Source organism: Streptomyces sp. NBC_00775, assembly GCF_036347135.1.
GTDB classification, from domain to species: domain Bacteria; phylum Actinomycetota; class Actinomycetes; order Streptomycetales; family Streptomycetaceae; genus Streptomyces; species Streptomyces lutosisoli.
Genome location: NZ_CP108938.1, coordinates 2,686,760 through 2,801,030, shown reverse-complemented (window position 1 = coordinate 2,801,030; position 114,271 = coordinate 2,686,760). Strand labels below are relative to the sequence as shown.

Annotated in this window: 101 protein-coding genes, 4 pseudogenes and 1 riboswitch (1 of these 106 only partly in view); of the genes and pseudogenes, 68 read left to right on the top strand and 37 right to left on the bottom strand. The window is 70.4% G+C overall.

The genetic code is table 11. The annotated features are described in order from the left end of the window. Window positions 1–203: 203 nt before the first annotated feature. The 6 genes from OIC96_RS12505 to OIC96_RS12480 all read left to right on the top strand — a co-directional run bounded on the left by OIC96_RS12505 (window position 204) and on the right by OIC96_RS12480 (window position 7,411). Complete coding sequence (locus tag OIC96_RS12505) at window positions 204–2,327, top strand: DNA gyrase/topoisomerase IV subunit B (RefSeq protein WP_330307753.1); 2,124 nt, start codon at window positions 204–206, stop codon at window positions 2,325–2,327. Window positions 2,328–2,870: 543 nt separating this feature from the next. After that, window positions 2,871–3,395, top strand: a complete 525-nt coding sequence (locus OIC96_RS12500; RefSeq protein WP_330307754.1) for a DUF1453 domain-containing protein — start codon at window positions 2,871–2,873, stop codon at window positions 3,393–3,395. Beyond that, complete coding sequence (locus tag OIC96_RS12495) at window positions 3,392–4,543, top strand: sensor histidine kinase (protein ID WP_330307755.1); 1,152 nt, start codon at window positions 3,392–3,394, stop codon at window positions 4,541–4,543. Before OIC96_RS12500 ends, OIC96_RS12495 begins: the two co-directional genes overlap by 4 nt. Then, on the top strand, window positions 4,540–5,229 hold the full coding sequence (locus OIC96_RS12490) for a response regulator transcription factor (protein ID WP_330307756.1): 690 nt from the start codon (window positions 4,540–4,542) through the stop codon (window positions 5,227–5,229). The genes OIC96_RS12495 and OIC96_RS12490 overlap by 4 nt, the downstream gene beginning before the upstream one ends. Window positions 5,230–5,333: 104 nt before the next feature. Further along, window positions 5,334–5,822, top strand: a complete 489-nt coding sequence (locus OIC96_RS12485; RefSeq protein WP_330307757.1) for a DUF485 domain-containing protein — start codon at window positions 5,334–5,336, stop codon at window positions 5,820–5,822. Further along, a complete protein-coding gene (locus OIC96_RS12480; RefSeq protein ID WP_330307758.1) occupies window positions 5,819–7,411 on the top strand; it encodes a solute symporter family protein in 1,593 nt (530 codons plus the stop codon). Before OIC96_RS12485 ends, OIC96_RS12480 begins: the two co-directional genes overlap by 4 nt. 74 nt (window positions 7,412–7,485) lie before the next feature. On the opposite strand, the gene OIC96_RS12475 is transcribed toward OIC96_RS12480, so the two are convergent. Continuing rightward, window positions 7,486–8,178: a response regulator gene (locus OIC96_RS12475; RefSeq protein ID WP_327432232.1), complete on the bottom strand. Its 693-nt coding sequence runs from the start codon at window positions 8,176–8,178 to the stop codon at window positions 7,486–7,488. 162 nt (window positions 8,179–8,340) lie between these two features. Here OIC96_RS12475 and OIC96_RS12470 point away from each other — a divergent pair, with 162 nt between their 5' ends. The 3 genes from OIC96_RS12470 to OIC96_RS12460 are packed head-to-tail and all read left to right on the top strand — an operon-like array spanning window position 8,341 to window position 11,142. Continuing rightward, window positions 8,341–9,156: an ABC transporter ATP-binding protein gene (locus tag OIC96_RS12470; RefSeq protein ID WP_330307759.1), complete on the top strand. Its 816-nt coding sequence runs from the start codon at window positions 8,341–8,343 to the stop codon at window positions 9,154–9,156. Then, a complete protein-coding gene (locus tag OIC96_RS12465) occupies window positions 9,146–10,021 on the top strand; it encodes an ABC transporter permease (protein ID WP_330307760.1) in 876 nt (291 codons plus the stop codon). Before OIC96_RS12470 ends, OIC96_RS12465 begins: the two co-directional genes overlap by 11 nt. Before the next feature lie 56 nt (window positions 10,022–10,077). Beyond that, a complete protein-coding gene (locus OIC96_RS12460; RefSeq protein ID WP_330307761.1) occupies window positions 10,078–11,142 on the top strand; it encodes an ABC transporter substrate-binding protein in 1,065 nt (354 codons plus the stop codon). Between the two features lie 138 nt (window positions 11,143–11,280). On the opposite strand, the gene OIC96_RS12455 is transcribed toward OIC96_RS12460, so the two are convergent. The 4 genes from OIC96_RS12455 to OIC96_RS12440 all read right to left on the bottom strand — a co-directional run bounded on the left by OIC96_RS12455 (window position 11,281) and on the right by OIC96_RS12440 (window position 16,291). After that, on the bottom strand, window positions 11,281–11,961 hold the full coding sequence (locus OIC96_RS12455; protein WP_330307762.1) for a response regulator: 681 nt from the start codon (window positions 11,959–11,961) through the stop codon (window positions 11,281–11,283). Further along, complete coding sequence (locus OIC96_RS12450) at window positions 11,958–13,766, bottom strand: ATP-binding protein (RefSeq protein ID WP_330307763.1); 1,809 nt, start codon at window positions 13,764–13,766, stop codon at window positions 11,958–11,960. Before OIC96_RS12450 ends, OIC96_RS12455 begins: the two co-directional genes overlap by 4 nt. A 126-nt stretch (window positions 13,767–13,892) precedes the next feature. Then, window positions 13,893–14,837, bottom strand: coding sequence for a sucrase ferredoxin (locus OIC96_RS12445; protein WP_330307764.1), 945 nt, complete (start codon window positions 14,835–14,837; stop codon window positions 13,893–13,895). A gap of 182 nt (window positions 14,838–15,019) precedes the next feature. Beyond that, window positions 15,020–16,291: a citrate synthase gene (locus tag OIC96_RS12440; protein WP_330307765.1), complete on the bottom strand. Its 1,272-nt coding sequence runs from the start codon at window positions 16,289–16,291 to the stop codon at window positions 15,020–15,022. Between the two features lie 97 nt (window positions 16,292–16,388). Between OIC96_RS12440 and OIC96_RS12435 the strand changes: the two genes are divergently transcribed. Further along, entirely contained in the window at window positions 16,389–17,555 is a 1,167-nt protein-coding gene (locus OIC96_RS12435) for a citrate synthase/methylcitrate synthase (protein WP_330307766.1), read from the top strand. 250 nt (window positions 17,556–17,805) lie between these two features. Here OIC96_RS12435 and OIC96_RS12430 read toward each other — a convergent pair whose 3' ends face one another. Together OIC96_RS12430 and OIC96_RS12425 are read right to left on the bottom strand one after the other, a co-directional pair. Then, entirely contained in the window at window positions 17,806–18,042 is a 237-nt protein-coding gene (locus OIC96_RS12430; protein WP_330307767.1) for a hypothetical protein, read from the bottom strand. Between the two features lie 138 nt (window positions 18,043–18,180). Beyond that, a complete protein-coding gene (locus tag OIC96_RS12425; RefSeq protein ID WP_330307768.1) occupies window positions 18,181–18,723 on the bottom strand; it encodes a DUF6082 family protein in 543 nt (180 codons plus the stop codon). Between the two features lie 352 nt (window positions 18,724–19,075). Between OIC96_RS12425 and OIC96_RS12420 the strand changes: the two genes are divergently transcribed. Next, window positions 19,076–20,155 carry a CobW family GTP-binding protein gene (locus OIC96_RS12420; protein WP_330307769.1) on the top strand — a complete coding sequence of 360 codons (1,080 nt, stop codon included), beginning with the start codon at window positions 19,076–19,078 and terminating at the stop codon, window positions 20,153–20,155. Between the two features lie 25 nt (window positions 20,156–20,180). Here OIC96_RS12420 and OIC96_RS12415 read toward each other — a convergent pair whose 3' ends face one another. Further along, window positions 20,181–22,640, bottom strand: a complete 2,460-nt coding sequence (locus tag OIC96_RS12415) for a DNA gyrase/topoisomerase IV subunit A (protein WP_330307770.1) — start codon at window positions 22,638–22,640, stop codon at window positions 20,181–20,183. A 263-nt stretch (window positions 22,641–22,903) separates the two neighbouring features. On the opposite strand from OIC96_RS12415, the gene OIC96_RS12410 reads away from it, so the two are divergent. The 4 genes from OIC96_RS12410 (at window position 22,904) to OIC96_RS12395 (ending at window position 27,719) form a co-directional block, all read left to right on the top strand. Further along, window positions 22,904–24,259, top strand: a complete 1,356-nt coding sequence (locus OIC96_RS12410; protein ID WP_330310316.1) for a M16 family metallopeptidase — start codon at window positions 22,904–22,906, stop codon at window positions 24,257–24,259. Further along, window positions 24,256–25,644: a M16 family metallopeptidase gene (locus OIC96_RS12405; RefSeq protein ID WP_330307771.1), complete on the top strand. Its 1,389-nt coding sequence runs from the start codon at window positions 24,256–24,258 to the stop codon at window positions 25,642–25,644. The genes OIC96_RS12410 and OIC96_RS12405 overlap by 4 nt, the downstream gene beginning before the upstream one ends. Window positions 25,645–25,869: 225 nt before the next feature. Further along, a riboswitch (cyclic di-AMP (ydaO/yuaA leader) is annotated at window positions 25,870–26,027 on the top strand. A 13-nt stretch (window positions 26,028–26,040) separates the two neighbouring features. Next, on the top strand, window positions 26,041–26,805 hold the full coding sequence (locus tag OIC96_RS12400; RefSeq protein ID WP_330307772.1) for a M23 family metallopeptidase: 765 nt from the start codon (window positions 26,041–26,043) through the stop codon (window positions 26,803–26,805). Between the two features lie 218 nt (window positions 26,806–27,023). Beyond that, entirely contained in the window at window positions 27,024–27,719 is a 696-nt protein-coding gene (locus OIC96_RS12395; RefSeq protein ID WP_327432249.1) for a GntR family transcriptional regulator, read from the top strand. 217 nt (window positions 27,720–27,936) lie between these two features. Here OIC96_RS12395 and OIC96_RS12390 read toward each other — a convergent pair whose 3' ends face one another. Next, window positions 27,937–28,218 carry an HPr family phosphocarrier protein gene (locus OIC96_RS12390; RefSeq protein WP_330307773.1) on the bottom strand — a complete coding sequence of 94 codons (282 nt, stop codon included), beginning with the start codon at window positions 28,216–28,218 and terminating at the stop codon, window positions 27,937–27,939. 175 nt (window positions 28,219–28,393) lie between these two features. On the opposite strand from OIC96_RS12390, the gene OIC96_RS12385 reads away from it, so the two are divergent. The 4 genes from OIC96_RS12385 (at window position 28,394) to OIC96_RS12370 (ending at window position 33,999) form a co-directional block, all read left to right on the top strand. Further along, on the top strand, window positions 28,394–31,369 hold the full coding sequence (locus OIC96_RS12385) for a bifunctional acetate--CoA ligase family protein/GNAT family N-acetyltransferase (protein ID WP_330307774.1): 2,976 nt from the start codon (window positions 28,394–28,396) through the stop codon (window positions 31,367–31,369). A 127-nt stretch (window positions 31,370–31,496) separates the two neighbouring features. Beyond that, window positions 31,497–32,084 carry a DUF5998 family protein gene (locus OIC96_RS12380; protein ID WP_330307775.1) on the top strand — a complete coding sequence of 196 codons (588 nt, stop codon included), beginning with the start codon at window positions 31,497–31,499 and terminating at the stop codon, window positions 32,082–32,084. After that, window positions 32,084–33,271: an alkaline phosphatase family protein gene (locus OIC96_RS12375; protein ID WP_330307776.1), complete on the top strand. Its 1,188-nt coding sequence runs from the start codon at window positions 32,084–32,086 to the stop codon at window positions 33,269–33,271. The genes OIC96_RS12380 and OIC96_RS12375 overlap by 1 nt, the downstream gene beginning before the upstream one ends. Window positions 33,272–33,351: 80 nt before the next feature. Then, complete coding sequence (locus OIC96_RS12370) at window positions 33,352–33,999, top strand: thymidine kinase (protein ID WP_330307777.1); 648 nt, start codon at window positions 33,352–33,354, stop codon at window positions 33,997–33,999. A gap of 7 nt (window positions 34,000–34,006) precedes the next feature. Here OIC96_RS12370 and OIC96_RS12365 read toward each other — a convergent pair whose 3' ends face one another. Further along, window positions 34,007–34,810, bottom strand: coding sequence for a VOC family protein (locus OIC96_RS12365; RefSeq protein WP_330307778.1), 804 nt, complete (start codon window positions 34,808–34,810; stop codon window positions 34,007–34,009). A gap of 330 nt (window positions 34,811–35,140) precedes the next feature. Here OIC96_RS12365 and OIC96_RS12360 point away from each other — a divergent pair, with 330 nt between their 5' ends. Then, window positions 35,141–35,968, top strand: a complete 828-nt coding sequence (locus OIC96_RS12360) for a sulfurtransferase (protein WP_330307779.1) — start codon at window positions 35,141–35,143, stop codon at window positions 35,966–35,968. A gap of 85 nt (window positions 35,969–36,053) precedes the next feature. On the opposite strand, the gene sepH is transcribed toward OIC96_RS12360, so the two are convergent. Further along, a complete protein-coding gene (gene sepH / locus OIC96_RS12355; protein WP_330307780.1) occupies window positions 36,054–37,136 on the bottom strand; it encodes a septation protein SepH in 1,083 nt (360 codons plus the stop codon). A gap of 440 nt (window positions 37,137–37,576) precedes the next feature. On the opposite strand from sepH, the gene OIC96_RS12350 reads away from it, so the two are divergent. Continuing rightward, window positions 37,577–38,350: a hypothetical protein gene (locus tag OIC96_RS12350; RefSeq protein ID WP_330307781.1), complete on the top strand. Its 774-nt coding sequence runs from the start codon at window positions 37,577–37,579 to the stop codon at window positions 38,348–38,350. Here the strand turns inward: OIC96_RS12350 and OIC96_RS12345 are convergent. Both OIC96_RS12345 and OIC96_RS12340 read right to left on the bottom strand, forming a co-directional pair. Continuing rightward, the gene (locus OIC96_RS12345; protein ID WP_330307782.1) at window positions 38,274–39,593 is read right to left on the bottom strand and encodes a D-arabinono-1,4-lactone oxidase; all 1,320 of its coding nucleotides are present in this window, start codon (window positions 39,591–39,593) and stop codon (window positions 38,274–38,276) included. The two genes, OIC96_RS12350 and OIC96_RS12345, sit on opposite strands and share 77 nt — an antisense overlap. Further along, a complete protein-coding gene (locus OIC96_RS12340; protein ID WP_330307783.1) occupies window positions 39,553–40,791 on the bottom strand; it encodes an MFS transporter in 1,239 nt (412 codons plus the stop codon). Before OIC96_RS12340 ends, OIC96_RS12345 begins: the two co-directional genes overlap by 41 nt. Before the next feature lie 334 nt (window positions 40,792–41,125). Between OIC96_RS12340 and OIC96_RS12335 the strand changes: the two genes are divergently transcribed. Both OIC96_RS12335 and OIC96_RS12330 read left to right on the top strand, forming a co-directional pair. Beyond that, window positions 41,126–42,253, top strand: a complete 1,128-nt coding sequence (locus OIC96_RS12335; RefSeq protein WP_330307784.1) for a ferrochelatase — start codon at window positions 41,126–41,128, stop codon at window positions 42,251–42,253. Window positions 42,254–42,261: 8 nt separating this feature from the next. Further along, entirely contained in the window at window positions 42,262–43,077 is an 816-nt protein-coding gene (locus OIC96_RS12330) for an inositol monophosphatase family protein (protein ID WP_330307785.1), read from the top strand. Window positions 43,078–43,148: 71 nt separating this feature from the next. Here OIC96_RS12330 and OIC96_RS12325 read toward each other — a convergent pair whose 3' ends face one another. Next, window positions 43,149–43,322 (bottom strand): hypothetical protein, encoded by a 174-nt coding sequence (locus tag OIC96_RS12325; RefSeq protein WP_330307786.1) that lies wholly within the window; start codon window positions 43,320–43,322, stop codon window positions 43,149–43,151. Window positions 43,323–43,739: 417 nt separating this feature from the next. On the opposite strand from OIC96_RS12325, the gene OIC96_RS12320 reads away from it, so the two are divergent. The 4 genes from OIC96_RS12320 to OIC96_RS12305 all read left to right on the top strand — a co-directional run bounded on the left by OIC96_RS12320 (window position 43,740) and on the right by OIC96_RS12305 (window position 47,274). Next, a complete protein-coding gene (locus OIC96_RS12320; protein WP_266474245.1) occupies window positions 43,740–44,393 on the top strand; it encodes a response regulator transcription factor in 654 nt (217 codons plus the stop codon). Between the two features lie 6 nt (window positions 44,394–44,399). After that, on the top strand, window positions 44,400–45,647 hold the full coding sequence (locus OIC96_RS12315) for a sensor histidine kinase (protein ID WP_330307787.1): 1,248 nt from the start codon (window positions 44,400–44,402) through the stop codon (window positions 45,645–45,647). A gap of 393 nt (window positions 45,648–46,040) precedes the next feature. After that, entirely contained in the window at window positions 46,041–46,337 is a 297-nt protein-coding gene (locus OIC96_RS12310) for a DUF4193 domain-containing protein (protein ID WP_003997302.1), read from the top strand. 13 nt (window positions 46,338–46,350) lie between these two features. Further along, window positions 46,351–47,274, top strand: a complete 924-nt coding sequence (locus OIC96_RS12305) for a hypothetical protein (protein WP_330307788.1) — start codon at window positions 46,351–46,353, stop codon at window positions 47,272–47,274. Between the two features lie 337 nt (window positions 47,275–47,611). Here the strand turns inward: OIC96_RS12305 and OIC96_RS12300 are convergent, their stop codons facing one another. Then, a complete protein-coding gene (locus OIC96_RS12300) occupies window positions 47,612–48,073 on the bottom strand; it encodes a DUF3093 domain-containing protein (protein ID WP_330307789.1) in 462 nt (153 codons plus the stop codon). A gap of 58 nt (window positions 48,074–48,131) precedes the next feature. Here OIC96_RS12300 and OIC96_RS12295 point away from each other — a divergent pair, with 58 nt between their 5' ends. From OIC96_RS12295 to OIC96_RS12275, 5 genes are all read left to right on the top strand, one after another. Continuing rightward, complete coding sequence (locus OIC96_RS12295) at window positions 48,132–48,716, top strand: PaaI family thioesterase (RefSeq protein WP_330307790.1); 585 nt, start codon at window positions 48,132–48,134, stop codon at window positions 48,714–48,716. Between the two features lie 26 nt (window positions 48,717–48,742). Then, window positions 48,743–49,237 carry a dUTP diphosphatase gene (gene dut, locus OIC96_RS12290; protein WP_330310317.1) on the top strand — a complete coding sequence of 165 codons (495 nt, stop codon included), beginning with the start codon at window positions 48,743–48,745 and terminating at the stop codon, window positions 49,235–49,237. Window position 49,238: 1 nt separating this feature from the next. Next, entirely contained in the window at window positions 49,239–50,003 is a 765-nt protein-coding gene (locus tag OIC96_RS12285; RefSeq protein ID WP_327432268.1) for a DUF3710 domain-containing protein, read from the top strand. Window positions 50,004–50,213: 210 nt separating this feature from the next. Next, entirely contained in the window at window positions 50,214–51,455 is a 1,242-nt protein-coding gene (locus OIC96_RS12280; protein WP_406502138.1) for an alginate lyase family protein, read from the top strand. Window positions 51,456–51,515: 60 nt separating this feature from the next. Further along, a complete protein-coding gene (locus OIC96_RS12275) occupies window positions 51,516–52,208 on the top strand; it encodes an ABC transporter ATP-binding protein (RefSeq protein WP_330307792.1) in 693 nt (230 codons plus the stop codon). A 61-nt stretch (window positions 52,209–52,269) separates the two neighbouring features. Here the strand turns inward: OIC96_RS12275 and OIC96_RS12270 are convergent, their stop codons facing one another. Next, a complete protein-coding gene (locus OIC96_RS12270; protein ID WP_330307793.1) occupies window positions 52,270–52,590 on the bottom strand; it encodes a hypothetical protein in 321 nt (106 codons plus the stop codon). Window positions 52,591–52,711: 121 nt separating this feature from the next. Between OIC96_RS12270 and OIC96_RS12265 the strand changes: the two genes are divergently transcribed. The 5 genes from OIC96_RS12265 (at window position 52,712) to OIC96_RS12245 (ending at window position 61,070) form a co-directional block, all read left to right on the top strand. Continuing rightward, window positions 52,712–56,359, top strand: a complete 3,648-nt coding sequence (locus OIC96_RS12265) for a hypothetical protein (protein ID WP_330307794.1) — start codon at window positions 52,712–52,714, stop codon at window positions 56,357–56,359. Window positions 56,360–56,514: 155 nt separating this feature from the next. Continuing rightward, window positions 56,515–59,058, top strand: a complete 2,544-nt coding sequence (locus OIC96_RS12260; protein WP_330307795.1) for a sensor histidine kinase KdpD — start codon at window positions 56,515–56,517, stop codon at window positions 59,056–59,058. After that, window positions 59,055–59,738 carry a response regulator gene (locus OIC96_RS12255; RefSeq protein WP_327432274.1) on the top strand — a complete coding sequence of 228 codons (684 nt, stop codon included), beginning with the start codon at window positions 59,055–59,057 and terminating at the stop codon, window positions 59,736–59,738. Before OIC96_RS12260 ends, OIC96_RS12255 begins: the two co-directional genes overlap by 4 nt. 174 nt (window positions 59,739–59,912) lie before the next feature. Continuing rightward, window positions 59,913–60,311, top strand: a complete 399-nt coding sequence (locus OIC96_RS12250; protein WP_330307796.1) for an OB-fold nucleic acid binding domain-containing protein — start codon at window positions 59,913–59,915, stop codon at window positions 60,309–60,311. Between the two features lie 3 nt (window positions 60,312–60,314). Continuing rightward, entirely contained in the window at window positions 60,315–61,070 is a 756-nt protein-coding gene (locus tag OIC96_RS12245; protein WP_330307797.1) for a DUF3159 domain-containing protein, read from the top strand. A gap of 127 nt (window positions 61,071–61,197) precedes the next feature. On the opposite strand, the gene OIC96_RS12240 is transcribed toward OIC96_RS12245, so the two are convergent. Together OIC96_RS12240 and OIC96_RS12235 are read right to left on the bottom strand one after the other, a co-directional pair. Next, a complete protein-coding gene (locus tag OIC96_RS12240) occupies window positions 61,198–61,875 on the bottom strand; it encodes a potassium channel family protein (RefSeq protein WP_327432277.1) in 678 nt (225 codons plus the stop codon). Then, complete coding sequence (locus OIC96_RS12235; protein WP_330307798.1) at window positions 61,875–62,546, bottom strand: potassium channel family protein; 672 nt, start codon at window positions 62,544–62,546, stop codon at window positions 61,875–61,877. The genes OIC96_RS12240 and OIC96_RS12235 overlap by 1 nt, the downstream gene beginning before the upstream one ends. 361 nt (window positions 62,547–62,907) lie before the next feature. Here OIC96_RS12235 and OIC96_RS12230 point away from each other — a divergent pair, with 361 nt between their 5' ends. Then, the gene (locus tag OIC96_RS12230; protein WP_330307799.1) at window positions 62,908–64,959 is read left to right on the top strand and encodes an APC family permease; all 2,052 of its coding nucleotides are present in this window, start codon (window positions 62,908–62,910) and stop codon (window positions 64,957–64,959) included. Between the two features lie 116 nt (window positions 64,960–65,075). Continuing rightward, window positions 65,076–66,404, top strand: a complete 1,329-nt coding sequence (locus OIC96_RS12225; protein WP_330307800.1) for a class I SAM-dependent RNA methyltransferase — start codon at window positions 65,076–65,078, stop codon at window positions 66,402–66,404. A 287-nt stretch (window positions 66,405–66,691) separates the two neighbouring features. On the opposite strand, the pseudogene OIC96_RS12220 reads toward OIC96_RS12225, so the two are convergent. Further along, window positions 66,692–67,105, bottom strand: a pseudogene (locus OIC96_RS12220) (YbhB/YbcL family Raf kinase inhibitor-like protein); the annotation flags it as partial. Window positions 67,106–67,474: 369 nt separating this feature from the next. On the opposite strand from OIC96_RS12220, the gene OIC96_RS12215 reads away from it, so the two are divergent. The 5 genes from OIC96_RS12215 (at window position 67,475) to OIC96_RS12195 (ending at window position 73,924) form a co-directional block, all read left to right on the top strand. Continuing rightward, entirely contained in the window at window positions 67,475–68,356 is an 882-nt protein-coding gene (locus tag OIC96_RS12215) for an alpha/beta fold hydrolase (RefSeq protein ID WP_330307801.1), read from the top strand. 278 nt (window positions 68,357–68,634) lie between these two features. Next, window positions 68,635–69,990 carry a uracil-xanthine permease family protein gene (locus OIC96_RS12210; RefSeq protein WP_330307802.1) on the top strand — a complete coding sequence of 452 codons (1,356 nt, stop codon included), beginning with the start codon at window positions 68,635–68,637 and terminating at the stop codon, window positions 69,988–69,990. Beyond that, entirely contained in the window at window positions 69,990–71,297 is a 1,308-nt protein-coding gene (locus OIC96_RS12205; RefSeq protein WP_330307803.1) for an amidohydrolase family protein, read from the top strand. The genes OIC96_RS12210 and OIC96_RS12205 overlap by 1 nt, the downstream gene beginning before the upstream one ends. A 226-nt stretch (window positions 71,298–71,523) precedes the next feature. After that, entirely contained in the window at window positions 71,524–72,546 is a 1,023-nt protein-coding gene (locus OIC96_RS12200; RefSeq protein ID WP_330307804.1) for an isopenicillin N synthase family dioxygenase, read from the top strand. Between the two features lie 13 nt (window positions 72,547–72,559). Next, window positions 72,560–73,924: a nucleobase:cation symporter-2 family protein gene (locus OIC96_RS12195; RefSeq protein ID WP_330307805.1), complete on the top strand. Its 1,365-nt coding sequence runs from the start codon at window positions 72,560–72,562 to the stop codon at window positions 73,922–73,924. A gap of 62 nt (window positions 73,925–73,986) precedes the next feature. On the opposite strand, the gene OIC96_RS12190 is transcribed toward OIC96_RS12195, so the two are convergent. After that, window positions 73,987–74,577 (bottom strand): helix-turn-helix domain-containing protein, encoded by a 591-nt coding sequence (locus OIC96_RS12190; RefSeq protein WP_330307806.1) that lies wholly within the window; start codon window positions 74,575–74,577, stop codon window positions 73,987–73,989. Between the two features lie 104 nt (window positions 74,578–74,681). Between OIC96_RS12190 and OIC96_RS12185 the strand changes: the two genes are divergently transcribed. From OIC96_RS12185 to OIC96_RS12130, 12 genes are all read left to right on the top strand, one after another. Continuing rightward, entirely contained in the window at window positions 74,682–75,185 is a 504-nt protein-coding gene (locus OIC96_RS12185; RefSeq protein ID WP_330307807.1) for a flavin reductase family protein, read from the top strand. Next, window positions 75,182–76,069 carry an MBL fold metallo-hydrolase gene (locus tag OIC96_RS12180; RefSeq protein ID WP_330307808.1) on the top strand — a complete coding sequence of 296 codons (888 nt, stop codon included), beginning with the start codon at window positions 75,182–75,184 and terminating at the stop codon, window positions 76,067–76,069. Before OIC96_RS12185 ends, OIC96_RS12180 begins: the two co-directional genes overlap by 4 nt. Next, window positions 76,066–77,268 carry an amidohydrolase family protein gene (locus tag OIC96_RS12175; protein ID WP_330307809.1) on the top strand — a complete coding sequence of 401 codons (1,203 nt, stop codon included), beginning with the start codon at window positions 76,066–76,068 and terminating at the stop codon, window positions 77,266–77,268. Before OIC96_RS12180 ends, OIC96_RS12175 begins: the two co-directional genes overlap by 4 nt. Before the next feature lie 100 nt (window positions 77,269–77,368). Continuing rightward, a complete protein-coding gene (locus OIC96_RS12170; RefSeq protein ID WP_330307810.1) occupies window positions 77,369–78,115 on the top strand; it encodes an ABC transporter ATP-binding protein in 747 nt (248 codons plus the stop codon). Between the two features lie 161 nt (window positions 78,116–78,276). After that, window positions 78,277–79,131, top strand: coding sequence for an ABC transporter permease (locus OIC96_RS12165; RefSeq protein WP_330307811.1), 855 nt, complete (start codon window positions 78,277–78,279; stop codon window positions 79,129–79,131). Window positions 79,132–79,310: 179 nt separating this feature from the next. Beyond that, window positions 79,311–80,480, top strand: coding sequence for a hypothetical protein (locus tag OIC96_RS12160; protein ID WP_330307812.1), 1,170 nt, complete (start codon window positions 79,311–79,313; stop codon window positions 80,478–80,480). Then, window positions 80,480–81,877 carry an FAD-binding oxidoreductase gene (locus OIC96_RS12155; RefSeq protein ID WP_330307813.1) on the top strand — a complete coding sequence of 466 codons (1,398 nt, stop codon included), beginning with the start codon at window positions 80,480–80,482 and terminating at the stop codon, window positions 81,875–81,877. The genes OIC96_RS12160 and OIC96_RS12155 overlap by 1 nt, the downstream gene beginning before the upstream one ends. A gap of 2 nt (window positions 81,878–81,879) precedes the next feature. After that, the gene (locus OIC96_RS12150; RefSeq protein WP_330307814.1) at window positions 81,880–82,653 is read left to right on the top strand and encodes a creatininase family protein; all 774 of its coding nucleotides are present in this window, start codon (window positions 81,880–81,882) and stop codon (window positions 82,651–82,653) included. Window positions 82,654–82,740: 87 nt separating this feature from the next. After that, window positions 82,741–83,169, top strand: a complete 429-nt coding sequence (locus OIC96_RS12145) for a cupin domain-containing protein (protein ID WP_330307815.1) — start codon at window positions 82,741–82,743, stop codon at window positions 83,167–83,169. Then, window positions 83,166–84,689: an amidase gene (locus OIC96_RS12140; RefSeq protein WP_330307816.1), complete on the top strand. Its 1,524-nt coding sequence runs from the start codon at window positions 83,166–83,168 to the stop codon at window positions 84,687–84,689. Before OIC96_RS12145 ends, OIC96_RS12140 begins: the two co-directional genes overlap by 4 nt. Then, window positions 84,682–85,434, top strand: coding sequence for a cysteine hydrolase family protein (locus tag OIC96_RS12135; RefSeq protein WP_330307817.1), 753 nt, complete (start codon window positions 84,682–84,684; stop codon window positions 85,432–85,434). The genes OIC96_RS12140 and OIC96_RS12135 overlap by 8 nt, the downstream gene beginning before the upstream one ends. Continuing rightward, a complete protein-coding gene (locus OIC96_RS12130; RefSeq protein ID WP_330307818.1) occupies window positions 85,431–86,492 on the top strand; it encodes an acetamidase/formamidase family protein in 1,062 nt (353 codons plus the stop codon). Before OIC96_RS12135 ends, OIC96_RS12130 begins: the two co-directional genes overlap by 4 nt. 335 nt (window positions 86,493–86,827) lie before the next feature. Here OIC96_RS12130 and OIC96_RS12125 read toward each other — a convergent pair. Together OIC96_RS12125 and OIC96_RS49875 are read right to left on the bottom strand one after the other, a co-directional pair. Then, window positions 86,828–87,130: pseudogene (locus OIC96_RS12125) on the bottom strand (alcohol dehydrogenase catalytic domain-containing protein); the annotation flags it as partial. Between the two features lie 116 nt (window positions 87,131–87,246). Beyond that, window positions 87,247–88,002, bottom strand: a complete 756-nt coding sequence (locus OIC96_RS49875; RefSeq protein WP_406502141.1) for a GbsR/MarR family transcriptional regulator — start codon at window positions 88,000–88,002, stop codon at window positions 87,247–87,249. A gap of 241 nt (window positions 88,003–88,243) precedes the next feature. On the opposite strand from OIC96_RS49875, the gene OIC96_RS12110 reads away from it, so the two are divergent. Both OIC96_RS12110 and OIC96_RS12105 read left to right on the top strand, forming a co-directional pair. Further along, window positions 88,244–88,915 carry a DUF4097 family beta strand repeat-containing protein gene (locus tag OIC96_RS12110; RefSeq protein WP_330307819.1) on the top strand — a complete coding sequence of 224 codons (672 nt, stop codon included), beginning with the start codon at window positions 88,244–88,246 and terminating at the stop codon, window positions 88,913–88,915. A gap of 141 nt (window positions 88,916–89,056) precedes the next feature. Continuing rightward, window positions 89,057–89,191, top strand: a complete 135-nt coding sequence (locus OIC96_RS12105) for a hypothetical protein (RefSeq protein ID WP_330307820.1) — start codon at window positions 89,057–89,059, stop codon at window positions 89,189–89,191. 58 nt (window positions 89,192–89,249) lie between these two features. On the opposite strand, the gene OIC96_RS12100 is transcribed toward OIC96_RS12105, so the two are convergent. Then, window positions 89,250–90,026, bottom strand: a complete 777-nt coding sequence (locus tag OIC96_RS12100; protein ID WP_330307821.1) for an IclR family transcriptional regulator — start codon at window positions 90,024–90,026, stop codon at window positions 89,250–89,252. Window positions 90,027–90,134: 108 nt separating this feature from the next. On the opposite strand from OIC96_RS12100, the gene OIC96_RS12095 reads away from it, so the two are divergent. The 6 genes and pseudogenes from OIC96_RS12095 to OIC96_RS12070 all read left to right on the top strand — a co-directional run. Further along, window positions 90,135–91,295, top strand: a complete 1,161-nt coding sequence (locus tag OIC96_RS12095; protein WP_330307822.1) for a cupin domain-containing protein — start codon at window positions 90,135–90,137, stop codon at window positions 91,293–91,295. 2 nt (window positions 91,296–91,297) lie between these two features. Then, window positions 91,298–92,125, top strand: a complete 828-nt coding sequence (locus OIC96_RS12090; protein ID WP_330307823.1) for a fumarylacetoacetate hydrolase family protein — start codon at window positions 91,298–91,300, stop codon at window positions 92,123–92,125. Next, window positions 92,122–92,841, top strand: coding sequence for a maleylpyruvate isomerase family mycothiol-dependent enzyme (locus OIC96_RS12085; protein WP_330307824.1), 720 nt, complete (start codon window positions 92,122–92,124; stop codon window positions 92,839–92,841). Before OIC96_RS12090 ends, OIC96_RS12085 begins: the two co-directional genes overlap by 4 nt. Window positions 92,842–92,881: 40 nt before the next feature. Then, window positions 92,882–94,207: an FAD-dependent oxidoreductase gene (locus OIC96_RS12080; protein WP_330307825.1), complete on the top strand. Its 1,326-nt coding sequence runs from the start codon at window positions 92,882–92,884 to the stop codon at window positions 94,205–94,207. A gap of 7 nt (window positions 94,208–94,214) precedes the next feature. After that, the gene (locus OIC96_RS12075) at window positions 94,215–94,916 is read left to right on the top strand and encodes a TetR/AcrR family transcriptional regulator (protein WP_330462168.1); all 702 of its coding nucleotides are present in this window, start codon (window positions 94,215–94,217) and stop codon (window positions 94,914–94,916) included. Between the two features lie 127 nt (window positions 94,917–95,043). Beyond that, window positions 95,044–95,220 (top strand): annotated as a pseudogene (locus tag OIC96_RS12070) (inositol monophosphatase family protein); the annotation flags it as partial. Window positions 95,221–95,370: 150 nt separating this feature from the next. Here OIC96_RS12070 and OIC96_RS12065 read toward each other — a convergent pair. From OIC96_RS12065 to OIC96_RS12045, 5 genes are all read right to left on the bottom strand, one after another. After that, window positions 95,371–96,144 (bottom strand): amino acid ABC transporter ATP-binding protein, encoded by a 774-nt coding sequence (locus OIC96_RS12065; protein WP_330307826.1) that lies wholly within the window; start codon window positions 96,142–96,144, stop codon window positions 95,371–95,373. Beyond that, complete coding sequence (locus OIC96_RS12060) at window positions 96,141–96,977, bottom strand: amino acid ABC transporter permease (protein ID WP_330307827.1); 837 nt, start codon at window positions 96,975–96,977, stop codon at window positions 96,141–96,143. Before OIC96_RS12060 ends, OIC96_RS12065 begins: the two co-directional genes overlap by 4 nt. After that, entirely contained in the window at window positions 96,974–97,873 is a 900-nt protein-coding gene (locus OIC96_RS12055) for an ABC transporter substrate-binding protein (RefSeq protein WP_330307828.1), read from the bottom strand. The genes OIC96_RS12060 and OIC96_RS12055 overlap by 4 nt, the downstream gene beginning before the upstream one ends. Window positions 97,874–98,039: 166 nt before the next feature. Beyond that, window positions 98,040–99,149, bottom strand: a complete 1,110-nt coding sequence (gene menC / locus OIC96_RS12050; protein WP_330307829.1) for an o-succinylbenzoate synthase — start codon at window positions 99,147–99,149, stop codon at window positions 98,040–98,042. A gap of 107 nt (window positions 99,150–99,256) precedes the next feature. Next, a complete protein-coding gene (locus tag OIC96_RS12045) occupies window positions 99,257–100,162 on the bottom strand; it encodes a chorismate synthase (RefSeq protein ID WP_330307830.1) in 906 nt (301 codons plus the stop codon). A gap of 102 nt (window positions 100,163–100,264) precedes the next feature. On the opposite strand from OIC96_RS12045, the gene OIC96_RS12040 reads away from it, so the two are divergent. Together OIC96_RS12040 and OIC96_RS12035 are read left to right on the top strand one after the other, a co-directional pair. Next, entirely contained in the window at window positions 100,265–101,857 is a 1,593-nt protein-coding gene (locus tag OIC96_RS12040; protein WP_330307831.1) for a PucR family transcriptional regulator, read from the top strand. 163 nt (window positions 101,858–102,020) lie between these two features. After that, window positions 102,021–102,473 (top strand): DUF7144 family membrane protein, encoded by a 453-nt coding sequence (locus tag OIC96_RS12035; RefSeq protein ID WP_330307832.1) that lies wholly within the window; start codon window positions 102,021–102,023, stop codon window positions 102,471–102,473. An 85-nt stretch (window positions 102,474–102,558) separates the two neighbouring features. Here the strand turns inward: OIC96_RS12035 and OIC96_RS12030 are convergent, their stop codons facing one another. From OIC96_RS12030 to OIC96_RS12000, 7 genes and pseudogenes are all read right to left on the bottom strand, one after another. Beyond that, window positions 102,559–102,909: a hypothetical protein gene (locus OIC96_RS12030; RefSeq protein ID WP_330307833.1), complete on the bottom strand. Its 351-nt coding sequence runs from the start codon at window positions 102,907–102,909 to the stop codon at window positions 102,559–102,561. 168 nt (window positions 102,910–103,077) lie between these two features. Beyond that, the gene (locus tag OIC96_RS12025; protein ID WP_330307834.1) at window positions 103,078–103,773 is read right to left on the bottom strand and encodes a response regulator transcription factor; all 696 of its coding nucleotides are present in this window, start codon (window positions 103,771–103,773) and stop codon (window positions 103,078–103,080) included. A 145-nt stretch (window positions 103,774–103,918) separates the two neighbouring features. Next, window positions 103,919–105,097, bottom strand: coding sequence for a sensor histidine kinase (locus tag OIC96_RS12020; RefSeq protein WP_330307835.1), 1,179 nt, complete (start codon window positions 105,095–105,097; stop codon window positions 103,919–103,921). Between the two features lie 185 nt (window positions 105,098–105,282). Further along, window positions 105,283–107,493 carry an MMPL family transporter gene (locus OIC96_RS12015; protein WP_330307836.1) on the bottom strand — a complete coding sequence of 737 codons (2,211 nt, stop codon included), beginning with the start codon at window positions 107,491–107,493 and terminating at the stop codon, window positions 105,283–105,285. A 255-nt stretch (window positions 107,494–107,748) separates the two neighbouring features. Next, entirely contained in the window at window positions 107,749–108,798 is a 1,050-nt protein-coding gene (locus OIC96_RS12010; protein ID WP_330307837.1) for a zinc-dependent alcohol dehydrogenase, read from the bottom strand. Between the two features lie 65 nt (window positions 108,799–108,863). Next, window positions 108,864–109,633 (bottom strand): annotated as a pseudogene (locus OIC96_RS12005) (SDR family NAD(P)-dependent oxidoreductase). Between the two features lie 101 nt (window positions 109,634–109,734). Continuing rightward, window positions 109,735–110,697, bottom strand: a complete 963-nt coding sequence (locus OIC96_RS12000) for an SGNH/GDSL hydrolase family protein (protein ID WP_330307838.1) — start codon at window positions 110,695–110,697, stop codon at window positions 109,735–109,737. Between the two features lie 437 nt (window positions 110,698–111,134). Between OIC96_RS12000 and OIC96_RS11995 the strand changes: the two genes are divergently transcribed. Continuing rightward, complete coding sequence (locus tag OIC96_RS11995; RefSeq protein ID WP_330307839.1) at window positions 111,135–111,644, top strand: MarR family winged helix-turn-helix transcriptional regulator; 510 nt, start codon at window positions 111,135–111,137, stop codon at window positions 111,642–111,644. Between the two features lie 213 nt (window positions 111,645–111,857). On the opposite strand, the gene OIC96_RS11990 is transcribed toward OIC96_RS11995, so the two are convergent. Together OIC96_RS11990 and OIC96_RS11985 are read right to left on the bottom strand one after the other, a co-directional pair. Continuing rightward, complete coding sequence (locus OIC96_RS11990; RefSeq protein WP_330307840.1) at window positions 111,858–112,907, bottom strand: NAD(P)H-dependent amine dehydrogenase family protein; 1,050 nt, start codon at window positions 112,905–112,907, stop codon at window positions 111,858–111,860. A 141-nt stretch (window positions 112,908–113,048) separates the two neighbouring features. Beyond that, window positions 113,049–113,729, bottom strand: coding sequence for a TetR/AcrR family transcriptional regulator (locus OIC96_RS11985; protein ID WP_327432334.1), 681 nt, complete (start codon window positions 113,727–113,729; stop codon window positions 113,049–113,051). Between the two features lie 112 nt (window positions 113,730–113,841). Here OIC96_RS11985 and OIC96_RS11980 point away from each other — a divergent pair, with 112 nt between their 5' ends. Next, window positions 113,842–114,271, top strand: the beginning of a protein-coding gene (locus OIC96_RS11980) for an acyl-CoA dehydrogenase family protein (RefSeq protein WP_330307841.1). It continues 848 nt past the right edge of the window; the window shows 430 of its 1,278 coding nt (coding positions 1–430); it begins with the start codon at window positions 113,842–113,844; its stop codon lies beyond the right edge, outside the window.

The following is a 114,271-nucleotide window of genomic DNA, read 5'->3' as shown; positions in this document are numbered from 1 at the left end:
AATGGTTCATGCCTCGAAGGGAACGTGATATGTACTTCACTCCATCGAGGGATCGAACACCCATGCGACTCTGGACTAGTCTGAGTTCATGCGAGGGTGGCGTTACAACGGCTCTACCAGGCCTCGGTACCCTCTGAGCGGCGACCGAAGCCGGGCCCTTACCCAAAAGGGTCCCACCTGAAATTCAGCGAGGAGCGAACCGCGTGACCGCCGAGACGTCCGTGCCGTCCACAGCGCTGCTGACCGGAGCAGACCGGGACGGTTCCAACTACACCGCGCGGCACCTGCTCGTCCTCGAGGGGCTCGAGGCCGTGCGCAAGCGCCCGGGTATGTACATCGGGTCGACCGACAGCCGCGGTCTGATGCACTGCCTGTGGGAGATCATCGACAACTCCGTGGACGAGGCCCTCGGGGGCTACTGCGACCACATCGAGGTCATCCTGCACGACGACGCCTCTGTGGAGGTGCGGGACAACGGCCGTGGCATCCCGGTCGACGTGGAGCCCAAGACGGGCATGTCCGGCGTCGAGGTCGTGATGACCAAGCTGCATGCCGGCGGCAAGTTCGGCGGCGGCTCGTACGCGGCCTCCGGCGGTCTGCATGGCGTGGGCGCCTCCGTGGTGAACGCGCTCTCCGCCCGCCTGGACGTCGAGGTGGACCGCAGCGGCAACACCCACGCGGTGAGCTTCCGGCGCGGCACCCCGGGAGCGTTCAAGGCGGACGGTCCCGACGCCGCCTTCGACGCGACGAGCGGGCTGCGCAAGCTCAAGCGGATCCCCAAGACCCGCACCGGTACGCGCGTGCGCTACTGGGCCGACCGTCAGATCTTCCTCAAGGACGCCAAGCTCTCCCTGGAGAACTTGCACCAGCGCGCCCGCCAGACCGCGTTCCTGGTGCCGGGCCTGACCATCGTCGTCCGCGACGAGTACGGCCTCGGTGAGGGTGGCAGCAAGGGCGAGGAGTCCTTCCGCTTCGACGGCGGCATCAGTGAGTTCTGCGAGTACCTGGCCACCGACAAGCCCGTCTGCGACGTCCTCCGCTTCTCCGGGCAGGGCACCTTCAAGGAGACGGTCCCGGTCCTCGACGCCCACGGGCAGATGACGCCGACCGAGGTCACGCGTGAGCTCGGCGTCGATGTCGCGATGCGGTGGGGCACCGGCTACGACACGACCCTCAGGTCGTTCGTGAACATCATCGCCACGCCCAAGGGCGGAACCCATGTCGCCGGCTTCGAGCAGGCCGTCACGAAGACCGTCAACGAGGTGCTGCGGGCGAAGAAGCTGCTCCGTGTCGCCGAGGACGACATCGTCAAGGACGACGCGCTGGAAGGCCTGACGGTTGTCGTCACCGTGCGCCTCGCCGAGCCGCAGTTCGAGGGGCAGACCAAGGAGGTGCTCGGTACCTCGGCGGCCCGCCGCATCGTGACCAACGTGGTGTCCAAGGAGCTCAAGGCGTTCCTGACCACTACGAAGAGGGACGCCGCCGCGCAGGCCCGGGTCGTCCTCGAGAAGGCCGTCGCCGCCGCCCGCACGCGGATCGCCGCCCGCCAGCACAAGGACGCGCAGCGCCGGAAGACCGCCCTTGAGTCCTCCTCGCTGCCCGCCAAGCTCGCCGACTGCCGCAGCGACGACGTCGAGCGCAGCGAGCTGTTCATTGTCGAGGGCGACTCCGCGCTCGGTACGGCCAAGCTCGCCCGGAACTCCGAGTTCCAGGCGCTGCTGCCGATCCGCGGCAAGATCCTCAACGTTCAGAAGGCGTCCGTGACGGACATGCTGAAGAACGCCGAGTGCGGCGCGATCATCCAGGTCATAGGAGCCGGGTCCGGGCGGACCTTCGACATCGACGCGGCGCGTTACGGGAAGATCATTCTTCTCGTCGACGCCGATGTCGACGGTGCGCACATCCGGATTCTGCTGCTGACGCTGTTCCAGCGGTACATGCGGCCGATGGTCGAGGCGGGGCGGGTGTTCGCGGCGGTGCCGCCGCTGCATCGCATCGAGCTCAGCCAGCCGAAGAAGGGCCAGGACAAGTACGTCTACACGTACTCGGACCGTGAGCTGCGCGAGACCCTGCTGGAGCTGCAGCGCAAGAACGTGCGGTACAAGGACTCGATCCAGCGCTACAAGGGTCTGGGCGAGATGGACGCCGATCAGCTGGCCGAGACGACGATGGATCCGCGCTATCGGACTCTGCGTCGGATCAACATCTCCGACCTGGAGGCGTCCGAGCAGGTGTTCGACCTGCTGATGGGGAACGATGTGGCGCCGCGGAAGGAGTTCATCTCCAGCTCGGCGGCGACGTTGGATCGGTCGCGGATCGACGCGTAGGGGTTGTGGCGGGGCGCGTTGTGCCGGTGGGCGGGGCCGGGCCGGTACATCGCAACCCCGTCGCCGGTGGGCATTGTTGTCTGCCGCCATGGCGGGACTGGTCCATATCCACGTAAGCGACGGGCTGGCGATGTACCGGCCCGGCCCCTTCCGGGCGTGGGCGGCTACGGGTGCGTCTCGCAGCCCCCGGCCCGCCCTTGATCTTTTGTCTTTACGCCTTTTGTCTTCAGGGGCGCGAGGAACTGCGCGAGTAACCCCCACCGACCCGCAGCCGACTGTTAGGGGCCGCGGGGAACGGTGCATTCATTGAGGGGGGTCTGGGGGCGCAGCCCCCAGGGATGGGACGGGGTAGGGGCGGCGGGGGCGAAGACCGCTGCGGTCGCCCGCCACGGCGCTCCACCCGTGGGTGGAGAGTCGTGGCGGTCAGGGATCCACCCACGATCCACCCCGGCTCCGATCTGCTGACCAGCCATTTTCCGTAGCGTCGAAGGCGTCGACAGCTCCCGCTGCCGAAACCGCTCTTCCTCGCTCACGGAGGCCGTGATGTCCGGGCTCGTCAATGCTTTGGTGATCTGCGCCGTTGTCGTGCTGGTGATCGCGCGCCAGTTCCGCACCCGCAGGATCGGCACGGACAGGCGCTGGTGGATCGTGCCCGCCGTCCTGGTCGTAGTGGCGCTGCGCGAGCCCGGATTGATAGACCCCCACCATCACGCGGAGGCGTTGCTCCTGCTCGGTGCGGAGGTGTTCATAGGACTGGTCACCGGGGCCGGCTGGGCGTGGACCACGCGGATATGGACGGCGCCGGACGGCTCGGTGTGGAGCAAGAGCACCAAGGCCAGCGTGGCCGTCTGGATCGTGGGCATAGGCCTGCGTGTGGGCCTGTTCGGCATCGGCGCCCTGTTCGGCGTGCACCAGCACTCCTCGGCTCTGCTGCTCGCTCTCGCGGCCACCCTGCTGGTCCGCTCCGGCCTCCTGGTCTGGCGTACGCAGTCCCTGCTCCCGGCGAACGGACAGAGCCCGGCGTACGGTGACGGCCTGGCTCAGGCCTCGTGGAAGGAGCGCGTGTGACGGAGAACGCGTGGAAGCGCTGGCCCTCCCGCGAGGCCCTCTCCCGGGGGGGAGTGCCCAGGGCGCGGCGCGCGCTTGCCTGGACGGTGCGCGCCATAGCCCTCGGCACTCTCATCGCGACCACCTTCACGGACAGAGACCTTGACGGCTGGGGTACCGCGGCGGGCGTTGCCGGAGTCGTCCTCTGCGCGGCTCTCGCGTGGGCCTTCTGGCGGACCACGCTCGCGCACCGTCTGTTGCCCTCCTTGGGGTTGCTCGCTCTGCTGCTGGCGATTGCGACGGTGGGGCAGGGTGTCGGCTTCCGGGTACCGGCTCTCGTCCTGTGGTGCGGGTGCGCAGTCAGCGCCATCGAGCGGCTGCCTCTCGCGGCGGCGCTGCCTGCCACCTCCGTGGCGCTGAGTGCGTACGCGGCGGTCAACGATGACGTGTGGCTGACCACCGCGGCCACCACCGCGGGGCTCGTCCTGGCCGGGTATGTGCTGCGCCTCGACGCGGAGGCGCGGGGGAGCGCGCAGCGGCTCCTGGCGCAGGAGCGCGCCGCGCGCGCGGCCGAGGCGGAGTCGGCGGCGCTGGCGGAGCGCGCCAGGATAGCGAGGGAGATCCACGATGTGCTGGCCCACAGCCTCTCGGCGCAGCTCGTGCACCTGGAGGCGGCCCGGCTGCTCATCGAGCGGGGCGCGGACCGGGACACGATCCTTGAACGGGTCGTGGCGGCACGGGGGATGGCCCGCGAGGGGCTCGCGGAGACCCGGCAGGCGCTCTCCGCGCTGCGAGGCGAGATGTCTCCGCTGGAGGACTTCCTCAGCGAACTCGTCGCCACGGCCGACGGCGCCGACGTCACCGTTACGGGCGAACGCCGGCTGCTGCGCGCCGAGGCCTCGCAGGCGGTGCGCAGAGTCGCGCAGGAGGCCCTGACGAACGTGCGCAAGCACGCTCCGGGCGCCAAGGTCCATGTACGGCTGGACTACGGAGTGCACGAAGTGACGCTGGACGTACGGGACTCGGGCGGGACGCCGGGCGAGCTCAGCGGCTCGGGAGCCGGGTACGGTCTGCTGGGCATGCGGGAGCGTGCCGAGCTGCTGGGTGGCTCGTTGGAGGCCGGGCCGGACGAGGAGGGGTTCGTGGTGACGCTGAAGGTGCCCGTATGACGCAGGCGGAGCAGGCGGGCAGGAAGCCGGCGCGGGTCGTGGTGGCGGACGACCAGACCGTGGTGCGTGAGGGCATTGTGATGCTGCTGGGTCTGCTGCCCGGGATCGAGGTCGTCGGAGCGGCCGGGGACGGGAACGAGGCCGTGGCGCTTGTCGCCGAACTCGCCCCGGACGTCGTGCTGATGGATCTGCGGATGCCCCGCTGTGACGGTGTCGAGGCGACCCGGCGCATCCGTACCGCGCACCCTGGGACGCAGGTCGTCGTGCTCACGACGTACGCGGACGACGAGTCGCTGTTTCCCGCGCTCAGAGCGGGGGCTCGCGGCTATCTCACCAAGGACGCGGGAGGCGACGAGATCGTACGGGCGGTGGAGAGCGTGCTGTCCGGGGATGCGGGGCTCTCGCCGAGCATCCAGCGGCGGCTGCTGGAGCGGCTGTCGGAGCCGGAACCCGAACCGGTCCTGCCTCCGGAGGTGCCGGACGGGCTCACCGCGCGCGAGACCGAGGTGCTTCTGCTGATCGCGGAGGGGCTCAGCAACCAGGAGATCGCCCGCAAGCTGCATGTCTCCACGGCCACCGTGAAGACCCACATCAACAACCTCTTCGCCAAGACCGGGCTGAAGGACCGTGCTCAAGCGGTCCGTTACGCCTATGGGAAGGGTCTCGTACGGCCACCGGCGGGCTGAGTCACCTGATGGGGTGAAGAGCACGGAGAGAAGAGTCCGGGATCTTCCCGATCTGCCCATCCTTGGGCACGTGGCCGAAACGGGCCGCGGACAAGGAGAGTTCGGTGGAGAAGCACGACGGCGGCGACACCGGGGAGGTCCGGTTCGACGACCCCTGGTACGACGCGCTCGCCTCCGGCTGGGGTGAGTTGGACGGCACGGGTGCGCCCGCCCCCGCCGTGCCGGCCGCGCGCTCGGAGCACGAAGGGCGGGCGGGCGGGGCGGCCGACGTGTATCTGGAGGTGCAGCGCAGCGCGGCCTTCCAGGAAGTGCGCAGCCGCTACCGGAGGTTTGTGGTCCCGGGCGTCGCCGTGTTCTTCACCTGGTACGTGGGCTATGTGGTGACCGCGACGACGGCGCCGGGGTTCATGGCCCGGCCCGTGGCAGGCGCTGTGAACGTGGCGCTGCTCGCGGGGCTCGGGCAGTTCCTCACGACATTCCTGTTCACCTGGGCGTATGCGCGGCATGCGCGGCTGCGCAGGGACCGGGCCGCGCTCGATCTGCGCTGGGACACGCAGGAGCTGACGCGGAATGTCAGAGGTGGTGAGCGGTGACCGGCAACCATCAGACGCTGGCGTTGCTGCTGTTCAGCGCGTTTGTGGCGGTGACGCTGGCGATCACGACGTGGGTGAGCCGTGACCGCCATGGCTCGGCGGAGGAGTTCTATGCCGGCGGGCGGCTGTTCTCTCCGATGGAGAATGGTTTTGCCATCTCCGGCGACTACATGTCGGCGGCTTCCTTCCTGGGCGTCACGGGGCTCATCTCGCTCTACGGGTACGACGGGATGCTGTACGTCGTGGGATTTCTCGTCGCCTGGCTCGTGGTGCTGTTCCTGGTGGCCGAACTGGTGCGCAACTGCGGGCGGTTCACGCTCGCGGACGTGGTCGCGGCCCGGATGAGCGAGCGGCCGGTGCGGATCGCGGTGGGAACTTCCTCGGTGACCGTGTCCGTTCTGTATCTGGTGGCGCAGATGGTCGGAGCGGGCAGCCTGGTCGCGCTGCTTCTCGGGGGTACGAGCGAGGCCGCGCGGAACTGGACGGTGATCGGCGTCGGCGCGCTCATGGTGATCTATGTGTCGCTGGGAGGGATGCGGGCCACCACGTGGATTCAGATCGTCAAGGCCGTCCTGCTGCTGGGCGGGGCCATCACCCTGACCGTGCTCGTCCTGGTGCGATTCCACGGGGACATCAACCAGTTGCTGCGTTCGGCGGCGCAGCGCAGTGGACACGGCGCGGCGTTCCTGGCGCCCGGGCTGAAGTACGGCGGGGGCTGGACGGCGCGCTTCGACTTCATGAGCCTGGGGCTCGCGCTGGTGCTCGGCACGGCAGGGCTGCCGCACATCCTGTCCCGGTTCTACACCGTGCCGACCGCGCGGGCCGCGCGCCGCTCGGTGGTCTGGGCGGTCGGGCTCATCGGGGGCTTCTACCTGATGACGATCGTGCTGGGCTTCGGCGCGGCCGCAATCGTCGGCCCGGACGCGGTGCGCGGGTCGAACGCGGCGGGGAACACTGCGGTTCCCCTGCTCGCGCTCGATCTGGGCGGCGGTGCCAATTCCACGGGAGGAACGGTTCTCTTTGCGATCGTCGCCGCCATCGCCTTCGCCACCATCCTGGCGGTCGTCGCCGGAATCACCCTCGCGTCCTCGGCGTCCGTGGCCCATGACCTGTACGCGTCGCTGCGCCGTCGGCACGCGAAGCCGCGCAGCGAGGTGGCCGTGGCGCGGGCGGCGGCCGTCGGGATCGGTGTCGTCGCGATCGCCCTCGGGCTGCTGGCCCGCGATCTCAACGTGGCCTTCCTGGTCGGCCTCGCCTTCGCGGTCGCCGCGTCAGCGAACCTGCCGGTGCTGCTGTACTCGCTGTTCTGGCGGTCCTTCACGACGCGAGGCGCGGTGTGGGCCGTATACGGCGGCCTGGTGCCCGCGCTGGGGCTCGTGCTGCTGTCCCCGGTGGTGTCGGGGAGCCCCGAATCGTTGTTTCCGAGCGTGGACTTCCAGTACTTCCCGTTGCAGAACCCGGGGCTCGTCTCGATCCCCCTGGGCTTCCTCGCGGGCTGGCTCGGCACCGTCACCTCGGCGGAGCCGCCGGACGAGGCCAAGCACGCCGAGACCGAGGTGCGCGCGCTTACCGGGGCCGGGGCGGTCTGAGCGGTCCAGGGGCGCCTCCAGGGGGCGTACGGAGCCGGCAGGGGCCGCGCCCCATCGACGTACGCCATGGATCTCTAGGGCGCCACCCACGCGTACCGATGCTCCGGACGCCCCGTGTCCCCGTACTTGAGCGAGAGGCGCAGGCGTCCGGCCTGTTCGAGGTGGCGCAGATAGCGTTGGGCGGTGGATCGGCTCAGACCGGTCTCGGCGGCCACCTCGTGGGCCGACAGCGGGTGGCTCGCGCGGTGCAGTACATCGCAGATGAGGTCCGTGGTCGGCTCCGAGTGACCGCTGGGCAGTCCCGGTGAGGAGGGCGCAGGCGTGGTCCGCAGGGCGCCGAAGATCCGGTCGACCTGCTCCTGACCGGCCACGCCGCGGCCGCCCACCCGGTCGACGGTGCGGCGCAGGGCGGCGTACGAGTCGAGGCGGGTGCGCAGGGCGGCGAAGGTGAACGGCTTGACCAGATAGTGCAGGGCGCCCAGGCGCATCGCCGTCTGCACGGTGGCCACGTCACTGGCCGCGGTGATCATGATGACATCGGTGCCATGGCCGCGTTCGCGCATCCGATGGACGAGTTCGAGGCCCGTCTGGTCGGGCAGATAGTGGTCGAGCAGCACCAGGTCGATGGGCGCGCGCTCGACGGCGGCCAGGGCCTGGGCAGCACTGTGTGCGCGGGCGGCCACCCGGAAGCCGGGAACCTTCCCCACGTACTTCGCGTTGATCTCAGCGACGCGGAAGTCGTCGTCCACGACCAGGACGTCAATCATCGGGCCTCTTTCCCTCAAGGCCTGGCGAGCGTTAAGCCCGTGTTTCGGCTCCGCTGTTTGTAGCGCGAGCAAAACGAGCACAACAGGCTGTTGCAGGCAAAAGAACTCCATGCGCTCAGAAGACTGCTCCTGTGGCCCGGGCCACATCTACGGTCCCGGGCCATGAGCGCAGACACCAGCCCCGCCATCGAGCTGCGGGGCGCGAGCAAGATCTTCAAGACCCCGTCAGGGGGTCTGCACACGGCGGTCAGGGAGCTGGACCTGACCATCGGCCGTGGCGAGTTCGTGGCCGTCGTCGGCCCCACCGGCTGCGGAAAGTCGACCACGCTGACCCTGGTGAGCGGTCTCGAAGAGCCCACCGAGGGCGAGGTCCTGGTCGCCGGCGAGCCGGTCGCCGGCGTCGGCGACAAGGTCGGCTTCGTCTTCCAGCAGGACGCCACCTTCCCCTGGCGTACGGTCCTGTCGAATGTGATGGCGGGCCCCCGCTTCCGCGGCGTGCCCAAGGCGGAGGCCAAGCGGAAGGCCCGTGAATGGCTTGCCCGAGTCGGGCTCGCGGCCTTCGAGGACCGCTATCCGCACCAGCTCTCCGGCGGCCAGCGCAAGCGTGTCGCCCTCGCCGCGACCTTCGTCAACGACCCCGAGATCCTGCTGATGGACGAGCCCTTCTCGGCGCTCGACGTACAGACCAGGGCCCTGATGTCGGACGAGCTGCTCGAACTGTGGGAGGGCACGGGCGCCTCGGTCGTCTTCGTCACCCACGACCTGGAGGAATCCATCGCGCTCGCCGACAGAGTCGTCGTGATGACCGCGGGACCCGCCACGGTGAAGCAGGTCTTCGACATCGATCTGCCGCGGCCGCGCAAGGTCGAATCGGTGCGCCTGGAGCCGCGGTTCATCGAGATCTACCGCGAGATCTGGGAATCGCTCGGCGAAGAGGTCCGCATCACCCGCGAGAGGGGTGCGGCCAATGTCGCCTGACATCATGCCCGAGGCCGTTGTCGCCCTGACAATGACCGAGCCCGGCAACAAGGGGCGCGCACACTCCCGCGCCCGTGCCGCACGCAAACGCAAGGCCATCGTCGCCGCCGCCCGCGCACTGCTCCTGGTCGCCGTGCTCGGCCTGTGGGAGGTGTGCGCGCGGGCCAAGGTCATCGATCCGTTCAACTTCTCGATGCCGTCGAAGATCTGGGACCAGATCTACACCTGGGTGATGCACGGGACCGCGCTCGGATCCTTGGGGGAGCAGGTCTGGTACACCCTCCACGAAGCGTTGCTCGGCTGGGTCATCGGTGTGATCGCCGGTGTGGTCTTCGGTATCGCGCTGGGGCGGATCGCCTTCCTCGCCGATGTCTTTGGTCCATACATCAAGGTGCTCAACTCCATACCGAGGATCGTCCTGGCACCCATCTTCGTGATCTGGTTCGGGCTCGGCCCCGCCTCCAAGGTCGCGTCCGCCGTGGTGCTCGTCTTCTTCCCGGTCTTCTTCAACGCCTTCCAGGGCGCCCGGGAGGTCGACCGCAACCTCGTGGCCAACGCCCGGATCCTCGGCGCGAGCGACCGCAGGGTGACGCTTCAGGTCGTCATTCCGTCCGCCACTTCGTGGATCTTCACCAGCCTCCACGTCAGCTTCGGCTTCGCGCTCATCGGCGCCATCGTCGGCGAGTACATCGGTGCCACCAAGGGCATCGGCCTGCTCGTCGCGCAGTCGCAGGGCACCTTCAACGCGGCCGGTGTGTACGCCGCGATGGTCATCCTCGCGGTCGTCGCCCTGCTGGCCGAGGGACTGCTGACCTTCGCCGAGCGCCGCATCTTCCGGTGGAAGCCGTCGGACTCCGACCGCTGACCCCGTCGTACGCACCAACTCCTCTCTTCCACCAGCTCACAAGGACGTGACCCACCATGCGCAAGACCGCCAGATACTCCGCACTGGCAGCCGCCGGTCTGCTCGCTCTCACCTCGCTCACCGCCTGCGCCAATGACGCCGCCAGCTCGACGGCCGACTCCGGCAGCAACGGGGGCGGCGGCAAGGGTGAACACGTCAAGATCATGGTCGGTGGCCTGGACAAGGTCATCTACCTGCCCGCGATGCTCACGCAGCGGCTCGGCTACTTCAATGACGAGGGTTTGGATGTCCAACTCCTGAGCGAGCCGGCCGGTGTTCAGGCCGAGACGGCCCTGGTCTCCGGACAGGTGCAAGGAGCCGTCGGCTTCTACGATCACACCCTGGACCTGCAGACCAAGGGCAAGTCCGTGGAGTCCGTCGTGCAGTTCTCGCAGGCGCCCGGCGAGGTCGAGATCGTCTCCAAGAAGCGTGCGGACGACATCACTTCGCCCAAGGACTTCAAGGGCAGGAAGCTCGGCATCACCGGGCTCGGCTCCTCGACCGACTTCCTCACGAAGTACCTGGCGGTCAAGAACGGTGTGAAGGTCAGCGAGTTCACACCGGTCGCCGTCGGCGCCGGACCGACGTTCATTTCCGCCCTCCAGAAGGGGGCCATCGACGGCGGCATGACGACGGACCCGACCGTCGCCACGGTCCTGCAGAAGGACCTCGGCAAGGTGCTCATCGACATGCGTACGCCGGAGGGGTCGCAGAAGGCGCTCGGCGGGCCGTACCCCTCGTCCAGCCTCTACATGCAGACGGACTGGGTGAACAGCCACAAGGAGACGGTTCAGAAGCTGGCCAACGCCTTCGTGAAGACCCTCAAGTGGATGTCCACGCACACCGCCACCGAGATCGCGGCCAAGATGCCCGCCGACTACTCACAGGACAGCAAGACGCTCTACGCCTCGGCGATCCAGAGCACGCTGCCGATGTTCACCGAGGACGGTGTGATGCCCGAGGACGGCCCCGAGACCGTCGAGAAGGTCCTCAAGGCGTTCAACCCCAACATCAAGAACGCCAACGTGGACCTGAGCAAGACGTTCACCACGGAGTTCGTGAAGAAGGCGGCCACGGGCTGAGTCCGTGGCCCAGGCCATCGCGGACGAGTCCGTGAAGGCCACCCGCTGAGTCACCCCCGCGCGCGTACGGCTGTTCTCCCCTGACAGCCGTACGCGCGCGGGGGCACGGTCGCTTCCCCGCCTTACTCGGCCGTGCCCTCAGGCGCGCGTCGCCCAGACGTAACGATGCTCCGGGCGGCCCGCGTCGCCGTATTTGAGGGTCAGCCTGGCCCTCCCCGTGCGCTCCAGGAGCTTCAGATAGCGCTGGGCGGTCTGCCGGCTCAGTCCGGTCACCTCCGCGATCTCCTGCGCCGACAGGGGGCCCTCGGCGTTCACCAGGGCGCGGCGTACGAGCTCCGCGGTCGTGGGGGAGTGGCCTTTCGGCAGATCCGGCTCCGCGCTCGCCGACAGGGCGCCGAAGATCCGGTCCACCTCGGACTGCTCGGCCTCGCCGCCGCCGTCGAGAGTGCGGCGCAGATCCGCGTACGCCTCCAGCTTGGCGCGCAGGCCCGCGAAGGCGAAGGGCTTGACCAGGTACTGGAGCGCGCCCTGCCGCATCGCCGCCTGGACGGTCGAGATGTCACGTGCCGCGGTCACCATGATCACGTCGGTCTGGTGGCCGCGCCGGCGCATCTCCTGGACGACCGCGAGGCCCGTCTCGTCCGGCAGATAGTGGTCCAGGAGAACCAGGTCCAGATGGGGCAGCGCCTCCATCCGGCGCAGCGCCTCGGCCGCGCTGTGCGCCTCGCCCGCGACATGGAAGCCCGGAACCTTCTCCACGTAGGCGGCATTCACGCGCGCGACCCGGATGTCGTCGTCCACGACCAGGACCTCGATCATCGCGACTCCTCCTTGGCGTCCGTGGCGTTCTTGGCTTCCGTGACAGTGCTGGGGGCCTCCGGGGAGGGGGTCGGTATCGGCACGAGCCGGGGTTCGGGCTCCGGCGCGAGGCGCGATTCCGGTGCGGTCGGTTCCTGCCGCTCCGGCGACGCCGGCGCGGGCACCGTCAGCGCCTCCGGCTCCGGTGCGAGCCCCGGCTCGGTCAGTGCCTCCGGCAGTACGACTGTGAACTCCGCGCCCCCGCCGTCCGCCTCGGCCACCTCCGCGCTGCCACCCTGCCGCTCGGCGAGCCGGCGCACCAAGGAGAGGCCTATTCCGCGCTTGCCGTGCGCCGGGGGCTTCTTGGTGGTCCATCCGTCGGTGAAGATCAACTCCCGCCGCTCCTCCGGGATTCCGGGCCCGGTGTCCCGTACCCGCAGTACGGCGGTACGCCCCTCGGCGCGCAATTCGACCTCCACGCGCGCGTGCGGTGTGCCCGCGACGGCGTCGAGGGCGTTGTCGACGAGGTTCCCGACCACGGTCACCAGACCCCGCGGGTCGATCAACCGGTCCGGCAACATCGTTCCGTCCGAGATCCACAGGGCCACACCGCGCTCGGCCGCGACGGTCGCCTTGCCGACCAGCAGGGCGGCGAGCAGCGGATCGTGGATCTTCTCGGTGACCTGTTCGGCGGTGACCCTGTGGTCGCCGACCACCTCTCCGACGAACTCCACGGCATCGTCGTACATCTCCAGTTCGAGCAGCCCCAGGAGCGTGTGCATACGGTTGGCGTGCTCGTGGTCCTGCGCGCGCAGGGCGTCGATCAGGCCACGCGTGGAGTCGAGTTCGCGGCCGAGCTGCTCCAGCTCCGTGCGGTCGCGCAGCGTGGCGACGGCGCCCCCGTCGTCGGTGGGCATCCGGTTGGCGACCAGGACGCGCTGGCCGCGGACGGTGAGCAGATCGGTGCCGGTGACGCGTCCGGCCAGTACATCGGTCGTACGTCCCGGACCGAGCGCGTCGTCGAGCGGCTGCCCGATGGCCTCGGCCTCGACGCCGAGCAGTCGTTGCGCCTCGTCGTTGAGGAGGCGTACGCGGCCGCCGCGGTCCAGGGCGACGACGCCCTCGCGGATGCCGTGCAGCATCGCCTCGCGCTCCGCGAGCAGTGCGGAGATGTCGGAGAAGGCCAGGTCACGGGTCTGCCGCTGCACCCGTCGGGAGATGAGATACGCGGCCAGCGCACCGACGGCCATGGCTCCGCCCGCGTACCCGAAGAGCCCCGGGATGGCGTCGATCAGCCGGGCGCGCACGCTGTCGTACGTGATGCCGACCGAGACGGCGCCGATGATGTCGCCGTCGACGCCGCGCAGGGGCACCTTGCCGCGGGCCGAGCGGCCCAGCGTGCCGGTGTCGATCTCCATGACGTCCTTGCCGCTCAGGGCTTCGCGCGGGTCGGTCGAGACCGGCTTGCCGATCTCCGCCGGATCGCGGTGCGACCAGCGGATGCCCTTCATGTCCATGACTACGACATACTCGGCCCCGCTGGCCTTCCGGATCCGCTCGGCCTCGGCCTGCACGGGCCCGTTCACGGACGGTCGCGTGGTCCGGAGGTCCTCGGCTATCTGCGGCTGGACCGCGGTGGTCTGCGCGATCGCGAGTGCGCGGCGCATCGCCTGGTCGTCCAGCTGTGCGCTCAGCGGCGCGAGGAACAGTCCGGTGGCGAGTACGGCGACTCCCGCCGCGATCGCCACCTGCATCAGCAGCACCTGCGAGAACACCCGCCGCGGCAGACCGAGGCGCAGTCGTCGTGCGGGGGGAGTGGGGCTCATGCCTATGACGGTACGGGGGCGGGCGAGCCCTGCCGTAGGGAGTGTGGCGTGGATCTCCTGACCGTCAGGTGTGGAAGTCGCGCGGTAGGGATACGGCTACGCGGCCGATGAACGCCGGATCCGCCGTCAGCAGGGCACGGCGAGCGCCGTCCGCGCCAGCTCCCGTACCGCCACCACGTCCATCCGGGCAGGCGACCCCAGCACCGAACCGCAGCTCTCCGGGCGGGGCGGCAGTGAGGCGCCCCGCGCGACGCTGACGCGCCACAGACGGCCGTCGGTGTGGGCGACGGTGACCTCCCAGCGCGGCGCGGTGCCGTCCGTACGGACCACGCTCAGGGCGTCGGCGGCGTACTCCCCCGTGGCCTGACGCACGGCCAGCTCGGCCGCCTGGCCCGGCCGCTCCCAGGCGGAGCGCCCGCGGCAGCCCTCGGTGACGACACGACCCTCCTGGACGCCCTGGAGGGCTTCCTTGACGGCGTGGGCCTCGGCGCGCCCGTACGCGTATCCGTACGGCAGGACGAGCAGCGTGGGCGAGAAGCGGTGACCGCCCAGATGGGTGACCTCCCAGACGCCCTCCACCCCGGAGGTGGCGAGCTCGGCCGCGAGCGGGCGTCCGAGCAGGGCGCAGCAGCGGTCGCGCTTGCCGTTGGTGCAGACGAGAGCGAGCGGGTCCCCTGTGTGGGGCCGGCCCTGGAGAACCGTCTCGAAGGTATGCGGGTCACCCATGCCCAAGGCGGCGAAGTCGAGGTTGAGCACCTGCTCGGGGTTGGACGTCATGGCGCTGTGCAGCCATACGTTTCCCGGAGTGGTGTGGGCTACATACACATGGCGCTCCGTGAGCGTGCCGCAGTCGGCATGCCGTCCGGGGCGGCGGATGAGCGCGATCCGTACGCCGGTGCCCTCCGCGGCCGCTTCGAGAGCGCGGCCGAGCACGGGGTCCAGGTGGCTCTCGGTGAGCGCCTTGGCACCCCAGGGCCCGGGCTGCTCGATCAGCAGCCATGTCCTCGCGGTGGCCGCGGTCCCCGCGAGGGGCTCGTCGAGGTCCCGCGACGCCGTCGTGCACGTACTCACAGAGGTGAGCCTAACCTGACTTGCGCCGGGGCGGCCTCCGACCGCGTGGATGGGGGCGCGTTCGGGGCGCCCTCAGCGCACGGCAGGGCGTGGGGGCGTGCGGACGGGGAGCGGATGGGGTGGGCGTGCCTCCATGTACCGACCGACTCCGCCGGAAGTGGCTGTGAGGGCCGCGCGCCTGCCTACCGCTCCTGTGGGCCGGGGAGTGGCTGCGGAGGTCGGTCGCCCACGTATCGGCCGCTCGGGCGCATGCGCAGCGGGCGTTCCTCGTACTCCTCCAAGGTGTGGGCGATCCAGCCCGCCGTTCGGGCGATGGCGAAGATCGTCTCGCCCGCGGACGCGGACATGCCCGAGGACACGGTGAAGACGGCGAGCGCCAGGTCGACGTTGGCGTGCAGGGGCGTGTGGCGGGCGGTCGTGGTCACGATGTCGCGGGCGGCAGCCAGGGCGGGCGCCGCGCCGGGCATGTCCTCCAGGAGGGTGAACAGGGCACGCGCGCGTGGATCCTCGCCGGGGTAGAGCCGGTGCCCCAGTCCGGGAACACGGCGCCCGGCGCGCAGCTCGTCCGCGACCACGGGCGCCGCGCTGCCCAGGTCCAGGACGTCAAGGAGCAGCCGGTGGGCGAGCCCGCTGGCCGCGCCGTGCAGCGGGCCCTCGAGCACGCCGAGCCCCGCCGACACGGCGGCGTACGCGTGGGCCCGGGCCGACGCGGCGACCCGGACCGCGAGCGTCGAGGCGGCCAGGTCGTGGTCGACGAGCAGCCCAAGTGCCGTGTCCAGTACGCGCAGTGACGCGTCGTCGGGCGTACGGCCGGAGAGCCGCCCCCAGAGGCGGTGGGCCAGCGGGCCCTCGTCGCGGTGGTCGTGCCGCAGGGGCGGAAGCGCGGCGACGAGGGTGGGGATCAGGGTGCGTCCGGTGCCGAGGACGGCGTCCTCGGAGAGGTCGAAGCGCAGAGGGTCGGCGGCCGCGGCGGCGATCGCGGCGACGCGCAGCCGGTCGGTCGGGCCGCTGTGCTCGGGCAGCGCGTCGACGGCGCGGCGGGCGACGGTCACCGACGCCTCCGGGGCGGTGAACGTGACGCCGGGCCGCAGCTCTCCGGTCCACAGCCATTCGGCGATCTCTTCGTAGGAGTACCGCGCGGCCAGTTCGGTCGCGTCGACGCCACGGAAGTAGTACCGGTCCTTGTCGATCAGGGTGATGCGGGTACGGACCGAGAGCTCGCCGCCGGTGCTGGAACTCCCACCGGTCTCCCGCCTGTTGCGCCGTGCGAGCGCCTCCACCTCCTTGGCGTCGAACGTGCTCCCGCGCCCTCCGGGGTCGCGTCGGCTGCTGAGCTGACCGCGGCTCACATACGCGTACACGGTCTCGGGCTTCACACCGAGCAGCTCGGCGGTCTCCTTGGTGCTGAGCCGTCGGCCTTCGAGCCCTGGCGTTGCCGCTTCTCGATCCCTCATGGGCGCCACCGTATCCGTGTATCGGCATATTGATCGAATCAATATTGACAGAAAACAAGTCAAGCATGGACAGTCGAATCAAGTCCAGGGAGGAAACATGCCGATCAACCGAGCCGCGTCCACCTCTGTCGATGTACCGCGAGGACTCGCGGGCGTCGTCGTCACCGACACCGAACTGGGTGACGTCAGGGGGCTGGAGGGCTTCTACCACTACCGCCAGTACTCGGCCGTCGAACTCGCGCAGACCCGCGGCTTCGAGGACGTCTGGCATCTGCTGGCCCACGGCGAGCTGCCCGACGCGGCACAGCTCGCCGCCTTCACCGCACGAACCGCTCGGCTGCGCCGGCTGCCGGACGAGGTGCGCGCCGCACTGCCCGCGATCGCCGCGGCGACGGGAATGTCGGGACCGCTCGCCGGTCTGCGCACCGCGTTGTCGCTGTTCGGCGCCTCGGTGGGGTTCCGGCCCGTGTACGACATCGATGCCGACCGGCGCCGAGCGGACACCCTCGCGGCGTCCGCGGTCGTACCGACGTTGCTCACCGCGCTGTATCGGCTCGGGCAGGGGCTGGAGCCGGTCGAGCCGCGGGAGGACCTCGCGTACGCCGCCAACTACCTGTACATGTTGACGGGGGCGGAGCCGGATGCCGCATGTGCCCGTGCGGTCGAGCAGTACTTGATTTCGACCATTGATCACGGATTCAATGCATCAACGTTCACAGCCCGGGTGATCGCCTCGACGGGCGCGGACGTGGCGGCGTGCCTTGTGGGCGCGGTCGGCGCCCTTTCAGGGCCTCTCCATGGTGGCGCCCCCAGTCGGGCCCTGGACACCCTCGACGCGATCGGCACCCCCGACCGCATCGACCCGTGGATCCGCGAACGCGTCCTCGCGGGCGAGCGCATCATGGGCTTCGGGCACCCCGTCTACCGCACGGAAGACCCGCGTTCGCGCATGCTCCGCGGCATCGCGCAACGGTTCGGCGGCCCGTTGGTCGACTTCGCCGTCGAGGTCGAACGCCAGGTGGAAGCGATCCTGGCCGAGCTCAAGCCCGGCCGCGAACTCCACACCAACGTCGAGTTCTACGCCGGCGTCGTCATGGAACTCTGCGGCCTGCCCCGCGAGATGTTCACCCCCACGTTCGCGGCGGCCCGTGTCGTCGGCTGGAGCGCCAACATCCTGGAGCAGGCGGAGGACCCGAAGATCATTCGGCCGGCGGCGCGGTATGTGGGGCCGGTGGCGCCGGTGGCGGTGCCGCAAGCGGCCTGAGGGGTGTCGGACACGCATGAGGTCCGGCACCGATCGGTGCCGGACCTCACGAAGCTGTCGTCGAGCGCCGCTGGGCGGGTGGGCGCCGGGCTGCTCGGTCTGTCCCTGGGCGGAGGGGTTGGTGCGCGGGACGCGAACGGTGCGTGGAGGTGCGGGCGGGGAGGGCGTGTCTTCTGGAGGTGAGCCTCAACGGGGTGACCGGGGGGACCTCAACAGTTGACGAGTGTGTCCATGCGTAGCCCTGCGGCCTTCACGCGTCGGGGATGTCGGCTTTCGCGCGCACGAGCGTTTCCCGGCTGACGATCACGATCCGCTCGTAGTCCGCTCGCGCGGAATCGGCGGGAAGCTCACCATCGAGCGCCGCAGTGGCTTCGGTCCCGATGACGGCGAAGTTGCCGTCACTGAGCTCGAAGATATCGGGGCAGGTCTCGCCGGACAGGCTGCCTCGTTCGCGGGGGGACGCACCGATGCGGCGCACGATCTTCAAGGTTCTGGTCCTCGCCTCTAGACGTGAAGGACCCCGGTCCTCGCACTGCTGGGCAGTCGAAGGCCGGGGGCCAGGGTAACCCGATACGGGCGGGGCCAGGGTAAACCTTGGATTGTTTCCGGTGTGGGAAGACTGGCGTTACTCCTCGGGCGGTTCGCCCACGACCCACCACCGTTCGGTGTCTGCCTCATCCAGATCGTGGATGAGCGCATCCATCATCTGACCTACTCGGGCTTCCTCCGAAGCCTCCTTGAGGCTCGCGCGATGGTGGCGCGTCGCGTCCCAGTAGTCTCGAAAGATCGCGCTCTGGCAGATCACTCGAAGATGCCCATGCAGCTCTTCCCAGTTGACGACCCCCACCCGGTAGGCGAGCAGGGCGTTGGTGTACATCGCGTTGGCGAAGAGATACTGACGCCGCTTGGTCGGGTCCACCTCGTCGATGGTGCTCAGGACCTCGGCGAGATCCGGATCGTCCAGAGCCTTGTCGAGCAGATACGCCTGAAGGCGTTGTTGCTCCGCAAGCCTCGCGTCCCGATCGGCGTTCTGTTCTACCTGCGCGACCCGCAGGCGAAGTGCCTCGAACCGTCGCTGTTGAGCGGCCAGGACCACGAGGATCCCGACCGCGAGCCCTGCCGTTGCGGCAGAACTCAACCCCCGTATCCCAAAGTTCTGTGTGACCATGTCAACCCCCGAATCAGGCGACCGTCCGCCGGTCGTCGGGTGCGGGGCGACAGGGAGCGGACCGGCGAGCGGTGGGCGGCGCGCTTGCCGTCTCCCAGTTTTGCCGAGCGGCTCTGATCGGCAGGGAGGCGGAGAGGAGGCGCACGGAGGGAAGTGCGGGTCGCGTTTCCCGGCGCCATGTCCAACGTGTGCCCCGCGAGCGCCGCTAACAATCGTTCACTTCGGGGCGATTCCTCCCGCTCGTATGCTGGGTCGGCATTCCTTCCTCGTACGAGTGCCGGTGCGCGCGCCGTCCTCGTACAGGAGCCGGTCCGCGAGCCGGTGTACGCATCGGTGTGAAAGAGGTCGCCCGTTGAGCCAGCCCAGTCCGCAGCAGATCCAGATCGGGCCGATCCAGGTCGGGCAGATCCCCGTCGTCGTCCTCGCCGGGTTCCTCGGGTCGGGGAAGACCACACTGCTCAATCACCTGCTGCACCACAGCGGCGGCAGTCGGATCGGAGCCGTCGTCAACGACTTCGGCGCGATCGAGATCGATGCCATGGCGGTGGCCGGGGCGCTGGGGGATTCCACCGTCTCCCTGGGCAACGGGTGCCTGTGCTGTGCCGTCGACGCCAGTGAGCTCGACGTCTATCTGGAGCGGCTCGCCCAGCCTTCGGCCCGGATCGACGTCATCGTCATCGAGGCGAGCGGGCTTGCCGAGCCCCAGGAGCTCGTGCGGATGGTGCTCGCGAGTGAGCATCCGCGGATCGTGTACGGCGGGCTCGTCGAGGTCGTCGACGCCGCCGAGTTCGACGCGACGCGCGCGAAGCATCCCGAGATCGAACGGCATCTCGCACTCGCCGACCTTGTCGTCGTCAACAAGGTCGACCGGGCGGCGGACAGTGAGCGGGTGCTCCGCGCCGTGCGAGAGCTCGCCGACCGTGCCGCCGTCGTCCCCGCCGGCTACGGCCGTATCGATCCCGGGTTCCTCTTCGACTGCCGGCCGAGCGAGGAGCGCATCGGGCAGTTGTCCTTCGACGACCTCCACCGGCACGACGAGGGCGATCGGCAGAGCCACGACGACCACCTGCACTCCGCCTACGAATCCCTCTCCTTCAGTTCCGAAGCGCCCCTCGGCCCCCGGCGGTTGATGGACTTCCTGGACAGCAGGCCCGAGGGGCTCTACCGCATCAAGGGGTACGTCGATTTCGGCGTCCAGGACAGCGTCAACCGGTATGCCGTGCATGCCGTCGGGCGGTTCCTGCGCTTCTATCCGGAGCCCTGGGCCCGTGCCGAGGCGCGGCTCACCCAGCTCGTCCTGATCGGCTCCGGCATCGACACGGCGGCTCTGGCCAAGGAGCTGGAGGCGTGCAAAGAGGACGCCCCACACGCCGACGAGCACAGCATGTGGGGCGTCCTGCGCTACGTACAGGAGCCGAGCCCGGAGGGCTGACCCCAGTCCGCGGGCCGGCCAGGGGTTACACCGGGCCCGCCACCACCGCCACCGTCTTCGCCAGGGACACGCCCGAGCCGTCCCGGCGCGGGTCCATCTCCGGCAGCTCGGCGGGCGTGCCGTTCCGCTGCGCGGCCCGCGCCGGTGCCGGGCCGGCCCAGCCCAGCGACAGGCAGTCCTCGCCCTTCAGGAACCGCTGGCAGCGCACGCCGCCCGTGGCGCGGCCCTTGCGCGGGTACTGGTCGAACGGGGTGAGCTTGGCCGTGGTCTGGACGGAGTCGTCCAGCGTGCCGCGCGAGCCCGCCACCGTGAACACCACCGCGTCCACCGCCGGGTCGACCGCCGTGAAGGAGATCACCTTCGCGCCGTCGGTGAGCTTGATGCCCGCCATGCCGCCCGCCGCGCGGCCCTGCGGGCGGACCTGCGAGGCCTGGTAGCGCAGCAGCTGGGCGTCGTCCGTGATGAAGACCAGGTCCTCCTCGCCGGTGCGCAGCTCGACCGCGCCGACGATCTTGTCGCCGTCCTTGAGGGTGATGACCTCCAACTCCTCCTTGTTCGAGGGATAGTCGGGCACCACACGCTTGACGACACCCTGCTCGGTGCCGATCGCCAGGCCGGGCGACGACTCGTCGAGCGTCGTCAGACAGACCACCGACTCGTCCGCCTCCAGGGAGGACAGGAACTCCGAGATCGGCGCGCCCCCGGAGAGGTTGGGCGCCGACGCCGTCTCCGGCAGTTGCGGCAGGTCGATGACGTTCAGGCGGAGCAGACGACCGGAGGACGTGACCGCGCCGACCTCGCCGCGGGCCGTCGCGGGCACTGCGGAGACGATCAGGTCGTGCTTGGCGCGCTTGGCGTCCTCGACTTCCCCGAAGGGGTCGCCGTTGGCCGTACGGGCGAGGAGGCCCGTCGAGGACAGCAGCACCCGGCACGGGTCGTCCGCCACCTGGAGCGGGACCGCCGAGGCGACGGTGCCCGCGGACTCCAGGAGAACCGTACGCCGGTCGGTGCCGAACTTCTTGGCCACGGCGGCCAGTTCGCCGGAGACCAGCTTGCGCAGCTCGGAGTCCGAATCCAGGATGCCGGTCAGCTCGTCGATCTCGCCGTTGAGCCGGTCGCGCTCCGACTCCAGCTCGATGCGGTCGAACTTGGTCAGGCGGCGCAGCGGCGTGTCCAGGATGTACTGCGTCTGGATCTCGGAGAGCGAGAAGTGCTCGATCAGGCGCTCCTTGGCCTGCGCCGAGTTCTCGCTGGAGCGGATGAGACGGATGACCTCGTCGATGTCCAGAAGGGCGACGAGGAGGCCCTCGACCAGGTGCAGCCGGTCGCGCTTCTTGCCGCGGCGGAACTCGCTGCGGCGGCGCACGACGTCGAAGCGGTGGTCGAGGTAGACCTCCAGGAGCTCCTTGAGGCCCAGCGTCAGCGGCTGGCCGTCCACCAGGGCCACGTTGTTGATGCCGAAGGACTCCTCCATCGGCGTCAGCTTGTAGAGCTGCTCCAGGACCGCTTCCGGCACGAAGCCGTTCTTGATCTCGATGACCAGACGCAGCCCGTGCGCACGGTCTGTGAGGTCCTTCACATCGGCGATGCCCTGCAGCTTCTTGGCGCCGACCAGGTCCTTGATCTTGGCGATCACCTTCTCCGGGCCGACGGTGAAGGGCAGTTCGGTGACGACCAGGCCCTTGCGGCGCGCCGTCACGTCCTCCACGGACACCGTGGCGCGGATCTTGAAGGTGCCGCGGCCCGACTCGTACGCGTCCCTGATCCCGGTGAGGCCGACGATCCGGCCGCCGGTGGGCAGGTCGGGGCCCGGGACGAACTTCATCAGCGTCTCGAGGTCGGCGCCCGGGTACCGGATGAGGTGGCGGGCGGCGGCGATGACCTCGCCGAGGTTGTGCGGCGGCATGTTCGTCGCCATACCGACGGCGATGCCGGACGAGCCGTTGACCAGCAGGTTCGGGTACGCCGCCGGGAGGACGTCCGGTTCCTGCTCCTGGCCGTCGTAGTTCGGCGTGAAATTGACCGTGTCCTCGTCGATGGACTCGGTCATCAGTGACGTCGCGTCGGCCATCCGGCACTCGGTGTAACGCATGGCGGCCGGCGGGTCGTCGTTGCCGAGCGACCCGAAGTTGCCGTGGCCGTCGACCAGCGGCAGGCGCATGGAGAAGGGCTGCGCCAGGCGCACCAGCGCGTCGTAGATCGACGCGTCGCCGTGCGGGTGGAGCTTACCCATGACCTCGCCGACGACGCGGGCGCACTTCACATAGCCGCGGTCGGGGCGCAGGCCCATCTCGTTCATCTGGTAGACGATGCGGCGGTGCACGGGCTTGAGGCCGTCGCGCGCGTCCGGCAGGGCTCGCGAGTAGATGACCGAGTACGCGTACTCGAGGAAGGAGCCCTGCATTTCGTCCACGACGTCGATGTCGAGGATCTTCTCCTCGTACGAGTCGTCGGGCGGCGGGGTCTTCGTGCTGCGGCGGGCCATCGCTGCTGCGGCTCCTTCACAGTCTCTGCCGGGGCATGAACGGATCTGACGCGGACCATTGTGGACCGCCCCACTGACAACGCCGACCGCGACCCGTCCGTAGCGGCCCTCGGAGGGTCTGCCGGGACACGGCTGTGACGTACGCGAGTCTCGCTCTCGGCGTACGAGGTGCGGGAACTTCGCCACCTGTCGGCGCGCTTGCATACAGTGGCAGGACCGACAGGAACTACGCAGTTTCCGCGATCGAAGGGACGTACATGCCCATGGGTCACACGGCCACAGCTGAGGCAGGCTCCGGCGGCCTGACAGCGACCGAGCACCGCCTGGCCAACGGCCTTCGCGTGGTGCTCTCCGAGGACCACCTGACCCCGGTCGCGGCGGTGTGCCTCTGGTACGACGTCGGCTCGCGCCACGAGGTCAAGGGCCGTACCGGACTTGCTCACCTCTTCGAGCACCTGATGTTCCAGGGCTCCAAGCAGGTCCACGGCAACGGCCACTTCGAACTCGTCCAGGGCGCGGGCGGTTCGCTCAACGGCACGACGAGCTTCGAGCGGACCAACTACTTCGAGACCATGCCCACCCACCAGCTGGAGCTCGCGCTCTGGCTGGAGGCCGACCGCATGGGTTCGCTGCTCGCCGCGCTCGACGACGAGTCCATGGAGAACCAGCGGGACGTCGTCAAGAACGAACGCCGGCAGCGCTACGACAACGTGCCCTACGGCACCGCGTTCGAGAAGCTGACCGCGCTTGCGTACCCCGAGGGCCACCCCTACCACCACACCCCGATCGGGTCGATGGCGGACCTGGACGCGGCCACCCTGGAGGACGCCCGCGCGTTCTTCCGCACCTACTACGCGCCCAACAACGCGGTGCTGTCGGTCGTCGGCGACATCGACCCGGAGCAGACGCTCGCCTGGGTCGAGAAGTACTTCGGCTCCATCCCCGGGCACGACGGCAAGCCCGCCCCGCGTGACGGCTCGCTGCCCGACATCATGGGCGAGCAGCTGCGCGAGGTCGTCGAGGAGGAGGTCCCGGCGCGCGCCCTGATGGCCGCCTACCGGCTCCCGGAGGACGGCACGCGCGCGTCCGACGCGGCCGACGTGGCGCTCACCGTCCTCGGCGGCGGCGAGTCCTCCCGGCTCTACAACCGGCTCGTACGCCGCGACCGCACCGCCGTCGCGGCCGGGTTCGGCCTGCTGCGCCTGGCCGGAGCTCCCTCCCTGGGGTGGCTGGATGTGAAGACGTCCGGCGATGTCGAGGTCCCGGTCATCGAGGCCGCCGTCGACGAGGAGCTCGCCCGGTTCGCCGAGGAGGGCCCCACGGCCGAGGAAATGGAGCGCGCGCAGGCCCAGTTGGAGCGCGAGTGGCTGGACCGGCTCGGCACGGTCGCGGGCCGCGCCGACGAACTGTGCCGGTTCGCCGTCCTGTTCGGCGACCCGCAGCTCGCCCTGACCGCCGTGCGGCGCGTCCTCGACGTCACCGCCGAGGAGGTCCAGGAGGTCGCCAAGGCCCGCCTGCGCCCCGACAACCGCGCGGTGCTCGTCTACGAACCGACCGCCGCCGAGACCGCCGAAGACACTGACGCCGCTGAAGACACCGACGAGGAGGCGGCGAAGTGACCGAGCTCGCCACCATGGACTTCCACCCGCAGCCCCAGGCCGGCGAGGCCAGGCCGTGGGCCTTCCCGTCGCCCGAGCGCGGCACGCTCGACAACGGTCTGACCGTCCTGCGCTGCCACCGCCCCGGCCAGCAGGTCGTCGCCGTCGAGGTGATCCTCGCCGCGCCGCTGGAGGCCGAACCCGCGGGCCTCGACGGCATCGCCACGATCATGGCGCGCTCGTTCTCCGAGGGCACCGACAAGCACTCCGCCGAGGAGTTCGCCGCCGAGCTGGAGCGCTGCGGCGCCACCCTCGACGCACACGCCGACCACCCCGGCGTACGCCTGTCCCTCGAAGTCCCCGTCTCGCGCCTCCCCAAGGCGCTCGGTCTGCTCGCCGACGCCCTGAGGGCACCGGCGTTCGCGGACAGCGAGGTGGAGCGACTGGTCCGCAACCGCCTGGACGAGATCCCGCACGAGGCGGCCAACCCGGCCCGCCGCGCCGCCAAGGAGCTCTCCAAGGAGCTGTTCCCGGCGACCGCGCGCATGTCGCGCCCGCGCCAGGGCACCGAGGAGACCGTCCAGAAGATCGACTCGGCAGCCGTACGGGCCTTCTATGAGAAGCACGTTCGCCCCGCGACGGGTACCGCGGTCATCGTCGGTGACCTCACCGGTGTCGACCTCGACGCGCTGCTGGCCGACACGCTCGGCTCCTGGACCGGCTCGTCCGCCGAGCCGCGTCCCGTGCCGCCGGTGAGCGCCGACGACACCGGCCGCGTGATCATCGTGGACCGGCCCGGCGCCGTCCAGACACAGCTGCTCATCGGCCGCGTCGGCGCCGATCGGCACGACCGCGTGTGGCCCGCCCAGGTGCTCGGCACGTACTGCCTCGGCGGCACCCTCACCTCGCGCCTGGACCGTGTTCTGCGCGAGGAAAAGGGATACACCTACGGTGTGCGGGCGTTCGGCCAGGTGCTGCGCGCCGCGCCGGACGGCACGGGCGTCGCGATGCTCGCCATCAGCGGCTCCGTGGACACCCCGAACACCGGTCCGGCGCTCGACGACCTGTGGAAGGTGCTGCGCACCCTCGCCGCCGAGGGCCTGACGGACGCCGAGCGCGATGTCGCCGTGCAGAACCTGGTGGGTGTGGCGCCCCTCAAGTTCGAGACCGCGGCGGCCGTCGCGAGCACGCTCGCCGACCAGGTCGAGCAGTACCTGCCGGACGACTACCAGGCGACGCTGTATCAGCAGCTCGCCGCGACCGGCACCGTGGAGGCCACCGCGGCCGCCGTGAGCGCTTTCCCGGTGGACCGTCTGGTGACCGTCCTGGTGGGCGACGCCGCGCAGATCGAGGAGCCCGTCCAAGCCCTCGGAATCGGTGAAGTGAGCGTCGTCCGGGCCGAGTAGAGCAGAGCGGAACAGAGCCACTCCCTGAGGACCCGGGTGACTGAAGAGTCACCTGGGTCTTCTTTTGTCCGGACTTCGTCCCCAAGATGTCCGTATTGGTAGGGAGGTTGCCTGTCTGCCCTGTGTCATGCGCTACAAAAGCCGTGATCCGTTTGTCGATTGAAAGATGTCCCGATTAGCGTCGGTGCGGCTGTTCGTCAGGCAGTGCGCCGCGCCCGCGGCACCGGACAGTCATCGCCGAGTCCCCGTACGGCGCGAGCCAGGGGAGCCGGGGACCCACGTAGTCCCTGGGGTGAATCGGACGCCCTCCCAGGAGGGGGTCCGTAGGAGACCTTCCTGCTCCGAACCCGTCAGCTAACCCGGTAGGCGAGAAGGAAGGAAAGGAACAGCCCCTACATGGCGTTCACCTGTGGCACAGGGAAGCACCGTCGCCCGAGCCGCGTGCAGCGCACGACCACGAACGCCGTCGGCGTCGCGGCGCTCGCCACCACCGGTGTCATCGGAACCATGGCCGCCCCCGCGCTCGCCGCGGAGTCCTCCGTCGAGCAGACCGGGCTCACCCCCGTCATCACCATCGGCGACTCCCTCGCCGAGAAGATCGACGCCCAGGCCGCGGCCCAGCAGCACGCCGCCGACGAGGCCGCCGCGAAGAAGGCTGCCGAGCAGGCCGCCCGGAAGCAGGCCGCGGAGGAGGCGAAGAAGGAGCGCGAGGCCAAGGAGCGCGCCGCCCGTGCCGCCGAGCGCAAGCGCCTCAACACCTTCGTCGTGCCGATCACCGGCTCGTACATCTCCACCGGCTACAAGGCCGGCGGCAGCCTCTGGTCCTCCGGCAGCCACACCGGCGTCGACTTCCACGCCGCGTCCGGCACCTCGGTGCACTCCGTGGGTTCCGGCACGGTCGTCACGGCCGGCTGGGGCGGCGCCTACGGCAACCAGGTCGTCATCAAGATGCACGACGGCACGTACACGATGTACGGCCACCTGTCGTCCATCGGCGTCTCCGTGGGGCAGACGGTCACCCCGGGCCAGCAGATAGGCCTCTCCGGGGCCACCGGCAACACCACCGGGCCGCACCTCCACTTCGAGGCCCGTACGACCGCGGAGTACGGCTCGGACATCGACCCCGTCGCCTACCTTCGCTCGCACGGCGTGAACGTCTGACGTTCGGCGGCGTGAACGTCTGACGACCGCTTCACCAGATCTCCACCACTTCCGATGCCCCGGCCCCGAGCCGGGGCATCGTCGTTTCGCACGGCCGTCTGTCCAAAAAATATCCCTGGATTCCGGCCTGCCATCGGAAATTCCGGCTCCCTGCAATAGAGTCACTGAACAAGCGTCAATCGATGGCGTTTCGCGGGGATTAAAGCGGAGGTCCGGTCATGCGTATTCCGGCGCACTCGGTATGCACGGCGATCCGTGACGACATCGTCGCGGGTGTCTACGAGCGAGGGAGCCGGCTCACCGAGGAACTGCTCGCGCGTCGCTACGGCGTCTCGCGCGTCCCGGTGCGCGAGGCGCTGCGCACGCTGGAGGCCGAGGGCTTCGTCGTGACCCGGCGGCACGCGGGCGCGTGCGTCGCGGAGCCCACCGAGCTGGAGGCCTCCGACCTGCTCGAGATGCGCATGCTCCTTGAGCCGCTGGGTGCCGCACGGGCCGCGCAGCGCCGTACCGAGGCCCACCTCAAGGTGCTCCGAGGCCTGGTCAGGCTGGGTCAGGAGCGGGCCAGGAGGGGCCACAGCGAGGATCTGCGCTCGCTGGGCGGCTGGTTCCACGAGACCCTCGCGCAGGCCTCCGGAAGCCCCGCGCTGACCTCCACGCTCGGCCAGCTGCGGCACAAGATCGCCTGGATGTACGCGGTGGAGGCGCCGGCCAACCCCGCGGAGTCCTGGGCGGAGCACGGCGGCATCGTGGACGCGGTCGCGCGCGGCGACAGCGAGCGGGCCAGGGCGATCACGGCCCTGCACACCGAGCGCGCCTCGGCCGCGCACCGGCTCCGGTTTCCCGGCGGCGGAGATCGTCCGGAACGTGTGAGGACTTCGCAACATCCCGTAAACATGACGGGCCTGCGGCATTAACAAGGGCGCCGTATACAAAGAGGGATATTCGGCGGGGGTCTATTTCTGTTGCCCCTCTTTTCGCGTGCCGTGAATTCCGGTGCGCGCTATTTCCGTGTGTGTGGCGCGAGGTGCGCGGGCGGCGCGCGGAGAATTCCTGGACGGTGTACCGAAAAGCGGCGGAGCCGCGCCGCCCGGGATGGGGTGACGCGGCTCCGCCGCACAGTGCGCGTGATGCTCAGACGGTCTCGGGGAGCTCCTCGAGACCCTCGGCGACCAGCTTCGCCAGACGGTCGAGGGCGGCTTCCGCACCCTCGGCGTCGGAGGCGAGGACGATCTCCTCGCCGCCCTGGGCGCCCAGGCCGAGGACCGCGAGCATGGAGGCCGCGTTGACGGGGTTGCCGTCGGCCTTGGCGATCGTCACGGGGATGCCGGAGGCCGTGGCGGCCCGGACGAAGATGGAGGCGGGACGGGCGTGGAGGCCCTCAGCCCAGCCGACGTTGACGCGGCGCTCAGCCATGTGATGCTGCCCTTCAGTGTTCAGGGTTGTCTAGACCAGTGTCCCATATCGTGAAGCATGCCCGGGCGGCACTTCGTCCCGTCCGGAGTGACGTCGGACCGCGGCCTCGGTCCGACTTCCGTCCTCCACAGACTGCCTCGCGCCGTTGTCGGACGCGAGCCGTACTCTGGGGCCCATGCAGACCTCGTCGGACCGGCACGAGTACCCCGCTCACTGGGAGGCCGACGTGGTGCTGCGCGACGGCGGCACCGCACGCATCAGGCCCATCACCGTTGATGACGCCGAGCGTCTGGTCAGCTTCTACGAGCAGGTGTCCGACGAGTCGAAGTACTACCGCTTCTTCGCGCCGTATCCGCGCCTGTCCGCCAAGGACGTCCACCGCTTCACGCACCACGACTTTGTGGACAGGGTGGGTCTCGCGGCCACAGTCGGCGGCGAGTTCATCGCCACCGTACGCTATGACCGGATTAATGCCGACGGCCTGCCCGCCTCCGCGCCCGCCGACGAGGCCGAGGTCGCCTTCCTCGTGCAGGACGCCCACCAGGGCCGCGGCGTCGCCTCGGCCCTCCTGGAACACATCGCGGCCGTGGCGCGCGAGCGTGACATCCGCCGCTTTGCCGCCGAGGTGCTGCCCGCCAACACCAAGATGATCAAGGTGTTCACGGACGCCGGGTACCAGCAGAAGCGGCACTTCGAGGACGGCGTCGTACGCCTGGAGTTCGACCTCGAACCCACCGACCGCTCGCTCGCCGTGCAGCGCGCGCGGGAGCAGCGTGCCGAGGCCCGGTCCGTGCAGCGGCTGCTCGCACCCGGCTCCGTCGCCGTCATCGGCGCCGGCCGCACACCCGGCGGCGTCGGCCGCAGCGTCCTCACCAACCTCCGTGACGCCGGATTCACCGGCCGCCTGTACGCGGTGAACAAGGCGCTCCAGGAGAAGGAACTCGACGGAGTCCCCGCACACCGCTCCATCCGCGAGATCGACGAGCCCGTCGACCTCGCCGTCGTCGCCGTGCCCGCGCCGTACGTCCCCGAGGCCGTCGCCGAGTGCGGCGAGCACGGGGTGCAGGGGCTCGTGGTCGTCTCCGCCGGGTACGCCGAGAGCGGCCCCGAGGGGCGCGAGCGCCAGCGCGAGCTCGTCCGCCAGGCGCGTACGTACGGGATGCGCATCATCGGACCGAACGCCTTCGGAGTCATCAATACGTCCCCCGGCGTGCGGCTCAACGCCTCGCTCGCCCCGGAGATGCCGCGCCCCGGACGGATAGGCCTGTTCGCCCAGTCCGGCGCGATCGGGATCGCCCTGCTGTCCCGGCTGCACCGGCGCGGTGGCGGTGTCACGGGCGTGACCGGCGTGTCCACCTTCGTCTCCTCCGGGAACCGGGCGGACGTGTCCGGCAACGACGTGCTCCAGTACTGGTACGACGACCCGGACACCGACGTCGTCCTGATGTACCTCGAATCCATCGGCAACCCGCGCAAGTTCACCCGCCTGGCACGGCGCACGGCCGCGGCGAAGCCACTCGTCGTGGTCCAGGGGGCGCGCCATGGCGGGGCGGCTCCCCAGGGACATGCCGTACGGGCCACGCGGCTGCCGCACACCACCGTGTCGGCGTTGCTGCGGCAGGCCGGGGTGATCCGGGTCGACACGATCACCGAGCTCGTCGACGCGGGGCTTCTGCTGGCGCGCCAGCCGCTCCCTCTTGGGCCCCGGGTGGCGATCCTGGGGAACTCGGAGTCGCTGGGGCTGCTGACGTACGACGCGTGTCTGGCCCAAGGCCTGCGGCCGCTCCCGCCGCTGGATCTGACGACGGCGGCGTCGGCGGAGGATTTTCGCGAGGCGCTGGCGCGGGCGTTGGACGACAACGGGTGTGATGCCGTTGTCGTGACCGCCATACCGGCGGTGGGGGAGACGTCGGCTGCCGATGAGGCCTTGGCGCAGGCGCTCCGGTCCGCCGCCGCGGCGGCTCCGGCCAAGCCGGTGCTGGTGGTGCACGTGGAGCTGGGCGGGCTGGCGGAGGCGTTGTCGGCTGCTGCCAGTACCGCACCACAGGGAGCTGCGACGGCACCCGGCGCTGCAGGCGGTGCCCAACCTCCCCCACCCTCGGCTGCGCCCGAGCGGGGGGACCCCCAGCGCCCTGCGGAACGACTGCGCACCGGGGAAGCGAGAGCCGGAGCCGGAACCGGCGTCGGAGCCGGAGCCGCATCGGACACGGCACCTCCCCCCGCCGTAGGCGCCACCCCGCCCACCTCAGGCGCGGTCCCGCCCGACCCCGGCGCGACCCCTCCTGACTCCCGTCTCATCCCCGCCTACCCCGCCGCCGAACGAGCCGTTCGCGCTCTCGCTGAAGCCGTCAGATACGCCCAGTGGCGGCGCGACGCCGCTGAGCCCGGCAAGGTGCCCGAGTTCGAGGACATCGACGAGAAGGGGGCCGCAGGGCAGATCGACGGGCTGCTCGAGCGGGGCGAGGGGCTGACCCTCGGCATGGAGGAGACCTGCGTGCTGCTCGGGCGGTACGGCATCGACGTACGCCGTGCCCTGCCCGCGCCCACGCCGGACGACGCCGTGGCGGCCGCGGGCGCCCTCGGCTACCCCGTGGCCCTCAAGACCACCGCCCCGCATCTGCGGCACCGCGCGGACCTGGGCGGCGTACGGCTGGATCTGGCCGACGAGGAGCAACTGCGGCGGGCGTACGCGGAGTTGACCGAGCTGTTCGGGAAGCCGGAGGAGCTGCGGCCCGTCGTGCAGGCGATGGCACCGCGCGGGGTCGACACGGTCGTACGGGCCGTCATCGACCCGGCGGCCGGAGCGGTGCTCTCGTTCGGACTCGCCGGGGCCGCCTCCGAGCTGCTCGGGGACACCGCGCACCGGCTGATTCCGGTCACCGACCGGGACGCGGCGTCGCTGGTCCGGTCGATCCGGACGGCGCCGCTCCTGTTCGGCTGGCGCGGCTCCGCTCCGGTCGACACCGCCACCCTCGAAGAGCTGATGTTGCGGGTGTCCCGGCTGGTCGACGACCACCCGGAGGTCGTCGCGGTGTCGCTGGAGCCCGTGGTGGTCGCCCCGCACGGCCTGAGCGTGCTGGGCGCGACCGTACGGCTGGCACGCGCACCCCTCCGTGACGACCTCGGCCCCCGGACCCTTCCCGTCATCTGAGCCGCACCTGATCCATCCGCGGATCCCGCCCCGGATCTGTGCCGTCCCTGTGCCGTCTCTGTTCCGTCCACGACAGACACCCGCGAGCGGTGCCTCGCAGTCAGTGGGCCCCCGTAGGATGGACGTCATGGCCAAGACCAGTACGACGACCCAGGGGCTGCGAGCGGCGATCGAGCGCAGCGGCTACTACCCGGCCCTCGTGGCCGAGGCGGTGGAGGCCGCGATCGGCGGCGAGGCCATCCGGTCGTACCTGGTCCACCAGGAGACCACGTTCGACGCGAACGAGGTGCGGCGGCACGTCACCGTGCTCGTCCTCACCGGCAACCGCTTCATCGTGAGCCACACCGACGAGCAGAACGCGGACACCACGTCGCCGACGCCGTACGCCACGACGTCCACCGAGTCGGTGAAGCTCGGCCGTATCTCGTCGGTCGTCGTCAGCCGTGTCGTCGCGAACCCCGAGTCGTACACGCCGGGCACACTGCCCCGCGAGGTCGTCCTGACCATCGGCTGGGGCGCCGTCTCCCGCATCGACCTGGAGCCCGCCGCCTGCGGCGACCCCAACTGCGAGGCGGACCACGGCTACACGGGCAACTCGACGGCGGACGACCTCAGCCTGCGCGTCAGCGAGGCCGGGGACGGCCCGGAGACGGTCCGCCAGGCCCTCGCCTTCGCGCAGTCCCTCTCCGAGGCGACCGCGGACGTCGCCCGCTGATGGCGCTGCCCACCTGGGACCACCCGGAACCGCTCGCCGTCGACTCGGCGCCCGTCCCCGAGTACGGCGCCGGATCGCTGGCCGACCTGCTGCCCACGCTCGCCGCGGGCATGGCCGTGCCCGGCATGACCGCCGCCATACCCGAGCTGACCGAGGCCGACCGGAACTGCGTCTTCCTGATAGACGGTCTCGGCTGGGAGCAGCTGAAGGCGCACCCCGACGAGGCCCCCTTCATGACGTCGCTCCTGGCGTCCTCCCGAGGCGGCACGGGCCGTCCGATCACCGCGGGTTACCCCGCGACCACCGCGACCTCCCTCGCCTCGGTCGGCACGGGCCTGCCGCCCGGCGCGCACGGCCTGCCCGGCTACACCGCGCGCAACCCCCGGACCGGCGAGCTGATGAACCAGCTCCGCTGGAACCCGTGGACGGACCCGCGCGCCTGGCAGCCGTACCCCACGGTCTTCCAGCTCGCTCATGAAGCGGGCGTGCACACCGCTCAGGTCTCGTCCCCGACCTTCCAGAACACCCCGCTGACGAAGATCGCCCTCAGCGGCGGAACGTTCCACGGACGCCTGTCGGGCGAGGAGCGCATGGACCTCGCGGCCGAACAACTGGCCGCCGGGGACCGCTCGTTGGTCTACACGTACTACGCCGAGGTGGACGGCAAGGGCCACCGCTTCGGCGTCGACTCGGACCCCTGGCGCGGCCAGCTCATGTACGTCGACCGCCTGGTCCAGCGCCTCGCGGAGCAGCTGCCGCCGCGTACCGCCCTGTACGTCACCGCCGACCACGGCATGATCGACATCCCCTTCGACGAGCAGCACCGCATCGACTTCGACGAGGACTGGGAGCTGCGCGCCGGCGTCGCCCTGCTCGGCGGCGAGGGCCGTGCCCGGCACGTCTACGCGGTGCCGGGCGCCGAGGCGGACGTCCTGACCTGCTGGCGCGAGGTGCTCGGCGAGCAGTTCTGGGTGGCCTCGCGGGACGAGGCGATCGCGGCGGGCTGGTTCGGCCCCCAGGTCGACGAACGGGTGTACGCCCGGATCGGCGACGTCGTGGCGGCGGCCCGCGACGACGTCCTGATCATCGCGACGGAGCGAGAGCCCAAGGAGTCGGCGATGGTCGGCAACCACGGCTCGATGACCCCCGTCGAGCAACTCGTGCCCCTCCTGCAAGTACGCTCCTGAAGTCCTTGCCCGCCTGAAGTCCTTGCCCTCCTGAACTTCCGCCCTCCAGTCCTCCGTTGCCGAAAGGTGCTCAACTCCCCATGCCCGAGCTGGTGTTCTTCTCCGGAACGATGGACTGCGGGAAGTCGACGCTGGCTCTCCAGATCGAGCACAACCGCTCGGCCCGGGGCCTGCAGGGCATGATCTTCACGCGCGACGACCGCGCGGGCGAGGGCAAGCTCTCCTCACGCCTGGGCCTGGTCACGGACGCGGTCGAGGTGGCGGACGACCAGGACCTGTACGCGTACCTCGTCGACCACCTCTCCCAGGGCGGCCGGGCGGACTACGTGATCGCGGACGAGGCCCAGTTCCTGGCCCCCGCGCAGATCGACCAACTGGCCCGCGTGGTGGACGACCTGGGCGTCGACGTCTTCGCCTTCGGCATCACCACCGACTTCCGCTCCAAGCTCTTCCCCGGCTCCCAGCGCCTGGTGGAGCTGGCCGACCGGGTCGAGGTCCTCCAGGTCGAGGCCCTGTGCTGGTGCGGCGCCCGCGCCACCCACAACGCCCGCACGATAGGCGGCGAGATGGTCGTCGAGGGCGCCCAGGTCGTCGTAGGCGATGTCAATCAGTCGGAGGACATCGGCTACGAGGTCCTGTGCCGCCGGCACCACCGCCGCCGGATGACGGCCGCGACGGCTCGCGCGGGTGCCCTGTCGCCGGACGTGCTGCCGATCGCCTCGGCCTGACGTCCGTTCACCGGGTCGAGTGGATCAGCGAGAACATCGCGCCCTCCGGATCCGCCACCGTCGCCACCCGCCCGTACGGCGAGTCGTGGGCGGGCTTGAGGATGTGTCCGCCGAGCTCGGTGACGCGGTCGACGGCCTCGTCCACGTCCGCGGCCTCGAAGTACGTCATCCAGTGCGGGCCGCGGTCGCGGGGCAGACCGTGTCCGACGCCGTGGATGCCGGCCACCGGGCGACCCGCGACGTACAGGGTCACGTAGTCGAAGTCGGCCGAGACGACCGGCTCCTGCTCGTAGCCGAAGACCCCCTGGTAGAACTTGACGACGCTCTCGGTGTCGCGGGTCACGAGCTCGTTCCAGGCGGGGGTGCCCGGCACGCCGGTGATCCCCGTGCCCGTGTGGGCCGCCGCCTGCCAGATGCCGAAGACGGCACCCGTCGGGTCCGACGCGATCGCCAGGCGCCCGGCCTCGGCGGCATCGAGAGGACCGACGCCCACGGTGCCGCCGCTGTGCCGCACCGTCTCGGCGGTCAGATCCACGTCGTCCGAGGCGAGATACGGCGTCCAGGCGACGGGCAGATGCCGGTCGGGCGGCAGCTGCCCGATCCCCGCCACCTCGTGACCGTCCAGGAGGGCCCGCACATAGGGGCCGAGCTGCTGCGGTCCCGGCTGGAACTCCCAGTCGAACAATGCTCCGTAGAACTCCTGGGTCGCGGCCATCCCGTGCACCATCAGACTCACCCAGCAGGGTGTGCCGGGTGCGTGCCGAGCGTGCGTTGTGCCGTTCAGGCCGGCCGACCCCCGTGCCTCGGTCATCGTCACTCTCTTCTCGGCCCCTCGCGGTGGCCGGTCACCTTCCGCCTACGAACACGCGTACCGCGGCCGCGGCCGCGTGCGTGCACGCCCCGAGCCGATGTTCGCACCACCGGTCGCACCGCGCGTCCCGACCGCGCCGCCCTTCGGCGGCTCACGAGCGGAGGATGCCCAATGTGCCGTTTCCCATCCGTTTCGGCGCGATTGCCGCGTGGTGTCCATCGGCTGTACAGCATGTGTCCGATCCCGTACGCCTCGTGATCGGACCTGTCCGGCGGAGCAGAGTAGCCGGACCTGGACGACGCGGCCACCCCATGCGCAAGGATGGTGGCCATGAACGCCATCATCTCCGCATCCGAACTCGCGAGCGACCTGGCGGGTCCGACCCCTCCGGTCCTCCTCGACGTCCGCTGGCAGCTGGGTGGTCCGAACCTGCGCGCCGAGTACGAGAAGGCGCACATTCCTGGGGCCGTTTTCGTTGATTTGGATTCCGAACTTGCTGGTCCGGCCGGTGCGGGGGGTCGGCATCCGCTGCCCGACCCGGAGGTCTTCGGTGCGGCGATGCGGGCCGCGGGCGTGTCGGCGGACCGCGATGTCGTCGTGTACGACGGGGGTCAGGGCTGGGCCGCCGCGCGCGCCTGGTGGCTGCTGGGCTATACGGGTCATCCGTCGGTACGCGTGCTTGACGGCGGGTTCGCCGCATGGAGCGGGCCGGTGTCCTCGGAGGTCCCCACGCCCGCCCCCGGGAGCTTCGTGCCGGCGCCGGGTGCCCGGCCGCTGCTCGACGCGGACGGGGCGGCGGCGCTCGCCCGCACCGGGCTGCTCCTCGACGCACGGGCCGGTGAGCGGTACCGGGGCGAGGTCGAGCCGATCGACCCGGTCGGCGGGCACATCCCCGGGGCGGTCTCCGCGCCGACCACGGAGAACGTCACCGCCGACGGGCAGTTCCTGACCGCCGACGAACTGGCCGACCGCTTCAAGTCCCTCGGTGCGACCGGCACTTCCGAGGTCGGCGTCTACTGCGGTTCGGGTGTCTCCGGCGCCCACGAGGTGCTCGCCCTCGCCGTCGCCGGCATCCCCGCCGCCCTGTACGCGGGCTCCTGGTCGGAGTGGTCCCAGGACGGTAGCCGCCCGGTCGCGGTGGGGCCGGATCCGCAGTAACGGCGACTCACCGAAGGCTCCGGCCCTCGGTAACAGCGATGGGGCACGCACCGGCCTGGTGCGTGCCCCATCGTCGTACAACCGACTAGTCCTGCTTCTTCCGCCGCGTGCCGAAGACGATCTCGTCCCAGCTCGGGACCGCCGCTCTGCGGCCCGGGCGGACGCCGTCGGCCTCGGCCTGGCGGTCCGTCGCGCCGACGAGACGGTCGCGGTGCGCGCCGACGGAGCGGGGCATGAGGACGTCCGCGTAGGCGGAACCGGCACCGGCCGAGGCGGCGGGAGCCGGGGGCTCCTCCGTCTCGGGCTCGGGGGCGGGCTCCTCCGCCGCGGGGTGCTCCGTGGTGGAGGGCCGCTCGGGCACCACCATGTCGCCCCGGAAGCTGGGCACCGCCTCCAGGAGGCTGGTGAGCGAGTCCCGTTCGGACTCCTCGATCGGCTCCGGGGACGGCGCCGGAATGCTCGGCCGCTCCATCTGCCGGTCCAGGGCGCGATCGAGCGGACGGTCGCGCGGCAGCCGTGCGATCCGCGGCACGAACGGGAAGCTCGGCTCGGGCGCCGCGAGGTCGTCGGACTCGCCGATCAGCGAACGTGCCTCGTCGTCGACGGCCTGGACGAGCCGCCGTGGCGGGTCGTACGTCCAGCTCGCCGAGTGCGGCTCGCCCGCGACCACGTAGACCAGCAGGACTTCCCAGGTGCCGTCGTCGCGGCGCCACGAGTCCCACTGGACGGTGTCCTTGTCGGCGCCCCGGATCAGCAGCCGCTCCTGGACGGCCTCACCGAGCTGGGGTCCGGCGTTCTCACCGGGGCGGCGGACGGGAGTCTTCCTGGCGCGCTCGGCCATGAAGGCGCGCTCGGCGAGCACGGGGCCCTCGAAGCGGCGTACGCGATCGACGGGAATCCCTGCGAGCTGGGCGACTTCCTCCGCGGAGGCACCGGCACGTATACGTGCCTGGATGTCTCGGGGGCGGAGATGGCTCTCCACCTCGATCTCGATCTGGCCGAGGCGGGGACGGTCGCCGCGTACGGCGGCGCGCAGACGCTCGTCAATCGGAAGCGTGTATTCCGTGCTGTCCGCAGCCTTCAGCACCAGCCGTGTGCCGTCGTTAGAGACGGCCACGACACGCAGTTCGGGCATGGGGACCTCCCGGGTGGTGCCTGCCGACGTCACGTGCGTCGCTGCTTCCGCTAGTCGAGTGTGGCCTGCCCGGGTGCAGCCTGCCACAACCTTGCCGAGTTGCCCGGCGTGTCGGGCGCGGACCCGGGATCGCCGTTATGACACGGTTACCTATTCGCAACGCTAAGTGACGAACTCCATCACCCTGTGCAACGAGCCCCCTCCCGGCGGTCCTGCAAGGCCCCGGACACCCTGGCGGGAGTCCGGATCCAGGGCTCGCAACAGTACTCCATTCGGGCCACGTGCGTGGATCGGCACGCCGTCCAACTTCTAGTGGGGGGTGGTAGTTGGCCGTCCGATGCGTCGTTTTCGTGCCCATCAAACGTGTCGCACTTCACGGAATCACCAGAAATGGAACGAATCGTTTCGCCTGTTCGTCCCTTCCTGGTGCAATAGGTCGATTCGCGTTCGGGAAAGGCAGGCAAGGTCCGGGGATGGGTGTGAAGTCGGATGCCGACCAGGAACCGGGGAAGAAGGAGGAGGGCGAGGAGGAGCCGCAGAAGAAGCGGGTGGATCTGAGCGTCCCCCAAGTGGCGGGCAGCGCGGTGGCCGCCGTACTGGCGGCCAAACTCGCCTCCTACTTCGGGGTCTACGGGACGATCCTGGGCGCTGGAGTGGTCAGCGCGATCGCCACCTGCGGAGGCACCGTCTTCCAGCACTTCTTCAAGCGCACCGGCGAGCAGATACGCGACGTGACGGTCCAGGCCAAGCCGAAGACCCAGCTCCAGCAGGCGCCCGCCGTGGGCGAGTTCACGGAAGCGACCGTCTATCGCGCGCGGGTCAGGAGCTGGAAGCGGCCCGTGGTCGCCGCGGCCCTCGTCTTCGGCGTCACGATGGCCGGGATCACCACGTACGAACTGGTGTCGGGGCAGAGCTTCAGCGGCGGCGGCAAGGCCACGACCGTGGGCACCGCCTTGAAGGGGAGCGGCTCCAACTCGGAGAAGCCGGAGCCCAGTACGACACCTTCCGCCGGCTCTTCCTCCGTGCAGCCGTCCTCGGGCAGCAGCGGTTCCGCGGCTGCTCAGGACGACGGCGACGGCGCTACGACCCCCACGCCGACGCCGAGTTCCAGCGTCTCCTCGGACCCGGAGGCCGGGGACACCACCCCGACCCCCACGCCCAGCGAGTCCGCTACGACCCCAGAACCCTCCGCAAGTAGTCATTCCCAAAGCGCCGATCCGGGTCAAGCCGATCCCTCAGCGCCGTGAACTCGCCGAAGCGCGGATAGACCTTGGAGAAGTACTCCGCGTCGCGCGTGTGCACCTTGCCCCAGTGCGGCCGACCCTCGTGCGCGGTGAAGATCCGTTCGGCGGCGGTGAAATACGCCTGATAGGGGGTGCCCCTGAACATGTGAACGGCGATGTAGGCGCTCTCCCGCCCGGACGCGGTGGAGAGGGTGATGTCGTCCGCGGGGGCCGTGCGCACCTCGACGGGGAAGCTGACCCGCAGGGTCGAGCGGTCGACCATGGCCTTCAGTTCACGCAGCGTCTCGACCAGGGCTTCGCGCGGGACGGCGTACTCCATCTCCACGAAGCGCACCCGGCGCGGAGAAGTGAAGACTTTGTAGGGAATGTCGGTGTAGGTCCGGGCGGACAGCGCGCGGCTGGAGATCTTCGCGATCGTCGGGATGGCGGCGGGCACGGCGCGGCCGACCAGATTGGCCACCTGGAAGACGCCGTTGGAGAGGAACTCGTCCTCGATCCAGCCGCCGATCTGCCCGATGGGCTTCTCGGGGCCGGCGCTGCGGTTGTTGCGCTTGGTGTTGCAGTTGCCGGTGTGCGGGAACCAGTAGAACTCGAAGTGCTCGTTCTCGGTGAAGAGTTCGTCGAAGTCGGCGGTGACCTTGTCGAAGGTCATCGGCTCCTCGCGGGCCGTGAGCAGAAAAGTGGGCTCTACGGAGAAGGTGATCGCGGTGACGATCCCCAGGGCGCCGATTCCGATCCGGGCCGCCGCGAAGACCTCGGGATTCTCCTTCTCGGAGCAGGTGAGCAGCGAGCCGTCCGCGGTGACCAGCTCAAGTCCCTTGATCTGCGCGGCGATCGAGGCCGAGTCGCGCCCCGTGCCGTGCGTTCCGGTGCTGGTCGCACCCGAAACCGTCTGCTCCATGATGTCGCCCATGTTCGTGAGCGACAGTCCCTCGCGCGCGAGAGCCATATTGAGACGCTTGAGCGGGGTGCCCGCCTCAACAGTGACGGTGCCGGCCTCACGGTCAATCTTGCGGATGCCGGTCAACAGTTGAGGGCGGATCAATACACCGTCGGTCGCGGCGGCGGCCGTGAAGGAGTGCCCGGTGCCGACGGCCTTCACCTTCAGGCCGTCGTCGGCGGCCTTCCGTACGGCCGCGGAGAGCTCTTCGACCGAAGCGGGGGCGACCTCCCGTACGGGACGGGCGGTGACGTTCCCCGCCCAGTTACGCCACGTGCCGCTCTTCCCGCTCACTGTGGTGCTCATGGGTCCCCTCCCGCTGCGGAACCGGCCTGCTCAGCCGGCGATATCCGAGGAAACCGACCGCGACCGCGACGGCTCCGGAGACCGCCGGAACCCCGTACCCGGCCTTCGCACCGGCGGCGTCGATCACCCAGCCGGCCACGGAGGAACCGAGCGCGACCCCGACCGCGAGCCCGGTGCTCACCCAGGTCATGCCCTCGGTCAGTTTCGCGCGTGGTACGTGCTGTTCGATGAGGGACATCGTCGTGATCATCGTGGGAGCGATGGAGAGACCCGCAACGAACAGCGCCACGGCCAGAAACGGCAAGTTTCCGACCAGTAGGAGGGGGATCATACTCACGGCCATCGCGCATATGCCCAGCAGCCACCGGCGTTCGGGCGCCCCCTTGAAGTGCAGCAGTCCGAACACCGCTCCCGCGACGCAGGAGCCCGCGGCGTAGAGCGCGAGGACGACGCTCGCGGCGCCCTTGTTGCCCTGCTCCTCGGCGAAGGCCACGGTGACCACGTCGACGGCTCCGAAGATCGCCCCGGTCGCCACGAACGTGGCCACCAGCACCTGGAGTCCGGCCGCGCGCAGCGCCGAACCGCCGGTGTGCTGCTCACGCGGATGCGGCACGGGCTCGGTGGCGCGCTGGGAGGTCAGCCAGAAGACTCCGGCGGCGAGGAAGCAGGCGGCGAGCAGCGGCCCGGCCTCCGGGAACCACACCGTGGACAGGCCGATGGAGATGATCGGCCCGAAGATGAAGCAGATCTCGTCGACCACGGACTCGAAGGAGTACGCGGTGTGCAGTTGCGGGGTGTCCCGGTAGAGGGCCGCCCAGCGGGCCCGGATCATCGCGCCGATGCTCGGGACACAGCCGATGCCGGCCGAGCAGACGAACAGCACCCAGTCCGGCTGGTCGAAGTGCGCGGCGAGCAGCAGCCCGGCGGCAGCGGCGAGCGCGAACAGTGTCACGGGGCGCAGTACCCGCCGCTGCCCGTACTGGTCCACCAGCCGCGAGACCTGAGGGCCCATCACGGCGGCCGCCAGCGCCATGGTCGCCGACAGCGCGCCCGCGAGCCCGTACCGTCCGGTGAGCTGGGAGATCATCGTGACCACGCCGATGCCCATCATCGACAGAGGCATCCGGCCGAGGAAGCCCGCGGCGGAGAAGCCCTTGGAGCCGGGGGCTGCGAACAGGGCGCGGTAGGGGCTGGGCACGGGGGACTCCGGTCGGCTCGGCTCGGCCGCCCGGTCACCACGGGCGGTCCGAACTCCGGTAAGGCGTGAATCTGGCCGATACAGCTTACGGGTGAGGTGACCCTAACGCACGACCTCCGCACGCCCCTCTGTGCGCCCTCGCGCCGATCTCCTGTGCGTTCGAGGCCGTTCTCCCGCGCGTTCCAGGCCGCCCTCGCGCCCGCCCCTGCCCGCTGTCGAGCCCGACCCTCGCGCCTGTCCCGCGCGCCCGCCCCTGGCTCCGTCGAGCCTGCCCTCGCTCTCCCGTCACCCCGCCGTTTCCTGCCTGTCAGTGCCGGGTGGCAGGATCGGACGTATGCCAGACGTGCTCGATGCCACCCCCTACGACGCCCTGCTCCTGCTCTCGTTCGGCGGCCCGGAAGGCCCGGACGACGTGGTCCCGTTCCTGGAGAACGTGACGCGGGGGAGAGGCATCCCCAAGGAACGGCTCAAGGAAGTGGGTCAGCACTACTTCCTGTTCGGCGGGGTCAGCCCCATCAACGGCCAGAACCGCGCCCTGCTCGACGCCCTCCGCAAGGACTTCGCCGACCACGGCCTGGACCTGCCCGTCTACTGGGGCAACCGCAACTGGGCGCCCTACCTGACCGACACCCTGCGCGAGCTGGTCGCCGACGGCCGCCGCCGCGTCCTCGTCCTCGCCACCAGCGCGTACGCCTCGTACTCGGGCTGCCGCCAGTACCGCGAGGACCTCGCCGGCGCCCTGGCGACCCTGGAGGCCGAGGGCCTGCGGCTGCCGAAGATCGACAAACTGCGCCACTACTTCAACCACCCCGGCTTCGTGGAGCCCATGATCGAGGGCGTCCTGAAGTCCCTCGCCGACCTCCCCGAGGACGTACGCGCGGGCGCGCATCTCGCCTTCACGACGCACTCCATCCCGAACGCCGCGGCGGACACCTCCGGCCCGGTCGAGGACCACGGAGACGGCGGCGCGTACGTCAGGCAGCACCTGGACGTCGCCAGGCTGATCGCCGACGCGGTGCGCGAGGAGACAGGGATCGAGCACCCCTGGCAGCTCGTCTACCAGTCGCGCTCGGGAGCCCCGCACATCCCGTGGCTGGAGCCCGACATCTGCGACCACCTGGAGGAGCTGCACGGCGCCGGGGTCCCGGCCGTCGTGATGGCCCCCATCGGGTTCGTCTCGGACCACATGGAGGTCCTGTACGACCTCGACACGGAGGCGACGGCCAAGGCCGAGGAGCTGGGTCTGCCGGTGCGCCGCTCGGCCACCGTGGGCGCCGACCCCCGGTTCGCCGCGGCGATCCGTGAACTCGTCCTGGAGCGCGCCGCGACGGAGAGCGGCCGACAGGTGACACCCTGCGCCCTGGGGGCGCTCGGCCCGAGCGCGGACCTGTGCCCGGTGGGCTGCTGCCCCGCCCGCGCCCCGAAGCCCGCCGCCGCGGGCGCCGACAGCCCGTACGCATGAGGAGCCCCGTGATCGAGCCCCTGCACACCGAACTGCTCCAGCTCGCCCACCAGGCCGCCCGCAGCGCCGGTGAGCTGCTGCGGGACGGACGCCCGGTGGACCTCGCGGTCGCCGCCACCAAGTCCAGCCCGATCGACGTCGTCACCGAGATGGACATCGCCGCCGAGAAGCTGATCACCGACCTGATCTCCCAGCACCGCCCCGCCGACGGCTTCCTCGGCGAGGAGGGCGCCGCCACGGAGGGCACCAGCGGCATCCGCTGGGTCATCGACCCGCTCGACGGCACGGTCAACTACCTGTACGGGCTGCCGACCTGGGCGGTGTCCATCGCCGCCGAACAGGACGGCGAGACCGTCGTCGGAGTCGTCGCGGCGCCGATGCGCGGCGAGACGTACCACGCGGTGCGCGGCCGTGGTGCCCGGGCCACCGGAGCCTGGGTCGGCGAGCGCCGGCTGGCCTGCCGCCCGTCGCCGCCCCTGGACCAGGCCCTGGTCTCGACCGGCTTCAACTACGTGACCGAGGTCAAGGCCCACCAGGCCGACGTCGCCCAGCGGCTGATCCCGCTGGTGCGCGACATCCGGCGCAGCGGATCCGCCGCGGTCGACCTGTGCGACGTCGCGGCCGGCCGCCTCGACGGCTACTACGAGCGCGGCCTCAACCCCTGGGACCTCGCGGCGGGCGACCTGATCGCCCGTGAGGCGGGCGCCCTGACCGGTGGGCGCCCCGGAGAGCGCCCCGCGGGCGATCTGGCGGTGGCTGCCTCACCGGGCGTCTTCGAGCCCCTCCAGCGGCTCCTGGAGGACTTCGGCGCCTGGCACGACTGACGCCGTTCACCACAACGGAGCGGGGCCCCGGCACTGGATCGATGCCGGGGCCCCGCTCTCGTACGAACTGATCAGACGCGCGTCGCGCCGACCTCCACACCGTGCTCGGCGGCGAGGCGGTGCAGGTCGTCGAGCTCGGCCTGCTCGACCTCCGCGAGGAAGTCGTCGCCTGATTCGCGAGCCCGCGTCAGGTCGGTCTCGGTCGCCCTTATGCGCTGCAGAAGTCCTGCGGTGAATGCGTCCATGCTGCGCCCCCTCGTCCTGGGTCGTGGGTCGGGTGGCACGGGGGTGTGCCGTTCGGAAGGGGCGATCACGTCTGCCAGATGGGTGCCCAGCGCTGCCCAGGCTGGGCGGCGACGGTGCCGGACACCCACGCCCGCTCTGCGGAAGCGGTTGGACGTACCACAAGGTGGCTTGCCACATGCAGAGCGTGATCGCGGGGTGTAAAGCCGTCCTCCCCCCGCTCTCTTCCGTGGAAACCTCAACCCGACGAGAAAATCTCGCATTCCCGGGGCCCGGGACCGCGGTCCCGAGCGCCTCTCACCCGCCTTACAGCCGGTTTATGGCCGAAAAGGGCAGGATGGAGCCCTCATCCGTGACAGACCTGCCCGCGTGGTGCCCTGAAGGGCGCTACGCGGGTGGACAGAGGAAGGACAAGCGACGTGCGCGTACTCGTCGTCGAGGACGAGCAGCTGCTCGCCGATGCGGTGGCCACCGGACTGCGCCGGGAGGCCATGGCCGTCGACGTCGTGTACGACGGTGCGGCCGCCCTGGAGCGCATCGGCGTCAACGACTACGACGTGGTCGTCCTCGACCGCGACCTCCCGCTCGTGCACGGCGACGACGTCTGCCGCAAGGTCGTCGAACTCGGTATGCCCACGCGCGTGCTGATGCTCACCGCGTCCGGCGACGTCAGCGACCGCGTCGAGGGCCTGGAGATCGGCGCCGACGACTACCTCCCCAAGCCCTTCGCGTTCAGCGAGCTGACGGCACGCGTGCGTGCCCTCGGACGTCGTACGAGCCTGCCGCTGCCCCCCGTCCTGGAGCGCGCCGGGATCAAGCTCGACCCCAACCGCCGCGAGGTCTTCCGCGACGGCAAGGAGGTCCAGCTCGCGCCCAAGGAGTTCGCCGTCCTGGAGGTGCTGCTGCGCAGCGAGGGCGCCGTCGTCTCCGCCGAGCAGCTCCTCGAGAAGGCCTGGGACGAGAACACGGACCCGTTCACCAACGTCGTACGCGTCACCGTGATGACCCTGCGCCGCAAGCTCGGCGAGCCCCCCGTCATCGTCACCGTGCCCGGCTCCGGCTACCGGATCTGATCACCCGTGGCCACGACACCCGCGCCGCCGACGGCGCCTCCGAAGCCCACCTGGGACCCCAGAAGGCCGGAACCCCCGTTCCCCTGGCTGCGCCCGACCATCCGGATACGGCTCACGCTGCTGTACGGCGGCATGTTCCTGATCGCCGGCATCATGCTGCTGTCGATCATCTATCTGCTCGCGGCGCAGGCCCTGAACACGGGGGCCGAGCCGCTCTTCAAGATCGCCAGCGGCACCGCGATCAAGGTCAACAGCGACAACTGCCCCGCCGTCCAGGCTGGCAACCTGTCGCTCGACGAGTTCAACACCGCGATCAGCACCTGCATCGACCACCAGCGCCAGGCCGCCCTGGACAACCTGCTCAGCCGCTCGCTGCTCGCTCTGCTCGGCCTCGCCATCATCGCGTTCGCCTTCGGTTACGCGATGGCCGGACGGGTGCTCTCGCCGCTCGGCCGGATCACCCGCACCGCGCGCGCTGTGGCGGGCTCGGACCTGTCCCGGCGGATCGAGCTGGACGGCCCGGACGACGAGCTGAAGGAACTCGCGGACACCTTCGACGACATGCTGGAGCGACTGGAACGGGCCTTCACCGCCCAGCAGCGGTTCGTGGGGAACGCCTCGCACGAACTGCGGACCCCGCTCGCGATCAACCGCACGCTCCTGGAAGTGCACCTCTCCGACCCCGGTGCGCCGATGGAGCTCCAGCAGCTCGGCAAGACGCTGCTCGCCACCAACGAGCGCAGCGAACAGCTCGTGGAGGGCCTGCTGCTGCTCGCCCGCAGCGACAACCAGATCGTCGAGCGCAAGCCCGTGGACCTCGCCGAGGTCGCCTCGCAGGCCGTCGACCAGGTGCACGCCGAGGCCGAGGCCAAGGGCGTGAAGATCCGCGGGGAGCGCTCCGTGGCGGTCGTGCAGGGCAATGGCGTCCTGCTGGAGCGGATCGCCCTGAACCTCGTCCAGAACGCCGTCCGGTACAACGTGCCGGAGAGGGGCTGGGTCGACGTCAGGACAGAGGTCCAGCACGGCCAGGCGGTCCTGGTGGTCTCGAACACGGGGCCGGTGGTTCCCGCGTACGAGATCGACAATCTTTTCGAGCCTTTCCGGCGGCTGCGTACGGAGCGCACGGGCAGTGACAAGGGTGTGGGCCTCGGCCTGTCCATCGCCCGGTCGGTGGCCCGCGCCCACGGGGGTCACATCACCGCGGAGCCGCGAGAAGGGGGTGGCCTCGTGATGCGCGTCACCCTGCCTATCTGAGACCATGTCGCCGACACGCGACGATGTTCGCTTTGCGCGGAATTTTCTGGTCACCCACCCAGGAGGCCCGTGTGTGATCGATCACAAGGACGATTTTCCGGCCATCTACTCTCCGTGGTCGCGCATGCTGTCGGAAGGCCGGGAAAATCCGGGTTTTCGAGGGTCTTGATCACGGGAAGTACACGGTGGGACGCCTTTGAAGTGCGGCCTTCGGACCGTGTACGGTCCGCATCGCCATCCAAGCCGATCACTCTTGAGGAGTCCGGTTGGGTGTCGATTGAGTAACAGACCTTGATGTGAGGCAAAATCTCCGCCTCAGGTCGGGCACAAGTCCGGCCTCTCACGCGTTACGTGCGCTGGAGACACCGCAGACACCCAGAGGGGGAGAGCGACATGGCAACGGATTACGACACCCCACGCAAGACCGACGACGACGTCGACTCGGACAGCCTTGAAGAACTGAAGGCTCGCCGGAACGACAAGTCGACCTCGTCCGTCGACGTAGATGAATTCGAGGCCGCAGAAGGCCTTGAGCTGCCCGGGGCCGACCTCTCGAACGAGGAGCTGGCCGTCCGGGTCCTGCCCAAGCAGCAGGATGAGTTCACTTGCATGAGCTGCTTCCTGGTGCACCACCGCAGCCAGCTGGCCCGCGAGAAGAACGGTCAGCCGATCTGCCGCGACTGCGACTGAGGCAGGGTCGGCCGTGACTGGCTCGACCCCACCTTGGAAGCGCCGCCTCCCCCCACGGGAAGCGGACGAAGGGCCCTCAGACGGCTCTGAAGGCGTGCGTGACGACGAGCGGGGCTCTTCCGAACCGGGATCAGCCTCGCTCGAGCGGGCGCCCGCCACAGGCGGCCTGACGGCTTCCGCCGTCACTCCCGCGCCCGCCGCAAGGCGCCGCGCGGCGGTGATCCGGGACGGGGTCGTGAAGGGCGTCCACAAGGGCGTTCAGAAGGGCGGCAACCTGGCCAGGGCGGGCCTGGCGTACCTCGCCGACCGGATCATCGATATCGCCCCGCGAATCCCCGTACGGGACCTCGCGACCCTTCGCAAGCAGTTCCCGGACCTCGGTCCCGAGCAGCTCGCGGACAAACTCGTCGCGGGCGCGGCCGCCGCGACGTCCACGGTCGGCGCCGGGGTCGGCGCCGCCGCGATGCTGCCGGTGCCGCCCGCCATGCCCACGGAGCTGGCCACCGAGATCACCGGCGTCGCCGCGATCGAGCTGAAGCTGATCGCCGAGCTCCATGAGGTCTACGGTCTGCGACCGCCGGGCAACCTCAAGCAGCGCAGTACCGCGTATCTGAACTCCTGGTCCGGGGAGCGCGGGATCGATGTGACGAAGCCCGCGACGATCAACGCCGCGTTGGGCGGCCAGATGAAGCGCGAACTGCGCCAGCAGATCATGAAACGCGTGGTCCGGGATCTGCCCAACCTGATGCCGTTCATGGTCGGCGCCGCGGTCGGTGCGGTCATGAACCGCCGCGACACCAAACGCCTCGCGGGGCGCATTCGCAAGGACCTGCGGAAGATGCAGGTGCCCTGGGACGCGCTTCCCGAGCTGCCGCCGTTGGAGAAGCCGGCGAATCCGCTGCGGATGGGGGAGATCACCAGGGAGCTGGAGCGCTGAGACCTCCCCGGGCGGCGAGCTCTTGGCGGGCGCGCGCCCGCGTCTCGATGGAGTGCCCCGCGGGCGGATTCCGTCGTCGGTCGCTCCGAGTCCGGTACCGCCGGCCATCGCCGTCGCGGCCGGTCCCCGTCGTGACGGAGAACCAGTGACCGGCGAAGAAGTGCTGCCGGCGGCGTGCTGACGTCCCCGGGAAGCCGTACCCAGGTGAGGCGCCCAGGTGAGAACCGTCGCCGCGTGGGCTCTTCCGCCGAAGGCGGTCGACGCCGCCGCGCGAGCCGCCTTGCCGTGCGGCGCCGCCCGTGGCACCCCGCCCGCGCGGCCTACGCCGATGTGCGGCCTACGCCGACGCCCGCGCCGCTTCCAGCGCCGCCACCAACCGCTCCGGCTCCCGCGTCGACAGGTACAGGTACGGCGTCGGGTCGGCCGGGTCCGTGACCTGGACGCGGAGGGCCGTGGGGATGTAGGCGCGCAGGAGCATGAAGGCGCGGGGGTCGGCCTTGTACGTGCGCCAGGCGCGCGCTTCCTCCTGGTCCATGATCTCGGCGTCGCCGAGGGCCGAGACGGGGATCTTGGCCTCGCCGGCGATCAGGGAGTCGCCGACGACACGGATGCGGATCGAGCCGTAGGAGCTGGCCACGACCGCCGAGACCGCGGTGCCGCCGACCAGGGCTCCCAGCAGCGGCAGCGTGCCGAACGGGAGGAAGATCAGGGCCATCGCGATCCCGACCAGGAAGCAGACCAGCCACCAGGTGCGGGGTGCGGTGAGGCGTTCTTCGTACGGCGAGGCGGAAAGCTGCATGAAGCCAAGCTTGGCACGGTGCGAAGAGACGGTGGACTCGCGGGTAAGGTCTGCGGCTGTGAGTGGTACTTCCGCAGCTCTGACGCCCCCCGCCGACGCCGTCGCGCCGGTGCGGCACCCTGACGCGCCCGCCCCCGGCGAGCTCCTCGGGGCGCACTACGAACAGTGTTTCGGGTGTGGCGGAGAGCAGCCCCACGGACTCCACCTGGAGGCCCGCGCGGGGGAGGGGGTCCGGATCACGGCGGAGTTCACCGTGCGGCCCGCCCACCAGGGCGCCCCGGGGCTCGCGCACGGCGGCGTCCTCGCCACCGCGCTGGACGAGACGCTCGGCTCGCTGAACTGGCTGCTGCGCACGATCGCGGTGACCGGACGGCTGGAGACCGACTTCCGGCGCCCGGTGCCCGTCGGCACCGTGCTGCACCTGGAGGCCGAGGTCACCGCGGTGGCCGGCCGGAAGATCTACTCGACCGCCACCGGGCGGATCGGCGGTCCCGACGGACCGGTCGCCGTCCGCGCCGACGCCCTCTTCGTCGAGGTGAAGGTCGACCACTTCATCGACAACGGCCGCCCGGAGGAGATCCGGGCCGCCATGAGTGAACCGGACCAGATCAGGCGCGTCCGCGCCTTCGAGGTGAACCCGTGAGCCGTCAGCCCCGTCAAGAAATCGCCGTGCTGATCCGGCGCGTGGACCCGGAAGTCCCGCTTCCCGAGTACGCGCACCCCGGTGACGCGGGAGCCGATCTGCGCACCACCGAGAGCTGTGAACTGAAGCCGGGTGAACGGACGGTTCTGCCCACGGGAGTGTCCATCGCGCTGCCCGAGGGGTACGCGGCCTTCGTGCACCCGCGTTCCGGGCTCGCCGCCCGCTGCGGTGTCGCCCTCGTGAATGCCCCGGGGACGGTGGATGCCGGGTACCGTGGGGAGATCAAGGTGATCGTGGTGAATCTCGACCCGCGCGAGTCCGTGCGGTTCGAGCGCTTCGACCGGATTGCTCAACTGGTCGTCCAGCAGGTCGAGACGGTCCGCTTCCAGGAGGTCGCGGAGCTTCCCGACTCGGCGCGGGCCGCAGGGGGCTTCGGGTCCACCGGCGGTCATGCCGCCGTGGACAGCACAACGGGTGGGAATCGATACGCTTCGGTCGTATCCGACCGGGAAGGACAGTGACGTGTTCGGACGTCGCAAGAAGGGCAGTGCCGCCGAGGACGCGGCGAGCGAGGCCGAGCAGGTCGTCGACGACGTCGACACTGAGGCGGACGAGTCGGAGGAGCGGGAGCGCGTGAGGCTCGAACCCGAGCCGCGCCCCGATGGTCCCTGGGACGACTCCGAGGTCCGCGATCCGGCCGAGGGCCGAGTGGACCTGGGTGGTCTCTTCGTGCCCGGAGTCGACGGCATGGAGCTGCGGGTCGAGGTCGCGGGCGACGCGATCGTCGCGGCCACCGTCGTCCTGAAGGACAGTGCCGTACAGCTTCAGGCCTTCGCCGCTCCCAAGCGCGAGGGCATCTGGGGCGAGGTGCGTGAGGAGATCGCCTCCGGGATCACCCAGCAGGGCGGTGTCATCGACGAGGTAGAGGGCCCGCTGGGCTGGGAGCTGCGGGCGCAGGTGCCGGTGCAGCTGCCGGACGGCACGGGCGGTTTCCAGGTCGTGCGGTTCGTCGGAGTGGACGGCCCCCGCTGGTTCCTGCGTGGAGTGATCTCCGGGCAGGGCGCGGTGCAGCCGCAGGCCGCGGGTCTGCTGGAGCAGATCTTCCGGGACACGGTCGTCGTCCGTGGCGAGGGTCCGATGGCCCCCCGCGACCCGATCGTCCTGAAGCTGCCGAACGACGCGCAGATGGTGCCCGAAGGTGTCCAGCAGGAGGATCAGGGCGGTTCCCGCTTCTCCGGCGGCATGGGGCAGCTCCAGCGCGGACCGGAGATCACCGAGGTCCGCTAGGCGCCGCGCTTGGCTTGAGTCTGGATGTGGGCCGCACTCCCGGTGGGGGTGCGGCCCTTTCTTATGAGCTCCTTGTCATGAGCTCCCTCTCGTGCGGCCTTTTTCATGCGCCGCTCATGTGCCGCCTCTTGACGGGCAGTTGGTCTATACCTAAGGTCCCGGCCATCGCGTGCGTTCAAACACGCGCTCATCGTTCACATACGAGAACGGATGGCACCCCACATGCCCGAGACCCCCGACACCCCCGCCGCGCACCGCCGCAGACGGCGCCCGGCCCTGCTCGCCACCGTCGCCGCCGCGACCGCCGCGCTGGTCGCCGGGTTCCTCTCCTGGCCCGGCGCCCAGCGGGCCGACGCCGCGCCCGCCACCTTCGTGCACCCCGGAGTCACCGTCTCCAAGGGGCAGCTGGACTTCGCCCGCACCGAGGTCCTCGCCGGCGCCCAGCCCTGGAAGGGCGCGTACGACCAGATGATGGCGAGCAAGTACGCCTCACTGACGCGCACCGCCACGCCCCGGGCGACCGTCGAGTGCGGCTCGTACTCCAACCCCAACTACGGCTGCACCGACGAGCGCGAGGACGCGATAGCCGCGTACACCGACGCCCTCGCCTGGTACATCACCCGCGACGCGCGCTACGCCCAGAAGTCCATCGAGCTGATGGACGCCTGGTCGGCCACCATCAAGGACCACACCAACAGCAACGCGCCGCTGCAGACCGGCTGGGCCGGCTCCTCCTGGCCCAAGGCCGCCGAGATCATCAAGTACACGTACACGGGGACGTGGACCAACTCCGCCCGCTTCGGCACGATGCTCCGCAACGTCTACCTCCCCGAGATCATCAACGGCTCGAATTCCAACGGGAACTGGGAGCTGTCGATGATGGAGGCCGCCATCGGCATCTCCGTCTTCCTGGAGGACAAGACGTCGTACGACACGGCCATGGCGAAGTTCCGGACGCGTACGGCCGCGTACGTCTATCTCTCCTCCGACGGCTCCGTGCCGAAGACCGTGCCGAGCCAGAACCTCGACACCACGGCGAAGATCGTCTCCTACTGGCAGGGGCAGTCCACCTTCGTCACCGGGCTCACCCAGGAGACGTGCCGCGACTTCACCCACACCGGATACGGCATCTCCGCGATCTCGCACGTCGCCGAGACCAGCCGGATCCAGGGCCAGGACCTGTACGGCACCGATGTCGGCGAGCGGCTGAGGCAGGCGCTCGGCTTCCAGTCGAAGTACCAGCTGGGGACGGCCGTGCCGAGCTGGCTGTGCGGCGGCTCGCTCACCCTCGGCCTGGGCCCCGTCACCGAGGTCGGCTACAACGCCCTGCACAACCGCCTGGGCATCGCGATGACCAACACCCAGACGCTGACCGAGCAGAACCGCCCGGCCGGCAGCAACAACCTGTTCGTGGCCTGGGAGACGCTGACCCACGGCGACAACCCCAGCTGACCCATTGAAGGACCGGGCTCCCGGCGGTGATACTGGCGCCCGGTCCACGGGGGAGGGGACATGAGCCAGGTCGTCACGGACGCCATGGTGCGCGTCGAGAACATCCATCGCTCGTACGGCACCGGAGCCGCCGCCGTGCACGCGCTGCGCGGTGTCTCCTTCGACGTACCGCGCGGTGAACTCGTCGCCCTCAAGGGCCGCTCCGGATCCGGCAAGACCACCCTTCTCAACCTCGTCGGAGGACTCGACGAGCCGGACGAGGGCAGGATCGTCGTCGACGGGATGGATCTCTCCACGCTCGACGAGAACGGCATCCTGGGACTGCGCCGCGACCGCATCGGCTTCGTCTTCCAGTCCTTCGGGCTCATCCCCATCCTCACCGCCGCCGAGAACGTCGGCGTTCCGCTGCGGCTGCGCCGGGCCGACCCGCGCGAGCGCGAGGAACGCGTCGATCTGCTCCTCTCCCTCGTCGGCCTCGCCGACCACGCGGCCCAGCGCCCCGGCGAACTCTCCGGCGGCCAGCAACAGCGGGTGGCCATCGCCCGCGCCCTCGCCAACAACCCCTCCCTCCTCATCGCCGACGAGCCCACGGGCCAGCTCGACGCCGAGACGGGCATCGCCGTGATGGAGCTGCTGCGCGCGGTCGTCCGCAGCGAACAGGTGACGGCGCTGGTCGCCACCCACGACGCGACCCTGCTGGATCTGGCCGACCGGGTGCTGGAGCTGAGCGACGGGGAGATCGTCGAGCACTGAGACGGTGCGGCCCGAGGTGCGCGTCCCTGGACGTGAGCCTTGGGGCGGGCTGTCCGGCGTATCACTGTCCGCTCCCCGGGGGCTTCTCCGCGGCCGACGCGGCCGACGCGGCCGACGCGGCCGACGCGGCCGACGCGGCCGACGCGGCCGACGTGGTCGGCGCGGTCGGCGCGGTCGAGTGGAGATCGGCGCTGGCCCGCACCACCGCGGCGCGCTGGTGCGGATCCGAGCCCTCCACGGCGATCAGGGTGCGGCGTGTGTTCTCCTCCTCCGTTCGCACCACGGTCCGGTGCCGGATCCATGAGCGGGCCAGTGCCGGCACTCCCGGTGCCGTGGCGAGAAGGGCGGCGGTGAGAGAGGCGAAGGGGTCGATCGCGGTCATGCGGTGCTCCTCGGTGTCGGGCGGCGACGGGCTTGCCCCAACTCTCCGAGCAGGCAAGGGTTTCCCACTACGCTGGGGAAACCGCGGGAAACCGAAGTGCTGCCGGGGTGCAGGGAGGCGTATGGCTGGGGGGCGTCCGCCGAAGGGCGACACGGAGCGGTACCCGGAGCTCGAAGCACTCGCCGAGTGGTTCCGCGAAGCGATCGCCGACGCGGGCTACGAGAGCCTCAACGCGGTGGTCCGCGCGGAGATCGCCCACAAGAACGTCGTCTACGGCGCCTGCAGTGCCACCAGGCTGCTGAAGCTGTCGGTCCTGCGGTCGCTCGCCGTCGCGTTGGAGCGCGAGCCCGACGACATCACCCCGCTGTGGATCAAGGCCAAGGAGGCCCTGGACCGGGCCGGCGCCGAGAGCCGGGAGGCGGCCGCGCCCCGGCTGACGGAGTGGACGGAGCTGCCACTGCCGAATCCGGCGGTCCGCAACCTCCTCGAAGCGCAGGCGAAGGCGGTGGAGCGGCTGCCGTACGACATGCTGGGTGTGGCCGAGCCTCCGCTGTCGGCGGTCTACGTACGCCAGAGCATGCGGACCCAGTGGCACTCCACGGAGGGCGCCGCCCGTAACTCCACCCAGCTCGACGGAGGTTCTGCGACACAGGGGGACTCCGCCGCGCGGGACGAGACGCAGACCATCGACGCCCAGCTTCCGGTCCCGGAGGCCCTGGCCCGCCACGAACACCTCCTGATCACCGGGGAGCCCGGCGCCGGGAAGTCGACGCTGTCGAGCCATCTGGCGTGGACCCTCTCGCGGATCTGGCTGCGTGAGGACACCAGCCTGGAGGCACCCGTGACCGAACCGGTGATTCCGGTCAGGGTCGCGGCCAGGACGCTCGTCGACCAGCCCGGTTCATGGAGCACGGTGCTGTGCCAGGCCTTACGCCGCACGCTCGGCCACAGCCTGGTCGCCGACCCCGACGCACGGCTGTTCCTGGGGCGCGTGCACGGGGCGCGCTGGATGGTCCTGGTGGACGGGCTCGACGAGATCGCGGACCGCGAGTCGCGCGCCGAGGTCGTCCGGATGATCGCGCAGCACGCGCGCACCGACAGCGACTACCGGTTCGTCATCACCAGCCGCCCGCTGTCCGACCCCGAACTGGCGCCGCTGAGGGGGGCGTTGATCGGCGAATACCGTATGGAGCCCTTCGGTACGGAGGAGCTGCGGGACTTCGCCGCCAAGTGGTTCGCGGCGCAGTACCAGGAGAAGGAACAGGCGCGGACCGCCGCGGACCGCTTCCTGGGCGAGACCGACGACGGCCGGCTGCGCGACCTGGTCCGCAATCCGCTGCTCGCCACCATCGCGGCCGTCACGGCGACGGCGGCTCCGACACATCCGCTGCCGACCAGCAGGCTCAGCCTCTACCAGCGGTTCTTCGAGCATCTGCTGACCCGGGGCGCGGGCAGCGAAGGCGCCGTACGGCAGGGGCTGATGCGGCGGTACCGCGACGACCCCGGGCGGCGTGAGCTGCACCTGTGGCTCAACCAGCGGAAGCGGGACGTCCTCGGGGTGCTGGGCAGGTGCCGCCTGGAGGGGGAGTCGTCGCTCCTGGAGGCGGGCCTGGAGTGGGTGCGGACCAACCTGCCGGAAGACTGGGCCGTGACGGGCTGGGAGGCCGACGTACGGGAATTCCTCCAGAGCACCGGCCTGCTCGTCAGGGACGAGGACGACTACCGGTTCCTGCACCACTCGTTCGCCGAGTACTTCGCCGCCCAGTCGTACGCGCAGCGGATATCTCCCTCCTTCCCGGAGGCGGAGGACTGGATCCTGCGCGCCTTCAAGGACGACGAACGCACGCTGGCCATGTTCGTGTTCTGCCTCTGGGGCGAACGCGACGACTGCGACGGCGGCCGGCTCGCCGAACAGCTGCGCACGGGCGCCGTAGGAGGTCACGAACGGCCCCTGCTGGCCGGGCTCCTCGTGGCCGAGGGCGTCAGGTTCGGCGAGGCGGACCGGGAGGAGACGTTCGACCGGCTGGAGGTGGTGGCGCGGTGCGCCGTCGACGACGAATACCGGGAACGGGCGGCGCAGGTACTGGGGGCGCTGGGCGGACAGCCCGGGGTGCTGGAGCGTCTGGAGCGCATGGCGCGCTGCGAGTTCCTCGATACGAGTATCCGGCTCTACGCGGTCGAGGCGTACGGCAAGGCGGGGCCGGCCGACATCACCCGGGAACTGCTGGGGCTCACGGTCACCAGTGTCCATGGCCTGCTCGGCCGGGCCGCACGGATCGCCTGCACCCTCGGGAACGACGCCCGGGAGATCGTCCGCAGACGCGCCTGGCAGATGGTGGACAGGCCCGAAGCCGGCGGATGGGAGATGTCGGTCGCGGCGGAGGCGCTCGCCTGCCTGGGCCGGGCTCAGGAGGCGGTGGAGCTGGCACGCCGCGTGTTCCAGGAGCCGACCGCGTATGCGACCGACACGGAGCGCGCCGTCGAGGCCTGGCTGACCTCGGCGCCGGAGCACGCGGTGGCCGAGGTGGAGCGGCTCACCCTGGCGCTGCCCGACACCGAGCAGGCACGGCGATGGGTCGTGGGCAAGGTCCTCGACACGTTCGGTGCGGAGGCGGCAGCCGCGCGTATCGCCCACCGGATGCTCGGTGGGGATTCGATCCATCTGGGCGCCATGCGATGGGCGGCGGACATGTGGGTCAAGGCACACGGGTCCAAGGCGGGTGAGGCGATCACCGCGGCGCTGGAGCGCAGCGGCGCCGACTTGGGCCACTACTACTGGCACCCGGCTGCTCTGTTGCGGGCGATGGCTCCCCTCGCCCCCGGCGACAGCACGGCGGACTGGGCGCGCGGGGTCTTCGGCGAGGAGCGGTGGGGGGTGTACGGGACGGGCGACGCCGTGGCCACCTGGCTGGCCGCCGCCGGTGTGGGCGGGGCCGAGCAGATCATGCAGCGTCTCGACCGTGGCCATCTGCTGTCTTCGTACGACCGGCCGCCCGCCGCGAAGGCGCTGTTCGAGGCCGGGGCGCTCGACCAGGCCAGGGAGATGGCGGAGCTCGCGCTGAGCACGCCCAACACACGCAAGGACGGCTACAAGGAAGCCGTACGTGTGCTGCTCAAGACCGGCGGGGACGCCGCCGCCCTCCGGCTGCAGGAGATCTGGTTCGCCCACCCGGCGCTGAGCGCGGATGCCAACTGGCTGAACGGAGCGCTGGAGGCGCTGCCGCGCTTCGAGAGCCGGGCGACGGACGCGGTCGTCGCCCGGCTGGCCCGGGAACTCGTCGGTCTTCCCCCGGCGGGTTCGGCCGAAGTCCTGTATGGGCTGCGGGTGCTGCTCAGCATGGAGGGTCACGCGGTGGTGCCGTGGGTCCTGGAGACGGCCATGACGCACCGCCGGCTGTACTGGGCCCAGCGGTGCACTCTGGCCCAAGGCCTCGCGGCCCTCGGCGAGCGCGACGCCGCGCTGACGCTCTGGCGGCACGTGCTGGGCCTCCCTTCCCCGCCGCGCTACGGCGAGCAGCAGTTGATGTCGGACCTGCAGGCCGCGGGAGTGACCGAGACCGCCGTGACCTGGCTGGCCGAACTCATCGCGGACCCGGCCACCACGGCCCCCCGACGCCTCCGGCTCCGCCAACTGCTCGCCTGGCTCGTCACGGCCGAGCCCCACCTACGGGCCCTGGTCCCGGACGACGCGGGCCCGGTGCTGGACCTCCGCGCGACGCAGCGCACCGGCTCGGCCCTGCCTCAGCAGTCCAGGGAAGCCTCCGCCTGACGCCACCGGGAGGCGCGTCAGGCAGACGCGTCAGGCAGGCGCATCAGGGTTGCGTCAAAGACGGTGCCGGACGACCCCCTGGCCCCATTTGTCGAGATTATTGGCCGTAAGGTCGACGCTGCGTACACAGCGGTGACAGGAAGACAATAGGGGCCATGGGACGCGGCAAGCTTCGGATCTACCTCGGTGCGGCACCGGGCGTCGGCAAGACGTACGCGATGCTCTCCGAGGCGCACCGCCGCGTCGAGCGGGGGACCGACTGTGTGGTCGCGTTCGTGGAGCATCACAACCGGGCGCGTACCGAGGTGATGCTCCACGGCCTGGAGCAGGTGCCGCGCAAGGAGCTGGAGTACCGGGGGTCCGTGTTCACCGAGATGGACGTGGACGCCGTACTGGAGCGCGCCCCGGCCGTCGCCCTGGTGGACGAACTCGCGCACACCAATGTCCCCGGCTCGCGCAACGACAAGCGCTGGCAGGACGTGGAGGAGCTGCTGTCGGCCGGCATCGACGTCGTGTCGACGGTCAACATCCAGCATCTGGAGTCGCTGGGCGATGTCGTCGAGTCGATAACGGGCGTACGGCAGCGGGAGACCGTGCCGGACGAGGTGGTGCGCCGGGCGGACCAGATCGAGCTGGTCGACATGTCGCCGCAGGCGCTGCGGCGGCGGATGGCGCACGGCAACATCTACAAGTCCGACAAGGTCGACGCGGCCCTGTCCAACTACTTCCGGCCCGGCAACCTCACCGCGCTGCGCGAACTGGCGCTGCTCTGGGTCGCCGACCGGGTCGACGAGTACCTCACCGAGTACCGCAGCGAGCACCGGGTCTCGAAGATCTGGGGGTCGCGGGAGCGGATCGTGGTGGGGCTGACGGGCGGGCCGGAGGGGCGCACGCTGATCCGGCGTGCCGCGCGGCTCGCGGAGAAGGGCGCCGGCGGCGAGGTGATGGCCGTCTACATCGCCCGCAGCGACGGGCTCACCTCAGCCTCGCCCAAGGAGCTCGCCGTCCAGCGCACGCTGGTCGAGGACCTGGGCGGAACGTTCCACCATGTCGTCGGGGACGACATACCGGCATCCCTCCTGGACTTCGCGCGCGGCGTCAACGCCACCCAGATCGTGCTCGGCTCCTCGCGCCGCAAGGCCTGGCAGTACGTCTTCGGGCCGGGCGTCGGCGCCACGGTCGCCCGGGATTCGGGCCCCGACCTGGACGTCCACATCGTCACCCATGACGAGGTCGCCAAGGGGCGCGGGCTGCCGGTCGCGCGCGGGGCGCGGCTCGGCCGCTCCCGGAGCATCTGGGGCTGGCTGGTCGGTGTGGGCGGCCCGGTGATCCTCGCGCTGCTGCTGAACACCATCGACCTCGGCCTCGCCAACGACATGCTGCTGTTCCTGACGGTGACGGTGGCGGCGGCCCTGCTCGGCGGCCTCTACCCGGCGCTGGCCTCGGCGGCCTTCGGCTCGCTGCTGCTGAACTACTACTACACGCCGCCCCTGCACCGGCTGACGATCGCCGACCCCAAGAACATCGTCGCCATCGCGATCTTCGTGGGCGTCGCCGTGTCCGTGGCATCCGTGGTGGACCTGGCGGCCCGCCGCACCCACCAGGCGGCGCATCTGCGGGCCGAGTCGGAGATCCTCTCCTTCCTGGCGGGCAGCGTGCTGCGCGGCGAGACCAGCCTGGAGGCCCTGCTGGAACGGGTCCGGGAGACCTTCGGGATGGAGTCCGTCGCGCTGCTGGAGCGGACGAGCGACGTCGACCCGTGGACCTGCGCGGGCAGTGTGGGGCCGGGGCCCTCGAAGCGCCCCGAGGACGCCGACGTGGACATTCCGGTCGGCGACCACATGGCGCTCGCCCTGTCCGGACGCGTGCTGCCGGCCTCCGACCGCAGGGTGCTCGCCGCCTTCGCCGCCCAGGCCGCCGTGGTCCTGGACCGCCAGCGCCTCCAGCACGAGGCCGACCAGGCCAAGGAACTGGCCGAGGGCAACCGCATCCGCACCGCGCTGCTGGCCGCCGTCAGCCACGACCTGCGCACCCCGCTGGCCGGGATCAAGGCCTCCGTCTCCTCGCTGCGCTCCGACGACGTCGCCTGGTCCGAGGAGGACCAGGCGGAGCTCCTCGAAGGCATCGAGAACGGCGCCGACCGCCTCGACCACCTGGTGGGCAACCTGCTGGACATGTCCCGCCTCCAGACCGGCACGGTCACCCCGCTGATCCGGGAGATCGACCTCGACGAGGTGGTCCCGATGGCGCTCGGCGGCGTCCCCGAGGACAGCGTGGAGCTGGAGATCCCGGAGAGCCTGCCGATGGTCGCGGTCGACGCGGGGCTGCTGGAGCGCGCGGTCGCCAACCTCGTCGAGAACGCCGTCAAGTACAGCCCCGTCGACGAACTGGTCCTGGTCTCCGCGAGCGCCATCGCCGACCGCGTCGAGGTACGGGTGGTGGACCGCGGCCCGGGCGTCCCGGACGAGGCCAAGGACCGCATCTTCGCGCCCTTCCAGCGCTACGGCGACGCCCCGCGCGGCGCCGGAGTGGGCCTCGGCCTCGCGGTCGCCCGCGGCTTCGCCGAGTCGATGGGCGGCACACTGAACGCCGAGGACACCCCCGGCGGCGGACTCACCATGGTGCTCACGGTCCGGGCGGTGCAGCGCCTGCCCGGCCTCGCCACGGCAACAGCAACAGCGGAAAGGCAGGTCTCATGACCCGGGTCCTCGTGGTCGACGACGAGCCGCAGATCACCCGAGCCCTCGTGATCAACCTGAAGGCACGCAAGTACGAGGTCGACGCGGCCCCCGACGGAGCCACCGCGCTCCAGCTCGCCGCCGCCCGGCACCCCGACGTCGTCGTGCTCGACCTGGGCCTGCCCGACATGGACGGCGTCGAGGTGATCAAGGGGCTGCGCGGCTGGACCCGGGTGCCGATCCTGGTGCTGTCCGCCCGGCACTCCTCCGACGAGAAGGTCGAGGCCCTCGACGCGGGCGCCGACGACTACGTCACCAAGCCCTTCGGCATGGACGAGCTGCTGGCCCGGCTGCGCGCCGCCGTCCGCCGCGCGGAGCCCACCGGGGGCGACGAGGACGACGTGATCGTCGAGACCGAGGACTTCACCGTCGACCTGGCGGCGAAGAAGGTCAACCGCGACGGGCGGGACGTACGCCTCACCCCCACGGAGTGGCACCTCCTGGAGGTCCTGGTGCGCAACACGGGCCGCCTGGTCAGCCAGAAACAGCTGCTCCAGGAGGTGTGGGGGCCGTCGTACGGCACGGAGACCAACTACCTCCGGGTCTACATGGCACAGCTGCGCCGCAAGCTGGAGGCGGACCCGTCGCATCCGCGGCACTTCATGACGGAGCCGGGGATGGGATACCGGTTCGAGAGGTAGCCCGGAGGTTTCTGCCCGAGACACCGGGATACGGCAATCCGACACCGGGCACACGGGAATCGGACACCGGGCATACGGGAATCCGACAACCGGCATTCGGGAATCAGTGCGCGAAAGACCACAGGTGAGCGCTCTCGTTCATCCGTCGTCAGTGCGCCCCGGTACGCTTTCGGTATGAGTGCTGTTCCTCGTTCCGAAAAGCCGGCGGGCCGGTTCCGGCGCATGATAGACCGGCTCTCCTCGTCCCAGCAGGACCTGGAGTCCGAGGAGCTGCGCGAGGACGCCGAGACCACGGGCTGTACGCGCATCTGCGACTGCCACGACCGACAGATCGTCACGGTTACTGGTACCTTGCGCACGGTCACTCTGCGGCCACGGGCCGGTGTCCCGGCCCTGGAAGCCGAGCTGTTCGACGGCTCGGCCGCCCTGGACGTGGTCTGGCTCGGCCGGCGCTCCATCGTCGGGATCGAGCCGGGGCGCAAGCTGATCGCATCGGGCCGCATTTCGATGAGCCGGGGCCGTAGGGTGCTGTTCAACCCGAAGTACGAACTCAGACCGCTCGGACGGGAGTAGCCGGTGACGTCGCTCGACAAGCCGACCCAAGACGCCCAGCATGATTCGAGGGCGGTGACCGAGGCCGCTCTCTTCGAGGCGTTCGGCGGCGTGCGGGGCATGGTCGAGACGGTGGTGCCCGGCCTCCTCTTCGTCACCATCTTCACGATCAACAAGGACCTGCACTGGTCGGCGATCGCCGCCCTCGCGATGTCCCTGCTGCTCGTCGTGGTCCGCCTCGTGAAGCGCGACACCGTCAAGCACGCCTTCAGCGGCGTCTTCGGCGTCGCGTTCGGCGTGGTCTTCGCGATGATGACGGGCAACGCGAAGGACTTCTACCTGCCGGGCATGCTCTACACGCTCGGCCTTGCCGTCGCCTACATCGTCACGACCCTCGCGGGTGTCCCGCTGATCGGCCTGATCCTCGGCCCGGTCTTCAAGGAGAACCTCTCCTGGCGCACCCGCAACCCCGGCCGCAAGAAGGCGTACGCGAAGGCGAGTTGGGCTTGGGGCCTGATCCTGCTCGCCAAGTGCGCGGTGCTCTTCCCGCTCTACTGGTGGGCTGACACCACCAAGTTCGGCTGGATCCTGATCGCCCTCAAGATCCCGCCCTTCCTCCTCGCCGTCTGGCTCACCTGGGTCTTCCTGGCCAAGGCCCCCGCTCCGATCGACGTGTTCGCGGAGATGGAGGCCGAGGAGAAGGCCGAGAAGGAACGTAAGGCCGCCCTCGCCCAGGAGCGCGGCGAGAGCGCGCCGGCCCGGCACCGCCGCGAGGCGTAAGCGACTGCAGCGGCTCGGCAGCCGCCTTCGGCCGTACGGCGCCGGGAGGCGTCAGGCCTGGAGCGTGTACGACGATGGGGGGCGCCCGGAGATCTCCGGGCGCCCCCCATCGTCGTATCGGAAGCGACTAGCCCGTCGCGTCCTCGCGGCGCACCGACAGCAGGTCCTCCAGCTGCTCCTCGCGGGCCTGAGCGGCCACGAAGAGGAGCTCGTCGCCCGCCTCCAGGGAGTCCTCCCGGGAGGGGGTGAGGACGCGGGTGCCACGGATGATGGTCACCAGGGAGGTGTCCTCGGGCCACTCGACGTCGCCGACCGTCGTACCGGCCAGGGCGGACTCCGGCGGCAGGGTCAGCTCGACGAGGTTGGCGTCGCCGTGGCTGAAGCGCAGCAGCCGGACGAGGTCGCCGACGCTGACGGCCTCCTCGACCAGGGCCGACATCAGGCGCGGGGTGGAGACGGCGACGTCGACGCCCCAGGCCTCGTTGAACAGCCACTCGTTCTTGGGGTTGTTGACGCGGGCGACGACCCGCGGGACCCCGTACTCGGTCTTCGCGAGCAGGGAGACGACGAGGTTGACCTTGTCGTCGCCCGTGGCCGCGATGGCCACGTTGCAGCGCTGCAGCGCGGCCTCGTCCAGGGAAGTGATCTCGCAGGCGTCGGCGAGCAGCCACTCCGCCTGCGGGACGCGCTCGACCGAGATGGCGGTCGGCGCCTTGTCGATCAGCAGAACCTCGTGGCCGTTCTCCAGGAGCTCGCCCGCGATCGAGCGGCCCACGGCACCGGCACCGGCAATGGCGACCCTCATCAGTGACCGGCCTCCTCTTCAGGGCCCTTGGCGAAGGACGCCTCGACCTTGTCCACCTCGTCGGTGCGCATCATCACGTGCACCAGGTCGCCCTCCTGCAGCACCGTCTGGGACGACGGCAGGATCGCCTCGCCCAGCCGGGTGAGGAAGGCCACGCGCACGCCCGTCTCGTCCTGGAGCCGGCTGATCTTGTGGCCGACCCAGCCCGCGGAGGTGTGCACCTCGGCGAGCTGCACACCGCCCGTGGGGTCACGCCACAGCGGCTCGGCGCCCGAGGGCAGCAGCCGGCGCAGCATCTGGTCGGCCGTCCAGCGGACGGTGGCGACGGTGGGGATGCCGAGGCGCTGGTAGACCTCGGCGCGGCGGGGGTCGTAGATGCGTGCCGCGACGTTCTCGATGCCGAACATCTCGCGGGCCACGCGGGCGGCGATGATGTTCGAGTTGTCACCGCTGGAGACCGCGGCGAACGCCCCGGCCTCCTCGATGCCCGCCTCGCGCAGGGTGTCCTGGTCGAAGCCGACTCCGGTGACACGACGGCCGCCGAACCCGGAGCCCAGTCGTCGGAAGGCGGTGGGGTCCTGGTCGATCACGGCGACCGTGTGCCCCTGTTGCTCCAGGGTCTGGGCAAGAGCGGAACCCACTCTTCCGCAGCCCATGATGACGATGTGCACGACCGTCCTTCCGAATGTGAATGGTTACGGCTCAGGCTAAACAGGGTCTCAGACCGCCGCCCAAGCTACACACGCGCGGTCCGTCGGGGGCACCCCTGTGCACGATCAACGACGTGTGATGCTGCGAACGCTCGCGAGGGTCAGGATTCCGAGGCCGGCGAGTCCGGCCAGGGCGCCGATCAGCTCCGCGGTGCCATGCATGGAACCTCCATAACCGGTCAGACTAGGGCTTTCGTCATATAGGCATGTGGAGCTGTGGGGGTGCGGAATCCGCAGCCGCGGCCGTCCCCGATTTCACTCGGAGGGCAGATGTGGTGCGGTAGGTGGGCGACCCCGCGTTCGAACGCTTACGATCCTCTGCGTGTCCAAACTGACCGACGTGCCCAAACGGATCCTGATCGGGCGCGCACTGCGCAGTGATCGGCTCGGAGAAACGCTCCTGCCGAAGCGCATCGCACTCCCTGTCTTCGCTTCCGACCCGCTGTCCTCCGTGGCGTACGCGCCCGGCGAGGTCCTGCTGGTCCTGTCCATCGCGGGCGTGTCGGCCTACCACTTCAGCCCCTGGATCGCGGTCGCGGTCGTCGTGCTGATGTTCACGGTGGTCGCCTCCTACCGGCAGAACGTGCACGCCTACCCGAGCGGCGGCGGCGACTACGAGGTGGCCAACACCAACCTCGGTCCCCGGGCCGGACTCACGGTCGCCAGCGCCCTGCTCGTCGACTACGTCCTCACGGTCGCCGTCTCCATCGCCTCCGGCATCGAGAACCTCGGCTCGGCGGTTCCCTTCGTGGTCGAGCACAAGGTGGCCTGCGCGGTCGCCGTCATCGTGCTGCTCACGCTGATGAACCTGCGCGGAGTCAAGGAGTCCGGAAAGCTCTTCGCGATTCCGACGTACGTCTTCGTGGCGGGCGTCTTCATCATGATCGCGTGGGGTGCCTTCCGCGGCCTCGTCCTGAACGACACCATGAAGGCGCCGACCGCCGACTACCACATCAAGGCCGAGCACCAGGGCCTCGCGGGCTTCGCCCTCGTCTTCCTGCTCCTGCGCGCCTTCTCCTCCGGCTGTGCCGCCCTCACCGGCGTCGAGGCGATCTCCAACGGCGTCCCCGCCTTCCGCAAGCCGAAGTCGAAGAACGCCGCGTCCACGCTCGCCGCGATGGGCCTGCTCGCCGTCACGATGTTCTGCGGCATCATCGCCCTGGCCATGGCGACCAACGTCCGGATGGCCGAGAACCCGGCCACCGACCTGCTCCACAACGGCGTCGCGATCGGCTCCGGCTACGTCCAGAACCCGGTGATCTCCCAGGTCGCCGAGGCCGTGTTCGGCAAGGGCAGCTTCCTGTTCATCGTGCTGGCCGCCGCCACCGCGCTGGTCCTGTTCCTGGCCGCCAACACCGCGTACAACGGCTTCCCGCTGCTCGGCTCGATCCTCGCCCAGGACCGCTACCTCCCGCGCCAGCTGCACACCCGCGGCGACCGCCTCGCCTTCTCCAACGGCATCGTGCTGCTCGCGGGCGCGGCGACCATGCTGGTCATCATCTACGGCGCCGACTCGACCCGGCTGATCCAGCTCTACATCGTCGGCGTGTTCGTCTCCTTCACGCTCAGCCAGACCGGCATGGTCCGCCACTGGAACCGCCACCTGGCCACCGAGACGGACCAGGCCAAGCGGCGCCACATGGTCCGCTCCCGGGCGATCAACGCGTTCGGCGCCTTCTTCACGGGCCTGGTGCTCGTCGTCGTACTCGTCACGAAGTTCACGCACGGAGCCTGGGTCGCGCTGCTCGGCATGGTGATCTTCTACGCGACGATGAGCGCGATCCGTAAGCACTACGACCGGGTCGCCGAGGAGATCGCCGCCCCCGAGGGCCCGAGCGACGACAGTGTCCGCCCCTCCCGCGTGCACTCCGTCGTCCTGATCTCCAAGATCCACCGCCCGACGCTGCGCGCCCTCGCCTACGCCAAGCTGCTGCGCTCCGACACCCTCGAAGCGCTCAGCGTCAACGTCGACCCGGCCGAGACCAAGGCCCTGCGCGAGGAGTGGGAGCGGCGCGGCATCGACGTACCGCTGAAGGTCCTCGACTCGCCGTACCGCGAGATCACGCGGCCGATCATCGAGTACGTGAAGGGGCTGCGCAAGGAATCCCCGCGTGACGCGGTCTCCGTGATCATCCCCGAGTATGTGGTCGGCCACTGGTACGAGCACCTGCTGCACAACCAGAGCGCCCTGCGCCTCAAGGGCCGGCTGCTGTTCACCCCGGGCGTCATGGTGACCTCCGTGCCCTACCAGCTGGAGTCCTCCGAGGCCGCGAAGCTGCGGGCCCGCAAGCGGCAGGACTGGAACGCGCCGGGAGCGGTGCGCCGGGGGCCCGCGGAAGAGCGCCCGAAGGAGTCCTCGAACTCGAAGAGCTGACGGCCATGTGGTGAGCGGCCGGGCAACGTCCACGTAGACTGGTGGGCTGTTGTCCGGCCGTTTCCCTTTCGCTCGCCCCTTTCGCTCACCCCCTTCTCAACTGGAGTCACCCCGCCATGCAGGCAGAACCGAAGAAATCGCTGGTGGGGGAGGAGTACGAGGTCGAGATCGGCCCCGTCGCACACGGCGGCCACTGCATCGCCCGTACGTCCGAGGGTCAGGTCCTCTTCGTCCGGCACGCCCTGCCCGGCGAGCGTGTCGTCGCGCACGTGACGGAGGGCGAGGAGGGCGCGCGTTTCCTGCGCGCGGACGCCGTGCGGATCGTGGACGCGTCGAAGGACCGCGTCGAGGCCCCCTGCCCGTACGCGGGCCCCGGCCGTTGCGGCGGCTGCGACTGGCAGCACGCCAAGCCGGGCGCGCAGCGCCGCCTCAAGGGTGAGGTCATCGCCGAGCAGCTCCAGCGGCTCGCGGGGCTCACGCCCGAGGAGGCCGGCTGGGACGGCACGGTGATGCCCGCCGAGGGCGACAAGCTGCCCGCGGGTGAGGTCCCGGCCTGGCGCACACGCGTCCAGTACGCCGTCGACGCCGACGGCAACGCCGGACTGCGCCGCCACCGCTCGCACGAGGTCGAGCCGATCGAGCACTGCATGATCGCCGCGCCGGGCGTCAGCGAACTGGGCATCGAACAGCGCGACTGGTCCGGCATGGCCTCCGTCGACGCGATCGCCGCGACGGGATCCCAGGACCGCATGGTGATCCTGGAGCCCAAGCCGGGCGCCCGCCTGCCCCTCGTCGAACTCGACAAGCCCGTCTCCGTGATGCGCGTCGACGAGCACGACGGCGGCATCCACCGCGTCCACGGCCGCGCGTTCGTGCGCGAGCGCGCCGACGGCCGTACGTACCGCGTCGGCAGCGGCGGCTTCTGGCAGGTCCACCCGATGGCCGCCGACACCCTCGTCAAGGCCGTCATGCAGGGTCTGCTGCCGCGCAAGGGCGACATGGCGCTCGACCTGTACTGCGGCGTCGGCCTCTTCGCCGGCGCCCTCGCCGACCGCCTCGGCGACAAGGGCGCGGTCCTCGGCATCGAGTCCGGCAAGCGCGCGGTCGAGGACGCCCGCCACAACCTCGCCGCCTTCGACCGCGTCCGCATCGAACAGGGCAAGGTCGAGGCCGTCCTCCCGCGCACCGGCATCACCGAGGTCGACCTCATCGTCCTCGACCCGCCCCGCGCGGGCGCCGGCAAGAAGACCGTCGAGCACCTGACGTCCCTGAGCGCGCGACGGATCGCGTACGTCGCCTGCGATCCGGCGGCGCTGGCGCGGGATCTGGGGTACTTCCGGGACGGTGGGTACAAGGTGCGGACGCTGCGGGCGTTCGATCTTTTCCCGATGACGCACCATGTTGAGTGTGTGGCGATCCTTGAGCCGGCCGCGAAGGGCTCCTGACCTGCGGTTTTGCCGGTGCGCGTTATGTGCGGTGTGGGCGTTACGGGCGATGTCTTGACGCTGAAATGACGCTTGTGACGCTCATTTGACGCTCGTTCTGATGGGGTGTCAGCCGTGCTGCGATGCTGGTCAGGCGATCTGATGTGTAGTCCGGCTGAGGGGTGTGGCGGCGGTCCGCCCCACGCTCGAAATCCTCCGACTCGGGACCGTCGGCGGCCGATGTCCCGGCCGCCCTCAAAGCGGCCAGGACTCGATTGTGCGCAACACTTACGATCCCGGCGCCGCTGCACGACGATGACGTAGCGGTGCGGGCCGTGCCCGGCCGGTGGGGCGGCACCGATGTAGCGTGCCGCGCGGGCGTCGTTGGGCAGTTGGTAGGCACCTTCGGGAAGGCCCGGGCCGCTCTCGTCACCGGCACCCTCGGACAGGTGGGTGACCGTCGCGGGGATGTCCGCCACGGCCCAGTGCCAGAAGCCGGAGCCGGTCGGGGCGTCCGGGTCGTACACCGTCACCGCGTAGCTCTTCGTCCCTGCGGGGGCGCCGCTCCATGACAGTTGCGGGGAGATGTCCTTGCCGGCCGGGACCCCGAGCAGGCCGGACATCTGTGCGGCGGGCCAGGCGTCCCCGTCGGACACCGTGGTGCTGGTGACGGTGAAGCGAGGCACCTCGGGGAGACGAGCGAACGGGTCGTTGGTGCTCACGATGATCCTTCCCGTGGACAGGGCCCTTCTCCAGGCACCCATGGGCCACTTTGCGCTCCGATCGAGACGAGATCACCGACCAGCTTCCTCCCTGCTGGTAGCCCCTTCCTTCCATCGCAGGTCAGCGGCCCGCTCCCGCGGGAACGGCGTCCGGTGTGCGGTGGAACTTAGATGACCGGTCGGTTAGTTTCAGGGTGTGGCGCGGATTTGCGACCGCTCCAGATCCACTTCCTCAAGAGGGCGCGTCCATGAACGCGTACAGCCGGCAAGTCGTGCCGTCGAGGTGGGGCTTCCATGCCTGGACGCAGCTCTGTCCTCCCGGCAGTCCTCGCCATGGGAGCCCTGTTCCTTCAAACCTGGAGTACGGCGATGAACGACAACGGACGTCAGGACGGCATCCACCCCTTCCCTGCCGGTATGCAGACGCGTGAGATCGAGACCAATGGCGCCACGATCCATGTGCGCGTCGGCGGACAGGGTCCGGCGGTGGTCCTGCTGCATGGCTTCGGCACGACGGGCGACATGTGGGGTCACCTGGCGAGCGCACTGATCGAGGACCACACAGTGATCGCGCCCGACCTGCGGGGGCTGGGTCTCTCCTCGAAGCCCGAGGGCGGCTACGACAAGAAGAACCAGGCGGCGGACGTGTGGGGCGTCCTGGACGCCCTGGGCGTGGGCACGATCGAACTGGTCACGCACGACATCGGCATCATGGTCGGCTACGCGACCGTCTCCACCCACCCCGAGCGCGTCAGCCGATGGGTGGCGATCGACGCGCCGCTGCCCGGCATCGGACCCTGGGCCGAGATCACGCAGGACCCGATGATGTGGCACTTCGGCTTCGGCGGCCACGACATGGAGCGCCTCGTCGAGGGCCGCGAGCGCATCTATCTCGACCGCTTCTGGAACGAACTCTCCGTGGTCCCGGAGCGGTTCGACGAAGCGAAGCGCGAGCACTATGCGGCGCTCTACGCCCAACCCGGCGCCATGCGGGCGAGCTTCGCCCAGTTCCTGGCGTTCGGTCAGGACGCGGCCGACAACGAGAAGTTCCTCGCTCAGGGCAAGCTGCGGATGCCGGTCCTGGCCTTCGGCGGCGAAGCCACCTTCGGCCCCGGGATCGGCGAGGTGCTGCGCTGTGTCGCCGACAACGTCGAAGACGCGGTCATCCCGGACTGCGGGCACTGGATCACGGAGGAGCAGCCGCAGGCGACGACAGACCTGGTCGTCGACTTCCTGCACCAAGCGCGCTGAAAGACGGTGTCACCGTTGAGGGTGGGACGCCGCCGGCCCCCACCGACGTCCCGCCCAGCGGCCGCGCGAGCGCCGCCTCCTGCACGGCGTTGTACCACTGCGCGATCGCGCGGGCGGGCACGGGACCGAACGGCACCCCGGCCGTTGCCTGGCCGAAATTCGTGCGAAACACACCCTCCCTAGGGTCGCCCGCACGTCGGTCATGGCTGCAACGGCCGACGGGTGACCGGCAGTCCGGCGCTAACCAGCCACCTTTCACCGCGTTTTGAGGAGGAAGGATGGCTGTGCAGCCTCCTGCCGACACGCGCGCCCCAGAAGCCGCCGCGCACCCCGTCGACGTACGACCGCCCCTGCACCGCATGGTGCCGCTGAGCCTGCAGCATGTGCTCGTCGCTTACTCGGGCCTGGCCACCATGCCGCTGCTCGTGGGCGTCGCGCTGGATCTGCCGGACGACCGGATCCGGCTGCTGATCAGCGCGAACCTTCTGGTCAGCGGTCTGGCGACGCTGCTGCAGACACTCGGTTTCAAGTGGTTCGGGGCGCGGTTGCCGATCGTGATGGGGTCGACGTTCACCGCGATCACTCCGGCCGTGCTCATCGGCAAGGATCACGGCCTGGCCGCAGTGTTCGGAGCGACCATCGTCTCCGGGCTCGTGACGGTGGCGGTCGCGCCATGGTTCGGGCGGATCCTGCATCTGTTTCCGCCGCTCGTCACCGGCTCGGTCATCGCGGTCATCGGGTTCTCCCTGGTGCCGTCGGCGGCCGGGCTCATCACCGGAAGCGGGAACGAGGGCGGCAGCGGCGCGCGAGGGCTCGCCCTCGCCGCCGTCACCGTCGTGCTCGTCGTCCTCGTCGAACGGCTGGCGCCCCCCGCTATGGCCCGCTTCTCCGTGCTGGTCGCGATGGCGGCTGGTGCGCTTCTGGCCGTACCCCTGGGCCTGTTCGACGGTTCGGCGGTCGGCGAGGCGCAGGCCCTGTCGGTGCCGGATCCGACCGCGTTCGGGGCGCCCACGTTCGTCGTGCCGGCGATCGTCGCCCTGCTCGTCGTGCAGGTGGTCAACATGGTCGAGTCGGTGGGCGACACCCTCGCCGTGGGACAGATCGTGGGGCGCGGCGACGACCCGGAGACCGTGGTGAGGGCGCTGCGCGCCGACGGGGCGGCCACCGTGGTGTCCGGCGCTTTCTCGTCCTTCCCGATCGTGACGTTCGGGCAGTCCGTCGGTCTGTTGAGCGTGACGCGGGTGATGAGCCGTCATGTCGTCGCGCTGTCCGGCGCGTTGATGGTGCTGCTCGCCTTCGTTCCCGTGTTCGGGGCGGCGGTTGCGGCGGTACCGGGACCGGTGCTCGGCGGGGTGTCACTCGTGACGTTCGGCACCGTCGGCGCGGTCGGGCTGCGGATCCTGAGCCGCGCCGACCTCTCCGACGGGCGCAATCTGCTGACGGCGGCACTCGCGTTCGGCCTCGGCATGATCCCGGTCGGCGCGCCCGACTTCTACGCGCCGCTGCCGTCGTACCTGCGCACCGTCCTGGACAGCGGCATCGCGGTGACCGGGATCGTGGCCTTCACGCTGAATCTGCTGTTCCACCACACGGGCCACATCCGTCGCGTCCCTCGTGGCAAGGAGCAGTCCTGATGTACGTCGACACGATCACCGACGTCTGTGTGTGGAGCGGCGGGCGGTGGCTGGACGCGCGGGATGTGCACGTGGCGGACGGGCGGGTGACGGCAGTCGTCGGAGCCCGCGAACTGCCCCGTGGACAGCGGGTACTGGCGGCGGCGGGCGGGCATCTGATCCCGGGCCTCGTCAACACGCATACCCACCTCCACCAGGCGTGCATGCGCGGCATCGGCGAAGGCGAGCCGCTGCTGTCCTGGCTGCGAACCGTCGGCGAGGAGACCGTCGCGCTCACTCCCGATCGCGCCTACGCGGCGGCCGCCGCCGCGGCGACGGAGGCCCTGCGCAGCGGCACCACCACCCTGGTGGACCACATGTGGCCGAACCCGTCCGCCGAGATCCACGACGCGGTGCTGCGCGCCCTTCATGACTCGGGGATCCGTGCGGTGCTGTGCCGCGGCGTGGCCGACCGGGCGGACCCGTCCCGCAGGTGGGGCTTCGACCCACGTCTCATGCAGCAGCTGGACAGCGCCCTCGCGCACACCGACGAGTTGGTGGACGCCACGGCGGGCAGCCGTGTCTCGGTGGGGCTCGCCGTGCCCAATCCGCGCAGCCTCACTCCTGCGGGAATGCGGCAGGTACGGGCGTACGCCGAAGAGCGGGACCTGCCGGTGTCGATCCACCTCCTGGAGACGGCGACGGACGACTTGATGTGCCGGGAGCACACCGGTCAAGGAGCCGTGGAATACCTGGAGGCGGCGGGATTCCTGTGGGAGCGGCTGCTCGCCGTGCACTGTGTGGAGCTGGACGCGGCGGGCCGTGCGGCGCTCGCCCGGCACGGAGTCGGCGTCTCCTACAACCCGCTCAGCAATATGCGGCTGGGCAGCGGCATCGCCCCCGTGATCGCCATGCGGGAAGCGGGACTTCGGGTAGGGCTCGGGGTCGACGGGGCCGCCAGCAACGACACCCAGGACATTCTGGAGGCCATGCGGATCGGGGCGTATCTGCAGCGTGCCGCGCACCGGCGGGCAGATCTGCTCGGCTTCGCGGAGATGCTGGCCATCGCCGCCGACGGCGCGGGCGAGGTGCTCGGGCTCGATTCCCGCGCGGACGGTGTGGTGGCCGGTGTCAGGGCCGACCTCGTGCTGCACCGCTTCGAGCGGGACTACGCGTGCCTTCCGGTGCGCGATCCGGGCGCAACGCTGCTGACCTGCGCGAGCAGCCGGACCGTGGACACGGTCCTGGTGGCGGGCGAGGCGGTGGTGCGGGACGGGCGCAGTGCACGCCTGTCCGAGGCGTTCCTCGTGGACGTGCTGTCGCGGTAACAGAACTGGTTCCCGGACGAAACACGGTGCCGCCAGGCTGACGTCATCGCGCATGGCCCCTGTCGACGGGGCGAATGCCAGCCCACGGCGCCGGGCCCACGGACGGGTCCGAGGCCGACCGTGCCCGCGGACCTCTGTGTGTCCGCGGTGGGGGTGCAGGGGCGGTGACTGCACCCCGTAGGACTCGGAGAACACCACTCCGACGTACTCAGGAGTACTTGCCGCGATGACTGACATCACGACGCGTGCTGTGCCGCACACGACGCCTCGATCGACGTACGGCCTTGCCGAACTCGACAAGGAAACCCACATGGGCGGGGCCGGAACCGAGACCACGGCGCGGGAGATCCGCCGCATCGACCTCTCCGACTTCGAGGCCCGCAAGGCCGAGATCACCGAGGAGCTGTGGGCGGCGGCCACGAACATCGGGTTCTTCCAGCTGGTCAACCACGGCATCGAACAGGCCCTGGTGGACGAGGCGTTCACGAACGCCGAGGGATTTTTCGCGCTGCCCGAGGCCCACAAGGCCCGGCATGGGCTGAAGAAGGGCCTCAACTCCGGGTGGGAGTCCATGACCCAGGTCAGGCCGTCCGTCGGGACACCGGACCAGAAGGAGTCGTACCAGGTCACCCGCCCTCACATGGAGGGGCTCTGGCCCGACGACGTCCTGCCCGAATTCCGGCTGCGCGCCCTCGACTTCGAGACGCGCTGCCGCGAGGTGGCGATGCGGGTCCTGTCCTGCTTCGCCGACAAGCTGGGCTTCGCCGGCGACTTCTTCACCCGCGCCCACGACCCTCAGAGCACGCACTACCAGTCCACCCTGCGGATGCTGCACTACTTCGCGATCCCCGAGGACGCCGAGCCCGACCCGAACGTGTGGCGGGCCGGTGCGCACACCGACTTCGACTGCCTGACCCTGCTCTTCCAGCGGGACGGGCAGGGCGGGCTGCAGGTGTGCCCGGGAAAGGAGGCCGAGGCCCAGGAGTGGACTCCCGTGGTGCCCTCGGCAGACGCCATCACCTGCAACATCGGCGACATGCTGATGCGGTGGAGCGACGACCGGCTTCCGTCCAACTTCCACCGGGTCAAGTCCCCGGGTCCCGGCGAGGACCGGGGCGCCCGCTACAGCATCGCCTTCTTCGCCCAGGCAGACCGGGACGTGGTGATCGAGGGGCCGGACGGCCGGTATCCGCCGATCACGGCGGAGCAGTACATCCAGCAGCGCATCGCTGCCAACTTCGCACGATAGAGGGCCTGTTGTGATGATGTCCGCGAAAAAGCGGGCGCCGTTCGGGCGGCTCGCGGTGCTGGGTCTCCAGCACGTTCTGGTGATGTACACAGGCTGTGTCACGGTGCCGCTCGTCTTCGGCGCGGCCGCCGGGCTCGATGCCTCGACCATCGCTCTGCTCATCAATGCGGACCTGCTGGTCGCGGGCGTCGTCACGATGATCCAGGGCGCGGGCGTCGGGCGGGTGCTCGGCGTCCGCATGCCCGTGATGGCCGGTGCGGCCTTCACCGCCGTCACGCCGATGATCCTGATCGCCGGTGAGTACGGGCTCCAGGCCGTATACGGTTCGATGATCGCCGCCGGGATCTTCGGCCTGCTCGCCGCCTGGCCGTTCGCCAAGGCGGCGCGCTTCTTCCCGCCGCTGGTGAGCGGTGTGGTGATCACCGTGGTCGGCCTGGCGCTGATCAGTGTCGGCGTCAACCTTGTCGTCGGCAGCGACCCCAAGGCGGCGGACTACGCGGCGCCGTCGCGCCTCGCCCTCGCCGCCCTCGTCGTCATCGTGATCCTGCTGGTGGCGAGGTTCGGCCGGGGCTTTCTGGCCCAGACCGGCGTCCTGCTCGGGCTGCTGGCCGGCACCGCGGTCGCGGTACCGCTGGGTCTGGTGGACCTGTCCGCCGCCCGTGGCGCCGACTGGATCGGGGTGAGCGCTCCGTTCCATTTCGGCGCGCCCGAGTTCCCGCCGGTCGCGGTCATCTCCATGTGTGTCGTGATGCTGGTCCTGTTCGCCGAGTCGACCGCGGACCTGATCGCGGTCGCCGAACTCACCGGCAAGGAGCTGACGACCGCGGACATGGCGCGCGGGCTGGCCGCCGACGGACTGTCCGGGGTGCTCGGCGGAGTGATGAACGCCTTCATCGACACCGTCTTCGCCCAGAACGTGGGCCTGGTGTCGATGACCCGGGTGCGCAGCCGCCATGTGGCCACCGTCGCGGGCGCCATCCTGGTTGCCCTGGGCCTGGTTCCCAAGCTGGGGGCGGTGGTGGCCGGGCTGCCCGGACCGGTCGTGGGCGCCGCGGGACTGGTCATGTTCGCCACGGTCGCCGCCGTCGGCATCAGCACACTGCGCAAGGTCGAGTTCGAGGGAACGCACAACCTGCTGATCGTCGCCGTGTCGATCGGCGTGGGCATGGCGCCCGACGTGGCACCGGACCTCTACTCCCGTTTCCCGGACGGTGTGCGCATCGTGCTGGGCTCACCGGTGACGAGCGCGACCCTGATCGCGTTCGGGCTGAACCTGGCCTTCAACCGGACCCGCCCGGCACGCACGGCGGACGACGAAACAGTGGCAGAGAAGCAGACTCGGCCGACGACCACCACCCCGGCGGAATACGTCCCATAGCGCGGATCCGTGGTCCGAGCCGACTGAACGACCTCTACACCTGTCGCTCTTTGCTCGGCGTTCTAGCGAGGGGCGTTCTGTACGGTGAGGATGTGCACCCCGGAGGGGTCCTGATCCTTCAGAACCCGCCAGCGGTGCGGGGTTCCGCCTGGGTAGAGCAGGCTGTCGCCGGCGTGGAGGCGGTGTAGTTCGCGGCCGTCGGGGCCCATCAGGTCGACCTCGATCGCGCCGTGTACCACGTAGAGGAACTCATCGCCCGGGTGGTCGTAGTACTCCTCGAAGCCGGTGGGCCCTCCGGTGTACTCGACCGGGTGGACGGCGAATTGGGGAGCCCCGAGCATCCGGGCCGAGCCGCCGCTGTTGGCGACGGGGGTGCCGGTCCCTTCCCGTACGACATGGATGTCGGCGGGGGAGGTCGCCGAGTGCGCCAGCAGGGCCTGTTGGGTGGTGCCGAGCGCCTGGGCGATCCGGTGCAGCGAGGGCATGCTCGGGCGGGTCAGTCCGCGCTCCAGCTGACTGAGGAAGGGGTGCGAAAGGCCGGCGCTGCCCGCGAGTTGGACAAGGGTGAGGCCACGCTTCTTGCGTAGCCGACGGATCGCGTTGCCGAGCTGCTGGTCCGGATCGGCGGGGGTTTCGGTGGGGCGGTCTGCCATGGCGGAAATCCTAAGCGTTGCTTCGGAGTGGGATTTACTCCCGCGAAACACATGTCTCTTACGCTGAATGTTGATGTGACGAACATTCTAAGCGAGGAGCTCGAATGACCGCGACCACCGCCGACCGGCCTGCCACGGCCGGGTTCCTCGATGCCATGGCCGCCCTCGCGGGCGGCGTCTGCGTCGTGACCGCCGCCGCAGCCGATGGCACACCTGCCGGATTCACCAGCACCGCCGTGATGAGCCTCAGCCGCGCGCCGCAGCTGATAGCGATCGGTGTCCAGCGCGGCAGCCGCACCCTGCCGCTGCTCCAGGACGGCGGCAGGCTCGCCCTCAACATCCTTGCCGCGGACGCCGAATCCGTCTCGCGGCGCTTCGCCGATCCGGCCGTCGACCGGTTCGCCGGGCTGGAGTGGACGACGGGAGAGGGAGGTGTGCCACTGCTGCTCGCGCAGAGCACGTACGCCGTTCTGTGCCGCGTACGGGAAGAGGTGGCGGCCGGGGACCACCTGCTGCTGATCGCCGACATCGACGAGATCATCCCCGGCCGGGGCGGGGTCGGCGCTCTCGTCCACCACGCCCGCCGCTACCACGGCATCGGCGCATGAGCGGGCGCGACTGGTTCTCCGTACAGGAGACCGGACCCGGGACCTTCCTCATCGCCGAGCCCGGGCACGTCAACAGCTATCTCGTCGTGGGCGACGACCTCGCCCTGCTGTACGACACCGGAATGGGCATCGGGGACATCGGGCGCGAGGTGCGCGCACTGACCTCGCTGCCGCTGCTCGTCGTCAACTCCCACCACCACTACGACCACCGGGGCGGCAACGCCTCGCTGGTGGGCGAGGCCAAGGACTTCGCCGTCCACGAGGCGGGCGCGGACCTGCACGGCGAGCCCGCACCGCGCGAGTGGCTCGAGACGTACGAGCACATCGCGCAGGACATGCGACAGCGCTACATCGAGCTGAGCGCACTCTCCGCCGAGGGCTTCTTCCTCACCGACTCTCGGATCGAGGTGCGGCCCGTCCCCGAGCTGACCCAGTGGCGTATCGACGCGGTGCGCCCGACCCGGCTGCTCAGGGAAGGGGAGCAGCTCGACCTGGGCGGGCGGAGGCTGCACGTCCTGCACACCCCCGGCCACTCGCCCGACGGCATCTGCCTCTGGGAGCCGGAGAGTGGCCAGCTCCTCGCCGGCGACACCCTGATCAGCGGCACCTTCTTCGCCCATGTGCCGGGCGCCGATGTACCCGCCTTCGCCGCATCGACTCGGCGATTGGCCGAACTACCAGTCAGAACAGCCCTGTTGGGGCACAACCTCCGCCACCGTGAGGGCCACTACTTCGTGGGACGGGTCGCCGAAGCTTTCGACCAGGTGGTACGCGGACGGACCCGCCCGGTCCGCCGCCAGGACATGTTCGGGGCGCCCGTGATGTGGCACGCCTTCGACGGCTTCGCGGTACTCACCGCACCGGAGAACGAGGAGGCACGATGACGGCGACGGCACTGCTGCTGCGCGGGGCGCGGCTGCCCGAAGGACAGGTCCGGGACGTACTGATCGAGGACGGGCGGGTGTCGGCCGTCGCGCCGACCGGTCAACTCCCCTCCTTGTGCGAGGAGATGGACCTCTCCGGCTTCCTGCTGCTGCCCGCCCCCGCCGAACCCCACGCCCACCTCGACAAGGCCCTCACCTGGGACCTGGCCGGTGCACCGCCCTGCGACCTGCCGGGGGCGGTCGCCGCCTGGAGCGGCTATGCCGAGCAGGTGACGGAGGAGGACGTGCTGGTCAGGGCCCGCCGCGCGCTGGACGAGCTGGTCGCCAACGGTGCGACCGCCGTCCGCACCCACGCCGACGTCCTGCCCGGCCCCGATCCGCTCCGAGGGCTGCGGGCGCTGCTGCGGCTGCGCGAGGAGCTGAGCGAGCGGGTTGCCCTGCAGATCGCCGTACTGCACGTCGAGGCGCCCGACGAAGTCCTCGACGAGGCACTGGAGTTGGGGGCCGACTTGCTCGGTGGCTGCCCGCACCTCTCCGACGACCCGCAGGCCGCTGTCGCCCGCGCCTTGACCATCGCCGAGCGGCACGGCGTCGGCGTCGATCTGCACGCGGACGAGCATCTCCGTCCGGACCCGAAGGATCTGCTGCTGCTCGCCCAGGCGGTACGGGAGCGGGGCTTCGCCCACGGTGCGACCGCCAGCCACTGCGTGGGACTGGGCGGCCTGGACCCGGCCGATGCCGCCCGGATCGCCAAGGAGGCGGCGGCATCCGGGATCGGGGTCGTCGCACTGCCGCTCACCAACCTCTACCTCCAGGGCCGCGACACCCCTGCCCGCACCCCCCGCGGTCTGACCGCCGTACGCGCCCTCCTGGACGCGGGCGTGCCCCTGGCCGGGGGCGGCGACAACATCCGCGACCCCTTCAACCCGGTGGGCAGGGCCGACCCCCTGGAGACCGCCGGACTCCTCGTCGCGGCAGGTCACTTGACGCTTCCTGAGGCCGTCCACGCGGTGACCACCGGCGCCCGCACGGTCCTCGGGCTACCCGCCGCGGGGCCGTACGAGGGTGCGATCGCTGACCTCCTCGCCGTACGGGCCGACTCGCTCTCCGGGGTTGTCGGCGCCTCGTACCCGGACCGGATCGTTTTCAAGGGCGGGCGGGCGGTGAGCCGTACCACGGTGATCCGCGAAGTGCTCTGACTGGTCCCGGGCGTAAACGTCCGGGACACCCCTCCGAAACAATGAATGTTGATGCTACGAACATCAGTGAACGCTCCAGGGCCCACAGGAAGGAGTCGACGTGGCGACAGCAGTGCAGACGGCGCTGAGTTTCGTAGCCGTCGACAAGCGTTTCGACAGCGGAACCACCGCACTCTCGGGCGTGGATCTCCGCGTCGGGGCAGGGGAGTTCGTGGCGGTCGTGGGCCCCTCCGGATGCGGCAAGTCCACCCTGCTGCGGCTCGCCTCCGGTCTCGACGCCCCCAGCGCGGGCGAGATCAGCGCCCCGGGCGGCGACATCGGTTACGTGTTCCAGGACGCCACCCTGCTGCCCTGGCGCAGCGTCCTCGCCAATGTGGCGCTGCCGGCCGAACTGGCCGGCCGTCCCAAGGCCGAACGGCACGAGCGCGCCATGGACGCCATCCGTCTCGTCGGCCTCGACGGCTTCGAGAAGCAGCTGCCGGGACAGCTCTCGGGCGGAATGCGGATGCGGGTCTCGCTGGCCCGCGCGCTGATGATGAGCCCCGCGCTCTTCCTCTTCGACGAACCCTTCGGCGCGCTGGACGAGATGACCCGGCTTCGTATGCAGGAGGAGCTCCAGCGGATCTTCGCGGAGACGGGATTCGCGGGTCTCTTCATCACACACTCGGTGACCGAGGCGGTGTTCCTCGCCAACCGGGTCGTGGTGATGTCGGCCCGACCTGGACGCATCACCGCCGAGTTCGAGGTCCCGTTCGCCCACCCCAGGCCCGCATCGCTGCGTTACGAACCGGAGTTCGCCGCGATCGCGGGCGCGGTCTCCGAGGCCCTGCGAGGAGACGCCCAGTGACCACGAACACCCCGGCTGCCACGCCCGCCGACGCGCCGACCGCCCACGCAACCACTGCCGCCTCCGTCGCAGTCGGTCCGAGCGGCGAACCGTCTGCCGCTTGCGAACCGGCCGTCACCGGTTCGAACGCTGCCGCTCCGGCCCACGAGGGGAAGACCCCCGTGCACCAGTCCGATGCTGCCGCCGACGCCACGGCCGCGACTTTCCCGGCCGCCGAGGTGTCCGTCCGGGCACGCCGGGGCCCCGTAGCCCTGCTCGCCCCCATCGGCTCGCTCGCTGTCGCCATCGGCCTCTGGTACGCGGTGAGTTACCTGCTCCTCGCCCCCGCCCGCCGCTTCCTCGTGCCGCCCCCGCATCAGGTCCTCCAGGTCGCCGTCCTCGACTGGACCCACCTCCAGCCCATGCTCCAGGCCCTCGCCCTCACCGCGCAGGTCGCTCTCGCCGGGCTTGCCATCGCCGCCGCCCTCGGCATCACCGGGGCCGTCGTGATGAGCCGCGCCCGCTGGCTGGAGCGCTCCCTCTATCCCTACGCCGTCATCCTGCAGACCGTCCCGATCCTCGCCATCGTCCCCCTCATCGGCCTCTGGTTCGGCTTCGGCTTCACCAGCCGGGTCGTCGTCTGTGTCCTCATCGCCCTCTTCCCGCTGATCGCGAACACCCTCTTCGGACTGCAGTCCGTGGACCGCGCCCACCACGACCTCTTCACCCTCCAGAAGGCGAGCCGCTGGGCCCGCCTGCGCAAGCTGGAACTGCCCGCAGCGCTCCCCGCCCTCTTCACCGGGCTGCGCACCTCCTCCGGGCTCTCCGTCATCGGCGCGATCGTCGGCGACATGTTCTTCAAGCAGGGCGCGCCCGGCATCGGCACCCTCCTCGACGTCTACCGCTCACGGCTCCAGTCCGAGGACCTCTTCGCGGCGATCATCCTCGCCTCCCTCTTCGGGGTCGCCGTCTTCGCGCTCTTCACGTTCCTGTCCCGCCTCGCCATCGGTTCCTGGCACGCGTCCGGCCGCAGCTGAGCGCTCCGCTGGAAGTGCCGCGATATGCCGTCGACCGTCTGCGGCACCGTCGTGGCTGGTCGCGCAGTTCCCCGCGCCCCTTCAGGGCGCTTCCCAACCGCAGCGGACTTCACCCGACCTGCTGAGCCGGCCCCACCCCCTCTCCGCTTCCTCGTCAGAGCCCCTCCTGGGAGACAGCCATGCCAATTTCCGCCAGAAGAAGCCTTGTTGCGGGACTGAGCGCCTCGCTCCTTCTCGCCGCCACCGGCTGCGGCGCCGGCGCCAGCACCAGCGCCGGTTCGTCCGCCGACCTCAAGCCCGCCCCCGCTGCCCTGCGCCTCGACAAGGTCTGTCCCGCCACCGTCGTCGTCCAGGCCGACTGGGAGCCCGAGGCCGAACACGGTCCGATCTACAACCTCGTCGGCCCCGGCTACACCGTCGACACCGACAAGAAGCGGGTCACCGGCCCCCTCGTCATCGGCGGCAAGGACACCGGCGTCAAGATCCAGGTACGGGCCGGCGGTTCGGCCGTCGGATACCAGACCCCCGCCTCGGAGATGTACATCGACCAGTCCATCACTCTCGGCATGGTCACCACCGACAGCGCCATCCAGACAGCCGGCAAGCGGCCCGTCACCGCGGTCGCCGCGCTGATGAAGAAGAGCCCGCAGGTCCTGATGTGGGACCCCAAGACCCACCCGGACTGGAAGACCGTCGCCGACATCGGCAAGAGCGGCGCCAAGGTCGTCTACCGCGACGGCGAGGTCTTCGCCCCGATGCTGGTGGCGAAGGGGCTCATCAAGAAGAGCCAGCTGGACGGGAGTTACGACAGTGCGCCGTCCCGTTTCGTCGCCGACCCCTCCATCGCGCAGCAGGGCTTCGCGACCGCGGAACCGTACCTCTACGAGCACGAGGTCGCCGCCTGGAAGAAGCCGGTCAAGTTCCAGCTGCTGTCCGATGTCGGCTACACCGTCTACCCGGAGGCACTCTCCGTCCGCACCGGTGCGCTGAAGAAGCTCGGCCCCTGCCTGAAGAAGCTGGTCCCCGTCATCCAGCAGTCGGCCGCCGACTTCGCCGCCGCACCGGACACCGCGGTCACGCTCATCGACGACATCGTGAAGCAGTACGGCACGAGCTGGGTCTACTCCAAGGGCACCGGCCAGTACGCCGCCAAGGAGATGGTCAAGCTCGGCATCCTCGGCAACGAGGCCGACGGATCGATCGCGAGCTTCGACAAGAAGCGGGTGACCGACTCCCTGAAGACCTTCGGACCGATCCTCGCCAAGAGCGGCGTCAAGATCCCGGCCGGGCTGAGCGCCGACGATCTGGCGACCAACGCATTCATCGACACCAAGATCGGAATGAAGTGATGGCCGTCGACCCCAAGGGCACGACCCTGTCCGCCGCCGAACTGCGCCGGATGACCGAACTGGTCGCGGACGACGCGATGGTGGGCGCCGGCCCAGGTGCCACGCACCGCACCCCCGGCATCGACGCATTCTGTACGGAGGCCGCCGCACTCCTGGGTGATGATGCCGTCGTACGCGAGGACTCCGCCCTCGACAAGGCGTCCCGCGACTGGGCGCACATGTCGCCGATCCTCGCCGCCAAGCTCCCCGCCGGTCGCGCCGAGGTGGTGCTGCGCCCGTCGTCGTACGAGCAGGTCCAGCCCCTCGTCGCCCTCGCCCACCGCCTGCGTATCCCGCTCACCCCGCGCGGCAAAGGCACCGGCAACTACGGCCAGGCGATCCCGCTCCACGGTGGCGCCGTCCTCGACCTCACCGGATGCGGACGCATCCTGGGCGCGGGCGACGGGTGGATCAGGGCCGAGGCGGGCGCGAAGATGTCCGACCTGGAGGCGCATGCGCGCACGCTGGGCCAGGAGCTGTGGATGTTCCCCTCCACCTTCGGGACATCGCTCGGCGGCTTCCTCTGTGGTGGGAACGGCGGCACGGGATCGCTCGCCAACGGCACCAACGGGGACGGTTTTGTGCGGGAGTTGACCGTCGTCCCGTGCACGGCGGAGGCCGAGCCCTTCACCGTACGCGGCGAGGAAGCCCTCCCGTACATCCACGCCTACGGCACCACCGGCATCACTACGACCGCGACCGTCGCACTTCAGCCGGCTCGCGTCTGGACCGGCCTTTTCACCTCCTTCGACACGTGGACCTCCGCCACCGCCGCACTCGGCGACCTCGTACGTTTGGAGCCCGCCCCGCGCCTGGTCTCCCTCGACGAGCCCGGCCTCGTCGAGACCTTCGAGGCCGACCCGGCCCTCGACCCGGCCGCGCTCAGCGTCCGCGCGATCATCGAGGAGCGGGCCGAGGACGACGCCCGCGCGATCATCGAGAAGCACGGCGGCCGGGTGACCGAGGTACGTCCCGCACCGCGCGGCCCCGCCCTCATCTCCTCGCTCTCCTTCAACCACCCCACGTACCACCTGATGAAGGCCCAGGACGGCTACTTCCACCTGGAGATCGGCGGCGACGTACTGCTCGGCGACCCGGCAGCGGTCAAGGCCGTCTTCCCCGGGACGGTGCTGCACCTGGAGGGGATGCGCTCGGGGACCGTCGGCATGCTGATGGCGCACTACCAGGGTGAAGCCGCCGTGTACGAGGGGATCGCCGCCCTGGAGGCGCTGGGCGTCGGTGTCCACGACGTCCACAACTGGTACGTCGACCGGCGCCTCGACCTCGCCCGCGCCGCCGCTCGCACCGCCGACCCGCTGGGGCTGCTCAACCCCGGCCACCTCCTGGGAGCGCGCTGACCATGACCTTCACGCGTTTCACCGACCTCAGTGGACCGTCGGTCACTGACCTGTCCGCCGACACCGTGGCCGTCCTCCCCGTCGGCGCGATCGAGCAGCACGGGCCCCATCTGCCCGTCGCCACGGATTACTTCATGGCGGAGGCGATAGCGGAGGGTGCGGCCCTGGCCGCCTCCGACAGCTGCGACATCACCCTGCTGCCGGGCCTCGCGTACACCAAGTCCGACGAACACGCCTGGTCGCCCGGGACACTGTGGCTCAGCGCCGCGACGCTCTTCGCGGTACTGGACGACCTCGGACGGTCCCTCGCCAAAGGGCCCGTCCGGCGGCTCGCGTTCCTCAATGCACACGGCGGCAACAGCGCGCTGCTGGGCGTCGCCCTACGTGAACTCCGCACCAAGTACGGTCTGTTCACCTTCCTGCTGCACGCCGCGCTGCCCGCGGACCAGGGCGGCGTGTCCCCCTCCGGCGAGCTCGGCCTGGGCGTGCACGGCGGGCTGAACGAGACCGCGGCGATGCTGCACCTCCACCCGGAGACGGTGGACATGTCGCTGGCCGAGCGGAGTGTCCCGGAGCACCTGACCGCCTACGAGCACGTCGGCTTCGGCAAGTCCGTCTCCTTCGGCTGGACGAGCGACGACTTCGGTACGGGCAACGGCGTCATCGGCGACCCCACCGGAGCCACCCCCGAACTCGGCCGCAAGCTCGTCGACACCGCGATCGCCGACAACGCGGCCGCACTGCGCGAATGCGCCCGCTTCCTGCCTTACGCCTGACAGCTTTCTCTCCATCACTAACCGTCGGACCGTCACCCGTCCGAAGACCGCCACCTGCCTGACCGCCTGACGTCGAGGACACCCGCCATGGCCATCCCCCCGCTCCACACGCCGCTCAGCAAGATCACCGCTCACCACATCACCGCGGGCGACACGGTCAAGCTCGCCGTCCTCACCGGACCGGCCGACGGCTCACCGACCACCGTCGTCTTCGAGGTGTGGGAACCGGGCGGCGCCCAACCGCTCAACTGGCACCCCGAGTCCGTGGAGACCTTCGTGGTGCTCGCGGGCGAGGGCCGCGCGGTCAGCGACGAGCACGAACGCGACCTCGCACCGGGTGATGTACTCGTCCTGCCCCTCGGCTCCAAGCACCGGATCACCAACACCTCGGCCACCGAGCGGCTCTACACCCTCACGATCATGTCCCCCGACGAGGGCTTCGCCAACCTGATCCAGCGGGGCCCCGACGCGGTGCTCGACGACGCGGACCTGGCCGTCCTCGGAGCCGCCCGATGAGCGAACTCCTCAACGCCTTCTGGTCGTACGAACAGGCCCTGGGCGCCAATGACGTGGCGGCCCTCGACCACTGGTTCCTGGACGCCCCGGACACGGTGCGCGCCGAGGGTTCCATGGTGCTGAGCGGGCATGCGGCCATCTCGGACTTCCGTCGCGGCCGCAGCGGGGGAGCGCCGGCCCGTACGGTCGAGCGCGTCCATGAGGTGCGGATCGCCGAGGACGTCGCCGTACTGACCGCCGAAACGCTGCGGGCCGACGGGGCGCGCGGGATGCAGACACAGGTGTGGCGGCTGACGGGGGAGGGCTGGCGGATCGCGGCCGCGCACGTCAGCGCGGTGCCGAGCCCGGTGGCGGACGAGGCTCCGGACCCCGCGGTGTGGCGGGTCGTGGGCCGGCCGCTGGTCGCCGGGGCGGAGGAGGGGCCGCTCGCCGGTGTACGTACTGCCGTCAAGGACCTCTTCGCCGTTGCCGGACAGCGGATCGGCGGGGGCAACCCGCAGTGGCTGGCCGATGCGCCGGTGGAGCACCGACATGCCGACGCGGTAAGGGAATTGCTCAGCGCAGGCGCCCAGCTGGCCGGCATCGCCCAGACCGACGAACTCGCCTTCAGTCTCGCCGGGACCAACATCCACTACGGCACCCCCGTCAACCCCGCCGCCCCCGGCCGGATCACCGGCGGCTCCAGCAGCGGCCCGGCGGCGGCGGTCGCCCGCGGCTGGGCGGATCTGGGGCTGGCCACGGACACCGCGGGCTCGATCCGGGTCCCCGCCTCCTACTGCGGCCTCTACGGCTGGCGCCCCACCCTCGGAGCCGTCCCCACCGGCGGCCTGCTCCCGCTGGCCCCGTCCTTCGACACGGCGGGACTGCTTGCCCGGGACCCGGACCTGCTGCGTACAGCGGCGAAGGTGCTCCTGCCCCGGGACGACGAAGCCCGGGTGACCACGCTTCTGGTCGACGACGCCCTCACCGCGCTCGCCGAACCCGAGGTCCGGGCTTCCTTCGAGGCGGCATGCCGGGCACTCTCCCTCCGTACCGGCCTGGAGCTCGTGCGGACCGACACCGGCATGGCCCCACACCTGGAGGAGTGGCTGCCCGCCTTCCGTACCGTCCAGGCGGCCGAGGCGTGGGCCGCGCACGGGGAGTGGATCGAAAAGCATCCAGGCGCGCTGGGGGCCGACATCGAGGCCCGGTTCGCCGGGGGGAGCCAGGTCGCCGAGGGTGAAGTGCGTGACGCCACCTCCGGGCTCCTGTCCGCCCGTTCGGTCATCGTCGAAGTCCTGCCGCCCGGCACCGTGCTCCTTCTCCCCGCCACGAGCAGCCCGGCCCCCCGCGCCGATGCGACACCGGCCGAGGTCGAGACCGTACGAGCCGCAACCCTCCGCCTCACCTGCCTTGCCTCGCTCGCCGGGCTGCCCGCCGTCACCATGCCCCGGCTGCGGGTCCGCGACCTCCCGGTCGGCCTCTGCGCGATCGGCGCGCCGGGCACGGACCACGCCCTCCTGGAGCTGACCCATGCATGAAATCGGCCCCAACTCCCGCAACTCCTGGCGCGCGGACGTCACACACGTCGACCTCCGCCGCCCGCAACGCCTGGCCCGGCCCGTGACCGTGGAGGCTCAGCCCCAAATCCTGACGCTCGACCTGGCCTCGACGGCCATCGTCGTCATCGACATGCAGAACGACTTCTGCTCGCCCGACGGCTGGCTGGCCTCGATCGGAGTGGACGTGTCCCCGGCCCGCACCCCCATCCCCGTACTCCAGCGGCTCCTCCCCGCCCTGAGGGCGGCCGACGTTCCCGTCGTCTGGCTCAACTGGGGCAACCGCCCCGACCGCGCGAACCTCCCGCCCGGCGTCCTCCACGTCTACGACCAGGCTGGAACCGGAGGCGGACTCGGCTCCCAACTGCCCACCGGGGCAAGGGTCCTGGAACGCGACAGCGCGTCCGCCGACATCACCGCACCCCTCTTCGCGGCACCCGGCGACCTGCACATCGCCAAGTACCGCATGAGCGGCTTCCAGGACACCGAACTCGACAGCGTCCTGCGCAATCTCCGCGCCGACACGCTCCTGTTCGCCGGAGTCAACGCCGACCAGTGCGTCCTCGCCACCCTCATGGACGCGGCGAGCCTCGGCTACGACGTGCTGATGCTGGAGGACGCGGTGGCCACCACCTCACCCGCGTACTGCATGGACGCCACCGTCTACAACGTCCGCCAGTGCTTCGGCTTCACCCTCACCGCCGCCGACCTCCAGGAAGCGCTGTGACCCTCCTCCAACCCCACCGGGGCCCCGTCGACGGCGACCACTACCTGCCCGCAGACCCCGCCGCGGTCCACTGGGGTCTGCTCCCCAACGCCCTCTCCAAGCCGGCCCTTTCGGTCCCCTCCGGCGCGGTCGTCAGCCTCGACACCATCAGCCACGAGGGCATCCTCGCCGACCAGGGCCGAGACCCGGCCGCCTTCTTCGCCGCGGCCGGCATCCACGGCATCCTCCACGACACGGCCGAACTCGCCGCTTCCACCCGCCTTCACGACCCCGCCGCCCACGGCCCGCACGTGGTCACAGGACCCGTCCACATCCAGGGGGCCGAGCCCGGCGACGTACTCGAAGTGGAAGTCCTCCGCCTGCGCCGCCGCGCCCCCTACGGCGTGATCAGCAACCGCCACGGCAAGGGCGCGCTCCCCGGCGAATACCCCCAGGGCCCCGGCCCCGACCCGGTCAGTCTGGTCGCCACCGTCGACGACGACGGCCGCGGCCGACTCCCCGTGGGCGACGGTCGCGACATCCGCTTCCCGCTCCGTCCCTTCCTCGGCATCATGGGCACCGCCCCCGCTACCGAAGCCCCGGTCCACTCGGTGCCTCCCGGCCCGCACGGAGGCAATCTCGACGTACGCCACCTCGGCGTCGGCGCCCGCCTCTTCCTCCCCGTCGCCGTCGACGGAGCCCACTTCTACGCAGGCGACCCGCACTTCTCCCAGGGCGACGGCGAAGTGGCCCTTACCGCCTTCGAAGCCCCTCTGCGCGCGACCCTCCGCCTCACCGTCCACCGCGACCCCGCCCTGCGCCGACTCGCGTCCCGCCTGCGCGCCCCCTTCGCCGAGACCGACACCGAGCACATCGTCATGGGCCTGGACACCGACCTCGACGAGGCGATGCGCCACGCCGTACGCGACGCCCTCACCTTCCTCGACGAGCGCTTCTCCGTCCCCGGCCCGGTTGCCCTCGCCTACCTCAGCGCGGCCGCCGACTTCCAGGTCTCCCAGGTGGTCGACATCGTCAAGGGCGTCCACTGCCGCATTTCCAAGGCGGACCTGACCTTCTGACGCCACACTGTTCGCGCTCTGCCAGGGGGCGAGCCTGGATCTCAGGTTTCGATTGCAGGCGACATCACGCCGGTGCGCGAGCGGATCGAGCGGGAACTCGGCCTGCCCGCCGAGCACGTCGTCGTCACTGCGACGCGCGCACAAAGCGCTCCGCATCGCCGACGTCTCGCCGGGTGCGCTCGCGCACGCGGGCAGTCAACGGAGCCGCCAAGTACACGGCGGATTCCCGGAGTTATGACCGGAGCACCTTCGAGGCCATGAACTCCGGCTACGCGCGTGTTGCGGAGGCGCCTGGCCTGCGGGTTCATGGGAAGCCGAGTCGGCCCTGACGCCCCTGCCGAGCCCGCCCCCGGCCGGATCCGGGCGCCGTAGACCCACACCCGCTGCCCGACGCGGCGCGCGTCGGCTCCTTCCCCGACGGCGTCGATGACACCGGCGGCATCGCTGTGCGGGATCACCCGGGGGTAGGGCATCGAGGAGCCGAGCCAGCCGCGCCGCTTCTTGGTGTCGCCGGGGTTCACCCCCGACACGGTGACGCGGACGCGGACCTCGCCCGGGCCGGGCTGAGGGTCAGGGAGTTCGCCGACCTGGAGCACGTCGGTTGCGGGGCCTTGTTCGTCGTACCAGGACGCAAGCATGTGGGACCTCCGTCGCCTCGCAGCTCGCGGGTTCTTCGAGCGTAGGGGGATCGTTCTCGGTGCGCGCGGCTCCGGGCGCGTTCGGCGCGGCTCTGGTGCCAGGTTCTGGAAGGTCTTCAGCGATCCGAACTTGGCTCGGCAGTGTCGTCCGAGGTCGTTTCGGGTTTGGTGTGGAGGACTTCGCGGGCCTGCTCCGCGGCGCGGGTGATGCTCTCGGTGACGAAGTCGAGGAAGCGGGCGATGTTCTCGAGGCGGACGGCGGCCGGGGTGCCGGGGCCGAGGATGCCGACGCCCTGCCGTGCGGTCTCGACGAGCTGGGCGGTGGAGCGGGCGCTGGCCATCATCGACTGGTACCAGACGTCCTCGTCGGCGAAATAGCGCTCGCGGCGCTGTTCGTCGCGTTCCCGGCGGACCAGGCCCTGACTCTCGAGGAACGCGATCGCCTTGGAGATGGACGCCGGGCTGACCTGGAGGCGCTGGACGAGTTCGGACGCGGTGAGGCTGCCGGCGTCGGTGGTGTAGAGGCAGGCCAGGACCCGGGACATCATCTTGGGCGCGCCTGATTGCATGAGGACGGTGGTGAACGTCTCCTCGTACTCGCGTACGGCCTCGGCATCGCGTCCGTGGGGCTGCGGGGGCGCCTCTTCCGGCCCTCGGGGCGCGCTCTGCCTGCGCCGGTGGGCGCGGTGTTCGGTGGCGCGGTGGGCGAGGTCGGCCCGGTAGGCGGTGGGGCCGCCGTTGCGCGTCACCTCGCGCGTGATCGTCGAGGTCGGACGGTCGAGGCGTCTGGCGATCTCCGCGTAGGCGAGGTCGTCGGCCAGTCCCAGCGCGATCTGCTGACGTTCCTGCTGGGTGAGCCTGCCTCCCGGCATCGCGGTCTCCTTCGTGGTCCTTGGTGTCTCCAGCATAGCGTTCGCTCCCAATCCATTGCAACGAACGCGGTGGGGTTGTTGCATTAGACCCAAAACCATTGCAACGATTTCATGGCTTTCACCTGCGGTGACGGCAATCGCGTGCAACGACAGTGTTGCCGGATCTGTGAACGCAACGTAGCTTTTCCATCATCAGAAACAGCGGGCCGAAGAGCGCACGCTGCAGAAGAAGGAGAGCACGATGCAGAAGTTCGACACCCCCGCCCCGGTCTCCGCCGTCCTCGACATCCCCGCGGGACGCATCCGGTTCATCGCCGCCGACCGGGCCGACACCACGGTCGAGATCCTGCCCGCGGACGCCTCGAAGGGCCGCGACGTGAAGGCGGCGGAGCAGATCGAGGTCGCCTACGGCGACGGCGTCCTGCGGATCGACGCCCCGGCGGCGAAGAACCGGATCCTCGGCGCTCCCGGATCCATCGAGGTGACCATCCAGCTGCCCGTCGGCTCCCGCATCGAGGCGAAGGCGGCCAGCGCCGAGTTCCGGGGCGTCGGACGGCTCGGCGACGTCGCCTTCGAGAGCGCGCAGGGCACGGTCAAGCTCGACGAGGCCGCGAGCGCCCGCCTCACCCTCCAGGCCGGCGACGTATCGGTCGGCCGCCTGGGCGGCTCCGCGGAGATCAGCACCCAGAAGGGCGACCTCCACATCACCGAGGCCGTGCGCGGCACGGTCACGCTGCGCACCGAACACGGCGAGATCTCGGTCGGCGCCGCCCGCGGAGTCTCCGCCGCCCTGGACGCCGGCACCGGCTACGGCCGGATCCACAACACGCTCAAGAACACCGACGGCGCCGCCGCCGGCCTGAACATCCACGCGACCACCGCCTACGGCGACATCACCGCCCGCAGCCTGTAAACCCGCAGCCTGCAAAGGAGCACCCCTCATGACCGGCTTGGCCATCGCGGCGAACGGGCTGCGCAAGTCCTACGGCGACCAGACCGTCCTCGGCTGCTTCTGGTCGACCTCGAAGTTCAACGACGACCCGAAGTAGCCGCCATGGCAACGCGGGCCACCTTCCGCAACGCGTCCCACCCGAGGGCGGCGTGCACCGACATCCGGTCGGCGTACGCCGCTCCGTTCGTGTGCGAGGAGGACCTCATCCCGGCCGCTGATCCGCTCGGTGATCGGTGATCGGTGATCGGTGTGCTGCGGCCGGGCCGCCTGGTTGACTGTCGTGTGGCCAGGGGGCTCAGTGGTGCTCGGTCAGATCCTTCTCCAGCGCGTGCGCGGTGGCGTCCAGGGCGGCGACCAGGGACTGAAGGCGGTGTGGGTCGTAGCGCACGCTAGGCATCGACACCGACAGACCGGCCAGCGCGGTGCCGTCCTGGTCGCGCACCGGCACGCCGACGGCGACGAGACCGCGTTCGGATCGCTCCTTGTTGACGGCGAACCCGTTGCGGCGCAGACGCCTCAGCTCCGTCCGCAGCCTGGCGAGATCCGGGCGATCGGCCGGACGGTCGCGGTAGCGCTCGGGGGCGTAGACCTCCTCCAGCTTCTCCTCGGCGAGGTCGGCGAGGAGAAGCAGTCCCGCCGTCGTGCGGTGGGCCGGGAACACCATGCCCTCCCGGGAACCGACCCGTAGTGCCTGCCGGCACTCGACACTGGCGATGAACCGGGCCGTGTCCCCGGTGCGCACGATCAGGTTCGTGGTCTCGTCCAGCAGATCGACGACCCGGCGCAGATGGGGCAGCGCCGCCGCGCGCAGCCGCGACACGAGGGACTGGGAGTGCGCGGCGAGTTCCAGCACCAACCCCGCCCGGTAGACGCGGTCCTCGCCCTGTACGGCGAAGTCCCGGTAGACGAGCATCGCCAGGACCCGGTGGGCGGTCGACCTGGCCACGCCCAGCCGCTCGGCGATCTGCGACACGGTCGCGCCGCCCTCCATCTGCAGGATGGTCGCCGCCCGCAGGGCGTGGTCCACGCTGGCGATGGGGTAGGGCGGTGGCGTCTTCAGTGGTTTGTCCATGGCGTGGCCTCCAGATTCTGGGCCTCGGATTCTGCTCTATTCTGGCCTCGTATTCTGCTCTCCAGAATCTACATGTCCATTTGGCGGACACGGCGCACGCTGTGGAGTGTGACTCAGTCCTCCATCGCCCAAGACTTCGCCACGGGTTCCCCGGTCCGGCTCCAGGCCGTCTCCGCCGAGGGGCAGCCCGAGGTCACCCCCGCGCTCGAAGAGCTGTACCGGGGCTTCGAACAGGAGCTGCTCGTCCCCCTGTGGACCGAGATCGGCGACCTGATGCCGGCCCACCCGCGCTCACGCGCCGTGCCGCACCTGTGGCGCTGGGAGCGGCTGCGGGAGCTGGCAGCCCAGGCCGGCGACGTGGTCCCCGTCGGCCGCGGCGGTGAGCGCCGGGCCATCGCGCTGGCCAACCCCTCCCTCGGCGGCAGGCCGTTCGCCACCCCGACGCTTTGGGCGGCCATCCAGTACCTCATGCCCGGCGAGGACGCCCCCGAGCACCGGCACACCCAGCACGCCTTCCGCTTCGTCGTCGAGGGCGAGGGCGTGTGGACGGTCGTCGGGCGCGACCCGGTGGCCATGCGCCGCGGCGACTTCCTCCCGCAGGCCGGCTGGAACTGGCACGCCCACCACAACGCCACCGCCGAGCCGATGGCCTGGATCGACGGACTGGACATCCCCTTCCAGTACGCCACCGAGACGCAGTTCTTCGAGTTGGGCCGCGACGAGATCAGCGACGCCGAGCGGATCACGCCGCAGCGGTCGCGCTCCGAGCGCCTGTGGGGCCACCCGGGCCTGCGTCCGCTGTCGGCCGTCCCGGCCACCCCGGGCAGCCCGCTGCTGTCCTACAAGTGGGAGTACACCAACGCCGCCCTGGGCGACCAGCTCCTGCTGGAGAAGGAGGGCTTCGGCGGCACCGTCGAGCCCGGCCACGCCGCGGTGCGCTACTCCAACCCGCACGACGGCTCCGACGTCCTGCCGACCATCCGCGCCGAGTTCCACCGCATCGCCCGCGGCGCCGAGACCGCGCCGGTGCGCGAGACCGGTTCGTCGGTCTACCAGGTCTTCGACGGCTCCGGTGTGGTGACCGTCGGCGACAAGTCCTGGACGGTCAGCCGCGGCGACCTGTTCGTCGTCCCGTCCTGGGAGCCGTTCTCCGCCAAGTCCGAGGCCGGCGCCACCGACTCCGACGAGGGCGCCCTCGACCTGTTCCGCTTCTCCGACGCGCCCGTCTTCGAGGCGCTCAAGCTCAACCGCACCCAGAAGGACGCCTGAACATGAAGCTCGCCACCATCCGCACCGCCGACGGGACCCGGGCGGTCCGCCTCGACGGCGAGGTCCTCGTCGACCTCGGGTACGGCGACCTGGGCGAGCTGTTCGCCGAGGCCGACTGGCAGTCCAAGGCCGCCGCCGCCTCCGGCACCGCCTACCCGGTCGAGGGCGCGGACTTCGCGCCGGTCGTCCCCAACCCGTCCAAGGTTGTCTGCGTCGGCCACAACTACACCAACCACATCAAGGAGATGGGCCGGGAGCTTCCGAACTACCCGACCCTCTTCCCGAAGTTCGCCGACACCCTGCTGGGCGCAGGCGACGACATCGTCAAGCCGGCCGAGACCGACGCGCTCGACTGGGAGGTCGAGCTGGCCGTCGTGATCGGCAAGCAGGTGCGCCGCGCCGACGAGCGGCAGGCCGCCGACGCCATCGCCGGCTTCACCGTCATGAACGACATCTCGGTGCGCGACTGGCAGTTCCGCACCATCGAGTGGACCCAGGGCAAGATCTGGGGGGCCTCCACCCCGGTCGGCCCCTACGTCGTCACCCCCGACGAGGTCGGCGGCGTCCGCCCCGCGCTCGAGGTCAAGACGGTCGTCGACGGCCAGGTCATGCAGCGGGACGACACCGGCACGCTGCTGTTCGACCCGGTCTTCCTGGTGCGGTACATCTCCACCGTCATCACCCTGCGCCCGGGCGACATCATCGCCACCGGCACCCCGGCCGGCGTCGGCAACGCCCGCAAGCCGCAGGTCTTCCTGCTCCCCGGCCAGACCGTGGTCACTGAGATCTCCGGCCTCGGCGCCTGCACCAACAAGGTGGTCGGGGCATGACGGACGGCACGCGGACGTTCGCCGCCGCGCGCGATTGGGCCCGCACGGGCACCAAGCTGCTGCTCGACGCCGTCGCGGGACTCGACGACGCCGGCTTCCGCGCCCCCAGCGTGCTGCCGGAGTGGACCCGGGGGCACCTCGCGGCGCACGCCGCCGCCAACGCCGATGCCCTGTGCAACCTGGTGCACTGGGCGGCCACCGGCGAAGAGACGCCGATGTACGCCTCCCCCGAGGAGCGCGCCGCCGGCATCGCCAGGGGCGCGGCCGTGTCGGCCGAGGAGCTCCGCTCCTGGGTGACCGCCTCCGCGCAGGCGCTCGACGAGGGACTGGACCGGCTCACCGACCAGCAGTGGCAGCACGAGGTCGTCACCGCCCAGGGCCGCACCGTCCCCGCCACCGAACTCCCGTGGATGCGCGCCCGCGAGGTATGCGTCCACGCCGTCGACTTCGGCACCGGCGCCACCTTCGCCGACCTCCCGGCCGGCTTCCTCACCGTCCTGTGCGACGACGTCGTCACCAAGCGCGCCGCGGCCCCCGGCCCGGCCGTGACGCTGCGGGCACCGGCCACCGGCGCCGCCTGGGAGCTGCCGGGCGACGGCGAAGCCGCCCAGGTCACGGGCGAACTGCACGACATCGCGGCCTACCTCACCGGACGGGACGCCGACCTGCGCACCGCGGACGGCACGCCTGCCCCCGCGCTGGGCGCCTGGCTCTGACGCCGACGCGCAACGACCCATTGGACTCAAGGAAGAGACCATGAACCCAGCAACACCCTCCACCGGCACCCGACCCGACGTCATCGTCGTCGGAGGCGGCATCGGCGGCCTCAGCACCGCGTTCGCCCTCACCCGCGCAGGCCTGCGTGTACGCGTCCTCGAACGGGCCAAGGAGTTCGGCGAGGTGGGCGCCGGCCTGCAGATCGCCCCCAACTGCACCCGCATCCTCGCCGAGTACGGCCTGCTGGAGGAGGCCAGGACTCTTGGCGTCGTCCCCGAGAACATGGTGATGCGGGACGCGCTCGACTCCCGGGAACTGACCCGCCTTGACCTGCGCGACCTCGAACGCCGCTACGGCTTCCCGTACATGGTCATCCACCGCAGCGACCTGCACGGCATCTTCCTGCGTGCCTGCGAACGCGCCGGTGTCGAGCTGCTGACCGACCAGAGTGTCGTCGGCTACGAGCACACGGATGGCGGCGCCCTGATCCGCCTGGAGGACGGCAGTACCCAGGAGGCGCCGCTGGTCGTCGCCGCCGACGGGCTGCACTCCGTGGCCCGCCGCCAACTGGTGGGCGACGACGTGGTCAGCTCCGACTACGTCGCCTACCGCGCGGCCGTCCCGATCGAGCAGGTCCGGGACAACGGCATCGCGGAGAAGGACGTCACCGTCTACGTCGGCCCGCGCTGCCACTTCGTCCAGTACGCGCTGCGCGGCGGCGAGATGTTCAACCAGGTCGCCGTGTTCGAATCGCCCAAGGCCCTGGCCGGGCAGGAGGACTGGGGCACGCCCGACGAGCTGGACGCCGCCTTCGAGGCCACCTGCGACACCGTGCGCAAGGGCATTCCGCTGATGTGGCGGGACCGCTGGTGGCAGATGCTCGACCGCGACCCGATCGAGACGTGGGTGCACGGCCGTATCGCGCTGCTCGGCGACGCCGCGCACCCGCCGCTGCAGTACATGGCGCAGGGCGCGATCATGGCGATCGAGGACGGCTGGGTGCTCGCGCGGCACATCGCCCGGCATGCTGTCGCCGGTCACGAAACCCCGCAGGGCCTGGACGCCGCCCTGGCCGCGTACGAGGCGGTCCGCGTCGAGCACTGCCGGAGGGTGCAGACGACGGCGCGCGCCTGGGGTGAACTGTGGCACCTCGACGGAGACGAACGCCTGCAACGCAACACGATCATGCGTGGCCTGGACATCCACGACTACGGCTTCACCGACTGGGTGTACGGCCCCACCGCGCTGACGCCCGACGAGGAGCCGGCCATGTTCACCCCGATCCCGTTGGAGTCGGTCCCCGCCGAGCAGAACACCGGCGCGCGGACGGACGCCGTGGCGCTCACGGCAGGCAGCGCCCGCTGACCGAAGCCTGCTGCCCAAGGCGGACCGCGCGTTCCCGGCGGGCAACGCGACAGCCGTTTCCACTCGTCCCCGCCTGCCCCTGCCCGCTCACCGGCACCGCCTGCGTCAGCCTCGTCTACACCGACCACGGCATCCGTCGACCTGCTCCCCTGAGCGTGAGCCACCGGTCAAGACGAAGGGGTACGCCGCCACCACGGTCGACGACATCGCGACCGCGGTGGGCACCACACGAGTGACCTTCTACAAGTACTTCCCCTCCCGCAGTGAACTGATGAAGGCGCTCATCGACGAGCAGCTCAACGTGGCGCTGCAGCACGTCCGTTCCCCGGAGCACGGCTCGACGGCGCAGGACCTCGTCGCCACCGTCGTCGACGGGACGCCGGGGGCGATCACGGCGTGGCTGCGGCGGACCGCCGACAGCTGGCCGGCCATCCGACCGATCATCCGCATCGGCCGTGATGCCGCGGTGGTCGACCCGGAACTCATCGACCTGGTCGAGCGATGGCTGGAGGAGGCCATCAGCGACATCGAGGACGGACTGATGACGGCCGGCCGCTTCGAGGCCCATCAACGCCACTTCCGGGGCGTTCTCGCGATGGCCCAGTTCGACGTCGTCGCCCAGAACTGGGATGGCGCCGCCGACTGGAAGCTCACGCGTGACCAGATGCTCGACGAGCTCAGCGCCAGTTGGGTACGGCTGCTGACCTGACCTGACCTGACCTGACCTGACCTGACCTGGTCCGGGGGTGCGATTCCCCCCGACCACCCGCCCCCTGCACCTCCTGGCTAGCTGTGTCGGCAGGCAAGAATGAAGCCCAAGAGGCCACCCGGGACACGACGGTGCCGACCTGTCCGGGAGCGTACATTTCGCCGCCGGTATCGCTCTGTGCCGGGCCGCCTGCTGTGTAGTCACCGGGATCGACGGCGCTCCGATCGGGCAGGCAGGCCGCGGCCTTGTCGCGGCCGCCGACGGCGAAACCCACCGACTGCTGATATCGATGATCAGCAACTGAGGCCGGTCCTGCGGCTGAAAGGCCGTCCCCACACCCGCCTCAGCCCACTCGGTTCGCGGCGGCGCTCGGGCAGTGCAGCGCCATGTCGGCCTGGGCGCGCGGTGGGCGGATGCCCCTGGCGGCGGTGGGCGCTGCGGCCAGGGGCATGCCTCACAGCACCTTGGACAGGAACGAGCGGGTGCGTTCGTGCGTCGGGTGTGCCACCACCTCGCGCGGTACACCCGCCTCGACGACCGCGCCGTCGTCCATGAAGACCAGCGAATCGCCCACCTCGCGGGCGAAGGCGATCTCGTGGGTGACCACCAGCATCGTCATGCCGGACGTCGCCAGGTCCCGCATCACGTCCAGGACTTCACCCACCAGCTCGGGGTCGAGCGCGGAGGTCGGCTCGTCGAAGAGCATCAGTTTCGGCTCCATCGCCAGCGCCCGCGCGATGGCTACCCGCTGCTGCTGGCCGCCCGAGAGCTGTGCGGGGTAGGCGTCACCGCGGGTGCCGAGTCCTACCCGGTCCAGCAGCGCGCTCGCACGCTCCCGCACGACGGCCCTGGCCTCGCCCCGGACCCGGACCGGCGCCTCCATGATGTTCTGCAGCGCCGTCATGTGCGGGAAGAGGTTGAAGCGCTGGAAGACCATGCCGATGTCACGGCGCCGGGCGGCGACCTCCTTGTCGCGCAGCTCGTACAGCCGCCCGCCGTGCTCGCGGTAGCCGACGAGCCGTCCGTGCACCTCGAGCCGGCCCGCGTCGACCTTCTCCAGATGGTTGACGCAGCGCAGGAACGTGGACTTGCCCGACCCGGACGGGCCGATCACGCACGCCACTTCGCCGGGCGCGACCTCCAGGTCGATGCCGCGCAGCAGCTCGGTGTGACCGAAACTCTTGCGCACACCACGCGCTGACACAGCTGCCGTCGTCGTGGTCGTCACCGGCGCACTCCCTTCGAGTAGCGCCGCTCCAGGAACCGCTGGAGAACGGTGGCGACGGTCGTGAGGACCACATACCAGATCGTGACGGTGAGCAGCAGCTCCACGATCTTGAGGTTGTTGGAGTAGATCTTCACGGCGGACTGGAGGAGTTCGCCGTACTGGATCGCGTACGCCAGCGAGCTGGTCTTGAGCATGCTGACGAACTCGTTGCCGGTCGGCGGCACGATGACCCGCATGGCCTGCGGCAGGACGATCCGGCGCAGGGTCAGGGCGCGGCGCATGCCGAGTGCGTGGGCGGCCTCGGTCTGGCCCTCGTCGACGGAGTCGATGCCGGCGCGGACGATCTCCGCCATATAGGCGCCCTCGTTGATGCCGAGGCCCAGCAGCGCGGCGACGAACGGGGTCATCAGATCGTTCGTCTGCCAGCTGCCGATGCCGGGGAGCGTCACCTCCGGTATGACCAGGGCCAGGTTGTACCAGAGCAGCAGCTGGACGATGACCGGAGTACCGCGGAAGAGCCAGACGTACGCCGCCGACACTGCCCGTATCTCACGGTGGCGGGAACGCCCGAGGATGGCGAAGAGCACGCCGAGCGCGATGCCGAGTGCCTGGGCCAGGACGCTGATGACGACCGTGTTGCCGAGACCGGTCAGGACGTTGCTCGCGGTGAGGAACTCCCTGGTGACCGAGTAGTCGATGTCCGCGCCGGCGAAGGCCCGGACCACGAGTGCCAGCGCCGCCACGATGACGACGAGGAACGCCCACCGTCCGTACTCGCGGACCGGGACCGCTTTGACGGTGTCGGGCGGTGTCTTGCTGATCGTGGTGGTCATGTGCCCGCGTTCACCTTCGCCTCGGTGACCGCACCCTCCGGAATCCCGTACTTCTCGATCAGCTTGGTGTAGGCACCGTTGTCGATGATCGCGGCGAGCGCCTTGCTCAGAGCTTCGCGCAGGGCGGTGTCCTGCTTGCCGACGGCGATGCCGAGCGGGCCCGCCTCGATCTGCTCGCCCACGACCTCGAAGTCCTTGCCGCCGTTGGAGGTGCGGGCGTTGTAGCTGGCGACCGGGTAGTCCTCCAGGCCGGCCACCGCGCGGCCCTGCTTGACCTGGAGCAGTGCCTCGGTCTCGCGGTCGAACTCAAGGATCTGGATCTTCTTCTTGCCGTCCTTGACGCATGTCTTGCTCTGCTCCGCCGCGTATCCGGCCTGGGTGGTGGAGCGCTGGACGGCGACGGTCTTGCCGCACAGGCTGGTCAGCGACTTCAGACCTTCCGGGTTGCCCTTCTTCACCAGGAGCATCGCGCCGGCGGTGTAGTAGTCGACGAAGTCGACGCTGGCCTGGCGCTTCTTGGTGTCGGACATACCAGATATCACGACGTCGAGGCGCTTGGACTTGAGTGAGGTGATCAGGCCGTCGAAGGACGCGTTCTTGAACTCGAACGGCACTCCGAGCTGCTTGCTCAGCGCGTCGGCGAGGTCCTTGTCGAAGCCCAGGACAGTGGTGCCGTCGGTGTCGTAGTACTCCATCGGCGCGTACGAGATGTCGGAACCGACGACGATCTTGCCCGCCTCGCGGATCTCCTTGGGGAGGTCCTTGTACAGGGGTGCGGAAGTCGTCGCGGCCTTCGGCTCCGAGTCATCGCCGGAGGTGCCGCAGGCGGCGGTGGAGGCGGCGAGGAGGGTGACGAGCACGGCGGAGGCGAGCAGGTTTCTGGGCATTCGGGTCATGTCCTCGGTCTCGTTCTGGGTCGTGTCACGGGAAGTGGCGTGCGGGGCCGGGGCGTGCGGGGACGGGGCGTGGCCCTGGCCTCTCGGGTGGCAGGCAGGGTGGGTGGTGCGGGTGCAGGCAGGGTGGGTGGTGCAGGGGCAAGCAGGGCGGGTGCTGCGGGGGCGGTCATGCGCGGTACAGGTCGCGACGGGCCACCGTGACGCGGCGCAGCACGTCGGGCAGGAGGGTCGCGCCGCTGCCGGGACCCGTGGGGACGGTGAGGTGGCCGTCGTCCAGGACAAAGGGCTCGGTGAGGTCCTCGGCGTAGTAGCGCGAGGAGGCCGAGGTGTCGCCGGGCAGAACGAAGCCGGGCAGGGCCGCGAGCGCCAGGTTGGCGGATCGGCCGACTCCGGTCTCCAGCATGCCGCCGCACCACACCGGCACTCCCTGCGCGCGGGCCACGTCGTGGATACGGCGCGCCTCCAGGTAGCCGCCGACACGGGCCGGCTTGATGTTGATGACGCGGCAGGCGCCGAGTGCGAGGGCGGTGGCGGCGTCGCGGGCCGAGGTGATCGACTCGTCCAGACACAGGGGCGTACGGACCACCTTGGCGAGCTCCGCGTGGCCGCGCAGGTCGTCCTCGTCGAGCGGCTGCTCGATGAGGGCCAGCGCGAACTCGTCGAGGCGGCGCAGGTGTTCGGCGTCCGAGAGGCGGTAGGCGGTGTTGGCGTCGACCTGGAGGATCACCTCGTCGCCGAACGCGTCGCGTACGGCACGCACCGGCTCGACGTCCCAGCCCGGCTCGATCTTGAGCTTGATCCGCAGATAGCCCTCGGCGAGGTACCCCTCGACGGCGGACAGGAGCTCGCCGACGCTGTCCATGATGCCGACGGACACGCCCGACGGCACGCGGTCCTTCACGGCACCCAGGTGGGTGCCGAAGGACATGCCGTAGGACCGCAGTTCGGCGTCCAGGACGGCGGTCTCCAGCACGGCCTTGGCCAGCGGATGTCCCTTGACGGCTTCGACGGCGGGACCGATCCGCGCCGCGGTGACCTCGCCGAGCGCGGTGACCCGCGGGATCAGATGGTCACGCAGCACCAGTTCGGCGGAGGCCGCGAACTCCGGGCAGTACAACGGGTCGGGGTCTCCCGCGAATTCGCCCCAGCCCTCGCCCGTGTCGGTGACGACACGCAGCAGGAAGGTGTCGCGGACGGTGTCCGTGCCGAAGGACGTACGGAAGGCACCCACCAACGGCAGCCGGATGTGGACGAGTTCGATGTGTTCGATCTTCAACGGGTCTCCGCAAGGTGCGTCGGGGCGGCGCCACGGGGGTCGGACGGGATGCCAAGGGCTCAAGGAGTCAGGGACTCAAGGAGTCAGGGACTCAAGGACTCAAGGACTCAGGGACGGGTGAGGCGATACCAGCCGTCGCGTGTCATGGAGGTCGCCGCGTAGCCGTCGGCCAGGGCTGGAGCGAGGACGTCTTGCACCGCCGTGCGCCATGCCACGGCACGTGCGGGATCCGCGCCGCGTACGGCCACGATGTCCTCCGGGACGCGGCACCACAGGGAGCGCTCGTCGCGAGCGGTGAACGGCAGCCCGTCCGGGCCGGGGGAGGTGTCGGGGTCGGGGCGGTCCGCGATGTCGGCTGCCGGGGTGCCGAGCCGGTCCAGATGCCAGACGGCGGTGAGCCGGTCGGTCTTGTCGCCGGTGTTGAAGCCGTCGTCGAGCGGGCCGTAGAAGTCCGGGGTGTACTCGGTTGCGTGCGCGCCCAGTTTGACCAGGTTGAACCAGGCGTTGCGGCGCACCAGCGGATCGAACGTCCAGCTGATGGTGGCGACGCCACGCTCAAGTGCCCAGGAGCGCTGCGCCAGTTTGAGCGCGTACCCCACGCCTCTGCCGCCCTGTTTGGCGCCGGCGATCAGGCTGTAGAGGTCGTGACCCCGGGGCGGTCCGAAGATCGCCGCGGTCGCCCCCGTCATGCCGCCGGGCCCGAACGCCACATGGACGGCGCCGCCCGCATGGGCCAGCGAGCGCAGCACATCGGGGGCGAGCGGGTCGTGCCCGGGGGGCGTCGCCCACACCTCGGCGAGGAGACGGGAGACGGCGAGCAGCCGCTCGGGGTCCTCGATGGTCTCGATCCGCACGCCCGCCGCGCCCGCCGCGGCCTGGGCCTGCTGGGCCGCCGAGGCGAGTGAGGCGGCGAAGGGCCCGTGGTCGCCCGAAGGGCCGATCGCCGGATCCGCAGGCAGCGGCCGTCCGCATTCCCCGCATGTCGTTGCTGAGCGATGAGTTTCGGTGAGCACGGAGCAAGACTCGGGCAAGCACCCGGCGCCACTCTTCGGATGACCGCCACAGGAAACCGAATTGACCTTGGGCGATCAGCCAAAAACGATCTACCATGCGGCGTGCCCACGACATTGCGTCAGCTCTGCGACGCTCTCGGCCCCTCACCGCTGCAACTGGTGACGGCCCCGCGCGGTACTCAGGCGCCGGTCACCGCGACGGTGATCTACGAGCCGAGGGTCGACCTGCCGAACCTGGACGACGTACTGCTGCTCGCCGTCGGCGTCACACCCTCGCAGGCGGTACGGCTGGTCGGCCCCGCCGCGGCAGCGGGCCTCGCGGGCATCGTCGTCAAGCGGTACGGCGAGGCGATCGGCGAACTGGCCGACGCGGCGCAGCAAGCGGGCGTCGCGCTCCTCATCGCGGACGACGACCTGGCCTGGCAGCAGCTCGACGCCCTGCTCGGCTCGGCGCTGATAGCCACCTCACCCCCCGACCGCGGCGGCGGATCCATACCGGGGCGCTCCTCCGTGGGAGCGGACATCGGCGACCTGTTCGCCCTGGCCAACGCGATCGCCGCGGCGGTCGGCGGGGCCACCGCGATAGAGGACCCGCACCAGCGGATCCTGGCCTACTCCACGCTGCGCGGCCAGGAGATCGACGAGGAGCGCAGACAGGGCATCCTCGGCCTGCATGTGCCGTACCTGGCGGACAACGTCCCGCAGTACCGAGATCTCGCCCGCACCGCCGACGTGCTGCGTTTTCCCGCGTCGCCGAACGGACTGCCCCGGATCGCCGTCGCGGTGCGCGCGGGCAGTGAACTGCTCGGCACGATCTGGGTGGTGGACGCCCATGACGATCTGGGTGAGGACGCGACGCGAGCGCTCGCCGACGCCGCCCGTATCGCCGCCCTGCACCTCCTGCGCGCCCGCACCTCCCACGACCTGGCCCGCCGCCAGCGCGGGGACCTGCTGCGCCGCCTCTTCGACGATCCGGCGAGCGCCCCGCTCATCGCCCCTCAGCTGGGCCTGCGCCTCGATGCCCCGGCCGTGGTGGCGGCGTTCCACTTCACCCGCGCCGACCTCACCGACCCCGACACCGACCCCGACGATGTCGCCAACGCACGCGCCGCGCTCCAACTGACCGACCTGATCAGCCTGCACTGCGAGGCCCACTACAGCCACCACGGCTGCGCCCTGATCGACGGCACGGTCTACGCGCTGCTGCCCGCCGGCGCCCACCGCGACTTCGTCGCCGACCTCGCCCAGCGCGCCGACCGCGCCCTGCGCCTCCCCGTACGGGCGGCCCTCGGCCCAGTCGTCCCCACCCTGCGAGACGCACCCTCCTCGCGCCGCGACGCCGACACAGTGCTGCGCACCCTGGCGCCGACCGAGACAGCCGTGGCGGCGTTCGAGGACGTACGCCCCACGGTCACCCTCGCCGACCTGGCCGAGCACGCCCCTCACATTCCACGTCTCGCCGAGGGCTCGGGCCCCGCCATCCACGCACACGACCTCGCACACCGCACGGCCTACGCCGAGACGCTGCTCGCCTACTTCACCGCCGACAGCGACGTCTCCGCGGCGGCCCGCGCCCTGTCCATCCACCCCAACACCTGCCGCTACCGCCTGGCCCGCGCCCAGGAGCTGTTCCACTTCACCCTCGCCGATCCCGATACTCGGCTTGTGTTGTGGCTGCAACTGCGGTTGAAGTGACTCCGTCTTCGGCGAGACCTCTGTACGTGATCCCGGCCCCGGCCCCGGTCACCCGATCGGCCGAGCCCGCGTGGCGGAGTGCCAGGTCGAGGCGGAGGCTCGAACTCGCCTTGGCGTCCCCGCACCGGGCGGGAACCCGACGACACCACGCAGGGGTCGAAACATGAGCCAGGATGCCTCGAAGCCGTCGGACACTCCTCAGGACACCGGCACCGGAGCGCCGTCGTCGCGCAAGAGCGCCTGGGCGGCAGGCGGTGTCACCTTCGCGGGCGTCCTGATGGGGATGAACGGCATCCTCCATATCCTCCAGGGCATCGCCGCCATCGCCAAGGACGACGTGTACGCCCGCGTGGGCGACTACACGTACCGGATCAACCTCACCGGCTGGGGCTGGATCCTCGTGATGCTGGGCGCCGTCACCGCCGTCACCGGCTGGGGCATCCTCACGAGAGAGGCGTGGGCACGGCTCACCGGCATCCTGATCGCCGCGCTGAGCATCATCGCCCAGTTCATGTTCCTGCCGTACGCGCCCCTCTGGGGCCTCATCGTGATCGCCGTCGACCTCTTCGTGATCTGGGCGCTCTCCGTGTACAAGCCGGACACCGCGCACGTCTGAGCCGCCGCCTCCCCGCGCTCACGCTTGCGCCCCTGCGTTCTCGCCCCGCGTGGACCGGTGTCGATGTCGATGCCGGTGAGGCCCGTCAGTCCTCCGAATCGGTCCGCCGCGCCGGATGTGACCGGTGGGGCAGATGCAAGTGACGGCTGTGGTGCGGGTGATCCGCGTCCTCGGCCGCCCTGGCCCGTTCGGCGAGGTCGGGTGCCATCACCCGCACCTTCCGGCTCCCGCACACGCGACAGACCGCGTCGGCCAGCGGTGACCGCATGGCCTTGCCGTCCTCGTCGACGTACTCCTGGGGGTTGAGCGCGGCCGGGTCGGGGAGGAACACGACCTCGAAGGTCTGCTCCCAGGACTCGCCGCAGTTTCCGCACATGAACGCGAAGGTCTCCGTGAGGGCATCGCCCGGATCGGGCATCTCTGGCATCTCGGGCATGCTGTAGCTCCCACTGAACTCGCACGGTTCATCGGTCGGGCCTCGGTCGGGCCTCGGTCGGGCATCGGACGGGAGTGCCAGGCCAGCACCCCCCGCCCACGGCCGCCACCGGCCGCCGCCGTCCGGGTGATCGACGGGCCGCCGCCGAAGTCGCCTCGCGTGAGTGAGTCAGCGCGGCGGCTCGGGCGCCTGCGGCGGTGTGGGGCGTACCAGGCCCGACTGGTAGGCGATGACGACGAGTTGGGCGCGGTCGCGGGCGTTGAGCTTCGTCATGGCGCGGTGGATGTGGGTGCGTACGGTCAAGGGGCTGACCACGAGTCGCTCGGCGATCTCGGTATTGGACTGGCCCTCCGCCGCCAGGGCCATCACCTCGCGTTCGCGGGCGGTGAGGGTGTCGAGGGAATCGGGGAGCGCCAGCGGGGTGCCCGGTGCCGGAGTGGTGAGGAAGCGCGTGATGAGGGTGCGGGTGGCGGCGGGGGAGAGCAGGGCGTCGCCGGAGGCCACGGTGCGGATGCCGTCGAGCAGCGCGTCGGCGGCGACGTCCTTGCCGAGGAAGCCGCTCGCGCCGGCGCGCATGGCCTGGGCGACGTACTCGTCGATCTCGAACGTGGTGAGGATGAGGACGCGGGTGGCCGACAGGTCCGGGTCGGCGCAGATGGCCGTGGTCGCGGTGAGACCGTCGGTGCCGGGCATGCGGATGTCCATGAGGACGACATCGGGGTGGTGGACGTGGGCGAGTTCGACCGCTTCCTTGCCGTCGGTGGCCTCGGCGACCACGTGCAGGTCGTCGCACGAGTCGATCAGGATCCGGAAGGTGGCCCGAAGGAGGGCCTGGTCGTCGGCGAGCAGGACGCGGATGGTCATCTGGTGCGGTCTTCTTCCCGGGGATGGGGGGCTGGGGAGGCTTGGGGGGCTCGGGGACTGGGGCACTGGGGGCGACGGGGGGCGACGGGGGGCTGGGGACCCGTGGGATCAGCAGTCGCGGGTTCCACGTCGGGGATCTTCGGTGCTATGTGCGGATCGGCAGCTCCGTGGTGACGGTGAAGCCACCCTCCGGGCGGTGTCCCGCCTGAAGGCGGCCGCCGACCGACTGGGCGCGCTCTCGCATGCCCATCAGGCCGAAACCGCCGCTCGGAGACGGGGCGGCCGGGGCCGCGGCGTCCCCGTCGTCGCTGACCGTGATGGTCACATGGTCGTGGGTGTACGCCAGCCTGACGCGCGCCGTCTTCGCGGCGGCGTGCTTGGCGACGTTGGTGAGGGCCTCCTGCACGATCCGGTACGCCGTCAGGTCCACCCCCGGTGAGAGCGGCTGCTCCTCCCCTTCGACGGTGACGGTGACCGTGAGCCCGGCGGCCGCGAACGCGCTGGTCAGGTCGGAGAGCCGGCCGAGGCCGGGGGCCGGTTCCAGGGGAGCGTCGGGCTCGTTCGCCTGCCGCAACAGGCCGACGGTGGCCTTGAGTTCACGCAGCGCCGAGGACGTGGTGCCGGCCAGGTCGTCGAGGATCCGCTGGACCTGGTCGGGGTGGGTGCGCGCGAGATGCGCGGCGGTGCCCGCGAGGGCGTTGGCCAGGGCCATGTGGTGGGCGACGACATCGTGCAGTTCGCGCGCGATGCGCATGCGCTCCTCCGCGACCCGGTGCCGTGCCTCCTCCTCGCGGGTGCGCTCGGCGTACTCGGCGCGGGCGTGCGCGGCCTCCAGGTAGGCGCGGCGCAGCCGGGTCGCCGTGCCCCAGGCGACCGGCGCCAGCACCCAGAAGGCGGGGCCGAGCGTCTTGAGGGGCCACGGGTAGGCGTAACGGTCGTCGACCAGGGCCGTGGTCACCAGCAGGGAGACGACGCCGACGAGGGCGATCCGGGCCGTACTGCGGCTGGTGCGCATCGCCAGCCAGTACAGCGCGCTCATGACCGGGGCGAGGAGCAGGGGAGTGAGGAGATAACCCAGGGCCCCGGCGGTGTTGGCTGCCACCGAGGTCACCGCGACGACCGTGCGGGGGTGACTCCGGCGCCACCACAGGGCCGCGGAGCCGACGGCCCCCAGGAGCACGCCGGGCCACAACGGGATCTTCTCGCCCGCGGGCTCCAAGCTGATCAGACAGCCGAGGAGGGTGAAGGCGAACGCCACCAGGACGACCATCACGTCGACCACACGGGGATGGTCCGCCCTGTACCGCTGCCAGCTGGTGATCATCGGTTCTCCGGTCGGGGTGAGCTGCGTCCATGGTGAGCGCGGTGGTACGGGAAGGGCCAGCGGGGACACCGCGTCGCGGAACGGCCGATGAGGGCCGCCCGTGGTGACACGGGCGGCCCTCGGGGGTGCTGCGAAGGTCCCGCACAGCACCCCCTGGGCGCAGGGACTGTCCGACGCGGGGGTCGTCAGACGCGGGCCGACTCCAGGTCGGCCGGGTCCGGCTGCGCGGGGGTGGTGGAGGACTGGTGGCTGAGCGCCTCGCCCTCCACGTCGACCTTGGGCAGGATCCTGTCCAGCCAGCGCGGCATCCACCACGCCGCCTTGCCGAGCAGCGCGAGGACCGCGGGCACGAGCGCCATACGAACCACGAACGCGTCGAAGAGGACGGCGATGGCGAGACCGAAGCCGATCATCTTGATCATGGACTCGCCGGCTCCGATGAAGCCCGAGAACACGGCCATCATGATCAGCGCGGCGGCCACCACGACCCGGGCGCTGTAGCGGAACCCGGTGACGATCGCCTGCCCGGGCCGGTCCCCGTGGACGTACGCCTCCCGCATGCGGGCGACGAGGAACACCTCGTAGTCCATCGCGAGGCCGAAGACGATGCCCACCAGGAAGATCGGCATCATGCTCATGATCGGACCGGTCGACTCGACGCCGAGCAGGTCGGCGCCCCAGCCCCACTGGAAGACCGCGACGACGGAACCGAGGGCCGCGAGCACCGACAGGAGGAAGCCGACGGCCGCCTTGATCGGCACCAGAATGGAGCGGAAGACGATCATCAGCAGCAGGATCGCCAGGCTCACCACCACCATGAGGTACGGGATCAGCGCGTCCTGCATCTTCTGCGCGACGTCGATGTTCAGCGCGGTGGTGCCGGTGACCTCGAACTCCGCACCGGTCGAGGCCTCGGTGGCCGGACGGTCGTCGCGGATGGTCTGGACGAGATCCTTCGTCTTCTCGCTGGTGGGCGCCTCGGCCGAGACCGCGGAGAAGACCGCGGTGTCGCCGTCCTGGTTGAACCGGGCGGCCGAGACGGAGACGATTCCCTCGGTGTCGCCGATCTTCTTCTCGATCGTCGCCACCGCGGCCTTCGCGTCATCGGCGCCCTTGGCGTCCACGACGATGGTCAGCGGGCCGTTGAAACCGGGCCCGAAACCCTTGGCGAGGTCGTCGTAGGCACGCCGCTCGGTGGTGGAGGTGGACTTCGCCTCGTCTCCGGACATGCCCAGCTGCAGGTCCATCACCGGTACGGCGAGCGCGCCGAGGCCGACGACCGCGGTGATGAGCACGGGCACCGGGCGGCGCAGCACGAACCGGGCCCAGCGGGTGCCGCCGTTGTGCTCGCCGGCCTCCTTGATCTCGCCGCTCTTGCGGGCACGGCGGGTCAGCACGGCGTTCGGCCAGAAGCCGAGGAGGGCCGGGACCAGGGTCAGTGCGATGACGACACCGACGGCGACCGCACCGGCGGCGGCCAGGCCCATCTTGGTCAGCATCGGCACGCCCACGACCGAGAGTCCGGCCAGCGCGATGACCACGGTGAGGCCGGCGAAGACGACCGCCGATCCGGCGGTGCCCGCGGCGAGTCCGGCCGCCTCCTGCGGCGCGTGGCCCTTGGCACGCTCCTCGCGGTAGCGGGAGACGATGAACACGGCGTAGTCGATACCGCAGGCGAGACCGAGCATGCTGGCGAGCGTGCCGGTGGTCGAGGACAGGCCGAGCGCGCTGGCCAGGGCCATGATCGCGGCCATGCTGACGCCGACGCCGATGACCGCGGTCAGCAGCGGAAGTCCGGCCGCGGCCAGCGAACCGAAGGTGATCACCAGCACGAGCGCGGCGATGGCGATACCGATCGCCTCGGCCGACCCGCCCGCGGCGGGCTGGGTCGCCAGCGCGGTGCCGCCGACCTCGACAGTCAGGTCAGAACCCTGGGCCTGCTTGATGGCGTCCTTCAGGGAGTTCTTGCTGGCGTCGGTGAGGTCGTCGGCCTTCACCTTGTAGGTGACGGTCGCGTACGCGGTGGAGGCGTCCTTGCTGACCGCCTTCGCCTGGAAGGGGCTGACCGCACTGGCGACCTGCGAACCGTCGGCGGCCTCGGACACGAACTTCTCGATGGCGGCCTTGTTCTCGGAGGCGGTGACCTTCTGCCCGTCGGGAGCGACGAAGACGACCCGGGCGCTCGCTCCGTCGGCCTTCGCCCCCGGGAAGCGCTGTTCCATCAGGTCGAACGCCTTCTGCGACTCGATGCCGGGCATCGAGTTGCTCGCGTCGGGGGCGGCAGGCGCCGTGGCCGCGCCGAAACCGACCGCACCGAGCACCGCCACCCATATGAGGGCGACGAACCAGCGCCGTCGGAAGGCCAGGCGGCCCAGTCGATAGAGGAAAGTAGCCACGAGCAGGGATCTCCACATCTGATCTCGGATACGTCCCCAGGCTCCCGGGGACGGGGGTGTCCTGTCGTCGTGCGCCTGCCGACAATCCGGACTACTGAGAACGCAGTACACGAGGCCCGGCGCATGGTCCCCGAGCAGGACACGACCGCCCACGGGAGCGGACAAAGGCGTGGCCGCGCCGCTCGGACGTGCGGCACGGCCACAGGGGTGGTGCGGGTGTTCTACGGCGTGGTGACTACGCCTCGTCGGTGATGACTACGCCTCGTCGCCGAAGGTGACGACCACCTTCTCCGCCGCCCCCGGCGTCAGCGTGAGCTCGAAGGCACGCTCGGCCTCGGCGAACGGGACGCGGTGGCTGATCAGCTTGGCGAAGCGCTCGTGGTGCTCGGCGATCTCCTGGGTGACCTCGAAGATCTCCGTGGGGTAGCCCTGGGAGGCGATGAGGGTCAGCTCGCTGCGGAGCATGCCGGCGAGGTCGATCGCGTCGGACTTCTTCTGTACGGCGACCATGACCATCTTGGCGCCCCACTGGGCGGCGGCGATGGTGGCGTTGAACACGGCGGGGGCGCCGGCGGCGTCGATGTAGATGTCGGTTCCGGCACGGGGCTGGCCGAGGGCGTTGGCGGCCTGGCCGTGCAGCTCGGTCAGCCGGGCGGTGATGTCCTCGGTGGCGGAGTTGATGACGGCGTCCGCGCCGACGGCCAGCGCCGTCTCCAGCCGCTCGGGGATCACGTCGGCGACGACCACCTGCTCGACCCCGCGCAGCTTCAGCCAGATGGTGGCGCCCAGGCCGATGGGCCCGGCCCCGAACACCACGACCTTGTCCGACGGCTTGGCCTCGGAGCGGTTGACCGCGTGCCGGGCGACGGCCATCGGCTCGTTGAGCGCGGCGACGTCGAAAGGCACGGTGTCGGGGAAGACCGCGACGCTCTTGCCGGCGACGGCGTTCTCTATGAGGAGGTACTCGCTCATCCCGCCGAACCTGCCGCCGCAGCCGATGATGCCGGTCGGCGCGTCCTGCGGGTTGACCACCACGCGGTCGCCGACCTTCAGGTCCGTGACCTCGGCTCCCACCTCGACGATCTCACCGGCCGGCTCGTGGCCCAGCGGCACCGCGACCAGCTCGCCGCCCGCGGCTCCCCGGGACGGCATGCCGCCCATGTGCAGGAAGGTCACATCGGTGCCGCAGATGCCGCAGGCGCGGATCCGCATCAGTACGTCCTTCGGGCCGGGCACCGGCCGCTCGACGTCGACGACGTCGATCTTGCCGACGGGGCCGGTCTGTACGGACTTCATCGTGGCCATGGAATGACTCGCTCTCTCGCGGAGGATTACGGGTGTGTGCGGAGGGTGGGGTTCTTGACGGCCGGTCAGACGGCTGACCAGCCGAAGTCGACCGGCAGGACGACGCCGTTGATGTTGCTGGCGGCGTCCGAGGCGAGGAAGACGATGGCGGCTGCCTGCTCCTCGGGTTCGGACACCCTGCCGGAGAGGCCGATGTAGGGACCGATGAGGCTCGGGCCGTGGGCGTTCGGCTGGGAATCGACCTGGATTCTGGTCGCGGTGGGGCCGGGGCGATGGCGTTGGTACGGATGCCCTGGTTCCGGTACATCACGGCGAGGGACTTGGTCAGCCCCACGATGCCGTGCTTGGAGGCGGTGTACGCGGCACCGGCCGTGCTGCCCCGCAGGCCGGCCTCGGACGCGGTGAACACGATCGAGCCGCTGCCCGCCGCCAGCATGTGCGGCAGCGCGGCACGGGTGAGCTGGAACGGCGCGGTCAGATTGACCCGTATGACGCGCTCCCACTCGGCGTCGCCGGTGTCGGCGAGCGCCGACATGTGGTCCATGACGCCGGCGTTGTTCACCAGCACGTCCAGGCCGCCGAAGGTGTCCACGGCCGTGGCGACGACCTCCTCGACCACCCGCGGGTCACTGAGGTCGCCGACGACCGCGCGGGCGACGCCTCCCGCGTACTCGATGGTCTTGACGACCTGTTCGGCGGCGTCCTCGTTCAGATCGGCGACCAGGACCTTCGCGCCTTCCTCGGCGAACTCCAGGGCGGTGGCCCGGCCGATGCCCGAGCCCGCTCCGGTGACGACGACGCCGCGTCCTTCCAGCCCCGTACCTGTGCTTCTCATGTCGTACCTCTCCCTTTCCCTGGGTCGTCCTTCGCGGCCGGTGTTTCGCGATCGGCGTTCGCGGTTGGTGTTCGCAGTTGGTGTTTCGCGGTCGGTTCTGGCTACGAGCCCTTCACCGTGCGCAGGACGGCGTCGGCCATACCGCGCTCACCGCGCTCGTTGGGGTGGACGGGGGCGGCCGGGGCCGCCGGGATGAGGGGCTCTGTCCAGCGGGTCTCCCTCGCCGAGCAGGCGTCGCGGCCCGCGGAGGGGGTGTACGTGTCGACGTATCCGGCCCCGGCGTCCGCCGCGCGCTGCCGCAGTGCGCTGTTGAGCTGCTGTTCCTTGTCGTTGAGGAAGGTCGCGTCGTCGGGTGCGAGGGTCATGTCGTCGTCGCAGTCCTTGCCCTTGTCCGGCAGGATCGACGGATATCCCACGACGTAGACCCGGGCCTTCGGGGCCCGCTGCTTGACCTCGTTCAGCGTGTCGGCCAGACGTTCTCCCGCCGCCTGGATCCTCTGCCGCACCTCGTCGGTGCCGCCGGAGACGTACTTCCCCTTGCAGGGTGCGTCGTTCCCGGTGTACTTGCCGCTGCCGGTCGCGACGTAGAGGGCGCCCTGCTTTACGCAGTTCTTGACCAGCGAGCTGAAGCCGATGTCGTTGCCGCCGATGCCGATGGTCACCAGCCGGGTCGAGCCCGAAAGGGCGGACAGCTGGGCCGGGTTGACGCCGTTGTCGGTGTGCTGCGGAGCGGACAGATCGGCGAGGGTGGCGCCACTGCAGCTCATGTCGCGGAAGTCGGCCGCGTCGATCTCCAGCTTCTCGGCGACCAGCGCGGGGTAGTTGTGGTCGGAGCGCTCGCAGCCCGCGGGCCTGCCGGCCTGGGAGGGGACCTTCGGTCCCGCGGTGTACGAGTCGCCGAGCGCGACGTACGGGCCCTTCGGTGGCGCGGCGGCGGCCGCGCCCTTGGGCTGGGTGGAGGTGGTCTTGTCGCCGTCGCCGTTGTTCCCGACGCTGACCGCGAGCAGGAGCACGCCGCACGTGACGCCCACGCCGGCCAGTCCCGCTCGTGTGTAACTTCCCATCGGAGTGTCCTGTCTTCCGTCTCAGGTGGTCCCATGCGGGGGTGTTCGCGTGGTGCGAAGCGGCGTGCGGGGAGCTCCGCCTCGCGGTGGACACCAGGCCGGTGATCGGCGCCCGGAGGGCCGATGAGCAGTGACACGGGCACTGAGCCGACGTCCGCCCCGGTGTGGAGGGGAGAGGCATGGTCGGCCGGTGTCCTCGGACCCGGCGACGGGCAGGGGGTGTCCGATCGCCGGGTCCGGGACTGCGCCGTTCCCCGTCCCCACGGGTTCGGCGCTACGGGGCCACGTCCGCTCTGTGTGGCCCCGGTCTGGGGACCCACGGCCAGGACGGCCATGGGTGGCTTGCTTGACTCAGGCAAACATGTCGGAGTTACTTGAGTCAAGCAAACTAATGAGTAATTTACTTGAGTCAGGCAATTAGCTGCTAGGATGGACCCATGTCCACCACACCGCCGACAGACGCCCCGGCCTCGGCCGACATCACGGAGATCGAGGGCGCGCTCAATCGCATCTCCTATCTGACCAGCCGGGTCCGGCAGCACGACCGCCTGATGGCCCTGGCCGGAGTGTCGCTGGAGCGCGCGGCCGTGGCGCTGCTGCGGCAGATCGCCGATTCCGAGCCGATGCGGCTGGGCGAACTGGCGAATCTGCTGGCCGTGGAGGCGTCCCACGTCACCCGCCAGGTGCAGCAACTGCAGAAGGCCGGTTACGTGACCCGGGTCCCGGACCCGGACGACCGCCGCGCGCAGCGCATCGAGATCACCCCGAGGGGCCGGGAGGCGATCGACCGCGTCCGCGAGGCGAGCGTCCGGGGTATGCAGGTCGCCCTGAAGGACTGGGACTCGGACGAGCTGCGGCAGCTGGCCCGCCTGTTCCACCGGATGGTGGACGACTTCTACTCCGCGGAGGACGCGGACATCACCTCCGAGAACGTGTCGCGAACCTGAGTGCACGCGTCTCTCCGAAAGCCTGCGGACTGTGGGGAACCTGCGGACTGTGGGGAACCCGCGGACTGTGGGAAGCCGGGGTGCTGCGGGGGTAGGAGTCTTGGGTGGCCGGTGGCCGGTGGCCGGTGGCGGGTGACGAGGGTCCGGGCGTGGCTGTGTCGGGCCGGGCGTGGCTACGGGGGTTCGAGCGCGGCTACGAGCGTTAGAGCGTGGCTATGAGGGGCCGAGCGCGGCGACGATCTGGGGCAGGTCGGCCGTCGTACGGATACCAGGGGGCGCCGCGCAGACGAAGGGCACCGCGTTGACAGCGCGGTTCGCCGTGTACGAGGGCGACGTGGCCGCCATCCGGTCCAGGGGTACCGGGAAGCGGATGTCGACGTCGAGCGGAGCGTCGCCGTCCACCGTGACGTGCCAGCCGGTGGGGCGGAGATCCCATGCGGGGCCGAGATCGGTGGTGCAGTACCAGTGGGCGCGGAAGCGCAGCACCGGGCGGCCGTCGCGCAGGCCCGCCACCGTGATCCGCTGTGCGGCCACGGTGCCGGCCGGCAGGACGCCGGCGGCGATGTGGACGGGGCGGGGCGCGGTCGCGACCTCGCCGGTCGCCTCCACCGAGTCGAGGCGCAGCGAGAGGGTGTCGGCGACGAGACGCAGTGACGGGCCGAAGCTGTCGCGCACCACGGACAACCGGCGTTCGTCGAACTCGGCAGGGGGCTTTCCGAAGCCCATCACCTCGAAGAGCAGCCCGGGTGAGTCGCGTCGGGAGAGATCGGCGAACTCGTCGATCGTCAGACCGTCGAGCCGCCGCTGGATCGACGTCAGTACCAGCGGCAGAGCCTCCGTGATGAATCCGGGGCTGCTTCCGGTGCTGTGGATCGAGGTCCCGCCGCGGTCGCACGCGGCCTCGACCCGCTTGCGCACCACGGGGTCGAGACTGTCCGCGCGGTGGAACTCACCCCGGGTGGTCACGACGTTCGCGCCCGAGGCCAGCAGTCGGCACACCTCGTCGAAGTCGCAGGCGCGCGGCGTGTAGAGGACGCAGTCGGCGCCGAGAGCCGTGATCTCGTCGATGTCCCGGGTCGCGATGATCCCCGTCGCGTCGTCCAGCCCGCACAGCTCTCCGGCGTCGCTTCCCGCCTTGGCCGGCGTATGCGCATACAGACCGGCCAAGGTCAGCCGCGGGTGCTCGATGACCGCGCGCAGGGTGCGGGCGCCGATGTTTCCGCTGGCCCATTGGACGACCCGGTAGGAAGGTCTTGGCGTCACCCTCGGATCCTGCCCCGTGAGCGAGAATTTTACTCTCGCTTAAGGAGAAGCCGAATTTCGCATCAGCGTACGGAAGTTGGACCAACCGTGCGGAAGTCGGCCCGACCGTGCGGAAGTCGGCCTCGCCGTCCGGAAGTTGGACTAGCCCGCGGCCGACCTGCCCGCCGTGGCCGGGACGCCCGAGATGCCGCCGAGGCAGAACTGCCAGATCTCCTCGGCGGTGACCGGATGGGAGTGGCTGTCGGCCGGGACGCCGTGGGCCTGGGCGGCGAACATGATGGTCTGCATGACCAGCGAGGCCTGGCGGCGGGGCCTTCCGGCGGGGATGGCACCGGCCTCGGCGGCCTGCTCGATCAGCTCCGTGAAGAGCGTGAGCAGCGGAATGTGGGCGGTCGCCACCTGAGCCGGGTGCTTGACCAGCAGTTGGAGGGCGAAGTCGCTGAACAGTGGGCGCTGCACACCGGGGCTCGGGTGCGACTGCCGGTACAGCATGTCCACGGCGAGCCGAAGGGACTCCAGTGGATCGCTCATCCCGGACGCGGCCTCGCGGATCTCGGCCGCCGACGTGGAGAGCGCGTCCTCGAACAGGGCCAGCAGCAGCTCGTGCTTGCCGTCGAAGTGCTGGTAGAAGCTGCGCAGCGACTGCTTCGAACGGTCGACGACCTCCTGGACGGTGAAGTCCGTCGTTCCCTTCTCGGCGATCAACTCCTGCGCCGAGTCCAGGAAGCGCTGCACGCGTTGCTCCGCGCGGAGCTTGGCGGCACGGGTGGACCGTTCGACGGCGCGCTGGCGCCACGCTGGCTCTTCGGGGACTGCTGTCACTTGCAGAACGATACTCCACTTCAACGGTAATCAGCCGGGTCGCCCTACCGAATCGCGCACCGCAAGTTACGAGACCCTTACTTGCGCTGAGTGAGAATGCTATTCTCGCGCAATGGGATGGGACTTTCGCACGGAGCCGGAGTTCGAGGAGAAGCTGGAGTGGATCAGACACTTCCGCGCCGAACGCATCGAACCGCTCGACCTGCTCTACCCCGGCCGGGCCTTCCAGCCGCTCGACGACGAGCTCGGCCCCGTCGTCCGCAAGCTCAAACAGCAGGTGCGCGACCAAGGTCTGTGGGCCCCGCATCTCGGCCCCGAACTGGGCGGGCGCGGCTTCGGACAGCTCAAGCTCGCGCTCATCAACGAGATCCTCGGCGCGTCGAGTTGGGCCCCCGTCATCTTCGGCACGGCCGCCCCGGACACCGGCAACGCCGAGATCATCGCCCGCTACGGCACGGACGAGCAGAAGGAGCGCTATCTCCAGCCGCTGCTCGAAGGCGAGTGCTTCTCCTGCTTCTCCATGACCGAGCCGCAGGCCGGCG

What these genes read in the sequence shown, in the direction of transcription:
- OIC96_RS12500 (WP_330307754.1), top strand. Translation starts at nt 2,871, where the DNA reads ATGTCCGGGCTCGTCAATGCTTTGGTGATCTGCGCCGTTGTCGTGCTG.
- OIC96_RS12490 (WP_330307756.1), top strand. Translation starts at nt 4,540, where the DNA reads ATGACGCAGGCGGAGCAGGCGGGCAGGAAGCCGGCGCGGGTCGTGGTG.
- OIC96_RS12475 (WP_327432232.1), bottom strand. Translation starts at nt 8,178, where the DNA reads ATGATTGACGTCCTGGTCGTGGACGACGACTTCCGCGTCGCTGAGATC.
- OIC96_RS12470 (WP_330307759.1), top strand. Translation starts at nt 8,341, where the DNA reads ATGAGCGCAGACACCAGCCCCGCCATCGAGCTGCGGGGCGCGAGCAAG.
- OIC96_RS12465 (WP_330307760.1), top strand. Translation starts at nt 9,146, where the DNA reads ATGTCGCCTGACATCATGCCCGAGGCCGTTGTCGCCCTGACAATGACC.
- OIC96_RS12460 (WP_330307761.1), top strand. Translation starts at nt 10,078, where the DNA reads ATGCGCAAGACCGCCAGATACTCCGCACTGGCAGCCGCCGGTCTGCTC.
- OIC96_RS12455 (WP_330307762.1), bottom strand. Translation starts at nt 11,961, where the DNA reads ATGATCGAGGTCCTGGTCGTGGACGACGACATCCGGGTCGCGCGCGTG.
- OIC96_RS12450 (WP_330307763.1), bottom strand. Translation starts at nt 13,766, where the DNA reads ATGAGCCCCACTCCCCCCGCACGACGACTGCGCCTCGGTCTGCCGCGG.
- OIC96_RS12440 (WP_330307765.1), bottom strand. Translation starts at nt 16,291, where the DNA reads ATGAGGGATCGAGAAGCGGCAACGCCAGGGCTCGAAGGCCGACGGCTC.
- OIC96_RS12435 (WP_330307766.1), top strand. Translation starts at nt 16,389, where the DNA reads ATGCCGATCAACCGAGCCGCGTCCACCTCTGTCGATGTACCGCGAGGA.
- OIC96_RS12425 (WP_330307768.1), bottom strand. Translation starts at nt 18,723, where the DNA reads ATGGTCACACAGAACTTTGGGATACGGGGGTTGAGTTCTGCCGCAACG.
- OIC96_RS12415 (WP_330307770.1), bottom strand. Translation starts at nt 22,640, where the DNA reads ATGGCCCGCCGCAGCACGAAGACCCCGCCGCCCGACGACTCGTACGAG.
- OIC96_RS12410 (WP_330310316.1), top strand. Translation starts at nt 22,904, where the DNA reads ATGGGTCACACGGCCACAGCTGAGGCAGGCTCCGGCGGCCTGACAGCG.
- OIC96_RS12400 (WP_330307772.1), top strand. Translation starts at nt 26,041, where the DNA reads ATGGCGTTCACCTGTGGCACAGGGAAGCACCGTCGCCCGAGCCGCGTG.
- OIC96_RS12395 (WP_327432249.1), top strand. Translation starts at nt 27,024, where the DNA reads ATGCGTATTCCGGCGCACTCGGTATGCACGGCGATCCGTGACGACATC.
- OIC96_RS12390 (WP_330307773.1), bottom strand. Translation starts at nt 28,218, where the DNA reads ATGGCTGAGCGCCGCGTCAACGTCGGCTGGGCTGAGGGCCTCCACGCC.
- OIC96_RS12385 (WP_330307774.1), top strand. Translation starts at nt 28,394, where the DNA reads ATGCAGACCTCGTCGGACCGGCACGAGTACCCCGCTCACTGGGAGGCC.
- OIC96_RS12380 (WP_330307775.1), top strand. Translation starts at nt 31,497, where the DNA reads ATGGCCAAGACCAGTACGACGACCCAGGGGCTGCGAGCGGCGATCGAG.
- OIC96_RS12375 (WP_330307776.1), top strand. Translation starts at nt 32,084, where the DNA reads ATGGCGCTGCCCACCTGGGACCACCCGGAACCGCTCGCCGTCGACTCG.
- OIC96_RS12370 (WP_330307777.1), top strand. Translation starts at nt 33,352, where the DNA reads ATGCCCGAGCTGGTGTTCTTCTCCGGAACGATGGACTGCGGGAAGTCG.
- OIC96_RS12365 (WP_330307778.1), bottom strand. Translation starts at nt 34,810, where the DNA reads ATGACCGAGGCACGGGGGTCGGCCGGCCTGAACGGCACAACGCACGCT.
- OIC96_RS12360 (WP_330307779.1), top strand. Translation starts at nt 35,141, where the DNA reads ATGAACGCCATCATCTCCGCATCCGAACTCGCGAGCGACCTGGCGGGT.
- OIC96_RS12350 (WP_330307781.1), top strand. Translation starts at nt 37,577, where the DNA reads ATGGGTGTGAAGTCGGATGCCGACCAGGAACCGGGGAAGAAGGAGGAG.
- OIC96_RS12345 (WP_330307782.1), bottom strand. Translation starts at nt 39,593, where the DNA reads ATGAGCACCACAGTGAGCGGGAAGAGCGGCACGTGGCGTAACTGGGCG.
- OIC96_RS12335 (WP_330307784.1), top strand. Translation starts at nt 41,126, where the DNA reads ATGCCAGACGTGCTCGATGCCACCCCCTACGACGCCCTGCTCCTGCTC.
- OIC96_RS12325 (WP_330307786.1), bottom strand. Translation starts at nt 43,322, where the DNA reads ATGGACGCATTCACCGCAGGACTTCTGCAGCGCATAAGGGCGACCGAG.
- OIC96_RS12310 (WP_003997302.1), top strand. Translation starts at nt 46,041, where the DNA reads ATGGCAACGGATTACGACACCCCACGCAAGACCGACGACGACGTCGAC.
- OIC96_RS12300 (WP_330307789.1), bottom strand. Translation starts at nt 48,073, where the DNA reads ATGCAGCTTTCCGCCTCGCCGTACGAAGAACGCCTCACCGCACCCCGC.
- OIC96_RS12280 (WP_406502138.1), top strand. Translation starts at nt 50,214, where the DNA reads ATGGCACCCCACATGCCCGAGACCCCCGACACCCCCGCCGCGCACCGC.
- OIC96_RS12275 (WP_330307792.1), top strand. Translation starts at nt 51,516, where the DNA reads ATGAGCCAGGTCGTCACGGACGCCATGGTGCGCGTCGAGAACATCCAT.
- OIC96_RS12270 (WP_330307793.1), bottom strand. Translation starts at nt 52,590, where the DNA reads ATGACCGCGATCGACCCCTTCGCCTCTCTCACCGCCGCCCTTCTCGCC.
- OIC96_RS12265 (WP_330307794.1), top strand. Translation starts at nt 52,712, where the DNA reads ATGGCTGGGGGGCGTCCGCCGAAGGGCGACACGGAGCGGTACCCGGAG.
- OIC96_RS12260 (WP_330307795.1), top strand. Translation starts at nt 56,515, where the DNA reads ATGGGACGCGGCAAGCTTCGGATCTACCTCGGTGCGGCACCGGGCGTC.
- OIC96_RS12255 (WP_327432274.1), top strand. Translation starts at nt 59,055, where the DNA reads ATGACCCGGGTCCTCGTGGTCGACGACGAGCCGCAGATCACCCGAGCC.
- OIC96_RS12250 (WP_330307796.1), top strand. Translation starts at nt 59,913, where the DNA reads ATGAGTGCTGTTCCTCGTTCCGAAAAGCCGGCGGGCCGGTTCCGGCGC.
- OIC96_RS12240 (WP_327432277.1), bottom strand. Translation starts at nt 61,875, where the DNA reads ATGAGGGTCGCCATTGCCGGTGCCGGTGCCGTGGGCCGCTCGATCGCG.
- OIC96_RS12225 (WP_330307800.1), top strand. Translation starts at nt 65,076, where the DNA reads ATGCAGGCAGAACCGAAGAAATCGCTGGTGGGGGAGGAGTACGAGGTC.
- OIC96_RS12215 (WP_330307801.1), top strand. Translation starts at nt 67,475, where the DNA reads ATGAACGACAACGGACGTCAGGACGGCATCCACCCCTTCCCTGCCGGT.
- OIC96_RS12210 (WP_330307802.1), top strand. Translation starts at nt 68,635, where the DNA reads ATGGCTGTGCAGCCTCCTGCCGACACGCGCGCCCCAGAAGCCGCCGCG.
- OIC96_RS12205 (WP_330307803.1), top strand. Translation starts at nt 69,990, where the DNA reads ATGTACGTCGACACGATCACCGACGTCTGTGTGTGGAGCGGCGGGCGG.
- OIC96_RS12200 (WP_330307804.1), top strand. Translation starts at nt 71,524, where the DNA reads ATGACTGACATCACGACGCGTGCTGTGCCGCACACGACGCCTCGATCG.
- OIC96_RS12195 (WP_330307805.1), top strand. Translation starts at nt 72,560, where the DNA reads ATGATGTCCGCGAAAAAGCGGGCGCCGTTCGGGCGGCTCGCGGTGCTG.
- OIC96_RS12190 (WP_330307806.1), bottom strand. Translation starts at nt 74,577, where the DNA reads ATGGCAGACCGCCCCACCGAAACCCCCGCCGATCCGGACCAGCAGCTC.
- OIC96_RS12185 (WP_330307807.1), top strand. Translation starts at nt 74,682, where the DNA reads ATGACCGCGACCACCGCCGACCGGCCTGCCACGGCCGGGTTCCTCGAT.
- OIC96_RS12180 (WP_330307808.1), top strand. Translation starts at nt 75,182, where the DNA reads ATGAGCGGGCGCGACTGGTTCTCCGTACAGGAGACCGGACCCGGGACC.
- OIC96_RS12175 (WP_330307809.1), top strand. Translation starts at nt 76,066, where the DNA reads ATGACGGCGACGGCACTGCTGCTGCGCGGGGCGCGGCTGCCCGAAGGA.
- OIC96_RS12160 (WP_330307812.1), top strand. Translation starts at nt 79,311, where the DNA reads ATGCCAATTTCCGCCAGAAGAAGCCTTGTTGCGGGACTGAGCGCCTCG.
- OIC96_RS12155 (WP_330307813.1), top strand. Translation starts at nt 80,480, where the DNA reads ATGGCCGTCGACCCCAAGGGCACGACCCTGTCCGCCGCCGAACTGCGC.
- OIC96_RS12150 (WP_330307814.1), top strand. Translation starts at nt 81,880, where the DNA reads ATGACCTTCACGCGTTTCACCGACCTCAGTGGACCGTCGGTCACTGAC.
- OIC96_RS12145 (WP_330307815.1), top strand. Translation starts at nt 82,741, where the DNA reads ATGGCCATCCCCCCGCTCCACACGCCGCTCAGCAAGATCACCGCTCAC.
- OIC96_RS12140 (WP_330307816.1), top strand. Translation starts at nt 83,166, where the DNA reads ATGAGCGAACTCCTCAACGCCTTCTGGTCGTACGAACAGGCCCTGGGC.
- OIC96_RS12135 (WP_330307817.1), top strand. Translation starts at nt 84,682, where the DNA reads ATGCATGAAATCGGCCCCAACTCCCGCAACTCCTGGCGCGCGGACGTC.
- OIC96_RS49875 (WP_406502141.1), bottom strand. Translation starts at nt 88,002, where the DNA reads ATGCCGGGAGGCAGGCTCACCCAGCAGGAACGTCAGCAGATCGCGCTG.
- OIC96_RS12110 (WP_330307819.1), top strand. Translation starts at nt 88,244, where the DNA reads ATGCAGAAGTTCGACACCCCCGCCCCGGTCTCCGCCGTCCTCGACATC.
- OIC96_RS12105 (WP_330307820.1), top strand. Translation starts at nt 89,057, where the DNA reads ATGGCAACGCGGGCCACCTTCCGCAACGCGTCCCACCCGAGGGCGGCG.
- OIC96_RS12100 (WP_330307821.1), bottom strand. Translation starts at nt 90,026, where the DNA reads ATGGACAAACCACTGAAGACGCCACCGCCCTACCCCATCGCCAGCGTG.
- OIC96_RS12090 (WP_330307823.1), top strand. Translation starts at nt 91,298, where the DNA reads ATGAAGCTCGCCACCATCCGCACCGCCGACGGGACCCGGGCGGTCCGC.
- OIC96_RS12085 (WP_330307824.1), top strand. Translation starts at nt 92,122, where the DNA reads ATGACGGACGGCACGCGGACGTTCGCCGCCGCGCGCGATTGGGCCCGC.
- OIC96_RS12080 (WP_330307825.1), top strand. Translation starts at nt 92,882, where the DNA reads ATGAACCCAGCAACACCCTCCACCGGCACCCGACCCGACGTCATCGTC.
- OIC96_RS12060 (WP_330307827.1), bottom strand. Translation starts at nt 96,977, where the DNA reads ATGACCACCACGATCAGCAAGACACCGCCCGACACCGTCAAAGCGGTC.
- OIC96_RS12055 (WP_330307828.1), bottom strand. Translation starts at nt 97,873, where the DNA reads ATGACCCGAATGCCCAGAAACCTGCTCGCCTCCGCCGTGCTCGTCACC.
- OIC96_RS12035 (WP_330307832.1), top strand. Translation starts at nt 102,021, where the DNA reads ATGAGCCAGGATGCCTCGAAGCCGTCGGACACTCCTCAGGACACCGGC.
- OIC96_RS12030 (WP_330307833.1), bottom strand. Translation starts at nt 102,909, where the DNA reads ATGCCCGAGATGCCAGAGATGCCCGATCCGGGCGATGCCCTCACGGAG.
- OIC96_RS12025 (WP_330307834.1), bottom strand. Translation starts at nt 103,773, where the DNA reads ATGACCATCCGCGTCCTGCTCGCCGACGACCAGGCCCTCCTTCGGGCC.
- OIC96_RS12020 (WP_330307835.1), bottom strand. Translation starts at nt 105,097, where the DNA reads ATGATCACCAGCTGGCAGCGGTACAGGGCGGACCATCCCCGTGTGGTC.
- OIC96_RS12010 (WP_330307837.1), bottom strand. Translation starts at nt 108,798, where the DNA reads ATGGCCACGATGAAGTCCGTACAGACCGGCCCCGTCGGCAAGATCGAC.
- OIC96_RS12000 (WP_330307838.1), bottom strand. Translation starts at nt 110,697, where the DNA reads ATGGGAAGTTACACACGAGCGGGACTGGCCGGCGTGGGCGTCACGTGC.
- OIC96_RS11995 (WP_330307839.1), top strand. Translation starts at nt 111,135, where the DNA reads ATGTCCACCACACCGCCGACAGACGCCCCGGCCTCGGCCGACATCACG.